Genomic DNA, 114,157 nt, shown 5'->3' with positions numbered 1-114,157 from the left:
TGCATCTCGACCGGCACGTCCACCAACGTAGCCAGCGCCTTCGCGAAGCCGGTGGCAGCCCGCGCGGCCGGGCCACGACTGCCGTCCATGTTGAGCGGCAGCCCGACCACGATCACCTCGGCCTCCTCCTCGCGGGCGAGGTCGGCGATCTCGTGCAGGTCGTGCTCTTTGGAGCGACTCCGCTGGACGACGACCAGCGGCGACGCGATCGTGCCCGACAGGTCGCTGACGGCGACCCCGATCCGTTTCGAACCGGGATCGAGGCCGAGCGCCCGGATGCCGGGCGGGCGGCTCACGCCCGAGCGGCCTCCGTGGCGATGCGCATCGCCTCGTCGAGCCCGGACGGGTCCTTGCCACCCGCAGTCGCGACATCGCCCTTGCCGCCGCCGCCACCACCGACGGCGCGGGCGGCGTCCTTGATCAGGTTGGCGGCCGGGATCCCCTCGTCGGGGCCGACGGCCGCGGCGAGCGAGACACCACCGCTCGGCGTCTCACCGAGCAGCGCCACCCGACGCACACCCTGCTGGCGGACTGCGAGGGCCAACTCGCGCAGGTCGCCCGGGTCGATCCCGTCGACGCGCGCCACGACGACGCCGTCGTCGGCGCCCGCGGCGATCTCCGACGCACGGCCGGCCGCCATCTGCGAACGCATCGCCTTGAGCTCGTTCTGGAGCTCCTTGATCTCGTCGAGCTTGCGCTGCACACCGTCGACCACGTCGCCGGTCGCACCGACCAGCTGGCCGATGGTGCCGAGCTTCGCCTCGTCCTCCTGGAGCAGCGCCACCGACGCCTCGCCGGTGATCGCCTCGATGCGGCGCAGGTTGGAACCGATCGACGACTCGCTCACGATCTTGACCGTGCCGATGTCGCCGGTGGCCGACACGTGGGTGCCGCCGCACAACTCGACCGACGGGCCGGCCTCGAGCACGCGCACGATGTCGCCGTACTTGTCGCCGAAGAACGCGATGGCGCCGAGCGCCTCGGCCTCGCTCTTGCTGGTCTCGAACGAACGCGCCCGCTCGTTGCGCAGCGTCTCGGCGTTGACGAGCCGCTCGATCTCGGCGATCTCGTCGGCGGTCACCGACTCGTAGTGCGAGAAGTCGAAACGCAGCCGGTCGGGGCCGACGTAGGAACCGGCCTGCTTGACGTGGTCGCCCAGCACCCGGCGCAGCGCCCAGTGCAGCAGGTGCGTCGCGGTGTGGTTGCGCTTGGTCGCATCTCGCCGGGCGCCGTCGATCGCCGCCGTCGCCTCCTGGCCGGCGGACACCGTGCCGTCGACCACGCGCCCGGTGTGACGGCGCAGGTTCGGGAGCGCGAACGTGGTGTCGAGCACCTCGACCTTGCCGGTCTCGGTGCTGATCGTGCCGGTGTCGCCGACCTGGCCGCCGCTCTCGGCGTAGAACGGGGTGCGGTCGAGGAACACGTCGACCAGTTCGTTGCCGTCGTCGTCGGTGCCGGCGGACAGCACCGACAGCACCCGACTCTGGGTCGACACGTCGGTGTAGCCGAGGAACTCGGTGATGCCGAACTGCTCGACGACCTCGCGGTACCCGTCGAGGCGCTCGTCGGACGCGCCCGAATCCTTGCGGGCCGCCTTGGCGCGCTCGCGCTGGGCCGTCATCTCGGCCTCGAACCCGGCGAGGTCGACCTCGACCTCGCGTTCGCCGGCGATTTCCTGGGTCAGCTCGAGCGGGAAACCGTAGGTGTCGTGCAGGACGAACGCCGTCGATCCCGAGAGCGAGTCACCGGTGGTGAGCTCGTCGTCGAGGATCGACAGGCCCGTCTTGAGCGTGTGGCGGAAGCGCTCTTCTTCACGGGTGAGCACCCCGACGATGAAGTCGCGGTTCTTGACGACGTCGGGATAGGCGTTGCCCATCACGTCGATCGCCGTCTCGACGAGGCGCGGCATGACGAGCTGCTCGGTGCCCAGCAGGAAGGCGTAGCGCACCGCACGGCGGATGATGCGACGCAGCACGTAGCCGCGGCCCTCGTTGGAGGGGAACACGCCGTCGCTGACGAGCATCGTCGACGAGCGGGCGTGCTCGGCGAGCACCCGCATGGCAAAGCTGTCACGGTCGTCGTAGTCGCCGACGATCGTGCGCTTGCCGGTGATCGACTGGGCGGTGTCGATGAGCGGCACCATCAGGTCGGTCTCCCAGACCGAGTCGACACCCTGCAACAGGGCCAGGATGCGCTCGAGGCCGGCACCGGTGTCGACCGACGGCTTCGGCAGCGGCGTGCGACTGCCGTCGGGCGCCTGGTTGTACTGCATGAAGACCAGGTTCCAGAACTCCATGAACCGGTCGCCGGCCGGATCGCCGAGCGGGCCGCCGTCGGGACCGAACTCGGGGCCACGGTCGATGTGGATCTCGGAACACGGGCCGCACGGGCCGGTGTCGCCCATCTGCCAGAAGTTGTCCTTGTCGCCGAGCCGCTGGATGCGGTTCATCGGCACCCCGACCTGCTCGTGCCAGATCGCCTCGGCCTCGTCGTCGGTCTCGTGGACGGTGATCCACATGCGGTCACCGTCCATGCCCCAGCCGCCGCTCTCGGGCGAGCCGGTGACGAGGTCCCAGCTCCACGGGATGATCGCTTCCTTGAAGTAGTCACCGAAGCTGAAGTTGCCCATCATCTCGAAGAACACGAGGTGACGCTTGGTGCGACCGACGTCGTCGAGGTCGTTGTGCTTGCCGCCGGCGCGGGCGCACTTCTGCGAGCTGACCGCACGCTGGTACGGCGGCACCTCGTCGCCGACGAAGTACGGCTTGAACGGCACCATGCCGGCCACGGTGAACATCACGGTCGGGTCGTGCGGGATCAGTGATGCGGAGGGCACGACCGAGTGGTCCTTCGCAGCGAAGAAATCGAGGAAGGACTGTCGCAGCTGGTCAGCGTTCATGCCGTCGGTCATAGGTCGGCCAGCCTACCGACCGTGACCTGCAGGTTCCTGGCCCGTTCCCGTAGCCTCGCCGGGCGTGAGTGACGCGAGCGACGCCGACATCCACGAGTGGATCTCGTTCGAGGACGACGACGAACTGCGCACCTGGGAGTTCGACGCCACGTTCCTGCGTTCGAACTACCAGTGCATCTGGGGCTGCGGCTGCCAGGGCGTCCTCGACGAACCCGCCGAGGAGCTCCAGCAGGGCTGCTGCAGCTACGGCGCCCACTTCGTCGACGAGGACGACGTCCAGACCGTCGTTCGCGCCTTCGTTCGCACGTCACCCGAGCACATGCAGTTCCACGCCAAGGCCACCAAGGGAGGCTTCTTGCGCGCCGGTGACGGCCCGGGCGACGACGAGAACGGCCCGCCGACGACGACCCGCGTCGTGGACGGCGCCTGCATCTTCCTGAACCGCCCCGGTTTCGAGGGCGGCGCCGGATGTGCGCTGCACATCGCCGCCGAAGCGTCGGGAGAACGCCCGATCGACTGGAAACCCAACGTCTGCTGGCAGCTCCCCATCCGCGTCGACCACTTCACCGACGAACAGGGCCACGTGCTCTCGCGTCTGCGCGAGTGGAAGCGACGCGACTGGGGCGACGGCGGTGCCGACTTCGCCTGGTGGTGCACCGAGGCACCGGAGGCGTTCAGCGGGAGCCGCCCCCTCTACCTCACGGCGCGCGACGAGATCGTCGAACTGGTGGGAGAAGGGGTCTACGACCGACTGGTCGAGTTGTTGGAGCGGCCGGACTGGGTGCCGTTACCCCATCCGGTGGCCCGGCGAAGCTGATCCGGTGGATCGGTCGGGCCGGGACTCGTGAAGGTCAGTCGTCGGTTTCGTCGTCGTCGTCGAAGGTGACGCCGTACTTCTCGGCCAGAGCCGCGTACTCGTCCTCCTCCGAGGCATCGTCGCGCGAACGATCACCGAAACCGAGGTCGAAGGCCCCGGGGCCGGACTGCTTGAGCTTGCGCGCTTCTTCGAAGCGGCGATGACGACCCTTCTTCACAGTAGGGCTCCCACAATCACTAGAGAACTGACATTGGGGGCCACTCTACCGGGCAACCCCTGCTCGCGGCGCATTTCCCTGCCTCGGACACGCGCATGGCCCGTGCGGCCGCGCTGCGTGGCACGATGTGGCCATGCAACGAACCGTGGCGGTGTTGAACCAGAAGGGCGGCGTCGGCAAGACGACCGTGACGTTGGGCCTCGCGTCGGCGGCCGATGCCGCTCGCCGTCGGGTGCTGGTGGTCGACCTCGATCCGCAGGCGGCGAGTTCGTGGGTACTCGGGATCGACCCGGGCGGTCCGTCGGCCGCCGAAGCGTTGGCGTCCAAGCGTGCGAACACGCGTGATTTCGTGGTGCCGTCGGCCTGGTCCGACCATGTCCACGTGCTGCCCGGGTCGGCCGACCTACAACGACTCGAGGACGGCCACGTCAAGCGTCTACGCGCCCTGCTCGAACAGGTCGAGGACGACTACGAGGCCGTCCTGGTCGACTGTCCGCCGTCGCTCGGCGACCTGACCCGGTCCGCGCTCGTCGCGTCGGCACATGCACTGATCGTGGTCGAACCGTCCTCGCTCGGCCTTCGTGGCATCGGCGGCGTCGCCGACGTGATCGACGAGATCTGGGATTCGCACAATCCCGACCTCGAACTGTCGGGTGTCATCCTCAACCGGGTCCCCGCCGTGTCGCGAGAGGCCGAACGCCGGATCGACGAACTGGCCCGCATCGTGTCGCGCCGCGCGATCTGGTCGCCATCGATCCCCCAGCGGGTCATCATCAACGAAGCCGTCGGCGCCCGCCGCCCGGTCCACTCCTACGGCAGCCGCGCCACCGACACCGCAGCCGTGTTCGACAGCCTCTGGCGCAAGGTGCGCGGCCTCGTCCGCTCCTGATGCCGTCGCTCAGTCGGCGACGTCGACGAGGCGCAGCCCGTTGCCGCGGTCGAAGGTGAGCGCAGCGCGCCCCTCGACCAGCCGGCCGATCCCCTCGCCCAACAACTCGTTGCGCCAACCGTGGGCCAAGCGGGCCGACGGGTCGCCGGCGAGGAACGCCGTGAGGTCGGCACGGGTGGCGAGCATCGCCGTGTCGATCCGCTCACGCTTCGCGACCTGGCTGACCCAGGCCGAGATCAAGGTGACGGCCGGACGCAGATCGCGGTCGAGATCGTCGGTGCCACGCACCTGCTCGGGCGGATCGGCAGCCTTGCCCTCGGCGACCGCCTTCAACAGCTGATCGGCGATCTTGCCCTTGCTGAACCGGTCGTCGACACCGCGCGCCTGGCCCAGCTCCTTCGCGTTCGACGGTTGCCGCTGGGCGATACCGAGCACGGCGAGGTCGGGCAGCACCTGACGCACCGGCGAGTTGCGCTCGACCGCGGTTCGTTCACGCCACGCTGCGACCGCCTGGGCGACCGCTCGCGGCCGGGGCCTCAACCCCTTCACGTCCTTCAGCCGGGTCCAGGCGATCATCGGATCGATCGCCCCGACCGGGCGCGCCGCCAACTCACGACACGCTTCTTCGGCCCACGAGACCCGATCGAGCTCGTCGAGCTGGGCCAGCAGCCGGTCGTGCACGTCGAGGAGGTGGGCCACGTCGACGGCGGCGTACTGACGCTGGGCATCGGTGAGCGGGCGTCGCAGCCAGTCGGTCAACCGATCGCCCTTCGGCGGGTTGATCGACAGCTCACCGTTGAGCAGCGCGGACAGCGACGGTGTGCCGTACCCGACGAACCCGCCGGCGATCTGGGTGTCGAAGAAGTGACGCGGCACGGCCCCGACGGCGTGGGTCAGCACGTCGAGATCCTGCTGCGCGGCGTGGAACACGGCCGTGATGTCGGCGTCGAACAGCCGACGGAATGCCGACACGTCGACGGCGAGCGGGTCGATCAGGGCGATCTCGTCGTCGCCCCAGCCCAGCTGCACCAGTGCGAGCGCCGGGAAGTAGGTGCGTTCACGATGGAACTCGGTGTCGATCGCGTACCGCTCCTCGCGGAGCACGGCGTCGATGACCTCGTGGAGCCCGGCGTCGTCGTCGACCCACCGGTACTCGAGCTTGGCCGTCACGCGTCGGAGTCGACCGGGCGACCCGACTCGATCCACGCGAGCGTTCCTCCGGCGACGTTCACCACCTCGCGCCCCTGCGCAGCGAGGAACTCGCACGCCCGCATGCTGCGGCCGCCCGATCGGCAGATCACGTACGTCGGCCCCTCGGTGGCGAAGGCATCGAGGTGGTCGGGCACGGTGGCCAGGGGCACGAGCACGCCGCCCGACACCCGCGCGGCTGCGTACTCGTCGGGTTCACGGACGTCGACCAGGGGCGCACCCTGTTCGAGCAGCTCGGCCAGTTCGTCGACCGAGATCTCCTTGATCGTCATATCGGACGACACTACCGGCCGGGGTCGTCGCGACGGAGATCGTCGGGCGTGTTGATGTTGCGGATCACGGCGGGGTCGACCGGCACGCCGATCGCGCCGGACACCCACTCGCGCACCGAGGCACCGACCGCCTCGGACGCGACAGCGTCGGGTGGCACGTACACCACGAGGTGATGATGCCCGTCCGCGGTCGCGACGGCGAGCCGCTGCTCGCGCGAGCCCGCCTCGATCACCGCGGACACGGTGGCGGCGTCGAGGTACGGCAGGTCGCAGGCCACGGCGACGATCGGGCCGTCGTGACGAGCGGACGCCGTCCGGATCGCGTCGACCGGTCCGGCGTCGGGGTGCTCGTCGGCGAACCCGTCGAGTCCGAGCGAGGCGAGCCCGGGGAGATCGCCGCCCTGGCACTCGACCGGGTGGCACCCGGCCTCCCACAACGCATCGGCGACGGCGATCGCCATCGGCCGACCGTCGACGAGCACGAACGCCTTGTCACTGCCCATGCGTCGGCTCCCACCACCGGTGAGCACGACGCCGGGATGCCCGCTCATGGCCGCACGATCGCGTCGATCTCCGACTGCGGCGGACCGCCCCGGTCGAGTTGGTGCAGGAACTGGATCGTCCGGTCGGACTCGGCGACGTCACCGATCGCCCGCGACATCAGGTGCAACCCGAGCAGCGAACGGAGAAAACCGCGGTTGGTCGGCTCCGACCATCGGACGTCGCCCGTACCGCGCCACCCGTTGCCGCGCAGCGCATCGAGCCCTCGGTGGTACCCGATCCGATACGCGGCGTACCGGTGGATCGTCTCCGGCTCCGCGTCACCGAGCGCCGCCCATGCGAACAGCGACGTCGGCGCCGAGGCAACCACATCGCGCAGCGCCGCCGGGTCGCCCCCTGCGGCGTCGATCGCCGCCATCAGCGCGTCGGGTTCGGGCGGCAGCACGAACGGGGTCGGCCCGGAGACACTCATGCGGATCGGTTCGGATTCGTCGGACATACGAGTTCGACAGTACCCGGACATCGGCCCGGTGATTCCGGTGAGCGCCGATTCCGGTTCAGGTGAGCGGCCCCCGGAGCCGATAGAACCAAAGCACCACTATGTCGTCCGTCAGCGCGCAGCAGCGCGAGATCATCGAGCGCCTGACCGCTGCCGCGGACCCGGCGACGAAGCGCGACGCGTCCGAGGCCGAACAGGCCTCGCGCGAGCTGATCGCGATCGCCGAGGACGCCCACGATGACGAACTGGCGCTCGTGGCGCACGTCTGGCTGTGCATCAACCTGCACCAGCGCGGCAAGCTCCACCAGGCGATCAGCCTCGCCCAGGTGTTGCGCCCGCAACTCACCGACGAGCGGCCCGGCACCCGGCTCGGCGACCTCCGCCTCGAACTGCTGCGCACGACGGCGCTCGCGGCGAGCGAGGCCGGCGAGTTCGACATCGGCATCGACGCCGCCGAAGAACTCGCCAACGACCCCGACGTCCACACCCGCGCCGACGCTGCATTCGACGCCGCGTTCTCACTGGCCATCTGTCTCGAACGGATGGGCAACAGCTGGCAGGCGTTGCGCGTCCTGAACGACGTGATGGCCCGGCACGGCGACGGCCCACCGTCGTTCGGCATGCTCTACACCTTGAACGGCATCGTCGCGACGGCGATCGGCGCGTTCCACCGGGTTCGCGATCTCGACGACGGCGAGGCCGTCGACCTCCTGATCACCGCCCGCGACGCAGCCGAGCGAGCCGTGCCGATGCTCGATCAGTTCGCGAACCAGCTGTACCGGGCGGCGCTCACCGGCAACCTCGGCGAGATCCTGATCTACCAGGGCGAGCTCGACGCCGCCGACCACCACCTCCGAGGGGCGCTGGCCTGGGCGGAGGAGATCGATGCGACCGCTCACCGCGACCGGATCCGCGCATCGATCGGCGCCTGGCTGCTGGCGTCGGGTCAGGCCGACGAGGCACTCGAGTGGCTCGAGCAGCTCGTCGACGACCTCGACGAGGACGGCACCCACAGCACTCGGGTCCGCGCCCATCACACCGCCCACCTCGCCGCCAGAGAGCTCGGCTGGTACGACCGGGCACTCGACCATCTCACCGAGTACGAGCGGCTCGAACGCCAACGCACCACGAGCCAGCTGCGGTCGGCCTCCGAACTGTTCGTGACCCGGACCGAGGCGGAGGCCGAGGCGGAACGCCACCGCTACAGCGCCGAACGCGATCCGCTCACGGGCCTCGCCAACCGCCGCCGCCTCAACCGGGTCCTCGCCGAGCTCAACGCAGCCGCCGACGAACCGGCGCCGTACGCCCTTGCGATGGTCGACGTCGATCACTTCAAGTCGGTCAACGACGAACTCGGTCACGCCGTCGGCGACAGTGTGCTGGTCGAACTCGCCCAGATCCTGCTCGACGGGGTCGGTGACGACGACGTCGTCGTCCGGTACGGCGGCGAGGAGATCGTCATCGTGTTCCCCGGCGCCGGCGCCGACACGGCGGCGTTCCGCTGCGAACGCCTCCGCTCGGTCATCGAGCAACACGTCTGGGCCGATCTCCCGGCCGGCCGTCGCCTCACCGTCAGCATGGGCATCGCGTCGACGCCTCACACCGGCCCCGAACGCGTCGTCGGCGCCGCCGACCGGGCGATGTACGCAGCGAAGCGGGGCGGACGCAACCAGGTCCGGGTCGCGACCGACGACGACGCCCGCGACGCCACCCCCACCTCGATCCCCCGTCGCTGACGCCGATCCCACGATCCCGACGATCGGCACGAGCGGGACGATCGGCACGAGCGGCACCTAGGGTGCTCGCCGATGCCGAGAACCCCCCGCTCCGAACTCGCCGTCCTCACCGGCGCGAAAGTGGTCTCGAACACGGCGTTGCGATGGGTCGGGCCGTTCCTCCCCACGCTCGAGCGGGCGTTCTCCACCAGCACCGGCACCCTCACCGGCATCATGGGCGTGTGCGAGCTCGGCGGGCTCACGACGGTCGCAACCGGACCGTCGCTCGACCGCGGGCACGAGCGGCGGGTCTTCGTCGCCGGACTCGCCGCCGTCGCCGTGTCGTCGCTGATCGCGCTGTACGGCACCGTTCCGTCGTTCGCGATCGCCTTCCTCGTGCTCATCCTCGGCGTCAGCAACCTGACCGTCGCCGGTCACGCCTGGATCGGGCATCGCGTCCCCTTCGCCGCCCGCGGACGGGCGATCGGCACGTTCGAGACGTCATGGGCGATCGCCCTGCTCGTCGGCGCACCACTGCTCGCCGCGCTGATCGCCTGGGTCGGATGGCGAGGCCCGTACGTGGCGCTCGCGATCGGCGCCGTCGTCGCAGCGATCGTCGTCGTCGTCTTCGTCGGTGCCGACGCGCCGCACCTCGCAGAACGAGCCGCCACGACCACGACGACCGCCACGACCACGGCCACCACCACGACCGGGCGCGCTCCCCTGCCGGCGACCGCATGGGCGCCGATGATCGGATCGGCGCTCACCGCTGCAGCCGGCATCGGCACCTTCGTCGTCTCCGGCGCCTGGCTCGACGACGCCTACGGCCTGTCGACCGGAGGACTCGGCATCGTGGCGGCGGCGTTCGGTCTCGTCGAACTCGTGTCGTCCACGACCGTGGCGACCCACGGCGACCGGATCGGCGCCCGCCGCTCCGTCATCGCCGGGCTGATCGTGCTCGCCGTCGGTGCGGTCGCGATGCTGTCGGCGGGCGACAGCCGGGCCATCGCGATCGCCGGGTTGCTCGTGTTCCTCACCGGCTTCGAGTTCGGCTTCGTGTCGTCGCTCACCCTCGTCTCCGAAGCCGCCCCGGAGGCGCGCGGGCGTGCGATCGGGCTGAGCAACGCGATGGGCACCGTCGCCCGAGCGTCGGCGGTCTTCATCGGCGGACAGCTCTACGAGGCGTACGGGATGACCGGCACCCTCGGCATGGTCGCCGTGTGTGCGAGCGTGGCGTTCGTCGCGTTCAGCCTGACGCGTCGATGAAGCGCAACACCCGCTGGGCGACGTCGTCCGGGTGGGTGTTCGGCCCGAAGTGCTTGGCCTCGGGCACCATCTCGAGTCGAGCGTCGGGGAGCATGTCGGCGAGGTGCTCGGCGCCCCGACGGTGATGCGGTCGCCCGTGCTCGCCGAACAGCACGAGCACCGGCACCGTCACCCGGTCGGGCCGCCACGGCGGTGCCGCCCGCAGGTCGGCGAGTTCGCCCAGCATCGGTGCACCTTCGGCCCGGCGCGCCGCACGCGTGCCCGACGGGAGCCGCTCCCAACGTTCGTCGCCGATCAGGCTGCGCATGAACCGTTCGGCGGCGGCCGCCGGGTCGTCCCGAGCCTCCATCGCACTCGAACCGGCCGAGCCGCCCCACCAGGGCAGCCACGACAGCGGCGACTCGTAGGTGACGACGGCATCGACGAGGTCGGGGTGGTGGTCGGCGAGCGCGAGGGCGACGTTGCCGCCGTAGCTGTGGCCGACGACGACGCAGCGCTCCGGTTCGGCCTCGAGGATCACCCGACGGAGGTCGTCGACCTGATCGGGCATCCCGAACGGACCGTCGTGCGGCGTCGACCGCCCATACCCACGGCGGTCGTACCGGACGACCCGGAACCGGTCGTCGAGTCGGCGGCTCAGCTTCAGCAGTCCGGCGGAACGATCCATCGAGCCGTGCACGAGCACGACCACGTCGGGGCCGTCGCCGGCCGCTGCGGTCCAGACCACTCAGTCGACCTGCACGATGCGCAGCACGTCGGCGGCGGTGTCGGCCGACTTCTTCGGCGAGCCGGCGAGCACGACCACGGTGCCCCCTGGTTCGACGAGCCCGGCCTGCACGGCCCGCTCGACGCCGTGCCACACGATCTCGTCCGTGCTCTCGAACGTGTCGAGGCCGAGCGTCTGGACGCCCCACAACAGCGACAGCTGTTTCACCGTCCTCGGGTCGTTGGACAATGCGATCAGCGGGGCCTCCGGACGGAACCGCGCCATGGCGATCGCCGTGCGACCCGTGTGGGTGCAGCAGATGATCGCCGAGGCACCGACGTCGACCGCCGCCTCGGATGCCGCGTGGGTCAGCGCCGCCGTGATCCGGTCGCCCGTCGAATCCCATTGGGCTCGCTGGATACGCCCGAGCCGCTGCGCCCACTGCCGGTACGACGCCTCGGCCTCGGCACGCGCCGCGATCGCGTCCATCGTCTCGACGACCAAGACCGGGTCGTGACCGATCGCCGTCTCGCCCGACAGCATCAGAGCGTCGGTGCCGTCGAAGATCGCGTTGGCGACGTCGGTGACCTCGGCTCGGGTGGGCGACGGGGCGCTTACCATCGATTCGAGCATCTGGGTCGCCGTGATCGCCGGGATGCCGTACTCGACGCACTGACGCACGATCGACTTCTGGAGGTGGGGAAGATCCTCGATCGGACAGTCGATGCCGAGGTCGCCACGGGCGACCATGATCGCGTCGCTGACGTTGATGATCTCCTGCAAGTTCGCCAACGCCGTGCTCGTCTCGATCTTGGCGATCAGCTTGGCCCGGTTGCCGACGACCTCGCGCACCTGCTCGATGTCGGCCGCGGTGCGCACGAACGAGACCGCCATGAAGTCGACGCCGGCCTCGGCCATCGTCTCGGCGAGGCGCAGATCGTCCTCGGTCGGCGTCGACAACCGCAGGTTCTCGGACGGGATGTGCACACCCGGCCGGCCCTGCGCGCTGCCGCCGGTGAGCACGATCGCGTCGACCTCGTCGCCGACCGCTTCCACCCGCAGACAGATGCCACCATCGCCGATGATGATCGGGTCACCCGGGCGGAGATCTTCGAGCAGGGTCGGGTAGTCGACGTGGATCAGGTCGGCGTCGCTCGGGTCGACGCCGGGGCGCAGCCGGACCGGCGCACCTGCGTCGAGTGCGATGCCGCCCTCGGTGAACTTGCCGGCGCGAACCTTCGGACCGGGCAGGTCGGCGAGCACGCCCACCTCGTGATCGACCCGCTCCGCAGCGGCGCGCACGAGCCGGAGCTTGTCGAGGTGTGACTCGACCGGGCCGTGGCTGAGGTTGAGTCGGGCGACGTTCACCCCCGCTCGGAACAACGCCTCGAGCACCTCGGGGCTCTCGCTGGCTGGGCCGATGGTGGCCACGATCTTGGTTCGCCTGGTCATGTCGTCACGTCCGTGGGTGGGGGGTGGATGGATCGGTACGGCCCGCGAGCGGGCGGGGCCGAGCATATGACGATCGGCGACGCGACGTGAGCGATGACGCAGCGACGGGCCCGATGGCGACGCCGACCGTGTAGAACGGAGGATCATGATCGACGATCTCCGCGCCTTCCTCGATGCGTCGCCCTCGCCGTTCCACGCCGCCGAGACCACCGCCGGCCGGCTCGACGCCGCCGGTTTCACCGAGGTCGCACTCACCGCAGAGTGGGGCGACCTGCCCGACGACGGCTACGTCCGACGCGACGGTGCCGTGATCGCTTGGCGCTCGCCGGCGACGACGAGCGTCACCACACCGTTCCGCCTCGCGGGTGCACACACCGACTCGCCGTGTCTCCGTGTGAAGCCGAACCCCGACGGTTCGGCCGTCGGCTGGAAGCAGCTCGCCGTCGAGGTGTACGGCGGCATCTTGAACAACACGTGGCTCGACCGCGACCTCGGCGTCGCCGGTCGCCTCACGACCTCCACCGGCGACCACGTCCTCGTCGACGTAAACCGTCCGATCGCACGCGTCCCCCAGCTCGCGGTACACCTCGACCGCGGCGTGAACGCCGAAGGTCTGAAGCTCGACGCCCAGCAGCACCTCCACCCCGTGTGGGGCACCGGCGCGGGCACCCGAGGCGAGTTCGCCGAGTGGATCGCCGAGCAGGCCGGCAGCACGACACCGACGTTCTGGGAACTGTGCCTGTACGAGGTCCAGCCGGCTGCCGTGCTCGGCGGCGACGAGTCGCTGCTGGCCAGCGGCCGGCTCGACAACCTCCTCTCGTGCTGGGCGGCCGTCGACGCGCTCGTCGCCGCCTCCCCGACCGAGGCGATCGCCGTGATCGTGCTCAACGACCACGAGGAGGTCGGATCGTCGTCGACCACCGGCGCCGCCGGACCGCTCCTCGAGCAGGTCCTCGAGCGTCACGTCGCCGCCCGCGGCGGCGACCGCGCCGACCTGCTGCGTGCGTTCGTGGCGTCGAGCTGTATCTCGGCCGACAACGCCCACGCGATCCACCCGAACTACCAGGACCGCCACGATCACGCCCACGGCCCGATCGTCAACCGCGGCCCGGCGATCAAGATCAACAGCAACCAGCGCTACGCGACCTCGTCGTCGACCGCTGCGCTGTTCGCCCGGGCGTGCGACACCGCCGGGGTCCCCCACCAGACCTTCGTCTCGCGCAACAACATGCCGTGCGGCTCGACCATCGGACCGATCACGGCCACCCGTCTCGGCATCGACACCGTCGACGTCGGGGTGCCGCAGCTGAGCATGCACAGTGCCCGCGAGCTGTGCGGCACCGACGACCCGGTCAGCCTGGCGAAAGCGCTCCGGGCGTCGTTCGAGCTGTGACGGCTGTACGGCGATGAGCGGACGGGCCGGCACCCCGACGGTGATCGTCGCTCGCAGCGCCCGGCCGGGCAGCGAGCGGGCGTTCGCCGTCTGGCTCGAAGAACTGGTCGACGAATCGTCGCGCGCTCCCGGATTCATCGGCGCCGAGATCCAGCAGCCGCGGACCGGCAAGCCGAACGAGTGGATCACCGTGTACCGGTTCGAGACGGCCGAGCTGCTCGACCGCTGGCTCGACTCCCCGCGCCGTCAGGCGATCATCGCCCGAGGCGCCGAACTCGCCGAGGGGCCGGCCCGTGAGCAGGTCGTCGTGATCGAGCGCAACCTCGACCCGGTGACGGCCATCATCTCGGTCCGTGTCGACCCCGAGCACCTCGACGAGTATCTCGAGCTGTACCACCAGATCGACGACGCGATGTCACGCGCGCCCGGGTTCGTGCGCACCGAGCTGTTCGAACCGGTGCCCGGCACGCAGGACGATCACGTCGTCGTCTTCACCTTCGACGGCCGAGACCACCTCGACGCGTGGCTCGACTCTCCCGAACGCCGGGCGATCATCGAGCGGATGCAGCCGTTCATCGAGTCGCCGCACCTGATCAACGTCGTCGGTGGCTTCGGAGGCTGGTTCGACCTGGGTGGGGCGACCGAGCCCAAGAGGTGGAAGCAGGCGGTCGTCGTGTTGATGGCGCTGTACCCCACCGTGTTGGCGCTCACACTGATCGACGACTGGATCCTCCCCGATCCGCCGCTCGCGATCGACATCCTGATCGGCAACATCATCGGCGTCATCATCCTGACGTGGTTCCTGATGCCGCCGCTCACGCGTCTGCTGGCGCGCTGGCTCAGTCGGTGACCGGGTAGCTCCAGCCGACCCGTTCCATCGCCAGGTCGAACACCCGCTGCATCTCGGTGTGCAACCGTTCGGTCTGTTCGGCGTATGCCTCGCGGGGCACCCGCTTGCCGTCGGGGGCGGTCGGCGGCGGCACCGGCGGACCGATCTCGATGTGCACCTTGCGCGGGTAGATGAAGTTCTTGCCCTTCGGCATCACGCGTTCGCTGCCGCCGATGCCGACGGGCACCATCGGGACGTTGGCCTTGGCCGCGACGAACATCGCTCCCTCGAACAACGGTTGCACCATCGGGCCCGACTTGCGTTCGCCCTCGGGGAACAACACCAGGGCCTCACCGGCGTCGAGGACCTGGATCGCGCGCTTCAGCGCCTCACGGTCGGCCTTGCCCCGGTTCACCGGGAACGCACCCAGCGCATAGAACAACGGACGCAGGCGAGCGACCTTGAACATCGTGTGCTTGCCCATGTACCGCATCCGGCCCCAACCGGGCACGAGTGCGGCGTACGGCGTGTCGAGGTACGAGCGGTGATTCGGGCACACGATGTACGGCCCGTCGGTCGGCAGGTTCTCGCGACCCGACACGGTGGTGCGGGTCCAGAGCTTGAGCGGGAACGCGACCAGCAACCAGCCGATCTTGTACAGCGTCCGTGTCCAGAACGTGCCGCCCGGTCGGAACAGGTCGTGGTCGGTGTCGCTCACCGCGCTGCCTCCAGCAGTTCGAGGATGTGGTCGACCACCTCGTCGATGCTCATGCCGGTCGTGTCGACGACCTTCGACCCGGTCGCCTCCGTGAGTGGACTGTGTTCGCGGCTCGAATCGAACCGGTCGCGTTTGATGATGGACGCCTCGACCTCGTCGACGTCGCCGCCGACCTGGTTGACGCGTCGTTCGGCACGCACCCGCGGTGATGCGGTGACGTACAGCTTGAGCGCAGCGTCGGGGAACACCACCGATCCGATGTCACGCCCCTCGACGACGCCGCCGTCACGGTCGGCGACCCAGTCGCGCTGGCGCTGTACGAGCACCTCACGGACGGTCGGGTTGGCGGCGACCTGCGACACGGCTTCGGTGACGTCGCGACCGCGGATCGCCTCGGTGGCGTCGACGCCGTCGACCGTCACCGTCGAGTCGTCGATGCGGATGTCGACGAGCGGTGCGACCGCTGCGACATCGGCCAGGTCGCCTTCGGGCACGCCGCGCTGCTGCACGGCGAAGGTCATCGCCCGATACATCGCGCCCGTGTCGAGGTACTCGAGCCCGAGCCGGTCGGCGAGGGCCCGGCCGACGGTGCTCTTGCCGGCCCCGGCGGGCCCGTCGATCGCGATGACGAGCGGTGAGGCGCCGCTCACCAGGACGTCCCCAGCGGGCGGCCCTCGTCGTAGCCGGCGTGGCTCTGCACGCCGACGACGGCACGGTCGTGGAACTCGGGCACGGTCGCCGCACCGGCGTACGTGAACGACGACCGGACACCGGCGACGATCTGATCGATGATGTCCTCGACGCCGGGGCGTTCGGGGTCGAGGTACATGCGCGACGTGCTGATGCCCTCCTCGAACAGCTCCTTGCGGGCCCGGTCGAGGTTGGTCTCGGTCTTGGTGCGGTTGCGCACGGCGCGGTTCGACGCCATGCCGAAGCTCTCCTTGTAGAGGCGACCGTCGGTGTCGCGACGGGCGTCTGCCGCCGACTCGTGGGTGCCGGCGAGCCACGATCCGACCATCACGTTGCCGGCGCCGGCAGCCAGGGCGAGCGCGACGTCGCGCGGGAACCGGACACCGCCGTCGGCCCAGACGTGCTGCCCGAGGCGAGCCGCCTCGTCGGAGCACTCGACCACGGCGGAGAACTGGGGTCGACCCACGCCGGTCATCATGCGGGTCGTGCACATCGCACCGGGGCCGACACCGACCTTGACGATGTCGGCACCTGCCTCGACGAGCTGACGGGTGCCGTCGGCCGTCACGACATTGCCGGCAGCGATCGTGGCGTCGGGGCACGCAGCCCGCACCTGCTCGACCACGCCGAGCATCGTCGTCTGATGGCCGTGCGCCGTGTCGATCACGAGCACGTCGACGCCCATCGCCGCCAGCGCCTCGGCCCGTCCGACCGGATCGGCGTTGATGCCGACCGCCACGGAGGTGAGGAGGCGCCCATCGGCGTCGAGCGCCGGCCGGTAGATCGTCGAGCGGAGCGCACCCTTGCTGGTCAGCACGCCCAGCAGGCGGCCGTCGTCGTCGACGACCGGCGCGATGCTGCGGCGTTCGCCGTGCAGCACCTCGAACGCGTGCTCCGGCGTCACGTCGGCGGGCAGGGTGTCGAGCTCGGTCGACATCACGTGCTGGAGCTGGGTGAACCGGTCGAACCCGGCGGCGTCGTGCTCGGTGAAGATGCCGACCGGGTGCTGGTCGCGGTTCACCACGATCACGGCGCCGTGGGCGCGCTTGTGGATCAGCGCGAGCGCGTCACCGATCGTGTCCTTCGGACCGAGCGTGATCGGCGTCTCGAAGACCGGGTGGCGACTCTTCACGGACGACACGACCGTCTCGATGACGTCGACGGGGATGTCTTGGGGCAGCACGACGACGCCGCCCCGACGGGCGACCACCTCGGCCATGCGCCGTCCGGCGACCGCGGTCATGTTGGCGACCACGAGCGGGATGGTCGTGCCGATCCCGTCGGGCGTCGTCAGGTCGACGGCGAACCTCGAGCCGACGGCGGACAGGCTGGGCACCATGAACACGTCGTTGTACGTGAGGTCGTGGGGCGGGTTGGGGTGGAGCATCTTCATCGCAAACCTCCGCGATCGCGGCCGACACAGGCTAACGGCGCCGACCACCTCCGGACGTCGATGCCCGACCTACGCTGACACGATGGATTCGACACCGGTCGTACTCGTGCACGGATGGGGCGGATCGTTCGCCACCACCTGGGAACGCTCGGGGTTCACGATGCTGCTGGCCGACGCGAACCGGCCGGTGATCGGCGTCGACCTGCTCGGCCACGGCGACGCCGACAAGCCCCACGACCCGGAGGCCTACGCCGACCTGTCGGCCGGCGTGCTCTCGGCGATCGACGAGGCGGTCGGCGACGACGGCGGACCGGTCGACGCCGTGGGCTTCTCGCTCGGCGCGATGACCCTGATCAGGGCTGCGATCCGTCGCCCCGAGCGCTTCCGTCGGCTCGTGTTGGCCGGCGTCGGCAACAACGTGTTCGTGCGCGACGACGCGGCGACCGCCGCCATCGTCGAGGCGATCGAGACCGACAGCGACACCGCCGACCACGACACCGACAACCGCGCCCGGCTGTTCGCCCAGTACGCGCACCAGCCCGGCAACGACCCGGTGGCGTTGGCGGCGATCATGAAGCGCCCCCCGTCGACACCGCTCCGACCCGACGACCTGGCGGCGATCACCTGCCCGACGCTCGTGGCGGTCGGCGATCGCGACTTCGTCCTGCCGGCCGATCCGCTCGTCGACGCGCTCCCCGACGCCCGATTCGTGTCGCTGAAGCGCACCGACCACTTCGCGACACCGGAGTCGTTCGACTTCATCGACGCGACCTTGGAGTTCCTCGATGCCGTCCCCGGCTGACGGACTGATCACCACCGACCTCGACGTCGCGCTCGACCGGCTCCGACACGGCGGTCTCGTCGCGATCCCCACCGAGACGGTGTACGGCCTCGCCGCCGACGCCGAGCAGCCCGACGCCGTCGGGCGGATCTTCGAGGTCAAGGGCCGCCCTCGCGACCATCCGCTGATCGTCCACGTGGCGGGTCTCGATGCCATCGACGGCTGGACGAGTTCGGTGCCCGAGGCCGCCCGCACCCTCGGTCGGACGTGCTGGCCCGGCCCGCTGACGATGCTGCTCCCTCGCGGCGAACGGGCCACCGACGCGGTCACGGGCGGCCGACCCACCGTCGGGCTGCGTGCGCCGGCGCACCCACTCACCCACGAGCTCCTGGAGCGCTTCGGCGGCGGGCTCGCGGCACCGTCGGCCAACCGCTTCGGCAAGGTCAGCCCGACCTCGGCCGAACACGTGCTCCACGACCTCGCCGAGTTCCTCGTTCCCGGACGCGACGCGATTCTCGACGGGGGCCCGTCACTCGTCGGCGTCGAGAGCACGATCGTCGATCTCACCGTCGAGCCGCCGCAGGTACTGCGCGCCGGAGCGATCGACGCCGACGAGATCGGTCGACTCCTCGCGACGGCCGTCGCCGAGGCGACCGGACCGAGCCGGGCGAGCGGCATGCTCGAAGCCCACTACGAACCCGACTGCCTGGTGGTGCTCGCCGACTCGGTCGAAGCCGCCGAGCGCCGGGTCGACGCGGCCCGAGCCGACGGGCTCGCCGCCGACCTGCTCGATCGCACCGACGACGTCGTGCTCGCCGCCCAGCTGCTCTACGCCGACCTGCGTGACGCCGACCGGCGCGGCCTCGCCGAGCTCGTCGTCGTCCTGCCCCCGGCGACCGGTATCGGCGTCGCGATCCGCGACCGGCTCACGAAGGCAGCGGCGGGCGGGGCCCGTCGTCGCCCCAGTCGAGACGGTTGAGCTCCACCACGAACCGGTCGCGCACCTGATTCACCGTCGCGCCGTCGGGCGAGGCGACGGTCAGACTCACGGTCGAGCCGCCACCGTCGGGCACGACGTCGAGGCGGCACCAGGCCGTCGGCTCGTCGGTGAGGTGGGCCTCGAGCCGGTACGGCGGTTCGTCGTCGAGCACCACCCCGAGCACGTTGGCCACGATCAGCAGGGCCTCGTAGGCCTCGGCCGGCAGTGCTTCGATCGTGAACGAGGGATGATCACGCCCGACGCGCCCCCCGGGTCGACGCGGCGGTCGAGGTGCCGAGCCGGCTGTCTCGGGTTCGATCGGCGCGGACTCGGTGACGGCGCCGAGGCGCTGCAGGGCGGCGTCGGCGGCGGCGTTGACCCGTTGCATCTCGTCGGCGGATCCGCCGACGTCGGGGTGGGCCCGCTTGGCGAGCCGGTTCCGTGCGCGACGGACGTCGTCGGCCGTCGCTCCGGGGCCGAGACCGAGCTCGGCGAACGGATCAGACGACGGCCGGCTGCGACGGAACGCCATCGGCTCGTCGGGTCTCGTCGTCGGGCGAGACCGCTCGGCGGGTATCGAGCACCAGGAAGGTGGTGGCGATCATGACGAGGGTGGCGCCGAGCACGTGGATACCCACGAGCAGCTCGGGCACGTCGCTGAAGTACTGGATGTAGCCGAGCGCCGCCTGGGTCAGCCCGATCCCGATCCATCGCGACAGCGGCGTCATCAGGGCCTGCCGGTCGGTGGCGACCGTGCGGAGTCGCCAGGCGATCAGCAACGCGATGGCGATCGCCGTGAGCACCGTCACGGCGTGCAGCCGGGCAGCGGTCGGGATGGCGATGTCGAGCCGTTCGGCATTCTCGTCCCCGGCGTGCGGTCCGGCGCCGGTGACGACGGTGCCCGTGACGATCGCGATGGTGACGACGACGAAGTGGAGCCACACGAGACGCTCGGTGGGCTTGCTCACCGTCCGGCGCCGCGGCACGCCGTCGGGCTCACCGGAACGACGGACGAGGATGCTGCCGGCGGTGATCAGCATCATCGACAGCAGCATGTGGCCCTGGACGGCGATCGGGTGCAGATCGACCATGACGGAGATGCCGCCGAGGACGGCGTTCGCGACGACACCGACCACGAGCCACACCGAGAGCCAGGTCAGATCGGAGCGACGTGGCACCCGCCAGAGCGAACCGAGCACGGCGGCGATCACTGCGACACCGACGATGCCGGTGAACAGGCGGTTGACCTGCTCGATCGCTGCGTGCTTGGACGACACGTCGATCAGGCGCTGCGAGTTGCAGTTGGGCCAGTCGTCGCAGCCGAGGCCGCTGTTGGTCAGCCGCACCGAGGCACCGGTGATGATGATCACCGACAGCGCGACCAGTGCTCCGATCGCGATCGTGCGGTACCGAGCGGGAGTGATCTGCATCGCCATCACAGGCTACGGGCTACCGGGTGCGGTCGGCCGGGTCGACGTGTTCGAGGCTCGACAGTGACGAGAGACAGAAGGTGTAGCCGTCGTGGACCGGCATCGCCTCGATCCGGCTGACCGACGCGTGTCCCATGACGAACCGGTCCCACTCCCACGGCGTCGGGGTCAGCCCGAGGAGGTGTCCCATCGTGATCGAGTTGGTACCGACGTGGGCGACGAGGACGATCCGCTGATCGGGTTCGTCGATCGACCACACCGGCAGGCCGTGATCGCCGTCGATCCGCCGAACCCCACAGGCTGCGAAGAACTCGTCGGCGCCACGATGGATGCGGTCGGTGAACTCGCGGATCGACTCGCCGCCGACCAGGCCGTCCCACCGCTGCGCGACGGGACGTTCTCCCAGCTCACGGTATGCCTGCTGCGCCATCTCCTCGGGCTCACCGTGCCAGTCGGGGTCGCGGATCTCCTCCAGCCAGGGGGCGATCACCTCGTCGCGGCCGAGACGCTCGTAGAGCGGCGAGGCGGTCTGGCGCGCCCGCTGCAACGGCGACACGAACACGGCGTCGAACGATTCGTCGGCGAGCCGCCGGGCCATCGCGTCGGCCTGTCGGAGCCCGAGTCGGGTGAGCGGCGGGTCGACCACGTTGCGGCCGTCGCGTACCCATTCCGGTTGGCCGTGTCGGACGAGGACGATCTCCATGGCCGACGACCGTACCGCCGCTTCGTCGGTAGCGTGACGGGTGATGACGGCAACCGTGACCCCCGACGAGCGGCAGGCCGACGAACGCCGCCCGAACCCGTGGCTGCGCGGGTTCCTGCTCGTCATTCTCGCCCTGTTCGCCGCGTTCTGGATCTGGGCGCTGTTCTTCGCGTCGAAGGAAGCGGTGAACCGGATCGACGACCGGGCGTGGGCCGAGCGGGCCGAGGCGATCTGCCTCGAGGCCACCGAAGAACGGATCCAGCTCGCCGACCTCACCCGCATCGACCAGGCGGGCCCCGAACTGATCTACCGACGCGCCGAGATCGTCGACGAGTCGACCGACATCCTCGAGCAGATGCTCGACGACGTCGTCGCCGTCGAGCCCACCGACGAGAAGGGCCAGGGCATCGTCCCACTGTGGGAAGAGGAGTACCGCATCTACCTCGACGACCGGCGGGCCTACGCCGACACGCTCCGCGAGACCGGCGAGAACAGCGCCTTCTACGAGAGCGCCGTTGACGAACTGCCGATCAGCGAGCGCCTGGCGACCTTCGCCGGCGACAACGAGATGTCGACCTGCGCCCCGCCGATCGACCTGTCTCGCTGAATCCGCCGATCAGTACCGCTTGATCACCTTGGCCGGCACCCCGGCTGCCACCGAGTAGTCGGGGATGGTGCCGCGCACGACACTGTTGGCACCGATCACGACGTTGCGCCCGATCTGGGTGCCTGGCAAGACCACCGAACCGTGCCCGATCCAGGAACCGCGCCCGATCGACACCGGGCGTTCCGGCATCGTCTGCAACGACACGGGCACGTTGCGGTCGGCGTAGCCGTGGTTCTGGTCGGTGATGTACACGTAGTGACCGGTAAAGACGTCGTCGCCGATCTCGATCGACAGATGGCCGACGATGCCGCTCCCCCGCCCGATCAGGCACCGGTCGCCGATCGACACGACCGGGTCGGTGATGCACGTCTGCCCCGGCGCCATGCCGGCCGACAGCGCCACGTGCGGACCGATCACCGTGTCGTCGCCGATCCGGATGTAGTGCTCGTTCATGATCGTCGTCGGCGGGAAGCAGATCACGCTGCGCTCGCCGAACGCACCGAAACGATCGGCCCGACGGGTGCCGGGACCGATCGACGCCCATTCCTTCGTGACGTCGTAGGCCCGATTGATCACCTCGCCGACGGCGAGCTTGGCCCGGCCCGCGTAGCGGACCCACAGGGTGTCGGGCGGAGGCGGACGACGCATCGGCGGCACGCTACCGTCGTCGTGTGAGCAGCGCCCGCGACCCAGGCAGCCTGTCCGACGTCGACGGTGTGCTCGTCGGACACCACCAGCGCACGGGCCGGGGCTGGCAGACGGGCACCACCGTGGTCCACGTCCCGGCGGGCGCCGTGTGCGCGGTCGACGTCCGAGGCGGCGGCCCGGGCACCCGCGAGACCGATGCGCTCGCACCCGGCAACCTGGTCGATCGGGTGCACGCCGTGTGCCTGTCGGGCGGGAGCGCCTACGGCTTGTCCGCCGCGGACGGCGTGATGGCCGAGCTCGAGACCCGCGGACTCGGCGTGCCGGTCGGCGACGACCCGGCCCACGTGGTGCCCGTCGTGCCGACCGCCGTCGTCTTCGACCTCGGCCGGGGCGGCCGGTTCGGCGCGCGGCCGGGACCCGACTTCGGCGCCCGAGCGCTGCGGTCGGCGAAGCGAACCTCGCGTCGCGGATCGATCGGCGCAGGCACCGGCGCACGGGCCGGCGGCCTGCAGGGTGGTGTCGGCATGGCATGCGCGATCGTCACCGTCGGCGACGTCGCGATCAGGGTCGGTGCACTCGCCGTCGTCAACGCGGCCGGCTGCGCCGTCGATCCACGGTCCGGAGCACCGTGGGTCGACCACCCGGCGGTCCGACGGCCGACGGCCGACGATCGCCGCGCGTGGCGGGCCTGGGTGCACGAGCAGACGGTCGAACGTCAGGCCCTCAACACCACCATCGGCGTGGTCGCCACGGACGCGGCACTCGACCGCGCCGAGGCGGGCCGTGTCGCGATGGGGGCACACGACGGGCTGGCACGGGCGATCCGTCCGGCGCACGCACTGACCGACGGCGACGCCGTCTTCGCGCTCGCCACCGCCGACCGGTCGCTGCCGACCGACAGCGACGGTCTCGTCCGCACCGCGACGTCGCGGGTCCAGTACCTGAATGCGATCGCTGCGGCATCGGCGGAAGTGTTCGCCCTGGCCTGCGTCGACGCCGTCGTCAGCGCGACGACACTCGGGTCGGCACCGGCGTACCTCGATCTGTGCCCCGGCGCACGGCGCCCCTAGTCTGCGCCCATGCAGCTCCTGACGACGCCGAACGAGATGCGCGCCTGGTCACGGGCGCGACGCCGTGACGGTCGCCGCATCGGGGTCGTCCCCACGATGGGCGCGCTGCACGCCGGACATCTCGAGTTGGTGCGGGCGGCGGCCGAACGTGCCGACGACGTCGTCGTCACGATCTTCGTCAACCCGCTGCAGTTCAACCAGTCGGCCGACTTCGACTCGTACCCGCGACCGATCGACGACGACGTCCGCCAGTGCGAGGCGGCGGGCGTCGCAGCCGTCTACGCCCCGACGGCATCGGTGATGTACCCGGACGGCTTCCAGACCCATGTCGAACCCGGCGATCTCGCCGATCGGCTCGAGGGTCCGATGCGCCCCGGTCACTTCCGCGGGGTCACGACGGTCGTGACCAAGCTGTTCGGCGCCGTCGAGCCCGACGTCGCGATGTTCGGCCGGAAGGACTTCCAACAGCTCGCGATCATCACCCGGATGGTCGCCGACCTCGACATGGGCATCGAGATCGTCGGCGTGCCGATCGTGCGCGAACACGACGGGCTCGCACTGTCGAGCCGCAACGTCCGACTCACCGATCGCGATCGTTCGGCAGCCCTCGTGTTGTCCCGCTCGTTGCAGAGCGGCCGCGCTGCGTACGAACGCGGCGACACCGACGCCTCGTCGCTCATCGACCTCGTCCGCTCCTCGATCGAGGCGGAGCCCCGGGCTCGGCTCGAGTACGTCGAACTGGTCGACTCGGCGACGCTGCGCGACGTCGACCGGGCCGACGACCACAGCGTGTTGCTGACGGCCGCCTGGTTCGGCGACGTCCGCCTGATCGACAACCTGCCGCTCGAAGCGGGCTAGGCGGTCGGCTCGTCGAGATCGGCGACGAGTGTCGCCACGAGTGCGTCGGCGACTTCCCGTCGCTCCCCCGATGCGGCTCGCACGACCTGGTGCACCCGTTCGACGGGCGCGAGCTCGTTGCCGCGCTGCCACGGGACGATGTTGTCGTCAACCCACGACTCGGAAAGGATCGCGACGCCGAGCCCGGCCGACACCGCTTCGAGCATCGCGCCGGTCGACGATCCGGAGAAGGCCGTGTAGTGATCGATGCCGGCTCGGCTGAGCGCCTCGAGCGGGCGGTCGTAGCTGTGGTGCTGGGGCACCGACGACACGATCGGCACCTCGTCGACCTCGTCGAACGGCCACGCCCACGACGACACCCAGATCAGCTCGTCGGCCCAGAGGGTGCGGTCGTCCGAGCGCCGTTCGGAGGCGGTGACGAGCAAGGTGGCGACGTCGAGCTTGCCGCGGTCGAGCAGGCGTGCCAGTTCGTCGCTGCCGCTCGACACGATCTCGATCGTCGCGCCGGGGTGGTTGACGTTGAAGCGGCTGAGCAGCTCGGTGACGTTCGACGCGGTGAGTTCGGCGTTGGTGCCGAAGCGGACGCGCCCGGTGAGCGTCGACGTGGACAGCCGGGCGACCGCCCGGTCGTGGACGGCGACGATGTTGCGGGCGTCGACCAGCAACTCTCGACCGTCGAGTGTGGGGCGCAGATCGTGTCCGTCGCGGATCAGCAAGGCCCGACCGACGTGTTCTTCCAACCGCTTGATCTTCCAGCTGACCGCCGACTGACTCATCTCCAGCTGTTCGGCGGCGCGGGTCATGCTGCCCAGATCGACGACGGCGATGAGGGTTCGGAGGGATTCGGTGTCGAGCCGCACGGTCTCACCCTACGGACCGATCCCGCCCTATGACAATCTGTCATGAAATCAGAGATTTCCGTTGCTTGCGTCATGGCGAATCGCTCCCGATACTGAGGGCATGCGTCGTCGTCACACCCCCGCCCCGCTGCCCCACGCCCCCGTCAACCCCAACGCCTTCTGGCGTGACGCGGTCGGTCCGGGCATGCAGATCGCCGCCAGCACCGATCGGATCGCGCGCTTGCGGCGCGTCAACCCGCGTTAGCGAGCAACAGCACGAACTCGAACGGGCTCTCGACGTCGTCGAGCCAGCCCGAGAGCACCAGCGTCAACGCGACGCCGTTGAGGATCGCGTGTGCGAGCATCGGCGGTCCGAGGCGTCGGAACAGATACGCCGAACCGCCGAGCACCACGCCCACGGTCGAGAGCACCATCACGAGGCCGACGTTGCCGATCCCGCGTGACGGGTCGACGTGGGCGGCGCCGAACAGGACGCCCTGCAGCACCAGCGCGACGGCGAGCGGCATCCGGCCGATGAAGCCGCGCAACACGATGCCGCGGAAGATCAGCTCCTCGACGAGCGGTGCGGCGACGACGGCGGCGACCAGGAGTGCCACCACGTAGGTGCGGTCGTCGCCGGTCAGCTCGCCGTCTTCGATGTTGGACGTGAACGGGATGTCGAGCGCCAGGATGACGGCGGCCATCATCGCCTGACACAGCACCGCGGTGAGCCACGTGAGCGGTCCCCATCCGAGATCGCTCCACCGCGGGCGCCAGCCGAGCGCCCGCCACGATCCGTCGCCGTCTCGGCGGCGGACCCGCCACGCCCACCACAGCGACGGGCCGTACGACACGACAGCGGCGAGGGCGATGTACACCGCGAGCGGCCAGTCCTCGTCGACCACGAGGTCGAGCACCACCTTGCCGGCGACGAGCGACGCCGTCAGCACCACCAGGGCGCCGATCGCGGCGCGGAGCGGCAGCGTCGGATGCGGCTCGCGCTGCTGCAACGGCGGCATCGTCGGCGCCACCCCCGGCACCACCGGGACGGGGGCACCCACCCAGGCACGACCGTCGAAGTAGCGGAACCCACCCGTGTACGGGTCGGGGTACCAGCCGGCGGGGGCCGTGGTGGGAGGGGGTAGGGAACTCACCACCTCGCATCGTATTGGCGCGTAGCGTGTTGGCGTGCCGTCACCGTCGCGCCGATCCGTTTGGGTCGACACCCTCCCCGACCACGAGCGATTCGCCGGCGGCGCGTCGATGCCGCCCGGCGACGCCGACGTCGTGATCGTCGGCGCCGGCTACACCGGACTCTGGACCGCCTGGTACCTGCACGAACGTCGGCCCGATCTCCGGGTCGTCGTGCTGGAGGCCGAGCACGTCGGGTTCGGCGCATCGGGCCGCAACGGTGGTTGGTCGTCGGCGATCCTGCCGATGAGTCTCGATGCGGTCGCCCACCGCCACGGCGCTGCTGCGGCACACCGGATGCAGGATGCGATGCACCGCACGGTCGACGAGATCGAACGGTTCGCCGTGCAACACGCCGCGGACGGGGTGTTCCATCGCGGCGGAACGCTCGACGTCGCCCGCTCGGCGCCGCAGGAGGAACGGCTGCGCGAACACCTCGGCGAGATGCACCGCCACGGATTCTCCGATGACGACTACCGCTGGCTCGGCCGGGCCGACACCGAAGCGAGGGTCCGCATGACCGACGCGATCGGTGCCGTGTGGACCCCGCACTGCGGCACCGTGCACCCGCTCCGGCTCGTCCACGCGCTGGCACGCACCGTTGCGAGCGCAGGGGTCGGCATCGTCGAAGGCGTCCGCGTCGAGTCGATCGAGCCGGGTCGGGTCACGACCTCGCACGGCACGATCAGCGCCGACACGGTCGTACGGGCGACCGAGGGCTACACGTCACGGTTGCCGGGCTACCGGCGCGATCTCCTGCCGATCTACTCACTGATGATCGCGACCGAACCGCTCCCCGACGCCGTGTGGGCCGAGATCGGCTTGGCCGAGCGGCCGACATTCGCCGACGGCCGCCACCTCATCATCTACGGCCAGCGGACCGCCGACGGGCGGTTCGCGTTCGGTGGCCGTGGCGCTCCGTACCACTTCGGCTCACGGATCTCGCCCGAGTTCGATCACGACGATCGGATCGCCGAGCTGCTGTCGACGTCGCTGCGTCGCCTGTTCCCGGCGATTTCCGATGCTGCGATCACCCACCACTGGGGAGGCGTGCTCGCCGCGCCGCGCGACTGGCACTGCGCCGTCCGCTACGACGCTCGGACCGGGATGGCGTCGGCGGGCGGCTACGCCGGCGACGGGGTCAGCACCACCAACCTGGCCGGCCGCACGCTCGCTGCGCTGATCGGCGGCGAGCACGGCGACGGTGACGACGAGCTGGTCCGTCTGCCGTGGGTCGGACATCGATCGCGCCGGTGGGAGCCCGAGCCGCTGCGATGGTTGGGTGTCAACGCCGGGCGGACGGCGGCACGGCGAGCCGACGAATCGGAGGCCGCACACGGGCGCGAGTCGCGCGTGTGGGGACGGGCGATGTCACTGATCCTCGGCCGGTAGCGGGTACCGGTCGGGCGGGCCGTCGGGGTCGTGCACCCAGACGGCGAAGAAGTCGTCGAGGTCGCCGCCCCACACCTGCTCGGCGACTCGCTGGAAGTCGTCGGTCGATGCCGACCCGTCCAGGTGCTCGGCGACCCACGTGCGCAGTGTCAGGAAGAAGGCGTCGTCGCCGATCACCTGGCGCAGCGCATGCAGCGCGACCGCCCCGCCGTTGTACGAGACGGAGCCGAACAGATCGGTCGGCTGCGACAGCGGCCAACCATCGGGCGGGAGCGACAGGAGGGCGAGTTCGGCCTCTCGGTCGAGCGTCGACAGGCCGATCTCGTCGAACCACAGCATCTGGGCGTAGGTGGCGAATCCCTCGTTCAGCCAGATGTCGTCCCACGTGGACGGCGACACGGCGTTGCCGAACCACTGATGCGCGAGTTCGTGCGACAGGAGCAGCTGCTGGAGCGGCCCGAGGGTGCCGTCGAGGTCGTCGACGCTGAACAGCGACAGGCCCTGGGTTTCCATCGCCAAGCCGGATTGCGAGTCGGCGAGGGCGAGGCCATAGCGGTCGAACGGGTACGGACCGAACAGCTCCGCGAAGAACCGCATCTGGTCGCGGGTGACGCCGAGGTAGCGGTCGAGGGCGTCGACGTCGTCGCTCAGGACCACGTGCCGCAGCTCCACCGTGTCACCGGCGACCGTGATCTCGCCGTCGTCGACGAAGTCGTAGTCGCCCACGAGCAGCAGCGTGAGGTAGCTCGCCATCGGTTCGTCCTGTTCCCACACCCACGTCGTCGTGTCGTCGTCGGCCACGATGTCGACGAGCGCGCCGTTGGCAACCGCCTCGTCGCCGGCCGGCACCGTGAGCCGGAACGACCACGTGGCCTTGTCGGTCGGGTGGTCGTTGGCCGGCATCCACGTGCTCACCCCGTCGGGTTCGTTGACGCTCCACAGACCGTCCGCCGACACGAAGATGCCGGCGTCGGGCCCGAACGACGGCCCGGGGTCGACCGAGGTGCCGAACTCGATGACGGCGGTGAACTCGTCGCCCGGTGCGAGTACCCGATCGAGCGGCAGCAGGAGCTCACGATCCTCGACGAGCACATCGATCGACGCGCCGTCGACCTCCGCCGAATCGACGTCGGGGCCGTCGAGGTCGAACGCCAGCAAGTCGGTCGGCGCCTCGGTGCGGCCCGAGATCTCGACGACGCCGTCGATCGACCGGCGAGCGGGATCGATCTCGAGCTCGACGTCGTAGTGCTCGATGTCGAGACCGGTCGCACCGAGCGTCGGATAGCGCCGATCGCCCACCGACGTCGACCGCTCCACGGCCGGCACGGTGGTCGGTGTCGTTGCCATGGTGGTCGCAGTCGTCGTCGCAGTCGTCGTCGTGGTCGTTGACGGGGCCGCCATCGACGTCGTCGGCGTGGCGCTCGCCGGCACGGTCGTCTCGACGGGCGCCGGGACGGTTGCGACAACAGCGTTCTCGGGCCCGTCGGCGGCGCACGAGGCCGAAATCGCCGTCAAGACGACCACCGAGAGGGTTCGCCCGCTACCACGCACGGTGCCGAAACTATCCCGTTGCATGAGGGCGTTGGACCCGCCCGGTCGTGCTCCGAGCAAGCTTTCCTCAAGAACGAATCAGGTCGGTTGAGGGTCCCCCGGGGAGGGCCGATGACCCCTACGTGATCGAAGACCCCTCCACCTCGCCGCAGCGTTCCCGCCGCCTGCTGGCCGTCCTGACCATGATGGCGACGTTCGTCGTCGCCACGATCGCCGGTGTCGCCGGCGCCCCCGGCACCGCGTCGGCCGGCGGTCCGGCCGACGACGACTGGCTCGGCGTCGTCAACACGTACCGGGCGATGTCGGGTCTCGCTCCGGTCACGGCGAACGCCCAGTGGTCGGCCGAAGGTCAGGCGCACTCGAACTACATGCTGCTGAACGGCATCAGCCACGACGAGGTCCCGGGCCGTGCGGGGTACACCGCCGGGGGCGACGTCGCCGGCAACAGCGGCAACGTCGCCGTGTCGAGTTCGATCAATGCCAAGGCCCGCAACCACATCGATCTCTGGATGACCGGGCCGTTCCACGCGATCGGCATCCTCCGTCACAATCTCAAGGTGAGTGGCTTCGGTCTGGCCACCAGCTCGAACACCCCGACCCCGTGGGCGTCGGCCGGAACGCTCGACGTCATCCGCGGCATCGACACGAGCATCCCCCGCCCCTCCACGCCGATCACCTTCCCGGGCAACGGCGCCACCGTGCCGCTCAACGCCTTCATCACCGAGTTCCCGAACCCGATGACCCTGTGCGGCTGGAGCGGCAGCGCCGGTCTCCCCCTCATCGCCATGATGCCGAACGACGTCACGAACGCCTCGGCGACGATCACCGGCCCCAACGGCCCGATCGACACCTGCGTGCTGCACAAGGGCAACACCGGCGCCGACGGCACGGCCCAGGCCATCCTCGACGGTGACAACGCCGTCATCGTCATGCCCCGCACGGTGCTCCCGAACGGCGCCTACAACGTCACGGTCAACTCGAACGGCGGCGCCGTCAGCTGGCAGTTCGAGGTCGACACCTCGGCCGACCTGATGGCAACCCCCGCCCCGTTGCCCGACACTGAGCCGTCGGCCGCTCCGGTCAACTTCGAGCCGGTCGATCCCTTCCGCCTCGTCGACACCCGCAAGGGCCAGGGTGCCACCCGCATCCGTTCGGGCCAGACGGTCAAGATCAACGCCGCCAGCGCCGATGTCGCTGCGATCAGCGCCAACTTCGTCGCCGTCAACTCGTCGAAGGCCGGCCACCTGACGGTCTTCAACTGCTCGTCGAAGGTGCCCGAGGTCAGCACGCTCGGCTACACGCCGGGCACGTCGGTCGCCAACCAGGCGATCGTCCCGCTCGAGCAGGGCAAGTTCTGCATCTACGCCCATGCCTCGGTCGACGTGATCGTCGACGTGAACGGCTACTACCGTCCCGGCACCGAGTCGGCCGAGTTCACGCCGCTCGACCCCAAGCGTCTGTACGACTCCCGCGAGACCAAGCGGCTGAAGGCGGGTGTGGAGCGCAAGATCCGCATCACCGGCACCGTCGGCGGTCCCCCGGTCGGCGCCGACGCCGTCGCCCTGAACGTCACCGCCGTGCGCGGCGCCGGAGCCGGCCACCTGCAGGTGTACCCCTGCGGTGCCACCAGCTCGCTGCAGACCTCGGCCGTCAACTACGTGCCGGGCGAAGCCCGCCCGAACAGTGTGGTCGTCGGCACCGACAGCCAGGGCCAGGTGTGCGCCAAGGCGTTGACCGACCTCGACATCACCGTCGACGTGACCGGCTACTTCGACACCGGCGCCGGCTACGAGTTCACCGCCCTCGACCCGATCCGCCTGTTCGACAGCCGCAAGGCGTTCTCGGGCCTGAACGAGGTCACGAAGGGTCAGCGTGTGCGGGCCGGTCAGGTCGTCAAGCTGCAAGTCGCCGGCGAGCGAGGCATCCCGAGCAACGCCAAGGCGGCGTCGGTCAATGTCACCGTCACCCAGCCGACCGCCGGGCTGCACGTCACGGTCTTCCCGTGCGGCAGCCAGCCCAGCACGTCGAACCTGAACGCCGGTGCCGGTCAGACGGTGGCGAACGGGGCGATGGTCAAGCTGTCCAGCAAGGGTCAGGTGTGCGTGACCAGCCTGAAGGACACGCACCTCATCGTCGACATCAACGGCGTCTGGTCCTGATCACCGGTGCAGGCCGGGCTCGGTGATCCGAGCCCGGTACCGCACGGTGAAGACGGAGTCGCCCGACAGGATCCCACCCCGGCCGAGCATCCGGCCGCCCTCCCAGTTCGACAGCCCGAGTTCGGGCGCATCGAGGGCGTACTGACCGTCGACCCAGCGGGTCATGCCGTCACCGACGAACGGGGCGTCGACCGTGTCGAAGAAACGCCGGTGCTCGTCGTCCGACTCGCTGATCAGCGCCGCGACGAAGCGAGGACTGTGGGTGTTGCAGAGTTCGACCGCCTCGTCGACCGAGTCGACGACGTGCAGGGTGACCTCGGGTGACCCCTCCCACTCCCACTCGTGGCCGAGATCGTCGACCGCGTACTCGCTGACGAAGGGCTCGTCGTGGACACCATCGGCCCGCTCGACGCGGGCGGTGCGGGTGGTGACGTCGGTCGGCAGATGAGCGAGCGCCGCGCCGGTCGCGTGGATCCGTCCGTCGGCGCCCCGCCGCTCCCCCGCCGCGTCGACCGCGGCGACGAACCGTGGCATCAGGTCGTCGACCCGTTCACGGACGATGCAGCACACGTTGAGGGTGTTGCAGACCTTCCGGTCGAGCGACCACCGCACCGCCTGCTCGAACCGCTCGGCGTCGGCGTCGGACGCGGCGACCATCCAGGCGCCGCCGGTGCCGTGGAGGCTGACGGCGATGCCCGATGCCCGGGCGACGGCACCGAGCTGCGCCACCGCGGGTCCGGACCCGCGAGCGACGGCGAGCGACAGCCGGTCGTCGGAGAACAGCGCCCAGCCGGCGGCGTGCGCGGCCGACGGAACGAGTGACACGGTGCCCGCCGGGAGTCCGGACGCTGCGAGGGCCGGGTCGAGCGCGTGCTCGACGATCGCCTGTGCCGTTCCGAGTGCGTCGGAGCCGATCCGGAACACGACCGTGTTGCCGGTGCGGACGACGCCGGCGGCGTCGGCGAACACGTTCGGCCGCCCCTCGAAGACGAAGCCGACGACCCCGAGCGGGGCACGACGGGCCTCGACGCTCCACCCGTCGTGGTCGACGGTGCGGACGATCTCGTCGCGGCTCATCGCCGCCGACGCCCACCCACGCAGTCCGGCGATCATGTCGTCGCGCATCGTCGCCGAGAGTTCGAGCCGTGTCGTCGAGCGGCCGCGCGCTCGAGCCCGCTCGATGTCGACCTGGTTGGCGGCGCTGATCGGCGCGAAGGCGGCGTCGTCGGCCAGCCGGTCGGCGAACTCGTCGAAGAAGGCGGTGATCTGTTCGTCGCTGCAACGAGTGAGCGCTGCGAAGGCGCCGACCGCTGCGCCGACGGCAGTCGCGGCACGCTCGTGCTCGGCGGCAGGCACGTGGAGCAACTGGCCGGAGTTCGGATCGACGATCACCCGATCGCCCGGCTCGAACGCCGCGGCGAGTTCGGCGGAAACCTCGGTGACACGGTCGCCGCCGTACACGATCGGCTGGCCGGCGGTGAGCGACGTGAGCTGCCCGGGTGCGTGGGTCATGGCGGACCAGCGTACGCTCGGCTCATGGCCGAGCCCAATGACGACCGCCTGTACTTCCGTCAGCTGCTGTCGGGTCGCGACTTCGCGACCGACGACCAGATCGCGCAGCAGATGGTCAACTTCGTCTACGCCATCGGCGACCGCTCGACCGGCGAGTGCGTGCTCGTCGACCCGGCCTACGACCCGTCAGGCCTCGTCGACGCGGTCGAGGCCGACGGGATGACGGTCACCGGTGTCCTCGCCACCCACTACCACCCGGATCACGTGGGCGGTTCGATGATGGGGTATTCGATCGACGGCATCGGCGGCCTGCTCGAGCGGGTGTCGTGCCCGATCCACGTGCAGCGCGACGAGGTGCCGTGGGTGACCCGGACGACCGGTGTCGACGAGGCCCAACTCGTGGCGCACGACTCCGGCGACGTCGTGACGGTCGGCGACGTCGAGATCCAGCTGGTGCACACGCCGGGCCACACGCCCGGCAGCCAGTGCTTCCTCGTGCGCAACAAGCTCGTGTCCGGCGACACCTTGTTCCTCGACGGCTGCGGCCGCACCGACCTCCCGGGCAGCGATCCGCAGTTGATGGTCGAGAGCCTCAAGCGGCTCAGCAAGGTCGACGACGACGTGGTGCTCTACCCCGGTCACCGCTACTCGCTCGCGAGCAGCGCCGGGATGGCGCAGGTCAAGCAGTCGAACTGGGTGTTCGATCAGATCCTGGGCACCTGATCGCCCACTCCCCCGTCACCAGGTGTCGACGTTCGGCCGCACCGGTCCGTCGGGCCGCGGCGGCGCCGACTCGAGGATCGCACTGATCCACCGTCGGGTGTCGACCGGATCGATCACGTCGTCGATCTCGAAGTACTCGGCCACGCTCAGGGCCTTGCCGACCTCGTAGAGCCGGCCGACGAGTTCGGCGAACAGGGCGTCGCGGTCGGCATCGGTGGTGCAGGCATCGAGTTCCTTGCGGTACCCGAGCCGGACCGCTCCCTCGAGCCCCATGCCGCCGAACTCGCCGGTCGGCCACGCGATGCAGGCCAGCGGCGCCTTGGTCGAGCCGCCCATCATCGCCTGGGCGCCCAGGCCGTACGACTTGCGCAGCACGATCGACACCATCGGTACCGTCACGTTGGCGCCGGTGACGAACAGGCGCGAGCAGTGCCGCACGAGCGCCGTCTCCTCGGTCTCGGGGCCGACCATCATCCCGGGCGTGTCGACGAGGCTGACGATCGGAATGCCGTGGGCGTCGCAGAGCTGCATGAACCGGGCCGCCTTGTCGGCACCGTCGGACGTGATCGCGCCCGCGAGGTGCGCTGGATCGTTGGCGATCACGCCGACCGGTCGCCCCTCGACGCGTGCCAGCGCCGTGATCATGCCGTTCGCGAAGTCGCGCCGGAGTTCGAGCACCGAGTCGGTGTCGAACAGGGCCTCGATCGCCGCCCGCACGTCGTAGCTGCGCAACCGGTCGGTGGGGACGACGTCGCGGAGCGCGGTCTGGTCGGGGCACGTCCAGTCGGCCACCGGCCCTTGGAAGTACGACAGGTACTGCTTGGCGATCGCCGTGGCGTGGGCCTCGTCGTCGGCGACGACGTCGACGACGCCGTTCGCTCGCTGGACCTCGATCGGGCCGACCTCGGTCGGCGCGTACACGCCGAGGCCACCGCCTTCGATCATCGCGGGGCCACCCATCCCGATGTTGGCGTCACGGGTGGCGATCACGACGTCGCAGCAGCCGAGGATCGCCGCGTTGCCGGCGAAGCAGTAGCCGGACGCGATACCGACGAGGGGCACGGTGCCCGAGAGCTGGCCGAACCACAAGAACGCGAGGCAGTCGAGACCCGACACACCGGGTGTCTCGGTGTCGCCGGGACGGCCACCGCCGCCCTCGGTGAAGAACACGACCGGGAGTCGGAGTCGTTCGGCCACCTCGAACAGGCGGTCTTTCTTGATGTGGTTGCGGGTGCCCTGGGTGCCCGCCAGGACCATGTAGTCGTACGACACCGCGACGGCGCGGGCGTCGCGTCCCTCGAACAGGGCGCCGTTGATCGTGCCGATACCGCCGATCATGCCGTCGGCCGGCGTGTTGGCGATCAGGTCGTCGTGGGTCCGTCGCTTTCGCTGCGCCGCGACGGCGAGCGGGCCGTACTCGACAAAGGTGCCGTCGTCGACCAGGTCGGCGAGGTTCTCGCGTGCGGTGCGGTGACCGCGACCGTGTCGCTTGGCGACGGCCTCGGGCCGGGCCTCGTCGAGGCCGAGTTCGTGTCGGGCGATCACGTCGGCGAGATCACGGCGGTCGGTGCCGGTGGGACCGGCGGTGACGATCTCGTCCGCGGCGACAGCTTCGTCCTCACCGACGGGTTCGACGTGGACGATCGGGGTGCCTGCCTGGACCGTCGTGCCCTCGGCCACTGCGATCGACGAGACCCGGCCGGCCACACCGGCGACCACGTCGTGGTGGAGTTTCATCGACTCGACGAGGGCGACCACCGTCCGTTCGCCGACGACGTCGCCCTCGCCGACGAGGATCGAGACGATGGTGCCCTGGAGTTCGGAGTGGACGGCTTGAGCCATCCGCCGATGATGGCAGCCTGCCTCCGGTCCGCGGAGAACCGGAGCGTCAGTCGGTGCCGGGTCGTCGCTGGTAGGCGGTGATCGACTGCTCGCCCATGACGAGCTCGGCCGCCACCGCCGCGAACAGCGCCGGCACGATGAAGCCGGGCGTGCCGGTGGTCTCGGCGACGAACATCACTGCGGCGAGCGGCACGCGATAGCCGGCGCCCAGGAACGCCGCCACGCCGAGGCCCGTGTAGAGCTGCTCACGGCCGTCGTGGAGGACCTCGGCGATGCCGCGTCCGGTGATACCGCCGGCGACGACCAGGGGCACGAACACCCCGCCCACGCCGCCGCCGGCGACGGTGAACGCCGACGCCGAGCAGCGGATGAGGAACATCGCGACGAGCAGCCAGATGGCGATGTCGCTCTCCACGAAGAGCCACTCGCGGAAGACCTCGTAGCCGCTCCCCATGCTGAGCGGCATGCCGGTGAGCTCACGGCTGATGAAGAACAGGCACGTCAGCGACAGCGACGCGAAGACGAGGCGGAACGGGAGCGCTCGGAGCGAGAACCCCTTGGCGATCCGCATCACCTTGGCGAAGAAGCGGGCGCCGATCGCACACGTGGCACCGACGACGACGGCGCCGAACAAGTCGATCAGCTCGAAGCCCTGCACCGAGAAGGTTCCGAAGCTGAGCAGCGGTGTCGTGCTGCTCAGCGTCACGAAGGTGAGATACCCGGAGGCGCTGGCGACCAGCGCGGGCAGCAGCATGCGGCGTGCCATGTCGTCGCGGTAGGGCACCTCGAGCGCGAAGATCGCTCCGGTCGCCGGCGCCTTGAAGATCGCTGCCACGCCGGCGGCCGCACCGGCGACGAGCAGGGTGCGGTGGTCGCTCCCTCGGAACGGTCGCGGCAACTTGCTCTGGAGCAACGACCCGAGCGCCGAACCGCCGTAGAGCGAGGGGCCTTCGAGGCCGAGCGAGCCGCCGGACCCGAGGGTGAGCACCGACGCGCTGATGCGGGCCGCCAGATGGCGGGGTCGGAGGCGATAGGCCGGATCGTGGAACGCTCGCAGGTATTCGTCGGAGGTCGACGGTGACGCGCCGCCACCCATGAACTTCAGCACGATCGCCGACCCGACGAGACCCGCTGCGGGCGCGGTCGCCGTGACCCACAGCGGCGCCTCCAGCACGGCATGGAAGATCTCTTCGACGACCCACTCGAAGCCGCGCACGCCGAGTCCGGTGAGGACGCCGGTGATCGCTGCGAGCAGCACCATCTCGCGTGAGCGTCGGACCAGCTCACGGAGCTCGTCCCGTCGCACCTCGAACGATTCCGGGCGCAATGCCCTCATCATCCGTCGGCGCCACACGTCGCCCGAGTGTAGGGGTCGTCCACACGGCGCACCCAGCCAGATCGTCCGGCACCCAGCCAGATCATCACGGCACCCAGCCAGATCGTCCGGCGCACCCAGCCAGATGATCCCGGCACCCAGCCAGATCGTTCGGCGCACCCGGCCCGCGTCCTCATCGGGCCGGGGGTCCAACCATCGGGTGGCGCCCAGCACTACGTTTCGACGTCGTGGAGTTCGTGCGCGCCGTCGACGAGGAGTGCTGGGAACGGGGCGGCAACCTCTGCACCTGGGTCTACGAACGCACGGGCGAGAACGAGACCGCCGCCAACTTCGCGAGCTGGTTCGTCGACCGCCCGCTGCGCATCATCCTGATCCTCACCATCGCGTTCATCGCCACCCGGCTGACGAAACGATGGATCAAGGGGCTGGTCGCCGGCGTCATCGCGCCGAAGTCGACGCCGACGCAGAAGCTCGAGAAGCTCGGCATCGACGTACCGAGCCAGATCGCGGCCCAGCCCTCGGCCCGGAAGGCGTCTCGGGCCGAATCGATCTCGACGTTGCTCACGAGCACGGCCGTGGTGATCATCTGGACGATCACCGTGCTGATCATCCTCGGCGAGTTCGGTGTCGACCTCGCACCACTGATCGCCGGTGCCGGCATCGCCGGCGTCGCACTCGGCTTCGGTGCGCAGCAACTGGTCAAGGACTGCATCTCGGGCCTGTTCATGCTGCTCGAAGACCAGTACGGCATCGGCGACGTGATCGACCTCGGCGAGGCGACGGGCACCGTCGAGAACGTGTCGCTCCGCACGACGGTGCTCCGGGGCGTCGACGGCACCGTGTGGCACGTCCCGAACGGTGTCGTGCAGCGGGTCGGCAACCTGAGCCAGCTGTGGTCGGTCGCCCTCGTCGACGTCGACGTCGCCTACGACACCGACCTCGATCGTGCCCGCGAACTGCTCGAGCGCGCCGCGAACAATGTGTGCGAGCGCGATGAGCACGTCTCGCAGATCATCCAGGCGCCGAGGGTCCTGGGTGTCGAGGCCCTGGCAGCCGACGGCATCACCATCCGTGTGATCACCCGGGTCGAGCCCGGCGCGCAATGGGAGATCCAACGCGAGATGCGAGAAGAGATCAAGAATGTGTTCGACGCCGACGGCATCGAGATCCCGTTCCCCCAGCGCACCGTCTGGATGCGCGCCGACGAGGCCGCAGCGACCACGAGCGAGGGGTGATGCAACTCGCCGGCATCTTCGACCGCCCGTCGACCAACACCGTCGCGATCGCGATCGCGTGTACCGCGATCGGCTGGGCGTTGCACTGGTGGTTCGAGTACTCGACCCGGTCCGAACGCGCCGACCCGCACGGTGAGCAACGCCCCGAACCGGTCGAGGGCCAGACGATCGAGCCGCCTGCCGTCGTCGGGTTGATCACGAACGAGTTCACCGCGCCGCAGAGCGCCGTGACCGCCACCTCGCTCGATCTCGCCGCTCGCGGCTGGATCCGGTTGACGAGCACCGACGGCGAACTCGTCGTGGTGACCCGCGGCAACCCGGCCGGTGGCGACTCGCTCCTGCCGTTCGAGCAGCAGGTGCTCAACCATCTCGCGTCCCGGGCGTTCAACGACGTCAGTTCGGCGAGCACGCTCGCCCTGTCGCACCACCGGCTCAACCGCCGGTGGTGGCTGCGGTTCCAACGGTCGGTCGGCGACGAGGCCCAGGCCCGTGGCTTGAGCACCGCCCGCTACACCCCGCTCGAACTGGCACCGCCGGCCGCGCTGGCCGCGATCGCGCTGCTCGCCTGGTGGTTCGCCGGCCGCAACGGCGACGAGATCGCCTTGTCGGAATCGTGGCAGTCGCGCACCGTCTGGGTGCTGACGCTCGGCGCGATCGCCGGGCTCGGCTGGGTGACGGCGCTCCGTTTCATGGGCGCTGCCCAACGACCGACCGACCTCGGACGCGATCGACAGAACGCCTGGATGGGCTTCCGACAGCGACTTCGCGAACGCATCCCGTCCGACGCCAGCGTGCTGGCGCCTCCGCCCCAGCAGCAGGCGTTGTCGCAAGCGTGCGTGATGGGCGTCGCCACCCAGGTGCTCGCCGAGTTCCCGGCGGCGCCCGAGCACCCACGACTCGCCTGGTCGGAGGCAGGCGGTGTGCCGCACCTCGTGCGCATCCGCTACCCGTTCCGTCCGGGCTACGGCCAGCACCCGATGAAGGTGGGCGCCGTCGGCCTGGTCGTGTTCTTCGCCGCCCGCTGGCTCCAGGGCTATCTCGAGCGGATCGGCGACGGTGAGGCGCTCACGTCGCTGCTCGATCGGGTGCCCGGCCAGGTCGAGCTGATCCAGGACATCGCCGACATCCTCGCCCTCATCTGCTGGCTGCCCATCGTGTGGGCCGCGTGGGCCGTGATCGCCGGCGTCGTCGACTCGATCGCCACCCGCGTCCGAATCGGGTCGGTCGTGCGCGCACGCCGACCGGCCGACGTGCTCCCTCCGCTCCTCGTGAACGTCGTCAAGCCGTTCGCCGAGCGCGACAGGTTCAGCACCTACCTCGCCGTCGACGACGGCAACCGCCGCACCGTGTGGGCGTGGCTCGCCAACGAGCGCGGCGCCGCCCCGCAGGGCGCCCAGGCGAGAGTTCGCGCCACGCCCCTCCTCGGCTACGTCCGCAGCAGCGAACCCGTCGGCACCGGCACCCGCCCCGACGCCGAGTAGCTCGACCCGGCCCCGCCGACAATCGCTTCCTCGAACGTTCTCCCGATCGTGAACTCCATCGGCGGAGCTGGACTCGGGTCGTGGCGGGGTGCGGTTGCTCGACTCGACGCCGCTCGAGATCGGACCAGGGTGCTCTGAACGCTCCACGCACGCCTGCCGTCAGGCGGCGGGGAGTTGTTTGAGGTGGATGAGGATGGTGTCGATGGGGTTGGTGGGGGCGATGTCGGGTGGGCGTTCGCCGACGGGGAGGATGATGGTTCCGTCAGGGCGTTGGGTGTGGGGGCGGCCGTGGTCGTCGTGGACGATGGTGAGGCCGTCACGGTGTTTGATGCGGTTGTGGACGCCGCAGAGTGGCACGGCGTTGGTTTGGTCGGTGGGGCCTCCGGTCGACCACGGTTCGTTGTGGTCGACCTGGCACATTCGTGCGGGTAGTCGGCAGCCGGGGTAGATGCATGTGCTGGCGAGCAGGAGTGCTGCTTGTCGGGCGGGTCCGGTGAAGAGGCGTTGTTTGGTGCCGTAGTCGATGACGTGACCGTTGGAGTCGACGACGACTCGGCGGACGTGGCCGGTGAGGAGGGCCCGGAGTGCGATCATCGGGTGGATTTTCGAGCCGGTGGAGGTTTCGCAGCGGCGTTCGAGGAAGGCTTCGGGGTCGTCGAGGAGTGCTTCGGCGAGGCCGTTCATGGTGGCGTCGAGCTGTTCGCCGGTGTCGGGGTCGGCGATGATTGGTTGGTCGTCGATCATGTCGCCGGAGGGGAGGGTGATGCCGGCGTGTGTGAGGACTTCGTGGGTGGAGTGGTCGTCGATGATGATCGCGACGGTCGGTTCGGGCAGGGCGCGTCCGTCGGGTGATGCGGCGGCGGCGGCGACCATGGCGATGAGGGCGTCGAAGCGTCGTTGGCCGGCGGTGCGAGGCAGTGGCCATTGTTCGGGGTCGTCGGGGTGTTCGGCGCGGCGTTGGGTGAGGTCGTGTTGGTATTCGGCTTCGACGAAGGTTTCGAACACCGCAACGAGTTGGGCGGCTTGGATCGGGTCGCCGCCGGAGGCCTCGATGACGACTTCGCCGTTGAGGTCGACGACGCGGGCGTCGCGTGATTCGACGGCGTCGGCGAGGTCGGCGAACGCGCCGTCGGTGTCGAGTTGTTCGATCAGGGCGTCGATGTCGCCGCGGAACTCGGCGTAGGAGCGGTGTTCGGCGAGTTCGACGAGGACGTCGACGATCGTGCCGAGCAGGTTCGCGATGCGCGGGTTCTGGAAGATGCGGCCGATCTGGAGGGCGTGGTCGGTCGAGAACCGTCCGGCGGCGAGGGCGTCGGCGATCGAGGGGTGGGTGTCGAGGAGGCGGGCGAGGGCGCGGTCGCGGCCGATGGTGCCGTCACCGCAGTCGAGTTCGCTTCGGAGCCAGCCGGCCGACGATCGGTGGGTGATGCGGTAGATGCCGCGGTTCTCGGCAACGGCGATCAGGGCGGCTCGTTCGGCAGCGGCGGAGCGGGCGGCGAGTTCGTTGGCACGCAGCGCTTCGGTGATCTCGTTGTCGGTCATGCCGACCACGGTGTCGAGGACGGCCTCGAACATGGATCCATGGTAGCAGACACACGTTCGATATGACAGCGCTCGAGTGCAAAGATCGTGATAATTGGTGGCTACTTCCCCACGTACATGCCGCGATCCAGACCCGGGTGGCCGCTGGTGAGTTCCATGCACGGCACGCTGCGACTCGTGTGCGCAACGAAGGCGGCACGCCCGCGCTAGATTTCGCCGCTGATGAACGCACCCTGTCGAGTTCGGAGTGCGCTCGTCGTCGCACTCCTGGCCTGCGCCGGCCTGCCCGGCGCCGTCTTCGCTGACGCTCCTCCACCGTCCACTGGCGTCGACTCGACCGTCGTACCGATCAGGCCGAGCCGGATGATCGACACACGCCCGGGCGCCTCGACCGTCGACGGCCTCCAAGCGGGCGCCGGGATGGTGCCTGCGGGCAGTTCGATCCGCGTCCAGGTGACGGGTCGAGGTGCAATACCCGCCGACGCCGTCGCCGTGTTCGCGAACATCACGATCACTCGCCCCCGGTCCCACGGCCACGCCACCGTGTACCCATGTGGCGACATACCGCACACCAGCACCCTGAACTACACCGCCGACAAGACGGTGGCGAACGCGACGATGACCGGGCTCGACGCTTCGGGTGGCTTCTGCGTTGCGAGCCATGCAGCAGCCCACGTCATCGTGGACGTGGCTGCCTTCGTTCCCGACGAGTCGCAATGGAGACCGCTCTGGCCCTCCCGCTTGTACGACAGCCGGCCCAACGGCGACACCGACGACGGCACGTTCCGAGGACAAGGTCCTCGACCCGACGGCAGCGTGATGGTGTTCGGCCGTGGTGGGGTGAGTGGACACGAGGGTGAACCGATCGGTGCCGTCGCACTCAACGTGACGGCGATCAGCACCGGTGACGCCGGGCACGTGACCCTTCGGCCGTGCGGCGCCGAGTCGTCGACGAGTACCGTGAACTTCGGACGCTCGCAGGTGGTCGCGAACGGCCTCGTGGTGTCACCCGATATCCACGGGAGGATCTGCATCGACACGGTCGGCTGGCCGAATGTCATCGTCGACGTCGTCGGCGTCGACCCGTTCACGGCTCCGCCCGTCGACATCGCAACGCTCGCGACGCTCGAGCCGGCGCGTTTGTTCGATTCCCGACCTGGCAGGCAGACGGTCGACGGTCGACAGGTCGGGAGCGGACCGACCCACGCTGGTGGCGTGACTCGCATCCAGGTCGCAGGTCGGGGCGGCGTTCCCGACGGCGCCCGGGCCGTCCTCGTCAACGTCACCGCGGTGAACGCTGCGACCGACGGACACACGACCGTGTTCGGGTGCGACGGCGCCACACCGACGGCGAGTACGTCGAACGTCGCCACGGGCGAGACGGTCGCCAACACGGCCCTCGTCGGACTGTCGCCGTCGGGCGAGATCTGCATCGCGACGCACATGGAGACCGACCTCGTCGTCGACGTCTTGGCGGTCATCGCCGTCGCCGCACCCGGCTGAGCGATCGCAGGTCAGCGGAGGCGGAGGCGGTACAGGGACGTGGTCGCCGTCATGTAGAGGTGGTCGCCGGCGAACTCGAGGTTGGCGCACGTCTCAGGCAGACGGATGGTGCCGAGCAGCACCCCGTCGGTGGTGTAGACGTGCACGCCCTGCTCGCCGCTGGCCCACAGCCGACCCGAGTCGTCGAAGCGGAAGCCGTCGAACACCCCGGCCGGGCAGGTCGCGAACACCCCTCCCCCGCCGGTCACCTGTGCGACCGGCTCGTCGACGTCGAACACCCGGATGTGTCGCGGGCCGCCCTCCACGTGGCTCACACCGGTGTCGGACACGAACAGCCGTGTCTCGTCCGGTGAGAACGCCAGCCCGTTCGGGCGGACCAGGTCGGTGATCTGCACCGTCACCTCGCCCGTCGCCGGATGCACCCGGTACACGTTGCTCGATCCGATCTCGCTCTCGGCGGCGTACCCCTCGGCGTCCGAGTCGATGCCGTACGTCGGGTCGGTGAACCAGACGGCGCCGTCGCTCGCGACCACGACGTCGTTCGGACTGTTCAGACGCTTGCCGTCGAACGAGTCGGCGACGGTCTCGCGTCGACCGTCCGGCCACCAGCGCACCACCGAGCGGGTGCCGTGTTCGCAGGCCACGATCACCCCGTCACGATCGAGCGTGTGCCCGTTGCAGAAGTTCGCAGGCCGCTCTGCCTCGCTCACCTCACCCGTCGCCTCGTCGAACCGCATCCGGCGGTCGTTGCGGACGTCGCTCCAGTAGAGGGCCCGTTCGGCGGCGACGTACACCGGCCCCTCGGCCCACGCGCAACCGTCGGCGAGGTGCTCCAACTCGCCCGACGGGGCGATCAGGTCGACGAATCGATCGTCGAACACGTCGTACACGGCGGGTTCCGGAGGGCGCGTCACGGCGACAGTGTGACACGCCACCGTTGGGCCCGACGGCGACACCTGGGGCAGACTGTCCGACCATGAGCCAGCGGCAGACGATCGTGACCCTCGATCTCGAAGGGGTCCTGGTCCCCGAGGTGTGGATCGCCGTCGCCGAACGGACCGGCATCGAGGCGCTCACCCGCACCACCCGCGACGAGCCCGACTACGACGTCCTCATGCGGTACCGGCTCGACATCCTGGCCGAGCACGGCCTCACCATGCCGCTCGTCCAGGACGTGATCGCCGGGCTCGAACCGCTCCCCGGCGCCAAGGCGTTCCTCGACGAACTGCGCGAGCGCACCCAGGTGATCATCCTCTCCGACACGTTCGAACAGTTCGCCGCTCCGCTCATGCGCCAACTCGGCATGCCGACCGTGTTCTGCCACCGACTCGTCGTCGAAGACGATCGCATCACCGACTACCGCCTGCGTCAGCCCGACCAGAAGCGCAAGTCGGTGGAGGCGTTCCACTCGCTCGAGTACAAGGTGATCGCGGCCGGGGACTCGTACAACGACACGACCATGCTCGGGGCAGCCGACGCCGGCTTCTTGTTCCACGCTCCTGAGAACGTGATCGCCGAGTTCCCCCAGTTCCCGGCCGTCGACGAGTACGCCGATCTGCTCGAGCTGATCACCGCCGAACTCGTCTGACGCCGCTGCTGTTCCGGCGAGGCGTTCGCGCCCGACAGGTGCGAGACTGCCCGCATGCAGCAGACCGAGGGCACCTTCACGGCATTCGACGGCACCACGATCTTCCATCGCACGTGGACACCCGACGGCGACGCCAAAGCGGTCGTCCTGCTGGTGCACGGACTCGGCGAGCACCTCGGCCGCTACCAGCACGTCGCCCGACGCCTCACCGACGCCGGCTACGTCGTCGCCGCACTCGATCACCGCGGCCACGGCAAGTCGGGCGGCAAGCGCGTCTTCGTCAAGTCGTACGACGAGTTCATGCGCGACCTCGCCCAGTTCCGTCGCCAGGTCGAAGGTGAGCATCCCGGTCTCCCGCTCGTGCTGCTCGGTCACTCGATGGGCGGCAACCTGGTGATGGGCCACACGCTCGGCAACCAGTCCGGCATCACCGGCATTGCCCTGTCGGGTGCCGCGCTCAAGGTGGGCGACGACTTCTCCCCCATTCAGCGCAAGATCTTCAGCGGCATCGCCAAGGTCGCGCCCGGCTTCCGCCCGCAGGGCCTCGACGCGTCGAGCATCAGCCACGACCCGGCCGTCGTCGAGGCCTACCTCGCCGACCCGCTCGTGTACACCGGCAAGATCTCGGCCGGGCTCGGCGCCGCCCTGTTCGACGCGATGGACAGCTTCCCCGACCGCTACCCGAGCCTGGCCCTGCCGATCTGGATCGGACACGGCACCGACGACCAGCTCGCCGACGTGGCCGGTTCGCACGAGCTCGAGGCCGGTGCCACCAACGCCGACATCGAGTCGCACTACTACGAGGGCCTCGCACACGAGATCTTCAACGAGCCCGAGCAGGACGAGGTCCTCGGCGACCTCGTGGCGTGGCTCGACCGCACGGTCGCACCTTCGTGACCGACGACGAGTCCTCGTCCGGCGACGTGCGCGCCGGGCTGATCGCCGTCGCGGCGGCCGTCACGGCCTGGGGGTCGACCGGCGTCATCATCAAGGTGATCGACATGAACGCGATCGCCATTGCGGCGTGGCGGTTCTCGATCTACGCCGTCCTGATGACGATCGTGTTGCTCGTCCGGGGGAACCGGCTGACCAAGCACCTGCTGTGGACCTCGTTGCCGGGCGGCGCCCTGTTGGCCGCCGACGTGATGCTGTTCTTCGTCGCGGTCCGGACCACCAACATCGTGAACGCCACGACCATCGGGGCCATGCAGCCGATCGTGATCGCCGTCTACGCGACCCGGTTCATGGGCGAGAAGATCGGGCGACGCGACCTGCTGGCTGCGGCGGTCGCGATCGTCGGAGTCGTCGTCGTCATCACGCAGTCGTCCGGCACCCCGGAATGGAGCGGCGCCGGCGACCTGGCTGCACTCGGTGCGTTATTCGCCTGGAGCGGCTACTTCATCGTCGCGAAGCGCACGGCGGGCAAGTTGACGCCCCACGAGTTCACCACGGGAACGGCATGGTGGGTCGGTCTGTTCGCCTTCGCGGTCGGCCTCGTCGCCGGTCAGGACATGGCTCCCCCGTCGGGTGACGACTGGCTGCCGGTCGTAGCGCTGATCCTCGTCGGCGGCGTGGTCGGTCACTCGCTCATGAACTGGGGCATCCCGCGCCTCCCGGTCTGGCTCGCGTCGACGATGACGCTGCTCATCCCGGTCGTCTCGTCGCTCGCCGCGTGGATCTTCCTCGACGAGGCGCTCACGGCACCACAGCTCGTGGCGATGGCGGTCGTCATCGGGGCGTTGTGGGTGGTCGTGGTCACCCAGACCAAGACACCGGTCAGCCCGCCGCAGGACATCGTCGAACTCGAGACCTGATCGCGGCGCTCGCTCGACGGGTCGCCGTCAGGGACCGGCCAGCAGGTAGTCGACCAGCAGGTCGACCTCCGACGCCGACAGCGATGCGACCGGCATCGTGTCCTCCCACCCCGCCACGATCTCGGCCGACGGGTCGACGATCGCCCGCTCGACGTAGTCGGCGTCGATCGTCGCCGTGCTCCCGTCGGCGAGTTCGACCGTGTCTCCCTCCGACCAGGTGAGTGCCGGACCGAGTGCACCGCCTCCCAGGTCGGCACCGTGGCATGCCGAACAGCCGTTGGTGCGGTAGATCCCGGCTGCGCCCTCGCCGTCGGCGCCGCACGCCGACACCCCCAGCACCACTGCCGCCAGGACGAAGGCTCCGAACAACCGCACCGTTCGCATCGCCCCATCGTGGCACGACCGATGACGGTGTAGCGCTCTTCGTTGGGCTTCTCCCCCGCCCGGTACGCTCGGACCCGTGACCGAGTCGAAGATCATCTACACCCACACCGACGAAGCCCCGGCATTGGCGACGTACTCGTTCCTGCCGATCATCGAGGCGTTCGCCGGAGCCGCCGGCATCGACGTCGAGACCCGCGACATCTCGCTCGCCGGGCGCGTCGTCTCGCAGTTCCCCGAGTTCGTCGCCGAAGACCGGCGCATCCCCGACCATCTCGCCGAGTTGGGCGAGCTGGCCACCACCCCCGAGGCCAACATCATCAAGCTCCCGAACATCTCGGCCTCGATGCCCCAGCTCAAGGCCACGATCGCCGAACTCCAGGCGAAGGGATACGACCTCCCCGACTACCCCGACGAGCCGTCGACGCCCGAGGAAGAAGACATCAAGGCCCGCTACGACCGCGTGAAGGGTTCGGCCGTGAACCCGGTGCTGCGCGAAGGCAACTCCGACCGACGGGCGCCGCGTGCGGTCAAGGAGTACGCCAAGGTCAACCCGCACTCGATGGGCGCCTGGTCGTCCGACTCGAAGACGACGGTCGCCACGATGGGTGAGCACGATTTCCGGTCGAACGAGCGCTCGGTCACGATGGGCGCGGCCGACGAGCTGCGCATCGAGCACGTCGCCGCCGACGGCACGGTCACCGTGCTCAAGCAGTCGGTGCCCGTGCAGGAAGGCGAGGTCGTCGACGGCACGTTCATGTCGAGCGACGCCCTCGACCGCTTCCTCGCCGAGCAGGTCGACGCCGCGCGTGACGCCGGCGTCCTGTTCTCGCTCCACATGAAGGCCACGATGATGAAGGTTTCCGACCCGATCATCTTCGGCCACGGCGTCGTCACCTACTTCGCCCCGATCTTCGAGAAGTACGGCGACGTCCTCGAGGCCGCCGGCGCCGACCCGGCCAACGGCTGGAACCAGGTACTGACCGTCATCGACGGCCTCGACGACGACACCAAGGCCGCCATCCACGCCGACATCGATGCCGTCTACGCCAACGGTCCCGACCTGGCGATGGTCGACTCCGATCGCGGCATCACCAACCTGCACGTGCCGAGCGACGTCATCATCGACGCTTCGATGCCGGCGATGATCCGCAACGGTGGCCAGATGTGGGACAAGAACGGTGACACCCGCGACACCCTCGCCGTCATCCCCGACTCGAGCTACGCCGGCGTGTACCAAGCCGTCATCGACGACTGCAAGGCCAACGGCGCCTACGACCCGACGACGATGGGCACGGTTCCCAACGTCGGTCTGATGGCCCAGAAGGCCGAGGAGTACGGCAGCCACGACAAGACGTTCGAGATCGCCGACGCCGGCACGGTGCGGGTCGTGAACCAGGCGGGCGACACCGTGCTCGACTTCGAGGTCGACGCAGGCGACATCTGGCGCATGTGCAACGTTCGCGATCTGCCGATCCAGGACTGGGTGAAGCTCGCCGTGACCCGGGCCCGTGCCACCGGCGCCCCTGCCGTGTTCTGGCTCGACGAGCAGCGTGCACACGACGCCGAACTGATCAGGAAGGTCGCCCGTTACCTCGAAGACCACGACACCGAGGGTCTCGAGATCCACGTGATGGCACCGGCCGAGGCGACCAAGTTCTCGGTCGATCGCATCCGTCAGGGGCTCGACACGATCTCGGTCACCGGCAACGTGCTGCGCGACTACAACACCGACCTGTTCCCGATCCTCGAACTCGGCACCAGCGCCAAGATGCTCTCGGTCGTGCCGCTCATGAACGGTGGCGGCCTGTTCGAGACCGGTGCCGGCGGTTCGGCACCCAAGCACGTCCAGCAGTTCGAGAAGGAGAACTACCTCCGCTGGGACAGCCTCGGAGAGTTCCTCGCCCTCGCCGTGTCGCTCGAACACCTCGGCGAGGTGACCGACAACCCGAAGGCGAAGGTGCTCGCCGACGCCCTCGACGCGGCCACCGGCAAGCTCCTCCAGGAGAACAAGTCGCCGGCCCGCCGGCTCGGTTCGATCGACAACCGTGGCAGCCACGCCTACCTGGCGAAGTACTGGGCCGAGGCGCTCGCCGCCCAGACCGACGACGCCGAACTGGCCGCCGCATTCGCTCCGGTCGCTGCTCAGTTCGCCGAGCACGAATCGCAGATCAACGACGAGCTGATCGGTGCGCAGGGTCATCCGAACGACCTCGGCGGCTACTTCATGCCCGAACCCGATCTCGCCGCCGCGGCGATGCGTCCGAGCCCGACGCTGAACGGGATCATCGCCTCGATCTGATCCGCTGATGCACCTCGCCGGCCTCCTCGTCTCGACGCTCCCGGAGCCTCCCGACGTCGAGGAGGTCATCGACACCGACGGTCTCACCGGCAGCGACTGGCTCCAGGCCGGTGGGATCTTCGTCGGGTCGATCGTCGTCGCGGTCATCGTCAACCGGATCGTCCGCGCCGTCATGCGGCGATCGGTCGCGAACGAGTTCGCGGTCATCATCACCGCGCGGCTCTGCGCATACACCGTGTTCGCCGTCGGGCTCGTCTACTCGATGAGCTCGCTCGGCGTCCGCGTCGGGCCCCTGCTCGGCGCCCTCGGCATCACCACCCTCGTCCTGGCGCTGGCGTTGCAGAGCGTGGCGGAGAACTTCGTCGGCGGTCTCATCCTGCAGGCACGCCGCCCGTTCACGATCGGCGACACGGTCGAACTCGACGACCACGTCGGCGTCGTGACCGACATCGACTCGCGCACGACGGTGATGCGGGGTCTCGACGGGACGATGATCCGGATCCCGAACGGTGACGTGCTCAAGAACCCGATCGTCACCCTCACCCGCGAGCGACTGCGCCGGTCCGAGCTGGTCGTCGGGGTGGCGTACGACTCGAACCTCGAACGGGCGACCGAGGTGCTGCTCGAGGCGGTCGGCCGGGTCGAGCGGATCGTCGACGTTCCCGAGCCGATGGTGTTGCTCACCCAGTTCGGTGAGTCGACGATCGACATCACGATCTACTACTGGCACCGCTCCGAAGTCCCGGCCGAGTTGGCGGCGACCCACGATCTGATGCTCGCGGTCCATCAGGCGCTCGCCGACGCGGGCATCACGATCGCGTTCCCCCAGATGGTCGTGTGGCCCGGCCACGACGCCGACGGCGATCCGTACGGCCGACACCCGGGCCCGGTGTACTCGGAGCAACCCCACGCGCCGCCGCCGGCTCCCGAGCCGGCGTCGAAGCGCGACGTCGAGCGGCGCCGCCGCCGGTTCTCGCGCCGCTGAACGTCAGCCCCTCACGGGGCTGCAACGTGGCCGATCAGGCCCGAGCGACGCGCACGCGCTGATAGGTGCGGGTATTGTCGGCGGCGACGTCGGCCGCCAGCTGGGCCCAGGCCTCCTCGGCCGTCGACCCCTCAGCGCAGGCCACCTCGACCTGACCGGAGAAGCGCTCGGCCTCGGCGATCCAGACCGGCTCGACCCGCAGGAGCCGCCCGTCGAGTCCGCGGACGTGGTTCTCCCGGAAGTCGAGCGTCGTTCGCCATCCGTCGCGCTCGAGTTGGCGACGATCGGCCGGCTCGAGGAGCGCGCCGTGTCGGCGCTCCCGCTGGAACCCTGGTCTGCGCATCGAGCTGGCCACGGCCACCATTGTGAACGAGGGTGCCTGTGGAACGTCAGCCCCATAACCGTGTGAATTTCCTGGGGATTGTGAACTGGTGAACTGTGGTTATCGCCGGCGACGGCGACGGATCAGACCCGTTCGGCGACGAACACCGGGATGATCCGGTCGTGTTCGGCGGCGCTCACCTCGTACTCGGCGTAGGGCGAGAACACGTTCACGGCGCGCTCCCACCACTCGGCACGTTCGTCACCGCTGACCTCTCGCACCCGGTAGTCGTGGGGTTCGGGGCCGTCCTGAATCATCACCATCGGGTCGGCCACCAGGTTGGCGTACCAGGCCGGATGCTTGGGCGCGCCACCGTACGACGCCACCAGGCAGTAGGCCCCGTCGTGCTCGACTCGCATGAGCGCGATCTTGCGGACCTTGCCCGACGACGCGCCGCGCATCGTCACGATGATCACCGGGATCCCCGTGTCGCGCAGGGTGTTCGCCTCGGTCCCGCCCGACGCCTCGTAGGCCTCGACCTGGTCGCGGACCCACTCGAGCTGGGACGGTTCGTACTCACCTTCGATCGGCATGCAGGTGAGCGTATGCCACCGTGCGGGCAGTACGGTGACGATGTGTCCGATGTCTTCCACCTCGACCTGACCCGAGCCGACCTCGACGGTGCGACCCTGGCGATCCTGCCCGGTGACCCGGGTCGTGTCCCGAAGATCGCCGAACGGTTCGACGAACACGTCCACCTCGCGTCGAATCGTGAGTACACGAGCCACCTGGCGCGTGCCGACGGTGCCCCGGTGGTCGTGTGCTCGACCGGCATCGGCGGCCCGTCGGTGTCGATCGCGGTCGAGGAACTCGCCCAGCTCGGTATCCGCACGTTCCTGCGTGTCGGCACCACCGGTGCCCTCCAGCCCGACATCGCGGTCGCCGACGTGATCGTGACCACCGGCGCCGTCCGACTCGACGGCGCAAGCCGCCACTTCGCCCCGCTCGAGTACCCGGCGGTCGCCGACCTGACGTGCGCGACCACCCTGGTCGAGGCGGCGCGTTCGCTCGACCTGACGGTGCACACCGGCGTCACCGCCTCGTCCGACACCTTCTACCCCGGGCAGGAGCGGTACGACACCGTGTCGGGCTATGTGCGGCGTGAGTTCCAGGGCAGTGCCGAGGAGTGGACGAGGCTCCACGTCCTCAACTACGAGATGGAGGGAGCGACCCTCTTCACCCAGTGCGCAGCCAACGGGTGGCGTGCGGGCATGGTCGCCGGGGTGCTCGTCAACCGGAACACGCAGGAGATCCCCGACCCGTCGGTGCACGACGTGGTCGAGGCCAACGCCGTCTCGACCGTGGTCGAGGCGGCGCGTCGCCTCGTCAGCTCCAGCTGAGCACGTCGTCGTCGTTGCGGGGGATCTCGAGCCAGGTGCGACCGGGCTGGAGACCGATCTCGTTCAGATCGTCGACGTTGTCGTACAGGCCGACCGGGTCGGTCGGGTCGAAGCGCAACCAGACGCCCTCGCGCACGGTGCCGCCGCTGAACACGTAGACCGGGTTCGTTCCCTGCGTCTGGGCGTCGGGGTTGCCGTCGAAGACGTTGACGCCGTAGTCGGCGAGCATGACGACCACGTTGTCGGTCCAGATCTGCTCGACACCGTCGGACGTCTCGGCATTGTGCTCCTGGCCGTCCTGGTCGCGGAAGTAGCGGCCCGACTCGGGGTCGTAGGTCCACACGGCGTCGGTCGAGTCGAGCGCGATCTGGATCTCGGTCGCCGACTCACCAGTCGGGACCTCGTCGAGGCCGAGGTACGGGAACACCGTGACGGGTCGGCCCGCCTCCTCGGTCGTCTGGTCCCAGAGCACGTCGGTGCTCGAGTACAGGTTGTTCGGCGACGTGCGACCGGATCGCCGGTAGTAACCCGGTGTGTAGCGGGCGTCGAGGTCGATCATGTCGGAGTCGCGGATGGCGCGGGTGACCGATGCGTTGCCGCCGCTCCAGGCGAACAGCGGCTGCTGGAACATCCGCAGGATGTTGACGTCTTGGGCGCGGCCCGACCGGATCGGGCCGACCGGGTCGGAGCCGTCGGAGTGGAAGACCGCAGCGAGTCGGGTCACGCTGTCGTTGATGATCTCCTCGATCACGATGTCGGCGCTGTTGAGACCGGCCTGGGGCGTGTCGGTCGGCCCGGCATTGGTGATCTTGACGATCAGCGCCGGACGATCGGGGATCTCGGCCTCGTCGGCGATCGGCGACCCCGTCAGCGGCATCCGCAAGATGTCGGGCACGGTGGTGGTCGTCGTGGCCTCGGCCTCGGTGGTGGTCGTCGTCGCCTCGGTGGTCGGGGCGGACGTCGTCTCGACCGTGGTGGGGGCGGCAGTCGTCTCGACGGTCGTCTCGACGGCCTCGTCGTCGCCACCGCCGCCGCAGGCGGCGACCAACAGGGCGATGGAGACGGCCGCAGCCGCAATCTTCGTTCGGTTCACAGTTCCCTCAGCAGTGCGATGCGTTCTTCGAGTGGTGGGTGGGTGGCGAACCAGTGATGGGCGCCCTCGAGGCGACCGTCGTCGCCCAGACCGCTCATCGGCTGTTCGATCCACAAGTGTGCCGTAGCCGTCGACGCAGAATGCGTCGCGGTCTGATCGGCCTGCAGTTTCTCGAGCGCGGAGATCAGACCCGGCGGATACCTCGTCATCTGGCAGGCGCTCACGTCGGCGAGCGTCTCGCGTTGGCGTGAGATCGTCGCCTGCATCGCCTTGGCGATGACCGGGGCGAGGACGAGCAGTCCGAGCCCGACGTAGCCGAGTGGGTTGTTGCGGTCGGCGTGGTCGCCCTGGCGGGGAACTCGGCCGCCGTTCCACCACATCATGCGGATCGTGAGGTCGGTCATGAGTGCGACCGCGCCCACCATCGTGACCGCCAGGGTCGAGACCAGGATGTCGTAGTTGCGGATGTGGCTGAGTTCGTGCGCCACGACGCCTTCGAGTTCGACCCGGTTCATCTGGTCGAGCAAGCCGGTCGTCACGGCGATCGCGGCGTGCTGGGGGTTCCGGCCGGTCGCGAACGCGTTCGGGGCGGGGTCGTCGACCACGTACACACCGGGCTTGGGGAGCCCCGACGCGATGCAGAGGCCCTCGACGAGGTTGTGGAGCCGGGCGTACTCGTGCTCGTCGGCCGGGCGTGCCCGACTGACGCGCAGTGCGATGGCGTCGGCCTTCCAGTACGAGGTGAACGCCACCGCAGCGGCGATCAGGAGCGCGACGACGGTCGTGACGATGCCACCGCCGAGGAGCCAGCCGACGAGCGCACCGATCAGGGTGACGACGATGACGAAGCCGGCGACGAGCAGCGCACTCCGGCGCTTGTTGGAACGGATCAGTTCATGCATGTGGGGGGTTCAGAATTCGACGTTGGGCGTGGTTCGTGCCGCCTCGTCGGCCTCGAAGTACTCACGACGCTGGAAGTTGAGCATCCGGGCGAAGATCACCGTCGGGAACTGCTGCAGCTTGTTGTTGTAGGCCAACACGCTGTCGTTGTAGTACTGGCGGGCGTACGCCACCCGACCCTCGGTGGAGGTCAGTTCTTCCTGGAGCGCCAGGAAGTTCTGGTTCGCCTTGAGGTCGGGGTAGGCCTCGCCCAGTGCGAACAGCTGTCGGAGGGTACCGGTGAGGGCGTTCTCGGCCTTGGCCTGGGCTTCCGGAGTGTCGGGAGCCGCGACGGCGGCGTTGCGGGCGGTGATGACGGCATCGAGCGTTTCCTGCTCGTGTGCGGCGTAACCCTTCACGGTCTCGACGAGGTTCGGGATCAGGTCGAGCCGACGCTTCAGCTGGACGTCGATCTGCGACCAGGCGTTCTCGATCTGGTTCCGACGACGGATCAGGCCGTTGTAGGCGACGATCAGGTAGATCACCAGTGCCGCGAGGAGCACGAGCACGATGACGAGGGGCAACATGGAGGACCAGTCTACGGGGTGGCCACCCCGCAACCGGTGGACTTCCGCACCGCTTCGTCAGCGCGCGATGGCCTCGTACAGCGCGACGTACTCGTCGGCCAGACGGCTCATCGCGAAGTGGTCGGCCCGCTGGTCGCCGGCGCGGACGAGCCGGTCGGCCAGGTGATGATCGGCCAGCACGCGTCGGAGCGCGCCGGCGAGGGCGTCGGCGTCACCGGGCGGCACGAGCACACTGTCGACGCCGTCGGTCGCGACATTGCGATATCCGTCGAGTGCGCTCGCCACGACCGGCGTCCCGGCCGCCATGGCCTCGATCAGCACGACCCCGAACGACTCACCGTGGAGCGACGGCGCACAGAACACCGACGCGCCACGCAGGCGTGCGACCTTGTCGGCTTCGTCGATCCGACCGAGCCAGGCGATCCGGTCGTCGCCGTCGTGCAGCGAGCGGAGCCGGTGGGTGTCGGGACCCTCGCCGGCCACCCAGAGTTCGACGTCGAGGTCGAGTCGTGCGAACGCGGCGAGGAGCACCTCGAGACCCTTCCGCTCCTCGTGCCGGCCGAGGAAGAAGATCGCCGGGCGTCCCGATGCCGACCGCAGCGGCTCGACGGCAGCGATCTCGGACGTCTCGACACCGTTGAAGAGCAGGTCGTACTCCCCACCGAGGTGGTCGCGAACCAGTGCCAGCGCGTCTTTCGAGACGACCACCTTGCGGTCGATCCGTTCGATCAGGCGTCGCAGCATCGGGGCGAACACCTGATAGCTCGTGGAGTGCCCGGCGGCGTGGAAGGTTCCGACCGTGGGTGCCGCGTGGAGCGTCACCGTCGTGATCGACGGGCCCGGCGCCAAGGGTTCGTGCACGTGGACGACGTCGAAGTCCTCGTCTCGCAGCGCTCGGACGGTGCGCAACACGGCAGCCGGATCGGGTGCCAATGGCGCGACCGATCCGTTTGCGGCCGTCGGCAGACTGTCGCCCAGCGGAGTCACGAACGGTTCGGGTGGCGGGCCGTCGCAGGGTCCGAGCACACGCACCTCGTGGCCGCCCCGTCGCAGCTCGCGAGCGAGCCCGAGCACCTGCGCCTGGACTCCTCCCGGGATGGAGAGGCTGTACGGACAGACCATCCCGATCCGGAAGCTCACGAGGGGAGACCGTACCCGAGCCGTCGACAGGACCGGACGACCGCGATCGGGAGGCGGGCGCGATCAGGGAACGACGGCGACGTCGGGGTGCCCGAAGCGGCGCTCGATCTCACCGGCCTCCATCGGCTGCGACAACAGATAGCCCTGACCCAGCTGGCACCCGAGCTTGCGGAGCTCTCGGAGCTGGGTCGCGTTCTCGATCCCTTCTGCGACCGTCAACAGTTCGAGCGAGGTGGCGGTCTGCAGGATCGTTCGGGCCAGCGACGGTCCGTGCGGGTCGGCGCCGAACTCGGCGACGGCCGAGCGGTCGATCTTGAGCAGGTCGATCGGGCGTCGCTGCAGCGTCGCGAGCGAGCACTGACCGGTGCCGAAGTCGTCGACGGCGAAGCGGAAGCCGACGGCGTGCAGTCGGTCGATCGACGACGCGGCCCGATCGCCCTCGTCGACGAGTGCCGACTCGTTCATCTCGAAGACGATGCCCGTCGGATCGACGTGATGACCGTCGGCGATCGCGATCACCCGATCGGCGAAGTCGGGTTGGCGGAGCTGTACCGATGACACGTTGACGCCGAGCGTGAGGCCGGCGCGCCACTTGGCCGCCTGCCCGAGCGCCTGATCGATCGCCCAGTATCCGATCGGCACGATGAGGCCGCTGCGATCGGCGATCGGGAGGAAGTCGGATGCGGGCACGTCGCCGTGCTCGGGGTGCTGCCACCGGACGAGCGCCTCGGCACCGACGACCTGCCCCGACGCCAACTCGACGAACGGCATGAACACGATCCGCATCTGATCGCGTTCCAGTGCCCGGGCGAGTTCGCTGCGGTACTCGAGGTGGGTCGTCGCCACCATCCGCATCGCGGGGTCGAACAGGCGGATCTGCCCCTTGCCTGCCCGCTTCGCCTCGTACATCGCGATGTCGGCGTCTCGGAGCACGCTCGTGGTCGACATCCCCGAGGTGGCGACGGCCACGCCGACGCTCGCGAGCACCACGACCTCGCTCCCGCCGACCGAGATCGGCTCGTGCATCGAGTCGAGGAGGCGCTCGGCGACGTCGATGGCCCGTTCGATGCCGCCACGGTCCTCGAGCAACAGGGCGAACTCGTCGCCGCCGAGTCGCGCCCCGGTGTCGCCGCTGCCGGCGGCGCGCCGGATCTTGTCGGCGATCGACGTGAGTACGTGGTCGCCGGCGGCATGGCCGAGGTCGTCGTTCACCGCCTTGAAGTCGTCGAGGTCGACGAACAGGACGATCACGGGGTCGGCGTCGGAGCGAGCGATCCGGAGCGCGTGGTCCATCCGGTCGAGGAACAGCGCCCGGTTCGCCAGTCCGGTCAGTTCGTCGTGGAACGCACGATGGCTGAGTTGGCGCTCGAGGTTGCGCTGCTCGGTCACGTCTCGGATCGTCACCACCACGCCGTCGACGGGGCTGCCGCCGACGAGGTTGGCAACGACGATGGTCGCCTTGCGTTGCTGGCCGTCGACGTGGGCGAGCGAGGCGTCGACCTCGATCGTCGTGCCGCTCCCCTGTTCGACGACCCGTTGCAGCTCGTGCCGGAACGATTCGAAGTCGGCCGGAACGACGAGATCGGTGACCGGGCGACCGACCCACCGGTCGGGCTCGTGTCCGAGCATCGCCCGCAGGCCGGGGCTGGCGTAGTTGATCCGGCCGGTCGAGTCGGCGAGGACCACGGCATCGGTCGAGTGCTCCACCATCGCGGCGAGACGGTCGCGGCCGCGTTGCTCGCTCAGGCTGCGGACCTGGTCGACGAGCTTCCACATCCGTGCGAGCGCGAGCACGATCACCAGCACGGTCGACACGGAGACGACGACCGACGACGAACGCGACGACAACCCGGTCGCCAGCATCAGCAGGAGGGCGCCGAGCGGCACCAGCGCAGCGAAGAGGAGCCCGAAGATCTGGGTCCAGTGGACCTTGGGAGCCTGGTCGACGACGCTGATTCGCGTCGCCATCAGTGCACTCGCACCGACGAGCGCGGCGCCCGGGAGGATCGCTGCGGCCTGCCAGACGCCGGGCGTCAGGGCGTCGTCGTAGGCCGCCCAGCCGGAGATCGCATGGCCCGCCCCGAGCAGGAGGAATCCGAGGGTGAGGATGCCGAATCGTTGGTCGCGATCGCCGAGTCGGCGGAAGGCGATCGTCGCCAGCAGACCGTCGAGCAAGGGGAACGCCCACACCCATGCGGCAGCATCGAGGGGGAAACCCTCGCCGTCGAAGTGGGGGCCGGAGACGGCTACCCAGACCAGCGCCGTCACGGCGATCGAGTAGATGATCGGCTCGGACCCGTTGAGGATGTCGCGTGACTGCCGTCGTGACGACGTCATGCCGGCGATCCCGGCGAACAGGGCGGGGTACGCCAGGACGGCGATCGCCTCGACGTCGCCGGGGAACACGAGCGTGCCGTCGAGCATCTGCTCGCCCTGCACCCAGGTGGCTCCGGCGAGCGTGGCGAGCCCGAGCGAGCACATCCACCACGGGACCGGCCGGGCGGGTCGGGCGACGGCGATGCCGGCGAGGACGGCGGCCGCTGCCCCCGCCACGACGCCGACGCGCAGCCATTCGGCCCACGCCACGCCGTCGAGCAGCACGTACGCGACGGTGCAGGCCACGGCGACGACCGCCGCGAGCACCGGTGCGATCCATGTCCGCCTCATCGTCTGTCCATCGGCATCCGACGCGTCGATGTTGAGTGCCGCCGGCGCCTGCCCCCGAGTGTACGTCAGCACCATACGGTCGTTATCAATAGCCCGGGTCGGACGGCCAGTTGGGTTGGAACAGGTGCCACTGGTACGGGGCGCGGCGGATGAGGTGCTCGAGTTCGCCGGCGAGATCGTTCGTGACGCGCGCGATGTCGACCCGGAGCCGCTCCCCCGATCGGGTCAGGTCGATCGGTGGGCGGACGACGCCGAGGTGGCCGTCGGTGCGATCAGTGAAGTACACGGCCGTGGGCAGCAATGGCGCCCCGGTGCGGAGCGCGAGCGTGGCCGGGCCCGCCGGCAGCGTGGTCGTCTCGCCGAAGAACTCGACCTCGATGCCGGTGCGTTGGATGTCGCGGTCGCTGAGGAGGCACACGACGTCGTTGCGTTGCAGCGCCGCCAGCACCTCCTTGCCGGCGGTCGGGCCGAGGGCCACGATGTTCATGCCGAGCTCGTTGCGGAGCTGCTTGAACCAGTCGAACAGCTCCGGCGGCTCGATGGCTTCGACGACCGCGGTCACGCCGAGCCCACGGTCGACCAACCAGCGACCGGCCCATTCCCATCCGCCGAGGTGCGGCAGCGCGAGGATGATCCCGTTTCCCTGGGCAAGCCCTGCTTCGACGTGTTCGTATCCGTCGACCGTCATGCCGCGATCGACCGTGCGGCGCGGCAGGTGCGGCAACCGGAAGCTCTCGAGCCAGTAACGGGTGTAGCTGTCGAAGGCGAGCTGGACCGCTCGGCGCAGCCGGGCGCCACCCATGGTCGGGTCGGCACGTCGGAGGTGCCGTTCGATCATCTCCCGCCGCTCGGCGTTGGCGAAGCTGGCGCCGAACCCGAGCGCCGGCGAGATGCCCTGTGCGGCGAAGCCGGGCAATCCCCGGGCAGCGAGCGCTGCCAAACGGAAGCCGCCGACGGTGGCGGCGTTCTGGATCTCGCGTCGCGGATCGACCATCGGGTTCGTGCCGGCTACTGCGGTCGGCGAGGCACGCGCTCTCGCAACGGCACCCGGGTGCGGCGCCGGGCGACGCGGGCCTCGCGGCGCTCCTCGCGGCGCTCACGCCGCAGATCGATGCGGGCCTGGGTGACCGGTGCGACCTCGGCCTGCGTCCAGACCTTGACGAATCGCTGGATCGCGGTGATCGTCGACAGCACGAGCATGCCCCAGAGGATCCACACCAGTGCGCCGTCGACCCACGGCTCGAGGAACAGACCGACGCAGAGCACCACGATTCGTTCGGCGCGCTCCATCAAGCCGCCCTTGGCGTCGAGCCCGAGCGACTCGGCCTTGGCCCGCTGGTACGAAATCACCGACGACACCGCCATGACCGCGAACGGCAGGACGGTGAGTCGCGGGTCTTCGGTCTCGGCGAAGTAGTAGGTGATGCCGCCCAGCAGGAGGGCATCGGTGATGCGGTCGACCGTGGAGTCGAAGAAGGCGCCGCGCTGGCTCGCCGACTTGGAGGCCTTGGCGAGTGCGCCGTCGAGCAGGTCGGGCAGCGCCGCCAGGATCACCAGCAGCAGGCCGAGACGAAGCCGGCCCGCTCCGACCGCTACGGCCGCTCCGGCGCCGATCAGCAACCCGACGATGGTGAGGTGGTCGGGCGTGAGGCCGGTCTTGCGGAGCGCTGCGCCGATCGGCTTGACCGCTGCGTCGACCGGCTTGCGGAAGCTGCCGTCGAACATCAGGCGGCCCCGTCGACGGTGTCGAGCTCGGGGTTCGGCTCGGCGAGATGCTGCAGCACCCGCCCGTCGACGGCGTCGACGAGCACCAAGCCGCGCTGGAGCGGCGGTTCTTCGGCCGAGTAGCAGAACACGCGCCACGTCGGGCGACTGCGGATGCCGTGCCAGACCTGCTGCGCCGAGGCGTGGCCGACCGGGAAACCGATCGCCTGTTGCGCCGCCACGAGGGCGTCGCGCTCGTCGACGTGCATCCGCCAACCGGACGAGATGCTGAACAGTCCGACGGCGGTGAGCAGGATCCCGGCCCACAGCGTGCCGCCGTTCACGATGGCCGACGAGTCGGCGCTCGTGGCGTACCAGGCGAAACAGCCGGCGGCCAGCGTGAGGTAGATGTAGCCGGGGATCCGGCGACGCGAGTTGTCGGGGAACTGATAGGCGCCGGCGAACTCGGGTTGGAGATCTTCGGGAAGCTCGTCGCGGATGTCGTCGGCGGGGGCGACGGACGATTCGGCGACCGGGTCGGTCGAATTCATGGTCCTCCCAGCCTAACCGGCCCGCACCGGTTCGGATCGGGGCGTCAGCCGGTCGGCCAGGCCGCGCGGAGCTTGGCCGCCGTGTCGACCAGCGGCTCGGGCAGCGTCCGCGTGTTGGCGACCGCCGTCATGAAGTTGCCGTCACCGGTCCAGCGCGGCACTGCGTGCACGTGGAGGTGTTCGCTGATCGACCCGCCGGCGGGACGGCCCAGGTTGATGCCCACGTTGACGCCCTCGGGTTCGTACGCCGACTTGATGGCCCGGACGGCGTCGGTGACGGTCGGCCAGAGTTCGGCGGTCTCGGCGGCGTCGAGGTCCTCGAGGTTCGCGACCTCCCGATACGGCAGCACGAGCACGTGGCCGGTGCCGTACGGGAACGCGTTCAGGATTACGAAGCACGTCTCGCCCCGGTGGACGATGTTGGCGTCCTCGTCGGACATGCCGGAGGCCAGGATGCGTGTGAAGATGCTCCCCTCCCCCGCCGGCACCTCGGACGTGCCGAGCGACTGGACGTAGGTGGCACGCCACCCGTTCCAGAGTCGTTCGAGCGGTGTCATCAGGCGGTGAGTGCCTGCTCGGTCGTCTCGGCGACTTCGTCGGTGAAGCGGGTGATGAACTCGCCGACGTCGACACCGCGTTCGACCTCGCCGCCGCGAGGGTTCACGCCGACGGTGCCGTGTTCGACGTCGTCGTCACCGACGACGAGGATGTACGGGATCTTCTCGAGCTTCGACGAGCGGATCCGCTTGCCGAGCGCGTCACCCGCACCGATCATGTCGACGCGCGCCCCGGCCTGACCGAGCCGGTCGACGACCTGCTGGGCGTACTCCTCGTGGGCGGTGGCGACGGGGAGCACCCGCACCTGGAGTGGTGCGAGCCACGTGGGGAAGTTGCCGGCGTAGTGCTCGAGCAGCACGCCGAAGAAGCGTTCGATCGAGCCGAACAGCGCCCGGTGCAACATGATCGGCCGGTGCCGGTTGTTGTCGGCGCCCACGTACTCGAGATCGAAGCGCTCGGGGAGCTGGAAGTCGGCCTGGATCGTCGACAGCTGCCACGACCGCCCGATCGCATCACGGACGTCGATGTCGATCTTGGGGCCGTAGAACGCTGCGTCGCCGTCCTTGACGGCGTACTCGAGACCGTGGGTCTCGAGCGCCTGGCGGAGCGCCTCGGTCGCCTCGTCCCAGATCTCGTCGGTGCCGACGTACTTCTCCGGGTCCTTCGTCGACAGGTTGAACGTGAAGTCGTCGAAACCGAACGCCCGCAACACCGACAGCACGAAGTCGAGCAGGCCGGCGACCTCGTCGGCCATCTGCTCCTTCGTGACGTAGATGTGGCTGTCGTCCTGCGTGAATCCCCGGATGCGGAGCAGGCCGTGGAGCGTGCCGGCTCGTTCATAGCGGTACACGTTGCCGAGCTCGAACAACCGCAGTGGCAGTTCGCGGTAGCTGCGCTGCCGGCTCTTGAAGATCAGGCAGTGCATCGGACAGTTCATCGGCTTCATGTAGTACGTGCCGTTGTCCATCTCCATCGGCGGGTACATGCCGTCGGCATAGAAGTCGAGGTGGCCCGACGTCTCGAACAACTTCGCGTTCGCCAGGTGCGGCGTGAACACGAACTCGTAGTCGCCCTGTTCGTGACGGAGGCGGCTGTAGTCCTCCATGATCTTGCGGACGATGGCGCCCTTCGGGTGCCACACGGCGAGCCCGCCGCCCAGCTCGCTCGGGAAGCTCAGCAGGTCGAGTTCGGTGGCGAGCTTGCGATGGTCGCGCTTGGCGGCCTCTTCGAGCTGGTGGAGGTGCTGCGCGAGCGCCTCCTTCGATTCCCAGGCCGTGCCATAGACGCGCTGCAGCATCGGGCCCTTCTCGTTGCCGCGCCAGTAGGCGCCGGCCACCTTCTGCAGCTTGAAATGGCCGAGCTTGCCGGTCGAGGGCACGTGCGGTCCGACGCACATGTCGACGAACTCGGGCGAGTTGCGGTACGCGCTGACGACGCCGCCCTGGATCTCGGTGGCGTCTTCGGCGTCGCTCGCCTGCTCACGGAACCGGTTGATCAGATCGACCTTGTACGGCTGGTCGGCGAACAGGTCGGCCCCTTCGTCCATCGTCATCTCGATGCGCTCGAACGGCTGGTTCTCGGCGATGATCGAGCGCATCTCGGCCTCGATCGAGGCGAGGTCGTCGTCGCTGAACGTCTTGCCACCGGGCAGCTCGAAGTCGTAGTAGAAGCCGTTCTCGATGGCCGGGCCGATCGAGAACTTGGCGCCCGGGAACAAGCGGGTGACGGCCTGTGCCATCACGTGCGACGTCGAGTGCCGCAGCACGTGGCGCCCGTCGTCGGTATCGGCCGTGATGATCGAGACGACGCTCCCGTCGGGGAGCGGTGCAGTCAGGTCGGTCTCGGCTCCGTCGACGGTCGCAGCGACGGCCGCCTTGGCGAGCCGCTTTCCGATCGATCCGGCGAGATCGAGCGCGGTCGAGCCCTGGGGTAGTTCGCGCTCGGATCCGTCGGGGAGTGACACCGTGATGTTGGCCATAACGAGCACCAGCCTACGAGCGCGACTCCCCTGTTCGGAGCAGGTTTCGGGTGTCGTGTCGGATCGGCGGCGTCAGACGGCGACGAGGTGGCGGTGACCCTCGGCGTGTTCGTCGCCGACGTTGGCGACGACGGACGGCTGGGTCGGTTCGACCTCGGGCTCACCGCTGTAGCGGTTGTGGTACCGCTGCTTGGTCATCTCCCGGATCTCGAACATGACCTCGTCGATCATCGACCGCCACGCGAGGTGTTCCGGACCACGGCCCCGATAGCGCTCGGGCTTGATCGCACGTCCGATCGAGATCGTGCACTCCTTGCGGAGCTTGGGCATCTTGGCGTCGATCGGCTGGATCTCGTCGGTGCCGGTGATCCCGACCGGGAAGATCGGACAGCCGAGGTCCATCGCGAGCCGGGCGGCGCCGGTGCGCCCCTTGTAGAGGTCGCCGTCGCGGCTGCGGGTGCCTTCGGGGAAGATCCCGAACAGCTCACCTCGTTCGAGCACGGCCCGTGCGGTGTCGAGCGCGGCTTGGCTCTTCTCGCCGCCGGAGCGGTCGATCGGGATCATGCCGAGCGCGGGGAACACGTACTTGGTCTTCCACGAGTCCATGTACTCCGCCTTGCCGACGAAGCTGATGTTGCGCGGCACCGTGAGCATCAGGAACGCCGAGTCGAGGAAGCTGATGTGGTTCGGGCACAGGATCGCCGGGCCGTCGTCGGGAAGCCGCTCGTAGCCCTCCTGGTGGATGGTCCACAGCTTGTTGGCGATCGGCTTGACGATCGTGCGCGAGCGGGCCTGCAGCTTGTTGGCGCCGGCCGACTCGGTCATGGCCCCATCGTAGACATGACGGGGGTCACATGTGCGACGCAACCGTGCACTGACGATGAATGTTGCGTTTCCGTCGGGGGTGGAGCGTCGTTATCTGAGTTCGACACCGAGCAGGGCTGCGGCGTCGCGGGTCCGCTCGCCGGACGCGGCGGCAGCGTCGATCGCTGCCACGGCACCCGGGGTGTCGAGATCGTCGTCGAGCAGTCGACGGACGTCGTCGATCACGTCGCCCGGCGCACCGTCGGCGGCCGACCGCCACGCCGTCAATCGTTCGACGTTGCGGTCGATGAGGCCGTCGTCCCACTCCCACTCGGTGCGGTAGTGGTGCTCGATCAGGCCGAGTCGGATCGCCATCGGGTCGTACGTCTCGCGCAGCTTGTCGACGAACACCAGGTTGCCGCGGCTCTTCGACATCTTGTGGCCGTCCATGCTGATCAGCGCGGCGTGCATCCAATGGGTGACGAACAGCTCGCCGGTCGCTGCCTCGGACTGGGCCCGTTCGCACTCGTGGTGCGGGAAGATCAGATCGGCGCCGCCGCCGTGCAGGTCGATCGTCGTGCCGAGTTCGCGCAACGCGAGCGCGCTGCACTCGATGTGCCAGCCCGGTCGGCCGGCGCCCCACATCGTGTCCCACGACGGCTCGTCGGGGGCCGACGGGTGCCAGAGCACGAAGTCGAGCGGGTGTCGCTTGTTCGGGTCGTCGACCTGGCCGCCGCGTTCGCGAGCGAGCTCGATCATCTCGGATTCCGAGTAGTGGCTCAGCGAACCGAACGAGTCGAACTTCGACACGTCGAAGTACACCGAGCCGCCCGCCTCGTAGGCGAAGCCGGCGTCGAGCACCATGCCGATGAACCCGCGGATGTCGGGGATCGCCGACGACGCCCGGGGCGTGCTGGCGACCGGGAGCGCGTTGAGCGCCACCATGTCGCGCTCGAACCGGGCTTCTTCGGCCGCAGCGAGGTCGAGGTAGTGCACGCCGAGCTCACGGGCCTTGGCGAACAGCGGATCGTCGACATCGGTGACGTTGCGGACACAGGTGACCTGGTGTCCTTTGTCGATCAGGTGCCGCTGGAGCACGTCGTAGGCGATGAACGTGTTCGCGTGCCCGAGGTGGGTGGCGTCGTACGGCGTGATGCCGCACGTGTACATCAGGACGTCGTCGCCGGGTTCGAACGGCACGATGGCGCGCCGCGCGGTGTCGTAGAGCTGGAAGGTCATGCGTCAGGATGCAACCGTGCGCGGGTCGGACTTGATTCCCCACAGCTGGGGAGCGACCCGGGTCTTGTACCGCACGTTGAGCTGCAGGAGCACGGCCGTGAAGGCTTCGATCGCCGTCGCGTTCGAGAGTTCTCCGGCGTCGAGCGGCCGACAGCCGGGGATCTTCGACACCATCTCGCTGATGGCGCCGACCGCTTCGGGGTCGTCGCCGCAGATGAGCACATCGCTCTCGATCGGTTCGCCGATGTGGCCGAGCTCGGTCGCCGGCAGGTGGTGGAACGCCGCGACGACGCGGCTCTTCGGGACGGCGGCCTGCACGTGCGCCGCGACGCTGCCGCGGGGCGGGACGAGGGGCTGGAACTCCTTGCCGACCCGCACGAGGGCGTTCGCCATGCTGACGACGATCTTGCCGCGCAGGTAGCGCTCGTGGTCTTGGGCCATCGTGGCGGCCGAGTCCCAGGGCGTCGCGATCACGACGATGTCGCAGTCCGCGGCGGAGGCGTTGTCGCCGTACCCGAGGAGCTCGTCGAGCTCGGGATACTGCTCGACCAGAGCGTCGCGCGACTCCATCGCCCGATACTTCGAGCGCGAGCCGATCACCGACTCGTAGCCGACACTCGCCAGACGGGCGGCCAGGCTGCTGCCCGCCGGTCCACTGCCCCCGATCACTCCGATACGCATGGTGGGAGCCTTGCACATCGGGTGTCGGACGACCACGTCCGGCAACCGTGACGGGCGAAGGTCACACGGGCTACGTTGCACGGCATGGGAATCCTCGAGGGCAAGAAGCTCGTGATCACCGGTGTGCTCACCGACGCGTCGTTGGCGTTCGGCGTGGCCAAGATCGCCATCGACGAAGGCGCCGAGGTGGTGCTCACCGGGGCGGGTCGCGCCCTCAGCCTCACGAAGCGCACGGCGCGCAAGCTCGGCCAGGTGAACGGTGCCGACGTGCCGGTGTTCGAGTTCGACGTCACCGTGCCCGAGCACGTCGAGTCGGTCCGGGCGTCGGTCGCCGAGACGCTCGGCCACGTCGACGGCGTGCTGCACGCGATCGGCTTCGCTCCCGAGTCGTGTCTCGGTGACGACTTCATGGACGCCCCGTGGGACGACGTCGCCGTCGCGATGCACATCTCGGCGTTCTCGCTGAAGACCCTTGCCGAGGCATTCCTGCCGCTCATGAGCGAGGGTGGGTCGATCGTCGGACTCGACTTCGACAACCAGCAGGCGTGGCCGGCCTACAACTGGATGGGCGTCGCCAAGTCGGCCCTCCAGAGTGTGTCTCGCTACCTCGCCAAAGAACTCGGCCCGCAACAGATCCGGTGCAACCTCGTGGCCGCCGGCCCGATCCGCACGATCGCCGCCAAGTCGATCCCCGGGTTCGCCCTGTTCGAGGACACGTGGGACGGCCGCTCACCGCTCGGCTGGGACGTCAACGACTCCGAGCCGGTGGCCAAGGCGTGCGTGGCGCTGCTGTCCGATTGGTTCCCCGCCACGACCGGCGAGATCATCCACGTCGACGGCGGCTATCACGCCGTCGGTGCCTGACGCAGCACCGTCACACCCAACCAGTCCCGGATCACGGCCGCTGCGGTGCGGCTGGTCACGCCCGACAGTGCGTCGAACGCGTGCTGTGCGCCGTACACCGGCACGTAGTCGACGGGTCGCCCTGCGGCTCGCAGCACCTCGACGAACTGCTGCCCCTCCCCCGCCGGCACCAAGGTGTCGTGGGTGCCGTGCACGATGAGGAACGGCGGCGTGTCGTCGTGGACCCGGTCGATCGGTGACACGGCCCGGTAGCGCTCCGGCTGTTCGTCGACCGTCGACAGCATCACCTCGTTGCGGATCTTGTCCCAGTGCGCTCGCGTCCGGTTGCGATTGGCCATGTCGTACACGCCGTACATGCCGACGCAGGCTGCGACGCGTTCGTCGTCACCGTCGGCCGTGAGCGCCGCCATCGCCGCCAGATGGCCACCGGCCGAACCGCCCGCCAGGACCACGGTCGACGGCTCCACACCGTGAGCGCTCAGTTCGGTGCGCGCCCAGCGGACGGCCTCGCGCACCGCAGCGATCTGGTCTTCGACGGTGACGTGCGGGGTGAACGGGTAGCGGATGCCGAGCGACGCCCATCCGTCGAGCGCGAGGGCGTGGTAGAGGTCTCGGGCCTGACGCTGCGGATCGCCGCCGGTCCAGCCCCCGCCGTGCACGTACACGACGACCGGGAGCTTGCGCCGGTCGTCGTCGGGGCGGGTGAGGTCGAGGGTGAGTGGCCCACGCCACTCGATCGAATGCTGCTCGCGAACACCGGGCGGTGTCGGGATGGGGCGCCCGCGCCAGCGGCCGGGTCCGCGCGCCCGGTGGATCGCGCCGCTCACGTGTCGCCGGAGCCGGCGGACGCCGATCGCCGTCCTCGTCAGCACCCAGACGAGCAGCACGGACGAGACGCCGAGCATCGCGGCGCCGACGACGCCGAACGCCGAGTCGAGCCCACCGCCGACCACGCCGACCGCGATGGCAGCGAGATGGAGCACCAGCCACAGCGGCGCCGTCTCGGAGATGACCATCGCCGGCAGCCACCAAGGCGAGTACCGACGCGTCGGGTCGATCACCGGTTTGGCCGCGTTCCACACGATCGGGAGCGAGACGATCCCGGCCAGGAACAGCCACGCGGCGGCGATCACGGACACTGCGGATCGGCGCTCCGGCTAGCCCTCGGACGACGTGGTCGCCCGGATGTTCATGCCCTCGGGCACCGGACGCCCCGAGAGCTGTTCGTACAGCTGCTCCGGCTCGGTGACGGGTCGCTCGCACACATGGTTGCGGCACAGGTAAGCGTTGCCCTCGGTGCGGCCCTCCCACAACGGCGAGTCGTACGGCTCGCCCCACGCCATCACGAGGTCGGGCCGCCACAGCACCTGTCCGACCCGCACGAGTTCGGGGACGTCACCGACCATCACGAGCTCGAGGATGCCGCGCTGGCGCAGGAAGACCGCCAGCAACGCGTTCGACGTGCCGCCCGGCGACTGCTCGCAGATCGGGGCGAGCAACTGCAGGATTCGGTCGGCGAAGTTGGCGTAGCGGGAGTCGCCGGTGAGCGCAGCAAGGCGTTGCAGCGCGTTGGCAGCGACCGAGTTCGCCGACGGGGTCGCGTTGTCGTACACGTCCTTCTGTCGGACGATCAGCTGCTCGGCGTCTTCCGCCGTGGTGTAGAGACCGCCCTCCACCGGATCCCAGAACCAGTCGAGCATGGTGTCGGCGGTCTCGCGAGCGGCAGTGATCCAGCGCGCCTCGCCGGTCGCCTCGGCGAGCCGGATGAACGCCTGCACCAGTGCGGCGTGGTCGGCGGCCAGGGCCGCGTGGCGTGCCTGCGGCTCGCCGTCGGCCTGCCACGAACGGAACCAGCGACCGCGGTCGTCGCGCAACTCGCGAAGCAGGAACTCGCCGGTCTCGACCGCGACCTGCTTCCAATCCGACCGCTGGAACGCGGTCGCGGCGTCGGCGAGCGCGTAGAGGAACAGCGCGTTCCACTCGGTGAGCACCTTGTCGTCGAGACCCGGGGCAGGACGGCCGGAGCGAACCTGCAGCAGGCGCCGCCGGACCGCCTCGAGCGCCGGTGGGCGCGCCAGCTTGCCTCGCGCCTCGCTGCGGTTGGGGATCGAACGTCCTTCGAAGTTGCCCTCGTCGGTGATGCCCCACCACTGCTGCGCGACGCCGGCCGCCTGGGCGTCGACGTCGGCGAGCGCCGCCCGGATCTCGTCGGGCGTCCAGGTGTAGTACGCGCCCTCGACACTGTTGCCCTCGGCGTCGAGCGAGTCGGCGTCCTGCGCCGAGGCGAACCCCCCACCGGGCAGCCGCAGCTCGCGCAGCACGTAGGCGATCGTCTCCTCGACGACCTGCTTGTACTGGGGCTGCCCGAGCACGGAATAGCTCTGGCGGTACAGGCCGACGAGCAACGCCTGGTCGTACAGCATCTTCTCGAAGTGAGGAACGAGCCATTCGCGATCGGTCGAGTACCGGGCGAACCCACCGCCGATGTGGTCGTACATGCCGCCCGAACACATCGCGTCGAGCGTGGTCGTGATGACGTTGCGGGCCTCGTCACGACCCGACGTCATGTAGGCACGCAGGATCAGTTCGGTGTGGAACGTCGCCGGGAACTTCGGAGCCTTGCCGAACCCACCCCACTCGGGATCGAAGGCCCCGCCCAGCTTCTTCAGCGACTCGTTGACCAGTTCGACGCCCGGGACGTCTTTGGCGGCCACCGTCTCGGCGACCTTGGTGAGCTTCTCGGTGAGCTGGGTCGCCTGCTTGTCGAGTTCGTCGTGCCTCGTCGTCCAGACCTCGGTGAGCCCCTCGATCACCTTCAGGAAGGCATCCTTCGGGAAGTAGGTGCCGCCGAAGAACGGGCGCCCGTCGTGGTGCAGCGCCATCGTCATCGGCCAGCCACCGCGGCCGGTCAGCGCCGTGAGCGCCTCCATGTACAAGCCGTCGACGTCAGGGCGTTCCTCGCGGTCGAGCTTGACGTTCACGAACGCCGCGTTCATCGCCGCAGCCACCTCGTCGTCCTCGAAACACTCGTGTGCCATGACGTGGCACCAGTGGCAGGCCGAGTAGCCGACCGACAGCAGGATCGGCACGTCGCGTTCGCGCGCTGCCGCGAACGCCTCCTCACCCCACGGGTACCAATCGACCGGGTTGTCCCGGTGCTGGCGGAGATACGGCGACGTCTCGGTGGCGAGTCGGTTCACGGAGCCGACCCTATCGACGGCGGCGATGAACCCGGGATCGCCGCTCAGTCGTCGGCGCCGGCAGCGATGAGTGCGTCGCGCTCCTGACGGCGGAGCTGCTGGGCATCCGGGTCGGGCACCGGCACGGCGGCCAGCAGGCGCTTGGTGTACGGGTCGGTGGGCCGGGTCAGGATGTCTTCGCGTGGGCCGAACTCGACGAGCTTGCCGTGCTGCATCACGGCGATCCGCTTGGCGAGGATCTCGACGACGGCCAGGTCGTGGCTGATGAACAGGCACGCGAAGCCGATGTCTCGCTGCAGTTCCTGGAACAGGTCGAGGACCTTCGCCTGCACCGACACGTCGAGCGCCGAGGTCGGCTCGTCCGCGATCAACAGCTTCGGGCGCAGCGCGAGCGCGCGGGCGATGCCGACTCGCTGGCGCTGGCCACCCGACAGTTCGTGCGGGTAGCGGTTGCGGAGCGAGCGATCGAGTTCGACCTGGTCGAGCAGCTCCGAGATGCGGGCCTCACGAGCCTTCGCGTCGAAGCCCGCGAGCAGCATCGGCTCACCGATTGACTCACCGATCGGCAGACGGGGGTTCAGCGACGAACCCGGGTCCTGGAACACGAAACTCAGGTCGCGGCGCACCGCTCGGAGATCGTCCTTCGACACGCCGACCATCGGGGTGCCGAGCACGTCGGCCTCTCCCTCGACGAACGGCAGCAGGCCCACGATCGCTCGGCCGACGGTCGTCTTGCCCGAGCCCGACTCGCCGACGAGGCCGACGACCTCACCGGGGGCGATGTCGAGATCGATGCCGTCGACGGCCCGGAAGGCGGGCGTCCGGCCACGCTTGGGGTACTCGACCGACACGCCACGCAGGTCGACGATCCGCTCGGTGGTCACCGACGTCGCGGTCGGCTGGTCGGCGGTCTCGTCGATCGCCTCGGCGATCTGCTCGGCCTGCTGTTCGTCACCGGCGACGACGGCGTTCACGAGTCGGCCGAGGTGCGGCACCGAGCCGAGCAGTTGCTGGGTGTACGAGTGCTGGGGTCGGTAGAACACGTCCGCCGAAGTGCCGCGCTCGACGATCTCGCCGTTCTGCATCACGAGCACACGGTCGGAGAGGTCGGCGACGACGCCCATGTCGTGGGTGATCAGCAGCACGCCGGCGTCGATCCGGTCGCGGAGGTCGCGGAGCAGCTTGAGGATCTCGGCCTGGACCGTCACGTCGAGCGCGGTCGTCGGCTCGTCGGCGATCAGCAGCTTGGGTTCGAGGGCCAGGGCCTGGGCGATCATGGCGCGCTGGCGCTGGCCGCCCGACAGCTGGTGCGGATACGAGTCGACGCGAACCTCGGGGTTCGGGATCTCGACGAGGTCGAGCAGTTCGATCGCTCGCTTGCGGGCGGCCTTGGGCGCCATCGACTGGTGGCTGCGGAGCATCTCGGCGATTTGGAACCCGACGGTGTACACCGGGTTCAGTGCCGTCATCGGCTCCTGGAAGATGACCGACGCGAGACGGCCGCGCATCGAACGCAGGGTGCGCTGGTCGAGTCCGACGACTTCGGTGTCGTCGACGACGATGGAACCGCGGACGTTGGCGTTCTTGGGCAGCAGACCCAGCGTGGCGAGGGCGGTCGTCGACTTGCCGGAGCCCGACTCACCGACGATTGCGAGCACCTCACCACTGTTGAGGTCGAACGAGGCGTCGACGACGGCGGGATACCAGACGCCGTCGACCCAGAAGTCGATGTTGAGCTGATCGACCGAGAGGACAGGAGTGCTCATCGGCGTGCGATTCCTTCCGTGTTCCTGGCACGATGGCGAACGTGTCGGACCTGTTCTACGAGGAGACGTTCCGTCCGGCGTTCGGCCGGGTGCTGGCGGGCGCGCTCATGACGATCTGCGCCCTGGCGGGGTTGAGTGTGGTCGGCGCCGGTGCCGACGCCCTCTGGCAGGTGTGGCCCTGGCTGGCCCTGGTGGCCTTCGGGGCGTGGGCGCTCTACTGGCGTCCAGAGGTCGAGGTGAACGCCGGTGGCGTCCGTGTCGTGAACGTGTTCCGCACCCTCGACGTGCCGTGGCCGGCGATCACCGACATCGAGACCAAGTGGGCGCTCACCCTCGTGACGACGCTCGGCACCGTCCGTGCCTGGGCGGCACCGGCTCCGGGTCGTCAGGTGCTGCGCCGCAGCCAGGCCGAAGATCTGCGCCTCGGCGGCGCCGGCAAGGGCGACATGGTGCGCCCGAGCGATCTGCCCCAGACCGAGTCGGGGGCGGCGGCACTCGTCGTGCGGCAACGTTGGCTGCGCATACGCGAGGCCGGCTTCCTGGCCGACCCGCGCGTCGAGCACGACCGCATGCCCGTGCGTTGGCACGTCGAGACGATCGCCGGCTTCGCCCTGCTGACCGTCGCCGTCGTGTACGGCACGTTCCTGCGCTGACACGAGCACGATCAGCCGCCCAGGTGCATGCGGTTGGGACGCGTCGCCATGTCGGCCTTCGCCTCTTCCTGCTTCTTCGCCAGGTCCTTGAACTTGGGGATGCGCTTCTGGCGAGGGTCGAACGCGTCGCGGAGGCCGTCACCGATGAACTGCAGGCACAGGACGATCGTGACGATCATGAGCCCCGGGAACAGGAACAGCCACGGGCGGGTGCCGAACGCGGTGTCGTAGTCGTTCACCAGAGCGCCCAACGACACGTTGGGCGCCTGGATGCCGAAGCCGATGAACGACAGCGCGGCCTCGGTGAGGATGCCGGCGCCCATCAGCAAGGTGGTGGACACCACGATCGTGCCGACCGTGTTGGGCAGGATGTGCTTGAAGATGATGCGGCGCGGCGAGGCGCCGGCCACGCGGGCGGCGTCGACGAACTCGCGTTCACGCAACGCCAGGAACTCGGCTCTGACGAGTCGGGCGAGACCGGTCCACGAGAACAGGCCGAGTGCGAGCGCGACGCTCCACAGACCGGACGCACCGAACGAGAACGCGGCGACCGAGACGATGACGAGCAGCGGCAGGATCAGGATGACGTCGGTGATACGCATCAGGATCGAGTCGAGCCAGCCTCCGTAGAAGCCGGCCAGCGCACCGATCATCACGCCGAGGGTCACCGACAACACCGCGAGCACGAGGATGACCACGAGCGTCACCTGGACGCCGCGCATCGTCATCGCGAACAGGTCCTTGCCGTTCTGATTGTCGACCCCGAAGGGGTGATCGCCCCAGGCGAGGCCGTCTCCGCCGAGGAACGACGGGATGATCGAGATCGTCGGGCCTTCGTCCTGGACGGGCGGGATCAGGTCGGTGTGTTCCCACTGGTACCAGCCCGGGATCGGGCCGGCGCCGACGCTCGTGACGGCGACGATGATGATGAACGCCAACAGGACGAGCGAGATCATCGCGCCCTTGTGGCGGATGAAGCGCTTGCGGACGATCTGGCCCTGGCTGAGGCCGGCGACCTCGCGCTGCTCGTGGGTCAGTTCGTCGGGGAACTTCTCGAAGTCGGATTCGCGATGCGGATCGACGCGGAGGTCGTCCATCTCGCCGACTTCGTCGGGATCGGGCGGGAGAAGATGGTCGTCGCTCATTTGTCGTGGATCCGGATTCGTGGGTCGAGGACCGAGTACATGATGTCGGCGAGGATGTTGGCGACGACGGCCGTGGCGCCGACCACCATCGTGGCGGCCATCACCGGGTTCGGGTCGAGCGCCTGGAGGCCCTCGATGAAGAGTCGTCCCATGCCGTTCCACTCGAAGACCGTCTCGGTGATGACGGCGCCGCCGAGCAGGCCACCGATGTCGAACGCGATCACGGTGGCGAGCGGGATCAGGGCGTTGCGCAGACCGTGGCGGACGACCACGGTGCGCTCGGTCAGGCCCTTCGCGCGAGCGGTGCGGATGTAGTCCTGGTTCAGGACCTCGAGCATGCTGGCTCGCGAGTACCGGGTGTAGGCGGCGAGCGAGATCAGCATCAGCGCCATGGTCGGCAGGATGAGGTGACTGAAGATGTCGTTGTTCAGCACCCAGAACGAGCCCTCGAGACGGGGCTCCTTGTCACCGATCGTCTTGATCGGACGGTTGCGGATGACCGAGTTGCTGGAGTACTCCTGCCACGACTGCAGGTGCCGATCGACGAAGATGACGAGCGCCACCAGGAAGCCGACGAGCATCGACACCCGAGCCGACAGCCCCTTGTCGTAGCCGCCCCAGGCGATGCCGATCAGGTAGCTCGACACGAGGGTGGCGATCAGCAGCAGGAACGTCCACCACCAGCCCATGCCCTGTTCGTCGAAGAGTGTCTGGAGCGGGGTGTAGAGCACGCAGCCGAGTGCGGCGGTGGTCAGCGCCGAGAACAGCGCCTTGCGGTTCGCGATGCCGGCGAAGATCGCCGTGACACCGACGGCGATGCCGATCGCCATCGGGATCAGCACCGGCAGTCCGATGCCCGGCTTCAGGAACCATTGGGCGGCAGAGAGATAGATCAGGAGGCCGGCACCGACCGCAGCCGAGATGGCGGCGATCACGAGCCGGCGTGGCGCGCGCCCGCCGGCGATCGAGTAGCCGACGATGCCGACGAAGATCGACAGGACGACGATCACGGGCACCGAGATGCTCGCACCGTCACGCAACCAGTCGTTGAACCGGATGCCGCCGTACTCCTTGAGGATGACGGCGACCCAGAAGACCGGCAGTGAGAAGAACACGAACGTGAAGAACGTGACGATGTAGTCGAAGCCCGTGTACTGGCGCAGGGCCGTCACGATGCCGACGGTCACGCCGATCACGATCGACAGGAGCGACGAGGCGGCGACGAGCTTGAGGGTGACCGGGATGCGCGTGGCGAGTTCGTCGTTGACGGACTGTCGCGTCTGGGCGGAGATGCCGAAGTCGCCGGTCAGGGCGTCACCGAGCCACTGGAAGTAGCGCAGGACGGGCGGGGTGTCGAGGTTGAGCGCATTGGTGACGTCGCGTTCGATCGCCGCGCGCTGGGTCGGGTTCGTGATCTCGTTGAGGAAGCCCAACGGGTCACCGGCGTACGCCATCATGATGTAGACGGCGAACGAAGCGACGAGCAGCAGCAGGACCGACGCGATGAGTCGGCGCACGATGAAGAGGAGCATGGCAGGTTGTGCGGCCGCGCCGAGGCGCCGGGACTCGCGTCCCGGCGCCTCGAACGGGAATCAGTGGATCAGGCCGCTTCCCAATCCCAGACGTTCCAGAAGATCGTCGGGGAGATGGCAATCGGGTCCACGTTGGTGACGTAGTTGCTGTTGAACGCCGTCACTCCAGGGTGCTGGAACAGCGGCAGACCGAAACCGGTCTCGACGAGGAGGGCCTCGACCTCGGTCAGGATCTCTTCCTGACGGGCGGGGTCGGTGGTGCCCTTCAGCTCCTCGTAGAGGGCGTCGACGTCTGCGTTGGCGTAGCCGTAGAAGTTGTTGGCGCCACCGGTGACGAAGTTCGCCTCGGTGTCGGCAACGGCGACGGCGGTCGACTGCCAGCCGAAGAACGCCATGTCGTAGATCGACGGGTTCGACAGCTCCGAGCCCCAGGTCGGGCTACGGCCGTCGATGAGGTTGAAGCCGGCCTCGGCAGCGCTCGCCGCCATCAGCTCGTACTCGCTCGCACGACGGGGGTTGTTGTCGGCGAAGTGCACACGCACGTCGACCGGGGTCTCCACGCCGGCCTCCTCGAGGAGCGCGATGGCGCCCTCGATGTCGACCTCGGCGTAGTCGGCGGTGCCGTTGCCGGCGACGATGCCGTCGTACCACGGGGCACCCGGGGTCTGGGTGAACGAGTCACGGACCTCGGCCTCGGGGTTGATCGGGGCGATCAGACGCTCGACGATCTCTGCACGGGGCAGCGTCTTCATGAGCGCCTGACGGACGGCCAGGGCCGTCGCCTCGTCGCCACCGTAGGCGGCGGGGTCGAACGGACCACCGTTGGCCACGGCGAAGTCGACGTGCTCGTAGACGGCGGTGTCGCCGAATGCGAGCTCGACGCCACGGTCGGCGTAGCCCTCGAGCTCGGCGACCGAGTCGACCGTCGCCTGCGGCTGCATGACGTCGATCTCTTCGTTGGCGAGCGCCTGGACGGCGGCCGTCGGGTCACCGATGATGCGGTAGATGATCGTCTCGACCTTCGGCTGCGGGCCCCAGGTGTAGTCGGGGTTCGCGACGAGGGTCATCTCGGCGCGCTCTTCGTACGCCTCGAGGGTGTACATGCCGGTGCTGAGGTAGATGCCCTCGTCGTCCGGCAGCGAATCCCAGTCGAACGCCGTGTTGAACACGGTGGCGATCTGCGCGAGCGCCTCGCCGTCGTTGTTCTGGAAGGCGTCGACGACGGCCTGCTTGGCCTCCGTCGGGTCCTCGATGCCGAGCGCCAGGCGACCCACGACGTGGGCGGCCGGGTTGCCCAGGAACGGCGTGCCGTTCTGGTAGTCGACGTAGAACGAGTCGTAGACCATGGTGATGGCCTGACCGTCCTCGGAGATCTCCGGGAACTGGGTCACGAGCTCGAACTGCTCGCTGGCGGCGTCGAAGTTCACCGACTCGGCGGGGACGTACTCGAAGCCCTCGAAGAGCTCGAACGTCTCGGGGTCGTAGTGCACGCCGGCCTCTTCGGGGACGATGTCACCCTCGGGGGTCAGGACGAGCCAGTTGCCCTCTTCGTCGGTCTGGATGGCCGAACCGTCTTCGAGGAAGGCCACGCCACCCTCGTTGAAGTTGCCCGACACGGCGCCCCAGCCCAGGATCAGGTCGTGGGCCGTGATCGGCGTGCCGTCGCTGAAGGCGACGCCCTCGTTGATGCGGTACGTGACGGTGAGCGGCTCGAGCGACTCGATGGTGCAGGTACCGAACTGGTCGTTGTTGACCAGGTTCAGATCACCGTCGTAGTACGAGAAGCCGGAGTGCATCAGGTACGCAACGTTGGCGTTGGCCGTGGCGTTGGCGTGGGTCGTGTTCTGGTTGAACGACAGGAGCGGGTCGTTCCAGGCGACGCGGACTTCGCCGCTGGCCTCGGCCGACTCGTACGGGCCGTGCGGGATACCGCAACCGGAGCCGCCCTCGACGCCGACCATGGAGTCGTCCATGGCCATGTCGCCGTCGGTGTCGTCACCCTCGGCCTCGGTGGTGTCGGTGTCGTCACCCTCCCCCTCGGTCGTGTCGGTGTCGTCACCCTCGGCCTCGGTGGTGTCGGTGTCGTCGCCGTCGGCGTCGTCACCCTCCCCCTCGGTGTCGTCGTCGGCGACGTCGGAGGTCTCGACCTCGTCGTCACCGGAATCGTCGTCGCTGGTGCACGCCGAGACCACGAGCGCTGCCGTGATCAGGGCTGCAGCGGTTCTGCTGTGAGAACGTCGCTTCAACTGGTTACCTCATTCTTGGTTGGGTCGCGGACTGCTGCAAAGCAACAGCAGTCCTCTGTGCAGCACAGGAGGGGCAGGGCCCCGCCGGTGCGTCCGTGCGACCTGCGTTCACGCCGCAGACCGATGCATTCCGGACCGTGGCGAACCTACCGTCAACCGACGGTCTGGCAAACGTATTCCGACGGTCAATTGACACTGGCATGAACAGTCCGTGACCGATTTCACGCCGCTGGGCGACGGGTGTCACCCAGCGTGGAATCGACCCCGATGCACGATCTCCGACGGTGGCCGTCGGCGCCGTGTGGCGCTGCGTCCGGCGCCTGCGTCGCCGCGCCGTTCCGGCGTCGGACCGACGTCGGCCGGGTGTCCGAGCGCGACGGCCCCGAGCAGTTCGAGATGCGGCGGGACGTCGAGTTCGGCGCGCAGTTCGGTCTCACCACGGAACACGCCGAACAGCAGCGCGCCCAGGCCCTCGTCCTCGGCGGCGAGGAGGAACGTCATGAGCGCCATCGACGCGTCGACCGTCCAGTACGGCGTCGTCCATGCCTCGGTGCTCTCCCCCAGTCCGGTGGCCGCCTTGTCGGGCTCGGCATACCGAGCGACGTAGGCCTCGGGGTCGGCGAACGGGAGTGCGATCACGGGAGCGTCGAGCAGACGCTGCCACCGGAACGTCGCCCGCCGTTCGTCGGGCAGGGTGATGTCCCAGAACCGGGCGGTGTCGTCGCCCTCGAGCACCACCAGGTGCCACCCCTGGGTCTTGCCCGCCGACGGGGCACGGGACGCGAGGTCGACGAGTCGCTCGATGGTGCCCGACTCGAGCGGGTCGTTCCGGAAGGCGCGGGTCATGCGCCGCCGACGAACGACGTCGGCGAACTCGGTCACCGGTGCGTCAGGTGCAGCTCAGCGGGCGCCGAGCTTGACGAGGTCTTCGGCCATCGTCCAGCCGTAGACGACCATGACGTCGCCCGCGTCGGCGTCGACGGCTCCGAACATCTCGACGATCTCAGGGTCGAGATCGTCGGGCTTGGTCGATTCGAAGTCGAGGAAGCCCGACTGGCCGTTCTTCGCGACGAAGCTCTGCGCCTCGTACTTGCTGTCGACCGCGAACCGCTTGGCGAGGCGGCGCCCCCAGGCGCGCTCTTCACCGACGGCACGGGTGCCGGGTGAGGGCGTGACCTCGTCGAGCTTGTCGAACGCCTCGAGACCGTCGGCGGCCACGAAACGCGAGCCGACGACGACGTCTTCGTCGGGGAAGGCCATGAGGGCGCGGTGGTACGCCTCCCCCATCAGACCACGGAGCACGGTGTCACGCTTGCTGTGGCGCCGCACCGAGAGCATGCCGATCAGCACACACGGGGTGCCGCCGATGCGCTCGAGAGTCGAGAACATGAAGCCGTGGAGCTTGCCGTCGATGCGGGCCGTGGTGGCCAGCACCCAGTCTTCCTTCGCCTTGGACAGCGCGCCGATGTCGAACGCTCCCTCCATCGACCCCATCTCATCGAGATCGGTGTCGGTCAGTGCAACGGCATCGTTGGTAGCTACTTCGAGCGGCATGAAGACCCTTCTCCGTGACGATTTCGGAGCTTCTATTGTGCCACTGTTCCGAGTGCGGCGCACAACGCAACCCGTCGTGGGCTGCTAGCTGGGGCGATGCGGGATCACAATTCCACCGCGTCGTGGCCGAAGGCCATTCTCAGTTCGCCGATGGCTCGGTCGATGTCGACGCGGAACTCGTCGGCGAGTCGCACGACCTGGCCCTGACCGATGTCGATCTGGACGACGGAGTCGCCCGGGTGGTCGCGCAGGATCCGCTTCAGACGCTGGATCTTCAACTCGTCGAGGGCGTGGCTCGGCAGGCGGAGCCGCAACGGTGCCGCCGGCCCGTCGCCGAGCCCCGACAGGACCTCGACGAACTGGGCGATCAGCCCGAAGCGGGACTCGTCGCGCTTGTCGAGCCGCCCCTTCACCGAGACGATCACGTCGTCCTGCAGCTTGTGGCCTTGTTCGAGCAGGGTCCGCGGGAACACGGTGACCTCGATCGACGACTCGAGGTCTTCGAGGACGAACACGGCCATCTGGTCGCCCTTCTTGGTGAACTTGCGGGCGAGCCCGGTGATGACGCCGCCGACGACCACCTGGGCGCCGTCGTCCATCGTCTCGAGGTCGGAGATCGAGTGCTCGACCCGCCGCTTGAGCGCCGACTCGACACCGAACAGCGGATGGTCGGACACGTAGAGGCCGAGCATCTCCTTTTCGTTGCGGAGCTTGTCGCTCTTGTCGAACTCGATGTCGGGGATCGGGAGTCGCTCGTCGAAGCCGCCGCCCTCGTCGGCCGGTGCGTCGTCGTTCCAGTCGCCGAACAACGACATGACGCCACGGTCGCGTTCGCGTCGACGGTCGATCGTGGTGTCGAGGATCGGTTCGTAACCCGCGAGCAACCCGCGCCGGGGGTGGTTCAGGCGATCGAACGCTCCCGCCTTGATCAGCGACTCGACGGTTCGCTTGTTGAGCACGGGTTCGGGGACTCGTTCGGCGAAATCGTAGAAGTCGGTGAACTCGCCGTTCTCCTGCCGCTCGGTGAGGAGCTGCTCGACGAGCGCCTCGCCGACGTTGCGCACGGCCGACAGGCCGAACGTGATCGCGCCCGGGCTGCCCATCGGCAGGGCGACGTCGTCGGGCACCTTGTCGGCGGCGATCGCGTCGAAGTTGATGACCGACCGGTTGATGTCGGGGGTGAGCACCTTGATGCCGGCCGAGCGGCAGTCGGCCAGGTACACGGCCGCCTTGTCGAGGTTCGACTTCACCGAGGTGAGCAGGCACGCGAAGTACTCGACCGGGTAGTGCGCCTTCAGGTATGCGGTCTGGTAGGTGACGAGGCCGTACCCGAACGTGTGGCTCTTGTTGAACGCGTAGTCGGCGAACTTCTCGATGATGTCGAACAGGCTCTTGCCCAGTTCGCGTCCGTAGCCGGTGCGCTCGACGCCGTCCTCGAATGCGTCGCGTTCCTTGGCCATCATCTCGCGGATCTTCTTGCCGCAGTTGTGGACGAGGAAGTCCTCGGCGACGGCGTACGGCCGATCACCGTTCGCCATCTGGAAGTCGAAGCATTCTTTCTGACCGGCGTACTCGATCGACTCGACGGTGTCCCACAACAGGTCGCCGGAGCGGAGGTCTTCGAGCCGTTCGGAGTACAGCAACCCGTCGAGCGTGTTCCGGTGCACGAGGCGGGTCGAGAGCAGGCCGCCGCCGTCGACCCCGAGCGCTCGCTTCGAGCGCCCCGTCGCTTCGACGCGCCGGTCGAGTTCGCTGCGGACGAACGAGGTCGGGATTCCGATCAGGGTGGCACTGGCACCGGCGGTGTTTCCCCACTCGTGCAGCCAGTGCCGGACCTTGTCGTACTTGACGGTGGTCAGGTGCGGCTCGACGACACGTGCGAACGCCTTGGCGTGGCCCTTGTCGCGCACCGACAACGTGTAGTGGCGCCCGTGTCCGTCGATGTCGCGCGACCGGATCGTGCCGACGATGCCGAACCGCAGCAGCATCCGCTTAAGGGAACCGACCACTGCCCGGCTCTTCGACGCGTAGTGCACGCCGCTCTCGTCGGCCCAGCCGTCGGCGCAGAAGTACAGCCCGAGGAAGCGCTCGACGGCGACCGCCGGGGCGTTCACGAAGCGTTCGGGGACGACCTTCGCCTCCGAGGTGCCGTATGCGCCGACCACCGGTCGGAGGTCGCGGAGCTCGGCTCGCGTCAGCCGCAGCTGGGTGACGCCTGTTGCCGAGGTCGACTCGCGGTGGTGCGCCTCGCCGAAGCGACGCTCGTACGCCGCCCGGAAGGCGTCGAGGAGCTCGGGGTCGGTGTTGGTGAAGTGAGCGGTCCGCGGCGGGCCGTCGGGATCGGGCAGGTAGCCCTCGGAGATGAGCAGCGCCGCCAGGTCGACCTCGGCCGGATCGACCTTGGCACCGCCGTGGGTGACGGTGCGGCCGGCCACGCCGACGAGGTCGCCGGGGGCGAGCGAGCCGAGCCCGACCCACTCCCCTTCGAGCAGGAACTTGTGATCGTCGGTGGCTTCGATGGTGTAGCCCGTTGCGGTGGTGAGCCGCCAGACGTCTTTCACGCCGACCGACCACACGTCGTCGACCACCTCGTGGCGGGTCGCCGACGTGTCGGTGTCGATCGTCTGCACCCGACGGTCGCGCAGCGACATGATCTTCTCGATCGGCACGTAGCCACGGCTCCGTGTGAGGAGCCGGGTGCCGGCAGGCAGGCAGGCCTTGCGGAGGTTGTCGGCTTCGGCGAGGGAGTAGCCGGCGAACTTCTGGGCGACTCGCATCACGCTCTCCTGATAGATCATCAGGCCGTAGGTGTCGTCGAGCACCTCCTTCGCGTCGTCGTGGAAGTACTCGACCGGCTTGCGACCGTTCTTGCGATCGGCGAAGTCGTAGTGCATGTTCACGCTCATCGGCCCGGGCCGGTAGAGCGCGAGCACAGCGCTCACGTCTTCGAACGTGGTGGGCGCCATTGCCTTGAGCAGCTGTCGCATCGGCGGCGACTCGAGCTGGAACACGCCGATCGTGTCGCCGCGGGCGAGCAGGTCGAACGTCTTCTGGTCTTCGAGCGACACGGTGTCGATGTCGAAGTTCGGGTCGCGGTTGGCCCGGATCATCGCCTGGGCGTCGGTGATGACGTCGAGGTTGCGCAGGCCCAGGAAGTCCATCTTGAGCAGGCCCAGCTCTTCGACGCCGTGCATCTCGTACTGGGTGACGACCGGCGCGTCCTCGGGATCCTGGCCGGACTCGGGCTTGCGCTGGATCGGCAGGTAGTGGGTGACCGGTTCCTTGGTGATCACCACGGCCGCCGCGTGGATGCCGTCGGAGCGCTTCAGCCCCTCGAGCCCCTTGGCCACGTCGACGACCCGCTTCACGTCGGGTTGGGTGTCGTACATGGCACGCAGGTCGGAGGCCGCCTTGAAGCCGTCGGCGTACTTCTCGGTCTGCTCGAAGCAGTACTTCAGCGGGGTGTCGCGCCCCATGACGAGCGGCGGCATCGCCTTGGCGATCTTGTCGCCCACACCGTACGGGTAGCCGAGCACGCGGGCGGCGTCGCGTACGGCGTTGCGGGCCTTGATCGTGCCGAAGGTGATGATCTGGGCGACGTGGTCGCGTCCGTAGCGGTCGGCTGCGTACCGGATCATCTGATCGCGGTAGCGGGAGTCGAAGTCCATGTCGATGTCGGGCATCGACACGCGACTCGGGTTGAGGAAGCGCTCGAACAGGAGGTCGTACTTGATCGGGTCGAGATCGGTGATCCAGAGGCAGTACGCGACGGCGCACCCGGCGGCCGACCCACGACCCGGGCCGACGCGGATGCCGGCTTCTCGGGCGTAGTTGATGAGGTCCCAGGTGATCAGGAAGTACGACGCGAACCCCATGTCGTTGATGACCTTGAGTTCGTACGCGACCCGCTCGACGACCGACGGGGGCAGATCGTCGCCCCACCGCTTCTTGGCACCCTCCCAGGTGAGGTGGTCGAGGTAGGCGCTGTCGTCGGCGAATCCCTCGGGCAGCGGGAAGTTCGGGAGCAGGGCGTCACCGAACGTGATGTCGAGGTCGGCTCGTTCGGCGATCCAGAGCGTGTTGTCGCAGGCCTCGGGCACCTCCCGGAACAGGTAGCGCATCTCCTGGGCCGACTTCAGGTAGTGCTCCTCGCCGTGGAACTTGAAGCGCTTCGGGTCGGAGATGAGCGCACCGGTCTGGACGCACAAGAGCGCGTCGTGGCTCTCGTGGTCTTCGCGATGGGTGTAGTGGAGGTCGTTCGTCGCCAGCAGCGGGGCGCCGATCTTCTGCGCGATCTCCATCAGCTGCGGGTTCGTCGTGTGCTGCTCGGGGATCCCGTGGTCTTGGAGTTCGACGAACAGGTTGTCCTTGCCGAAGATCTCCTGCAGGCGCCCGGCCTTGTCGAGGGCGCCCTTCTCGTCGCCGTTGAGGAGCGACTGGAGCACGTGACCGCCGAGACAGCCGGTCGTCGCGATCAGGCCGTCGGAGTACTTCTCGAGCAGCTCCCAGTCCATCCGGGGCTTGTAGTAGTAGCCCTCGAGGAACGCCAGGCTGGAGAGCTGGATCAGGTTGCGGTACCCGACCTCGTTCTCGGCCAGCAGTGTGAGGTGGTAGTAGAGCTTCTTGCCCCCGTCGGTCTCGCCACCGGAGTCGTCGACACGACCGCGACGGGTCGGGCGCTCGGAGCGGTGATCGTGGGCCATGTAGGCCTCGGTGCCGATGATCGGCTTGATCCCCTGCTTCTTGCACTCCTTGTAGAACTCGAGGGTGCCGTACATGTTGCCGTGATCGGTGATGCCGATCGCCGGCTGGCCGTCGCCGACCGCCTTCGCGACCATCTCGTCCAGGCGCGCCGCCCCGTCGAGCATCGAGAATTCGGTGTGGACGTGGAGGTGCGTGAACGAATCGTTGGACACTGGGCTGGCGGCTCGCGAACGGTCGGAGGAACTACAGGGACGTGATTCGCGACGCTACCACGACAACCCCACGCGCGGTCCCGGCCCGCCGGACGTCACCGTCACGTTCGACACGACGGCCGCCATCACCGTCGACGGTGCCCTGGCGTCACGCCGGTGGGGTCTCGGGGAGCAGGGTTGCGTCGGCGACGGTGTCGAGCACGAACGGGCCGTCGAAGGTCGTCTCGACACGGATGACGACGACGTCGAGTTCGCACTCCCCCGCCCAGGCCGGCTCGCCCTCGACGCGCATCCCGGCGAAGACGCGATCGACCCCGTCGACCGGGATCGTGCGATCGTCGCCCACGACCGCGATCGTGAACGGGAGCGGGAGCGGTCCGGGTCGCAGGAGGGCCTGGTCGACGATGCCTATCGCCATCAGCTGGCGGCGGAGGGCGGGGTCGCCGTCGGCCGGGCGCCGGCTCGTGTCGACCGAGATCGTCGTGTCGCCGACGATCGTGTCGACGCCGAGGTGTCGGGTCGCGTCGGGGTCGCTACCCATGCCGCCGGTGATCGCGACACCGCCGTCGGCAACGGCCGCGTAGACCGGGAACCCTGCCCGTTCGACGGCGTCGAGCCACTGCTGTCGAGGATCGAACGGCGCTCCCACCGCCGCATCATCCCACGGCGATGGGTGCATTCGCGGGCACGCTGTCCGCCTCGTCGAGCAGCGTGCGAGGGGTGGACCGGGGATGGGGCAGACTCGGCAGCATGGTCGATGCGGCGACGGTGCGGTTTCCGGAGTTGGGGTTCTACACGCTGGCCGGCGGGGCGCAGGACCCTCGGGCACTGATCGACGAGTGCCACGACGCCGAACGGCTCGGGCTCGGCACCGTGTTCATCAGCGAACGCTTCAACGTGAAAGAAGCCGTCACCCTCTCGGGCGCCGCAGCAGCCGCCACGTCGAGCCTGCAGATCATGACGGCGGCGACGAACCACAACACCCGACACCCGATCGTCACCGCGTCGTACGCCACCACGATGCACCGCCTCACCCGCGGCCGATTCGTGCTCGGCCTCGGCCGAGGCATCGCTCCCCTGTTCGACGCCTACGGGCTGCCCCGCATCACCACCGCCCAGATGGAGGAGTTCGCCGACGTCATGCGGCGTCTCTGGCACGGCGAGACGATCCTCGGCCACGACGGAGCGATCGGCAGCTACCCGTTCCTGCGGCTCGACCCGACCTTCGACGAGGACATCCCGCTCGGCCTCGTCGCGTTCGGCCCGAACTCGCTCGCACTCGGCGGGCGCGCCTACGACCACGTCGTCCTCCACACCTTCTTCACCGACGAGACGCTCCAGCGGTGCGTCGCCACGGTGAAGCAGGCGGCCGAGCGGGCCGGCCGCGACCCCGACACCGTCACGGTCTGGTCGTGCTACGCGACCGTCGGCGACCACCTCGACCAACCCACCCGGTTGAAGAAGACCGTCGGACGACTCGCCACGTACCTGCAGGCGTACGGCGACCTGATGGTCGAGACGAATCGGTGGGACCCGGCCGTCCTCAGCGCGTTCCGCGCCGACGAGGTCGTACAGGGCGTCGGCGGCGCGATCGACGTCGTGGCCTCGACCGAGCAGCTCGAGCACATCGCCGGGCTGCTCCCCGACGAGTGGTTGGCCCCGGCTGCCACCGGCACCGCCGAGCAGTGCGCTGCGTCGGTGCGAGGTCAGCTCGACCTGGGCGCCGACGCGGTGATCATGCACGGGGCGAGCCCGGCCGAGCTCGAACCGATCGTCGAGGCGTACGGCACCCCGTGACTGCACCGTCCTCCCGACCCGTCCTGCGCGTCGGTTGTCCGATGTGGGCTCACGGGCCGTGGGTCGGCCGGTTCCTCTCCCCCGGCAACAAGGGCAACGAACTGTCCGAGTACGCACGCTGGTGTAACGCCGTCGAGGGCAACACGACGTTCTACGCCGTGCCGGCCGCGTCGACGATCGAGAAGTGGGCGGCACAGGCGCCGGACGAGTTCCGGTTCGCGTTCAAGGTGCCGCGCACCGTCACCCACGACCTCCGGCTCCGCGCCGGGGCCGACGCAGCGCTCGCCGAGTTCCTCGACCGGATCTCGCCGCTGGGTGAGCGGATCGGCCCGGTGCAGTTGCAGATGCCGCCCTCGTTCGGACCGAACGACCTGCGGGCGCTCGCCGAGTTCGTCGGGCGCCTCCCGGCGACGCACCGATGGGTCGTCGAGCTGCGGCACCCGGCGTTCTTCGACGGCGGCGCCGCACACCGGGCGGTCGATTCGATCCTGAGCGACGCTCCGACCGGACCGATCGGACGGGTCGTGCTCGACACCCGTCCGCTGTACGCCGAATCACCCAGGTCGGAGGCGTCGGTCGACGAGCGGCGCACGAAGCCGAAGCTGCCGGTCGTCACCGACCTGATGGGCGACGAGCCGGTGGTGCGGGTGATCGGCGCCGACCCGTCCGACCGTTCGCTGGCCGGTCTGACCGCGTGGGTACCGCAGCTCGTCGACTGGCTCGCCGAGGGGCGCCGACCGTACGTGTTCGTGCACCAGCCCGAGAACCTCGACTCGCCCGACCTCGCCCGCCGACTCCATGCCGCGGTGCGCGAACTCGTTCCCGGACTCGAACCGCTCCCCGACCCGCTCCCGGTCGCGCCTCGTGGCGAGACGACCGGGCAGTCGAGCTTGTTCTAGATGTACGTGCCGGGGCGGTCGCTCTGCGGCGGCAGGCCCTGCCCGGGCTGGCCCGGCTGGCCGGGCATCGGCTGACCCGGCTGCGGTTGGCCGCCGGGGCCGATCTGGCGCATCTGTTCGAGCTGCTGGCGGGCCGCCATCTGTTGCGCGACGAGCGACGCCTGGATGCCGTGGAACAGCCCCTCGAGCCAGCCGACCAGCTGGGCCTTGGCGATGCGCAGTTCCGGCTCGGTCGGCACGGTGTCCTCGTCGAACGGCAGGGCGAGCATGCGGAGCTCCTCTTGCAGGTCGGGCGAGAGCGCCTCGCTCAACTCGACGACGGAACGCTCGTAGATCTCGGCCAGCCGCTCGCGGCTCGGCTCGTCGAGTTCCATGTCGCGCACCTCGTCGAGGAGTTGCTTGACCATCGAACCGATCCGCATGACCTTGGCCGGCTCGGTGATCGCACCGGACGGCTCGACGTCACCACTCTCGTCACCGTCGTCGCCGCCCTCACCGTCCCGGACTCCGACCAGCTCGCCACGCTCCACACCGTCAGCACCGTTGGTGCCGGCGGCATCTGACGTCTCGTCGGCGGGCTCGGTGGTCGGCGTGTCGGGGGTGGTGTTGGTGTCGGTCATCGAATCAGCTCCTGGGCTGTGTAACGGATCGGCCTACTCGGCCATTCCCGCCAGGAGCGGGACGTACACCTCGGCGGAGGTCATCGATCCGTGACGGCACATCAGCTCGAAGGGCCCGGAGTCGAGCGGGTCGTAGTAGCTGACGAGTTCGCGGGCGACGACGGCGACGTCGCCGAGCCGCGATGCGACCGGGGTCGGCAGGTTCGGGCCGAACCACCGCTCGTCGATCATCTGCTCCCGGCTCAGGACCCAGCCGGTGTCGGAGAACTCGTCGGTCGCCGCCTGGAGGAGGTCGTCGAGGCCGCCCTTGTGGGCGTGGAGCCACCGGAAGCGGCCTTCGCCGGACTGCAAGGCGACATGGTCGAGGAGACCGTTCGAGGGATAGACGATGTTGGGGCCGATCTCGACCTGGCCGTGGTCGGCCGTGATCATCAGTGCGGCGCCCGCCGGCAGCACCGCCAGGATGTCGCCGACCAGCCGGTCGGCGGCGCGGAGCTCGGCGTCGTAGAAGTCGCCGAACCCTCGCTCGTGGGCGATCTTGTCGACGCCGCCGTAGTAGGCGTAGACGAGGCGCTCACCGTCGTCGAGTTGGTGACGGATCTCGATCGGCATCGACGACAGCGCCCGCCAGCCGACCGGGCGACTCCCGCGCAGGTGCGCCGCCGAGAACGCCGAACCGACGAGTTCCATCGGGGTCACGACCGGAACCGGATCGCCGAGGAACGCCGGATACGACTGCACACGCTCGGGCGGTTGCGAACGACGACGCTGCTCGCCGTCGACCGCCCACTGCAACACGTTCATGACCTCGCCGCCGAGCACCATGCGGTAGCCGATCAGACCGTGCTCGCCAGGCGTGAGACCGGTGGCGATCGACGACAGCGCCGTTGCGGTCGTGGTCGGGGCGACGGTCGAGATCCGTCCGCCGGTGAGGCCCGCGATCGTCGGTGCGATGTCGGGACGCTCCTGGAGCTGGTCCCAGCCCAGGCCGTCGAGGACCAGCAGGACGACCTGGTCGGCGTGGCGGACGGGCTCGGGGAACCACGACGGCAGCGAATCGGCCCACGAACCCGGGCCGAGCAACGCCGGAACGATGCCGCGAACGTTGGCACCGCCGTAGTCGGGGATGATCGGAGTGGGGGTCTCGGTGGTCACGCACCGACCAGTCCACCACCTCGCACCCTCGTTCGCCAACCGGACCCCGCGAGATCGTCCGCTCCGCGTCGGCCGATCGGTCGAGCGCTACCCTGTGCGCCGTGCGTGTGTCGACCCGAGGGGACTATGCCTGTCGTGCCTTGCTGTCCTTGGCGCTGCACGACGAGTCCGGCCCGACCTCGGTGCGCGACATCGCCGAGCGCACCGGCCTCCCCCAGCCGTACCTCGAGCAGATCCTGCTGGCGCTGAAGGGCGCCGGCCTCGTTCGCTCGAAGCGCGGCGTGGGCGGCGGCTACGTGTTGGCCCGCGACGCCGACGAGATCCTGCTGTCGGAGATCGTGTCCGCGGTCGACGGGCCGATCACCCTCGGCGACTTCGGCCAACCACACCAGGACGGCGCCTGCGATCACGAGGGGCAGTGCGTGCTGCTCGCGATCTGGAACGTCGCCGGCGACGTCATGCGTCGCCACCTCGAGGGCTACACGCTCGCCTCGATCGCCGCGGTGAGCCGCGGCGAGGCACCCTGGCCGCAAGCCCCCGCCTGACGTCGCACGCCCGACCGGACGGGTCAGTCGTCGTCGACGACGGGACGCAAGCTGTCGAGCCGCTGCTGGAGGTCGGCGGCCAGCGGACTCTCGAACCGCACCGACTCACCCGTGCCGGGGTGTTCGAACGCCAGCTGTGCAGCGTGGAGGAAGGGTCGTTCCACCCCCAGCTTCGGTCGGCGCTGGCCGTAGACCGGATCGCCGACCAGCGGGTGGTTGATCGAGCTCAGGTGGACGCGGATCTGATGGGTGCGCCCCGTCTCGAGTTCGCACTCGAGCAGTGCCAGTTCGGCCGGCCCGTCGAATCGCTCCAACACTCGGTACTCGGTGCGGGCCCAGCGCCCGTCGGCGACGACTGCCATCTTGAGCGGATCTCGCTTCGAGCGGCCGATCGGCGCATCGATGATGCCGTGCGGCGCGTCAGGATGCCCCCAGACGAGCGCCCGGTAGACGCGCGTCGCCGAGTGATCGGCGAACTGTTCGATCAGGCCCTCGGCCGCGGCGTCGGTGCGAGCGACGACCAGCAGGCCGGAGCTCCCGGCGTCGAGCCGGTGGACGATGCCGGGTCGGATCGGGTCGCCGCCGACGCCGGCCAGTTCGGGGAAGCGGGCGAGCAACCCGTTGACGAGGGTGCCGTCGGTGTTGCCGGCACCGGGATGCACGACGAGTCCGGCCGGCTTGTCGACCACGATCACGTCGTCGTCGACGTGGATCACCCCGAACGTCACCGTCGGGTCGGGACCCGGCGGTTGTTCGTCCTCGACGGCGTCCGGATCGACCGACACCACCTGCCCCTCCTCGAGGCGGACCTTGCCGCTCGTCGCCGGCGCACCGTCGACGAGCACGCCACCGGCCTCGATCACCGACGTGGCGACCGATCGACTCACGTCGAGCACGAATGCGACGATGCGGTCGACCCGCTCACCGGCGAGCGCCGACGGGACGGTCTCGGTGATCATGCGTCCTTCGACTCCGGCGAGTCGTTCGTCTCACCGGCACCGTCACCAGCGACGCCGTCGGCCTGTTCGGCCTGTTCGGCCTGTTCGGCCTGTCGGGCCGACCACCACGACACGGCGATCAGCAAGATGCCGCCGATCGTGATGCCCATGTCGGCGACGTTGAAGATCGGAAACCACTGGAAGTCGATGAAGTCGACCACGGCGCCGCGCATCCAGGCCGGATCGCGGAACAGCCGATCGATCACGTTGCCGATCGCGCCGCCGACGATCAGGCCGACGGCGACGTCGGCGAGCGCATTGTCCTCACGTCGAACGCTGAGCACCAGCGCCACGATGACGACGAGCGCGAGCACCCCGATCACGGGACCGAGCCCTTCGCCCTGGCTGAACGCCATGCCGTTGTTGAACGACAGGTTGAACCGCAGGGTCCAGAACAGATCGATGTCGCGGTCGTCGAGGGTGTTGAGCGCCCACCACTTGGTGAGCTGATCGAGGACGACGACCGCCAGGGCGATCGGAGCCCAGCGCCGCGCGGAGCTGGGCAGGAGGCTCATCGGCGGCCGATCCCGCCGACCTTCTCCTCGACGAGCACGCTCGACCACGGGATCGCCTCGAGGCGCTCACGTGGGATCGGCTTCCCCGACACCGTCGAGTAGCCGTACGTTCCCTGCATGATGCGCTCGATGGCGGCGTCGATCTCCTCGACCGCCTCGCGAGCCTGGGCGCTGAGGGCGAGATCACGCTCACGCTCGACGACCATGGTGTCGCCTTCGCCTCCCTCGTCGTCGAACTGGACATCGCCCATCTCGGCTTCTTCGACGAGCTGATGGGCTTCGTCTTCGAGTCGCTTCACCTGGCCGGTGAGCGAGACCCGCTCTTCTTGGAGCAAGTCGTACATTTCCTTCACGAACGACAGGTCGAAGTCCTTCGTGTATCCGAATCCGTCTTTGTTGAAGCGGGGCTTCGGCAAATCCTGCACTGCTGAGGCCTCCTCGGCTGCCTTCTTGGCGCCGTCGGTCTTGGGGGTGGATGTGGTCGTCGTCGACTTCTTCGAGGTCGACGGTTTCTTGGTCGCGGCCGTGGTCTTCGTGGCCGGAGATTTCTTCGGAGCCGACGCCTTCGTGGACGTGGACGTCGCCTTCGTGGCGCGAGCCTTCTTGGCCGGAGCGGCTTTCTTCGCGGCTGCGTTCTTCTTGGCCGGAGCGGCTTTCTTCGCGGCTGCGTTCTTCTTGGCCGGAGCGGCTTTCTTGGCCGGAGCCTTCTTCGAGGCTGCTTGCTTCTTGGCGGCTGCCTTCTTGGCCGGAGCCTTCTTGGCGGCGGCCTTCTTGGCGGCGGCCTTCTTCGCTGCTGCCTTCGTGGCGGCGGCCTTCTTGGCCGGAGCCTTCTTCTTCGCCGCCGCCTTCGTGGCGGGCTTCTTCTTCGCAGCCATCCGGCTCACCTCCGGGGATTCTGGACGCCGGACTCTACCGTCTCCGGAGCCCGAAATCGTTCATCCTGCGCCGATCAGACGGTCGAGCGCGTCCGCCACCTCGGCGTCGTCCACACCGTCGATCTCGAAGTGCTTCGTCCGCGACGCCGCACCGATCACGAGGCGGACGTCGCGCGGGCGTACCCCGAACGTCGTCGCGATCACCCGGACGCACTCGTCGTTGGCGGCACCGTCGACCGGCGGTGCGGCCACGGCGAGCTTCGGGTGGTCGCCGTACCAGCCCGTGAACCCGCTGCGGCGGGCTCCGGGCCGGACACGGACGACGAGGCGGGCCATCAGCCCTCCGAACGGACCACCGTGATCGACGGTTCACCGACCGACGCGGTCGCGTCGACCGTGAGCGTCTCCTTGGTCACGAGGTCGCGGTGGGTCTCGAACGCCTCGATCTCGTCGGCCGGGCCGACGAGGGTCAGCACGATGCGGTCGCTGACGTCGAGGTCGGCGTCGCGGCGGGCCTGCTGGATCTTGCGCACCAGGTCGCGAGCGACGCCCTCGCGTTCGAGTTCAGGGGTGACCTCGGTGTCGAGAACGACGAGTCCGTCGGTCGACTTCAGCGTCGTGACGGCGCCGTCGCCGGACGAGACCAGACGGAAGTCGAACTCGCCCGGCTGCAGCTCGATCCCGCCGACGATTGCGACGTCACCGTCGATCGACCAGTCGCCGGCCTTGTGCGCCTTGATCACCTGCTGGGTCTGGCCGCCCAACCGGGGGCCGAGCGCCTTCGGGTTGAGCACGAGTTCCTTCGAGCCATAGGCGTCGACGTCGGTCGTCAACTCGACGTCCTTCACGTTCAGCTCGTCGCGCAAGATCGCGAGGTGCGGCTGCACCAGCGCCGCGTCGGGCGTGGCCACCACGGCCTTCGCGAGCGGAAGACGGACGCGCAACCCTTCGGCCTTGCGGAGCGAGAGCAGCGTCGAGCAGGCGTCGCGCACCTGGGCCATGCCGGCGTGCAGGTCAGCATCGTGCGGGAACACGTCGGCCGACGGCCAGTCGGTCAGGTGCACGCTCTGCTCACCGCCGGTGAGGCCCTCGTACACGTGCTCGGTCACCATCGGGAGCAGTGGCGCAGCGACCTGGCACAGCGTCACGAGCGCCGTGTGCAAGGTGTCGACGGCGTCCTGGTCACCGGCCCAGAACCGGTCGCGGCTGCGGCGGATGTACCAGTTCGTGAGGGTGTCGAGGAACGTCAGCACCTGCTCGCAGGCGCCGAACAGGTCGTAGCGCTCCATCCGCTCGGTCGAACCGTCGACGAGCTCGCGCAGCTCCCCGAGCAGGTAACGGTCGAGCACGTCGGTCTGGTCGGTTCGGAACGAGCCGACCACGCCCCCGGCATTCGCGTAGAGGGTGAGGAAGTAGTAGGCGTTCCAGAACGGCAGCACGACGTGGCGCACCGTGTCGCGCATGCCCTCCTCGGTCACCGAGAAGTCGGCGCCGCGCAGGATCGGCGACGACAGCAGGTACCAGCGCATCGCGTCGGCGCCGTAGACGTCGAACATCTCGTTCGGGTCGGGATAGTTCTTGAGCGACTTCGACATCTTGCGGCCGTCGTCGCCGAGCACGATGCCGTGGCTGACGCACGTGCTGAACGCAGGCCGGTCGAACAACGCAGTCGCCAGGACGTGCAGGGTGTAGAACCAGCCGCGGGTCTGGCCGATGTACTCGACGATGAAGTCGCCGGGATAGTGATGCTCGAACCAGTCGGCGTTCTCGAACGGGTAGTGCACCTGCGCGAACGGCATCGAGCCCGACTCGAACCAGCAGTCGAGCACCTCCGGGACGCGACGCATCATCGACCGACCGCTGGGGTCGTCGGGGTTCGGGCGCACGAGGTCGTCGATCGTCGGGCGGTGCAGATCGGTGACCTCGACGCCGAAGTCGGCCTCGAGTTCGGCGATCGAGCCGTAGACATCGATGCGCGGGTACTCGGGATCGTCGCTCTTCCAGACCGGGATCGGCGAGCCCCAGAACCGGTTGCGGGAGATGTTCCAGTCGCGGGCGTTCTCGAGCCACTTGCCGAACTGGCCGTCCTTGATGTGCTCGGGCACCCAGGTGATCTGCTGGTTCAGCTCGACCATCCGGTCCTTGAACTTGGTCACCTCGATGAACCACGACGACACGGCGCGCTGGATCAGCGGGCTGTCGCAGCGCCAACAATGCGGGTAGGGGTGGTCGTACGTCTCGTGACGCAGCAGCAGATCGGCGGCCTTGAGGTCGGCGATGATCGTCTTGTTCGCCTCGAAGACGTGCACGCCCTCGTAGGTCGGGACGTCGGCGGTGAATTTGCCGCCCTGGTCGACGGGATTGACGACCTCGATGCCGGCCGCGTCGGTGACGAGCTTGTCGTCCTCACCGAAGGCGGGAGCGATGTGCACGACACCGGTGCCGTCGTCGGTCGTGACGTAGTCGGCCGTCAGCACCTGGTGGGCGTTGTCGCGCCCGACGAAAAAGTCGAACGGCGGGTGATACCGAACGCCGACGAGGTCGGCGCCGCTGTGGCGCGACACGACCGTCGGCTCCTCCCCCAGCTCGCGTGCGTAGGCGGCGACGCGTGCCTCCGCGAGCAGGAAGCGTTCGCCCGGGTGCTCGTCCGACTCGACGACGACGTACTCGACGTCGGAGTGCACGGCAGCGGCCAGGTTCGACGGCAGCGTCCAGGGCGTCGTCGTCCACACCAGCATGTTCACGCCGTCGAGGTCGGTGCCGGACGCGTCGAGCTTCAACGACACGGTGACGGCCGGATCCTGGCGGGGACGGTACGTGTCGTCCATCTTGGTCTCGGTGTTCGACAGCGGCGTCTCGCAGTGCCAGCAGTACCAGAGCACACGGAAGCCCTCGTACATCAGGCCCTTGTCCCACAGCGTCTTGAGGGCCCACATGACCGACTCCATGTAGTCGGTGTCGAGGGTCTTATAGTCGTTGTCGAAGTCGACCCAGCGAGCCTGACGGGTCACGTAATCGCGCCACTCGTCGGTGAACTGGAGCACCGAGGTACGACAGGCGTCGTTGAAGGCACCCACGCCGTACTGCAGGATCTCCGGGTGGCCGGAGATGCCGAGTTCCTTCTCGACCTGGACCTCGGCCGGCAGGCCGTGGCAGTCCCAGCCGAAGCGACGCTCGACCTTGCGGCCGCGCATCGTCTGGTAGCGCGGAACGGCGTCTTTGACGTAACCGGTCAGCAGGTGGCCGTAGTGCGGTAAACCGTTCGCGAACGGCGGGCCGTCGTAGAACACGTACTCGTTGTCGCCGTCGGTGCCGGCGTCGCGGGCGTCGATCGACGCCTGGAACGTCTGGTCACGCTCCCAACGGTCGAGGACGTCGCGCTCGATCGCCGGCAGCTTCGGCTGCGACGGAACGGTCGGGTATCGGCGGGTGGTGTTCACGGGGGCTCCTGGCGGACGTGTGTCGTCGTATCACCAGGGACGGGACGTGCCCGCGGTACCACCCTGCTTGCCGCTCTCCGCAGAGGGCGGCCACTCGGCTGCGCCAGCGTTGACGGGCTGGTCCCGTCCGGTTCTAGTGAGCGACGCACCGGTGGGGTGCGACGCCGTTCTTCCGGAGGCTCGGAGGTGATGGCCTCGTCGTTGCCGTTGACGGTCCAGGTTAACGGACCGGAGGGTCAGTTGGACGAGGGCGTTTCGCCGTCGGACTGGCCGCGGACCGGGAGGTCGGGTGCATCGACCGATTCGATGGCCTGCGTCACGTCGAGTTCGCCGGTGTCGACGTCGCCGTTCGAGGCGCTCGTGTCGGCGAGCTCGGTGTCGCCCAATGCGTCGGCCAGCTCGTCGGGCCCGGCGAAGGGCATCCGCGCCTCGGGCGGCAGGAACAACTCGCCGGTCTCGTCGCCCGGCTCGTCGTTCGAGGCCGACACGATCGGCGGTGCGACCTGGCCGAGTCCGGACGGGACTCGGTCGCACAACGCCTCGATCTGACGCGCGGCGCCACGGAGGCGTTCGCGCTGGTCGATGAGGAACCCTTCGAGCTGATCGACGTCGCCGAGCAGGAACTCACGGCGGGCCTTGAGCGACTCGACCTCGTTGGCCGCGGCGACCCGCTCGGCCTCGCTGGCCTTGCGCGCCTCGGTGCGAGCCTCTTCCATGAGCTGCGACGACATCTCGCGGGTCGAGTCGAGTGTGGCGTCGGCTTCGGTGCGAGCGGCGGTGCGGATCCGGTCGGCCTCGGTCTCGGCTTCGGCGATCGTGGTGTCGGCGGTGCGCTGGGCGAGCAGCAGGGTGCGCGAGATCGTCTCGGCCTCGTCGGCGCCCATCTGCACCGGTGTGCGGGGTGCGTCGGGTTCGGGTGCCGCGGCGACCGGTGCCGGGTCGGCGGCGGGCGACGCCGCCTGCTGCTGTTCCTGGAGTCGGGCGACGGCGGCACGGGCGCGGGCTTCCATTGCCGTGGCCTGCTGTTGGGCCTGCTCGAGGGCGGCTGCTGCGTCGTTGAGCAAGGCGTCGACCTCGGCGGGGTCGTATCCCTTGCGGACGGTGCGGAACGTCGCACCGCTGATCTGGCTGGGCGTCAGTTCCATGCTCATCAGTCGTCGTACTCGTCGTAGCGCCCGCCGCGGGATGCCGCAGGCTTGAGGAGGTACACCCCGTTGGCGACCTTCTCCATCGAACCGTCGAGCCCGTAGCAGAGCCCGCTCGCGAAGTCGATCAGTCGTCGGGCGACCTCGCGATCGGAGCCTTCGAGGTTCATGATGACCGGCTGGCCGTCCTTGAACTTGTCGGCGACCTCCTGTGCCTGATCGAACCGGCGGGGTCGAACGGTCGTGGGTTCCACGTTGCCTCCGGAAGTGGTGCGCTGCGGTCGGGGCTGGACGCCGGAATCGTCGGCTCGCTCGGGAGCACGACGGGCTTGGGACGGATCGAAGTCTCGCGACGGGAACGTGGGTCGGCTGGGCAGCGTGCGGACGACACCCTCGGACCCGGTGTCTTCGCGCGGCGGTCGCTGGCGCGGCTCGGGCTCGGGCGCGCGTCGACGGTTGGGTGCCGGCTCGTAGTCGTCCTCGATGTCGTAGTCGTCGTACGCATCATCGGGTCCGAGTCCCAGATAGTCCATCGAACGCTTCCAGAAAGACATGCTTCCTCCTCGGCCCGAGAGCCTATCGCTCCTGGTCACTCCGGGTGCGGACACGCTGCCCGAACAATGCGGTGCCGACACGGACCTGGGTGCTGCCCTCGGCGACTGCGACCTCGAGGTCGGCGGTCATGCCCATCGAGCACACCGAGAGTCCGAGACGGTCGACGGCCGCACGAACCTGCCGGAAGCCGGGCGCCGCGGCAGCAGGCCCACCCTCGGTCGGCCCGACAGTCATCAGACCGATGAGATCGAGGTCGAGATCACGCACGTGATCGACGAGCGGATCGAGGTCGGCCAGCGGGACGCCACCCTTGCCGGGCTCGCCCGTGGTGTCGACCTGGATCAGGATCCGGGCACCGGGCGCGCGCTTGGCGATCTCGCGGGCGAGCTTGGCCCGGTCGACGGTCTCGTAGACGTCGACGACGCCGGCGAGTTGGCGCACCTTGTTGCTCTGCAACTGGCCGATGAAGTGCACCTCGGCGGACGCGGCCACCTCGCGCTTGTCGAGCAGTTCCTGGGCGTAGTTCTCCCCGATCGACCGGCAGCCGGCGGCGAGCGCCGCCTCGATCGCCTCGGGGCCGAACGTCTTGGTCACCGCGACGATCTCGACGTCGGTGCCACCGGCGCGTTCGATCCGTGCGTGCAGCTCGTCGAGGGCCGCCCGCACCGAGTCGACGGAGAAGGTGCTCACCGTGACGTTCGGGCCGTCGCGGCGGCGACTACTTCAGGAACGACGGGACGTCGAAATCGTCGTCGTCGTCATCGTCGGGTTCGTCGGTCTCTGCCGGTTCGGCGAACAGCTCGGTGATACGCGTCGAGCTGCCACCGTTGCCGAGCTGGAGGCCGCCGCTCGACGACGGTGCGTCGAGCCGGTCGAACCCGGCGGCGATGACGGTGACCTTGACCTCGTCGCCCATCTCGTCGTCGATGACGGCACCGAAGATGATGTTGGCGTCCTGGTGCGCCACACCGTGGATGATCTCGGCGGCAGCGTTCATCTCGAACAGACCCATGCTCGACGGGCCGGTGATGTTGAGGAGGATGCCGCGAGCGCCGTCGATGGCCGACTCGAGCAGCGGGCTGCTGATCGCCTGCTTGGCGGCCGCGACCGCACGGTCGTCGCCGCTCGCCTGACCGATACCCATGAGCGCCGAGCCGGCGTTCGAGAGCACCATCTTGACGTCGGCGAAGTCGGTGTTGATCAGGCCCGGCGTCGTGATCAGGTTCGTGATGCCCGAGACACCCTGCAGGAGGACCTCGTCGGCCATCTTGAACGCATTGAGCACGCTCGTCTTCTCGTTGGCGACGGTGAGCAACCGATCGTTCGGGATGACGATCAGGGTGTCGACCTTCTCCTTGAGACGCTGGATGCCGCTGTCGGCCTGCACCGCACGACGGCGTCCCTCGAACCCGAACGGGCGGGTGACCACGCCGATCGTGAGCGCGCCGGCATTGCGGGCGATCTCGGCGATGACCGGTGCGGCACCGGTGCCGGTGCCGCCGCCTTCACCGGCGGTGATGAACACCATGTCGGCGCCCTTGACCATCTCGTCGATCTCGTCGTCGTGGGCTTCGGCTGCGGAACGCCCCACCTCGGGGTCGCTGCCGGCACCGAGCCCACGCGTGAGGTCGCGGCCGATGTCGAGCTTGACGTCGGCGTCGCTCATGAGCAACGCCTGTGCGTCGGTGTTGACCGCGATGAACTCGACGCCCTTGAGCCCGGCGTCGATCATGCGGTTGACGGCGTTGACACCGCCGCCGCCGACGCCGACGACCTTGATGACCGCGAGGTAGTTCTGTGGCGAGGACATCAGGAGAACCTCCGGCGAGGGTTGCGGTCAGATGAGAGTAGAGAGAACTTCGGCTGCATGGGGTGTTCGTTTCCGTCCTGGACAGACGCGCTTCATCCTGCCACGTCTCCCCAGGTACTTCGGGGGATGCTAGCCCGAACCCGCGCGAACCGCGATGACGTCGGACGATGTGGTCGTCTCGACCTCGCCATCGGCCGACCTCCACGTGACGGTCACCTGACCGTCAACGTCAGGTTCACACCCGATCATCGGGTGACATCGGACGTCGAGACGTCGATCAGACCGGGCTCGCGTTCCTCGCCGTTGGCGAGCACCGCCTCGAGTCGGACCAGCTTGGCGAGGATGTCGCGCGCCTCACCGAAGAAGATCGTCGAGCCGTCGTCGAGTTGCAGTTCGAGGCGCGACCCGTCGGAGAAGACCTCGATGCGCACCACGTTGCCGCGCACCGAGCTGGTGAGGTTCTTGGCGAGTTCGGACGCCGCGGCGTAACCCTGCGGGGCGAACTCGCCGGGTTCGAGATCGACGGCGTCCGGACCACCGATCAGCACGTAGGCGTACGGGTACCCGTCCTCGATCACGTCGAGCACCCGGCCGTCCCGGTCGAGCACCCGGAACCGCCCGTCGGGCCCCTGGTAGGTGGAGACGGCGGCACGCTCGCGCACGTCGATCGTCAGCCCGTACGGGAACTGGGTCGTGACCTGGGCTTGTTCGATCCACGGGATCGCCTCCAGGTCGTCTTCGAGCTGGGTCGTGTCGACGCGGAGCACCGGCGTGCCGACGGCGTCGTCGACCACGGCATCGAACTCCTCACCGCGGGAGTAGACGGCGCCGTAGATCTCGACATTGTCCTCGCGAACGGCGAACAGTGGAGAACCGAGCACCGCCAGTCCGCCGACGACGATCACGACGATCCCGACGATCAGGAGCACCCGCTTGAGCCGCCGGCGCCCCTGGGCGCGCTTGACGGCGACACGCCGCTCCCGCATGCGAGGCTCGATGCCACGACGCATGTCGCGTTCGGACTCCGGCGCCAACGTGTCACCGGTTTCGTCGTTCTCGATGAAGACGATCGTGCCGCCGCCGTCGCGATCGAGGTTGCCCTCGACGTAGACCGGATCGGGCAGGTCGTCGTCGACCGAGATCGAGATGACGCCGCCGCCGGCGGTATCACCATCGGCGCGGCCATCTGCATCGCGGTCGGCTCGATCGGTCGTGGTGTGTTCGCCGAGACGGGCCGGACCAGGGTCGTCGGGATCGATGGTGGTCGAACCGCTGTAGTCGTCGATCCGGATGATCGTCGGTGCGGGGGCCTCGGGGAGGGCCGCAGGCTCGGCTTCCGGGGTCGGATCGTGCTCGACGTGTTCGCCGTCTGACTCGCGGGCGGGCTCGCGGGCGGACTCGCGGCCGGAGCCGCCGTCATCGTCCGTGTGATGCTCCGCGTCCTGATCGGCGGCAGCGTCGTCGTCGAGACCTGCGTCACGCCGGGTCCCGGGTTCGGCGTTGTGTTCGTCGTCGTGTTCGTCGCCGTGTTCGTCGTCGTGTTCCTCGCCGTCGGAGCGCGTCGCGGGCCTCGTCTCGACCGATTCGACCGTTTCGACGGTCTCGATCGTCTCGCCGGCCGCTTGTTCCTCCGGGTCCGAGGTCGACTCGTGAGATTCGTCCGGCTCCTCGGCGAGTCCGGGTGGCGTGGGTTCGTGGTCGGTGCGGACGCCGCGAGCCAGCGCCGCGAGCTCGGGCGATCCGACCGGCTCGTCCGGCGTCGCCTCGGTGCGGTCGCCACCGGATGGCTCGTCGTCTCGACGGACGACCGGGTTCGGCTGGGTCGGACGGGTCGCCTCGTCGCCGAACGCACGCCGCAACTCGTCGAGCGCGGCCGGGTCGGGATCGTGATCGTGTCCGGGGAGATCGCTCACGGATGCGCCTCCTCGAACGACATTGGGTCGGTGTCGTCGAACCCGACGAGCCTGACCTCGCTGCGCAGGTGATAGCCGGTGGCCTCGGCGACGCGACGGCGCACCGCCTCGATCACGGCGCGCACGTCGGCGGCCGACCCGCCGTCGTCGGCCTGGATGAAGTTGGCGTGCTTCTCCGACACCCACGACGTCCCGATCCGGAAGCCGCGCAGGTCGAGCCCGTCGATCAAGCCACCCGAGGTGACCTCGCCGGGCACCGGGTTGACGAACACCGATCCACAGTTCTGGCCGCCCGGCTGGTGCTCGCGACGCCAGCGGACGATCTCGGAGATCTCCGCTTCCGCTGCGGCCCGGTCGCCGACGTGCAGCGCGAGCCGAGCGTCGAGCACGATCTGCGCCGGCGGTAGCGACGACGCCCGGAAGCGCAGGCCGAGATCGGCAACCGCCGTTCGGAAGCGGCCACGATCCGGGTCGTCGAGGTCGATCAATCCGACGTCGATCACGCAGGCCGCCATGTCGGACCCGTGCCCGCCGGCGTTCATCCGCACGGCACCACCGATGGAGCCGGGCACGCCGACGGCCCACTCGAAGCCGCGGATGCCGGCAGCGGCGGTCCGTCGGGCGACGACCGGCAGCGCCGCTCCCCCGCCGGCGCGAACCTCGACCGGGTCGCCGTCGTCGCAGAGTGCGACGGACATGCCGTTCTCGACACGATCGGGGAGCTCGACCTCGCCGGCGAACCCGGCGACCGAGACGGCGACGCCGTCGAATCCCTCGTCGGCGACGAGCATGTTCGAGCCGCGGCCGATCATGAGGACCGACACACCGGTGCGACGACGCGCGTCTGCGACGGCCAGCAGGTCGTCGACGGACCGGGCGTCGACGAACCAGCGGGCGGCACCCCCGACGCGGTAGGTCGTCAGCGGCCCGAGCGGCCGATCGGCGACGACGGCATCACCCAACCGTTCCCGCAGGAACTCGCCCGCGTCGGCGGGCGCCGTCGGGTCGGTCATGCGTCGCCTCGGCGTGCGGCGAGCACCTCGTCGGGCAGCGAGGCGATGTCGCCACAGCCCATCGAGATGCACACGTCTCCGGCACGCACGGTTCGAGCGAGATAGTCGATGAGTTCGTCGCGTCGCGGCAACCAGACGACCCGCTTGTCGGGGTGCTCGTCGAGCACGGCGTTGACGACCAGCTTCCCGGTCACACCCGGGATGGGGGTCGTGCCCGACGCGTAGATGTCGGTGAGCACGACGACGTCGGCGACCTCGAAGCAGTCGGCATAGTCGCGCCACATCATCGCCATCCGGTGGTAGCGGTTCGGCTGGAACACGGCGACGATGCGCTGCCAGTCGTCGCCGCTGTCGCGGGCGGCGCGGAGCGCGGCATCGATCTCGGTCGGGATGTGGGCGTAGTCGTCGACGAACGTCGCTCCTCCATCGACGCCGCGAACGTCGAACCGGCGGGCGACACCGCCGAACTTGGCGAGCGCTCGTGCCGCGACCTCGGGATCGACGCCCATCTCGACCGCCATCGTGAACGCGCCGGTCGCGTTGGCGACGTTGTGCTCGCCGCGCAGTGGCAGGTCGATCGCGGCGAGTTCGCGCCCGTCGCGCTCGATCCGGAAGCGGAACGATCCATGCTCGGCGACGAGGTCGACGGCGCGGACATCGGCGTGTTCGGTGAGGCCGAAGGTGAGTGCCCCGTGGCGGTCGGCGACGCGGCGGCTGCGCTCGTCGTCGGCTGACACCACCTTGGGCCCGGGGATCTGGGCGAGGTACTGGTCGAACGCTGCCTCGACGCCGTCGATCGTGCCGTACAGGTCGAGGTGATCGACGTCGATGTTCGTGATGATCGTGCCGTGAAGGGGGAGTTCGAGGTGGGTGCCGTCGCTCTCGTCGGCCTCGACGACGAACCATTCGCCGCCGGTCCACTGGGCGCCGGTGCCCATGTCGTTGACGTCACCACCGATCACGAAGCTCGGATGGAGGCCGGCCTCGGCCAGGATCAGCATCAGCATCGACGACGACGTCGTCTTGCCGTGCGTCCCGGCGACGGCGATCGACTTCGCCTGCGCGCACATCGACGCCAACATCCCGGCCCGGCTGAGGGTCGGGATGCCGAGCTTGCGGGCCTCGTCGAGTTCGTTGAGGGTGTCGGGGATCGCCGACGAGGCGGTGACGGCGTCGCACCCGACGACGTGGTTCCGGTCGTGGCCGATGTTGACGATGACGCCGGCGGCCCGCAGCCGGTCGAGCACCTGGCGTTCGCGCAGATCGACGCCGGAGACGTTGTGGCCCATTTGGGCGAGCGCCAAGGCGATCGCCGACATGCCGGGTCCGGCAGCACCGATGACGTGCAGGCGGCGCGGCGTCGACAGGTCGAGCGGCGGGGTGGGCTGGGCGACGGGGTTCACCACGGCGATCAGGCTATTGGCATCGGCACCCGCACACCGGGCATCTCGAGCGATCAGTCCGTGCCGTCCGCCACGGACTCGACGAGGCGTGCGAGCGCGCCGCTGCGATGCACCTCACCGGCCTCGGCGGCACGGCGGGCGAGCTCGTCACGACGTGCGTCGTCACCGCGGAGTTCGTCCAGGACGTCACCGAGTCGCGCCACGTCGGACTCGGGCAGCATGACGGCGGCGCCGTCGTCGGCGAGCCACCGCACGTTGAGCGTCTGATGGTCGTCGGCCGAGGCGGCCCACGGAACCAGCACCGCAGGAGTCCCGGTGGCGGCGACCTCGTGGACCGTGCTCGCCCCGCCGCGTCCGACGAGCACGTCGGCCGCGGCGTAGACCAGCGGCATGCGGGGCTCGTACCCGATCGGCTGGTAGAGCACCCCGTCGGCGCCGTTGCGGGCGTCGGGCGCCCGTTCGATGAAGCGCTCACCCACGGCGTGGCGGATCGCCAGCGTCGCGTCGTCGCCGACCCGATCGAGCCAGCTCCACACCGCCTCGTTCAGCACGCCCGAGCCCTGCGAACCGCCCATGATCGCGACGACGAACCGATCATCGGGCAGCCCCAGTTCGGCCCGAGCGGCGGACCGGTCGGCGACACGGTCGACGTCGAGGATCGACCGGCGGACCGGTGCCCCGGTGCGGGTGGCGCGCGGCAGCGGCGAATCGGGGAACGCGACGGCGCACGCGGCGGCACGCTTCGCTGCGACCTGGCTGGCGCGTCCGGGTTTGAGGTCGTAGCTGACGACGACGACCGGGATGCCGAGCTTGCGGGCGGCGAAGACGCTCGGCATCGATGCGTAGCCGCCGACGCTCACGACCACCTTCGGGGGCGCCGGCCGGAATCGCTCGATCGCCTCGCGGCGGGCGCGCCACATCTTCGGCACGAACGACAGGTTGCGCTTCGAGAGGCTGCGTTGGAACCCGTCGACGTCGTAGAAGTGGTGCGGGAACGGCGTGTCGGGCAACAGTCGCGTCTCGATCCCGCGTTCGCACCCGGCGTAGTGGATCGTCGACGGGTCGTGGCCGCGTGCGACGAGCCCTTCCGCCACGGCCAGCGCCGGGAGGACATGTCCCGAGGTGCCGCCGCCGGTAACGACGGCGTACGGCGCGTCAGACACGGGCCGTCGAACGGGTCGGGCGCCCGGTGCGGGTCGACGCGTGGGCGCGGCCGGCCCGCTTCGCCGCACGGCGTGGGCGGGGTGCGGTGATCGCTCGCCTGGCGACGTTGAGCAGGAGTCCGGCGGCGACCATCGAGACGCTGAGCGACGTACCACCGGCCGAGAAGAACGGCAGGGTGAGTCCGGTCACCGGGATGACGCCGGCGACGCCGCCGATGTTGACGATCGCCTGCACGCCGAGCCAGCAGGCGATGCCGCCGGCGAGCAACATGCCGAAGCGGTCGGGGGCGGCGAGGGCCGCCTGGACGCCGAACCACACGATGAGGCCGAATCCGCCGATCACGGCGACCGAACCGATGAAGCCGAGTTCGTCGGCGATCACGGCGAAAATGAAGTCGGAGTGGGCGTACGGGAGGTAGCCGAGCTTCGATCGGCTCCCGCCGATGCCCGAGCCCGTCCATCCGCCGTTGGCGATGCTGAGGAGTCCCTGCCACGACTGGAAGGCGAGATGCTCCTTGTTGCCCTCGATGTCGCGGAACGCCGTGAGACGGTTGAACCGCCACGGGCTCGACATCACGGCGATCATGGCGCCCATCGCGCCGACTGCGGTGATCGCTCCGATGTGCCGGAACGGGACGCCAGCGATGAGCGCGACGCACAGCGAGACCGCGGTGAGGACGATGGCGGCACCGAGGTCGCCCTGCATGAAGCTGACGCCGGCGCAGCCGAACGTGACCAGTCCGAGCGGGATGAGCCCGTGGCGAGGCAGGTGCAGATCGTGTTCGTGGCGCGTGAAGTGGTCGGCCAGGAACGCGATCGCCGCGAGCTTGAGGAACTCCGACGGCTGGAAGCCGAACGACCCGAACCGCACCCACGAGTTGGCGTCGTTGACGGTGACGCCGACACCGGGCACGAACGGCAGCATCATGAGGCCGGCGGCGATGACGGCGAGCGGGATCACCAGGGCGCGCCACCGGTGGTACGGCACCTTGAGGGCGATCACCAGGCCGACGAGGCCGATCGCCGCCCACATCGACTGCCGCATGAACGTGTCGTACGGCGTCTCCGAACTGGCGACCTCACGAGCGGACGTCGCGGACAGCACCATCACGAGGCCGAGCATCACGAACGCGGCGACGGTGAGCCCGATCCAGTAGTAGATGCCGGGCGTCGGGCCGAGCACTTCGCGCTCGGCCGGCTTCGAGGTCTTGACGACACGGCGGGAGGGCTTGGCGCGCTTCGGCGCGCCCGAGCGCTTCTGCCGACTCGGGCCACCGTTGATGCGTTCCAGGGCCGCCTCGCGGCGCGCCCGGACATCGGCGGTGTCGGGCCTGATCGCGATCGTCATGTGAGGTCCTCCGTCATCGGGTCGGCTCCGGCGTCCGTTTCGTCACGGTCGGTTTCGGTGGTTCGCGCCGCGTGGGCGGCGAGGTGGTCGTGCACGAGTTGCTTGAAGACGGTGCCGCGTTCGGTGTAGTTGCGGTACCAGTCGAAGCTGGCGCAGCCCGGCGAGAGCACGACGGCGTCCCCGGGCCGGGCGAGGTGGTGTGCGGTCGCGATGGCCTCGGGCATCGAGGCGGCGTCGACGACCTCCACGGCGGCATCGACGGCCGTGTCGAACGCGTCGTGGACGTCGGGTGCCGCCTCACCGATCGCCACGACGGCGCGCAACCGCTGCGGTTCGGCGGCCATCGGCGCGAGCGACACACCCTTGCGCGACCCGCCGGCGATCAGCACGAGCGAGTCGAATGCCCGGATCGCAGTCGCCGCAGCGTGTGGTGTGGTCGCCTTCGAGTCGTTGTACCAGGCGATGCCGTCGTCCTCGACGATCGGCTCGAGCCGGTGCTCGGGTGTCACGAACCCGGCCAGCGCCGTCGCGATGTCGTCGGTCGTGGCCAGGCCGGTCTCGAGCACGAGGGCACTGGCGGCAAGTGCGTTCGTCCGGTCGTGCGGCAGGCTGCGCTTCATGACGGACGCGTCGACGATCGGTCCGGCGGGGCCGACCAGCCGGTCGCCGTCGACGTGATAATCGGCCCCCGTGGTGCCGAACGTCCGCTGCTTCGACGGTGCAGCGGCCAGATGACGCATGACGACGGGATCGTCGACGAAGCCGATCGCGACGTCGTCGGCCCGCTGCTGCGCGAAGAGCTTGGCCTTCGCGGCCTCGTAGGTGTCCATCGAGGCGTGCCAGTTGAGATGGTCGGGGGCCAGGTTGAGCCAGACCGCGGCATCGGCGCGGAACGTCGTGGTGAACGCGAGGCGGAAGCTGGTGCATTCGACCACGAAGGCGTCGTAGGCGTCGTCGTCGATCGCGTCGAGGAGCGGGACGTCGGTGTTGCCGAGCGCGGCGGTGTGGAGGCCGGCGGCACGCAGGATCGCGACCGTCAACTCGGTCGTCGACGTCTTGCCGTCGGTCCCGGTGATCGCGAGGATCGGTCGCGGCCCGGCAGCGCGCTGCTGTTCCCAGCGGTAGGCGATCTCGATCTCGCTCTCGACAGGGACACCGGCGTCGAGCGCCGCGACGACGAGCGGGTGCCCCTCGGGCACCCCGGGTGCCGGTGAGAACAGGTCGAATCCCGCGATCCACTCCCCCAGTCCGTCGGTCGGTGGCGACGAGAGTTCGACGCCGAGGCCGGCGGCGAGCGCCCGCTTCTCGTCGTCGATCGAGTCGTCGGTCACCACCACCTCGTGCCCGTGGCGCTGCAGCGCGCGGACGGTGGATGCCCCCGTGATGGCGAGGCCGTGCACGAGGGCGCGCACGTCAGCCGACCACCCGGGTGTAGTCGGCGATGAAGATGGCGAGCGCGATGGCGACGCTGATCGCCGAGATCAGCCAGAACCGGATGATGACGGTGGTCTCGGGCCAGCCGCCGAGCTCGAAGTGGTGGTGGATCGGTGACATGCGGAACAGACGCTTCTTGCGACCCGATGCCTTGAACACGCCCATCTGGATGGCGACGGACCCGGCTTCGATCACATTGATGCCACAGATGAAGACCAGGAGCAGGTGCGTGTTGAGGGTGAGCGCCATCAGGGCGAGTGCCGCACCGATGGCGAGCGCGCCGACGTCGCCCATGAAGATCCGGGCCGGGGCGGCGTTCCACCAGAGGAAGCCGAGACAACCACCGGCGAAGGCGGCCGCCATGACACCCATGTCGAGCGGGTTGACGACCTCGGCGTAGACGTCGGGGTTGCGGAACGCCCAGTACCCGATGATCGTGAAGGCGCCGAACCCCATCAGCGCCGAGCCGCCGGCCAGGCCGTCGAGCCCGTCGGTGACGTTGACGGCGTTGGTCGTCGCCCAGATGATGATGCCGGCCCAGATCACCCAGACGAAGCCCGGCACGTCGATGCCGTCCTCGGCACGGGCGAGCGAGATCGTCTCGGAGATCCCGGTGACGCCGATGAGCGCCCAGGCGATGCCGAAGCTCATCAGCATCGTGATGTAGTTCTTCTGCTTCCAGAAGATGCCCCGGTTGTGGCGCTTGCGGACCTTGATGAAGTCGTCGAGGAAACCCATCGCACCCATGGCGAGGATGCCGACCCAGACGATCATCGCCTGGTCGGAGAACGCGAGGTCGCGGACGTGGGCGACCACCCAGCCGACGAAAGCGGCGACGACGATCGCCAGGCCGCCCATCGTGGGCGTGCCCTCCTTCGGCTTGTGCCAGTCGGGGCCCATGTCGATCTCGTCGCCGAGGATCGGCTGACCCTGCCCGCGGCGGCGGAAGTAGACGATCAGGAAGCGGGTGCCGAACAGTGAGATCAGCGTGGCGACGAAGCCGGCGATGATGACGGCGATCATGCGCTGCCCTCCTCGCTGCTGGCGGTGGTCGGATCGGGGGCGGGAGATGGCGGGATGTTCATGTCAGCGAGTAGTTCGCGCGTCACGGCGCGGTCGTCGAAGGGGTAGGCGGTGTCGCCGATCGTCTGAGTCGTCTCGTGCCCCTTGCCGGCGATGACCACGACGTCACCCGGACGGGCGGCCCGGAGCGCTGCGGCGATGCCGGCACGGCGGTCGACTTCGACGACGACTCGCTCACGGTATCGGGGTTCGATGCCGCCGACGGCCTCGTCGATGATCGCTTCCGGGTCTTCGCGTCGCGGATTGTCCGACGTCGCCACGACGAGATCGGCATGGGTGGCAGCCGCCGCACCCATCAGCGGGCGCTTCTCGCGGTCGCGGTCGCCGCCGCATCCGAAGACGCAGATGACCCGGCCCGACCCGGCGTCGCGACGCACCGCCGTCAGGAGTTCGACCAGCCCGTCGGGGGTGTGTGCGTAGTCGACGACTGCGACGAACGGCGCACCGGCGGCGGTGACCACCTCGAAGCGCCCGGGCACCGGTGGGATCGTGGCCAACCCGTGTGCTGCGGTCTCGGCGTCGATGCCGAGGAGCTCGGCGATCGCGAGCGCGCACAGCGAGTTGTAGACGTTGAAGCGACCGCCGAGCGGGACCGTGACGTCGGTCCCGCGCCAGCGGAACGAGTGGCGGCCCACGGTGACGTCGAGGTCGACCGCGTCGTCGAGCCGGTATCCGTCCATCGGGATGTCAGCGGCATCGAGCAGGAGCCGGCCGTACGGATCGTCGAGGTTGGTCACGCCGGACTCGGCGAGATCGACGGTGAACAGCGACGCCTTGGCGCGGAAGTACGCCTCCATCGACTCGTGGAGGTCGAGGTGGTCGCGGCCGAGGTTGGTGAAGCCGGCGACGTCGAAACGCACCCCGTTCACGCGGTGCAGCGCGAGTGCGTGCGACGAGACCTCCATCACGACGGCGTCGACGCCGTCGGCGACGTACCCGGCGAGGCGGCGTTGTAGGTCGGGCGCCTCCGGCGTCGTCCGGGCGCCCGAGAGGGTGCCCATCTCGCGCTCGTTCCAGCCGGCGGCGCGCATGATCGAGCCGACGAGGTGGGTCGTCGTGGTCTTGCCGTTGGTGCCGGTGACGCCGACCATCCGCAGCTTCGTGGCGGGTCGGCCGTGCACGTGCGCGGCGAGGGGTCCCATCGTGCGACGGACGTCGGTCACCACGAGCTGTGCGACGTCGAGCGGGAGGCGACGTTCGACGATCAGCAGGCTCGCGCCGGCGTCGACGGCGGCGGGCGCGAAGTCGTGTCCGTCGTGGGTGTCGCCCGGCACGCAGGCGAACGCCCACCCGGCCTCGACGTCACGGGAGTCGTGGGTGAGGTCGACCGGCACCACGGCGGTGACGTCGCCGACGGTGTCGACCACGTCTCCGGTCGGAAGCGCCTCGATCAGGCTTCGTGAGATCTCGGCCATCGTCGTCACGAACAGGCGATCATCTGGTCCTCGGGCGGCGGCTGCAGCCCCTGTTCGTGCACGATCGTCGGGGCGAGTTCGGCGAAGACCGGGGCGGCGGCGGTACCGCCGAAGCGGTTGATGTCGCCGGCGGGCGGCTCGTCGATCGAGATCAGGATCGTGATCTGTGGGTCCTCGGCCGGGAAGAACCCGACGAAGCTGGCGTAGTACACGCGCTCGCCACGTTCGTTGAGGTAAGTGCCATTGGGCTGCGACTTGAGGCCGGTACCGGTCTTGCCCGCCACGCTGAAGCTGTCGAAGCCGAGCTGGGCCCGGGTCCCGGTACCCCGGCAGACCACCTGGCGCATCATGCGCTGCATCTCCTCGGCCGTCTCGGTCGAGAGCACCTCGTGGGTCACCGACGGATCGGCGTCGGTGACGGTGCCGTCGGGGCCGACGACGCCTTGGACGAGCCGCGGCGCGACATAGGTGCCGTCGTTCGCGATCACGTTGACGGCGGTGGCGAGCTGGATCGACGTACTCGCGAGGCCCTGGCCGTAGGCGACCGTGACTCGCTCCGAACCCCACAGATCGGTCCAGTGCTTCAGGATGCCGGCCGACTCACCGGGGAAGTCGAGCGCCGTCTTCTCGCCGAGGCCGAAGGCCCGCATGTAGTCCCAGTGGGTCTCACGAGCGGCTTCCCAGTTGCCGCCGCCGAGCGATTCCTGCACGTCGATCGTGCCGATGTTCGACGACTCGACGAGGATCTGTTCGACCGTCATCAGTTCGTCGGGGTGCTGGTGCGAGTCCTTCAGGAGGTCGTCGGCGTACTGGCGGCGCCACGGCACGACGAACGTCGACTGCGAGTCGACCGAGCCCTCGTTCAGACCGGCGGCGATGGTGATGACCTTGGCGACCGAGCCCGGCTCGTACGCGTTGACGGCGGTGAAGTTGCCCGACGTCACCTCGACGACACCGTCGTCGTTCCGGTCGACCGACGCCATCGCGAGCAGGTCGCCGGTGTCGGTGTCCATGATCACGATCGTGCCGGACTTCGCCGACACCTCTTCGACCCGCTTGCGGAGCTGCTCCTCGGCCTGGAACTGGATCGAGCGGTCGATGGTGAGGATCAGGTCGTTGCCCGGGACCGGTTCGGCGATGATCTCCTCGGAACCGGCGACCGAACGCCCACCGGGTGCGACCTCCTTGCGGAGTTGGCCGGGCTGGCCCGTGAGCAGCTCGTCGTACTGGGCCTCGAGGCCGGCGATGCCCTCACCGTCGATGTTGGTGCGGCCGATGACGCTCCACCCCGTCGTACCACCGGGCAGGACGCGGATCGGCTCGGCGTCGACGTTGATGCCGTTGATCCCGAGTTCGGCGATCGCCTCGCCGGTCTGCTGGTCGACCTGTCGTTCGACGTAGACGAACCCCTTCGTCTGGGCGATCAGCTCCTGATGGAGGCTGTTGGTCTCGTCCTCGTCGAGGCCGAGTGCCCCTTGCAGCATGCTCGCCGTGGCGTCGGGGTTGGTGACGAGCTTCGGGTTGACACTGATCGAGTACCCGGGGATCGAGAGCGCGAGTTCTTCACCGTCACGATCGAAGATCGTCCCCCGGTCGGCGGGCAGTTCGCGGTCGCGCTGCCACATGTCGGCGGCGGCGACGCGGTACGACTCGCCATCGGAGCTCTGGATCCGCCCGACCCGGAACAGGACGTAGCCGAGCACGAGCACGAGCACGAGCAGCAGGAGTCGCAGGCGCATCGCGCTGCTGCCGAAGCCGAACCGGTCGGTCCGTCGCTTCGGCGCCGGCTGATCGGCGACGACGTTGCGGCGACGCTTCTTGCGAGGCTGCGGAGCCAGCGCCCGGTGGAGCCGCGACGGTGCGGTCGACGGCTCGTTGAAACGCACCTGACGCTTGCGGCGTGGCGGCGGCGCCTGACGGCTGCGGTTCGACGTCGAACGTGCCGGGTTCGAACGTGCAGGAGTCGAGCGCCCGGTGTCGGACCGGCCGGAACCCGACCGGTTCGCGTTCGAGCGGCCGGAAGCCGACCGGCTGGAGCCGGAACGGCGCGGGTCGGGCTCGGGCGAGCGATGGGTGCGTCCGGACGATCGGCGGTCGTCGGGGCGGCGTCCGTCGTCACGGCGACCGGAGGGTCGGCGATCGGAGCGGGCCGCGCCGGCGCTGCCGTCGTCGCGGACGCGTCGAGTCGCTGGTTGCACCCGTGGCGCAGCCCGACGGGTCGGGCGGGGCGGTGGCGTGCGGCGACTCACGGTGCCTCCTGGGAGACGTTCTTCACCAGTCGGAACTGGTCGAGCGGTTCGAGACGGGCGTACGAGCCGGGGTCGATCGCGTCGGCGGTCGGGAGCCGTCCGGTCTGGGCGATCGTGACGGCGAGCAGCATCGGATCGATCGGCACGAACTCGCTCTCCTCACCGGCGTGCATCCCGAGCGCCGTCGCCTCGTCGGCGAGGCGGGTCGGCGAACGCAGCACGGCGCGTTCGGCTCGCAACACGTCGAACTCCTCCTGCGCGGTCCGCATCGCGGCGTCGAGCCGGTCGATCTCGAGCTGGCGCTCGGCGATGCGGGTGTGCAGATACGTCGCACCGAGCAGGAGCCCGGTGACCAGCACCATCAGGAACATCGCGAACCACGCGAACCGTCGACGGCCGGGCACCACGCGCAGGTCGGGTCGTTGCGAGCGCGACGACTGGGGTGCAGCCCGGCCGGGCGTCGACCGGATCGACGTGAGGGAGCGGAGTGGCGATGCCATCAGTCGACCTCCTCGACCTGTCGGTCGGCGATCTTCTCGGCGACGCGAAACCGTGCGGACGTGGCACGTCGGTTGCGGGCTTGTTCGTCGGCGGTCGGTCGCTTCGGCGCCCGCACGATGCGGACGGTTTGCACCGCCCCGCACACGCACGGCAGCTCCGGCGGGCATTCGCAGCCACCGGTCTCCGCCTCACGGATGCGGTCCTTGACGATCTTGTCCTCGCCCGAGTGGTACGCCAGAACCGCGATCCGGCCGCCGACGACCAGCGAGTCGATCGCTGCGTCGATGGCGTCGGGGATCGCGTCGAGTTCGCCGTTGACCTCGATCCGGATCGCCTGGAAGGTGCGCTTGGCGGGGTGGCCGCCCGTGCGGCGGGCGGGCGCCGGGATCGCCGTGGTGACGACCTCCGCGAGGCGGGTGGTCGTCTCGATCGGGCGGGCTTCGACGATGGCAGCGGCGATCCGCTTCGCGAAGCGCTCGTCGCCGAACCGGCGGATCACGTCGGCGAGACGGCGTTCGTCGTAGCCGTTGACGACGTCGTCCGCCGACCACGGCGCATCGGTGTCCATGCGCATGTCGAGCGGGCCGTCGTTGCGGTACGAGAACCCTCGGTCGGCGCGGTCGAGCTGCGGCGACGAGACGCCGAGGTCGAACAGTGCACCCGAGAGCTCGCTCACCTCGTGCTGCGCCATGGCGGCGTCGAGTTCGTCGAATCGGCAGCGGTGGGTCATCAGTCGGTCGCCGAAGCGTTCGAGCCGAGCGGTGGCCGCGTCGAGCGCCGCCGGATCGCGGTCGAGTCCGAGGATGCGGAGATCGGCGCGCGACTCCAGCAGGGCCTCGCTGTGGCCGCCGCCGCCGAGTGTCGCGTCGACGATCACACCGGGCGGTACGTCGCGGAAGGTTTCCACGATCTCGTCTCGCATGACCGGATCGTGGTCGAAGGTCCGAGCGGCGTCACTCACGTGTCGTTCCAGACTCGGTTGGGTTCGGTGACGTCGTCTTCGTCGGTGATCGTGTCGTATCGGCTGGGTCGCCAGATCTCGAGCCGGTCGAGGGCACCGACCAGCTTCGCCTGTCCGCCGGTCTCGATGCCGGCGCGGCCGCGGTTGACCTCGTCGATGGTGATGCGACCCTGCTTGTCGATCGAGACGAGGTTGGAGTCGCGCCCCATCTTTCGGACGGCGGCCTCGGTCACCTCGCCACGGCTGTACTTGTCGAGCATCTCGGCGGCCTTGCGGTCGAAGTCGGCAACGGTGCTCACGGACACGTAGCCCTTGGGGTGGGCGGTGAGGTAGCAGCTCGAGCCGAGCCGCTCACGGAACTCGGCCGGGAGCGCGACGCGACCAGCGCCGTCGACGCTGCGGTCGAATTCACCGACGAACACGTTCGTTCCACACCTTCCTGGGCCTCGTCCCGCGCGTGCTGCCTGCTCCCGGAAGGCGGCGGGTCGCACTTCCGTGGCCCGAAGTATGACCGTCAGTGTTCACCGAAGTCAACCATTCACCCCCAATTGCCCCCAATTCTCACCGAGCATCGCCCGCTACGTGCCGTGAGCAGGGAGAATCTCACCGCGAGTGCCGAACGGCTGTTCGCGCGGAGCGCGCGAATTACACGGGTGTCGTTCGGGCCCCGGCCGGCCCGGCGATCGATTCGGCCAGCGACACCGCCAGCTCGTGCGCCGTGACGTCGGCGAGGGCTGTGTCGGCGAGGTTTGCGTCGGCGAGGGTGGCCACCTCGGCGATCGGGACGCTCGGCGTATCGACGGAGAACAGAGCCGGCATCTCACCGAGGATCGACCGTCGGTGCACCTGCCCCTGGATGCGCACCCCGTGGCGGGTGCGCCGCTGGCTGAGCCCGACGAGCTTGCGCCCCTCGACGGTGATCTCGCCGGGCCCGAGACCGGCGAAGCACACCAGGCCCGACCACGGGGTGCACTCCATGCCGCCGTCGTGCACGTCGAGCCGGTGCCGCTCGGCGCCGCGAGCGACGAGTGCCTCACGCCAGCGCTCGCCGGCCCAGATCATCGATCCACGGACGTCGTCGGGTGCCGTCCCGTGCGGCACGACCAGATCGATCCAGACGATCGCCTCGGGACGCAGCAACACCGCTCCCCCACCCGACCGGCGCCGCACGACCTCGAGACCGGCGTCGGCGACCCGGGCGAGATCGAGCAGCTCGTCGGTCTGGCGGGATCCGAGCACGATCGCCGGGCGGGTCGGTTCGCAGACCCGGACGACGGGCTCGGTGATCGTTCCGTCCGCGAACGGGTCGGTGCCGTGCAACACCTCGGCGGTGTCACGGCGCTCGTCGACCATCACCATGCCGACCACGCTACGGCCGTCGGCGGGCCGAGCCCCGTCAGCCGTCGATGTAGCGACGCACGGTCGTGATCGTGCTGGCGTCGGGCAGTGCGCTGATCCGGACACCCTTGCCCGTCCCCACGGCGTGGACCCACCGCTGACCGTCGATCGCGATACCGACGTGGTTGATCACCAGTGAGCCGTTGCGCTGCTGGAACACGAGGTCGCCGGCACGGATGCCGTCGGTGTCGAGATCGACCCGCACGCCCTGGTTGGCCTGAGCGGCGCTCCAGTGCGTCAGGTTGATGCCGACCTCGCGGTACGCCGCCAAGGTCAGCCCGGAGCAGTCGAACGAGTCGGGGCCCTTCGTGAAGAAGGCGTACTCCTTGCCGACCTGCGCCAGGGCGTACGCGACGACCGTGTCGATCCGTGACTGGGCGGCGTTCGAGACCGGCGCCGTCGAGGTCGGCGCAGGGGTCGGCGCCGCCGTGGGCGCCGAGGCACCGGCGGGCAGCTGCAGGGTCTGGCCGGGCAGGATCAACGAGTCGACGCGCATGTCGTTGACCGACAGCAG

105 protein-coding genes (2 of these 105 running past the window's edge) are annotated in these 114,157 nt (G+C 69.2%); 30 read left to right on the top strand and 75 right to left on the bottom strand.

Annotation, left to right across the window (positions count from 1 at the left end; translation table 11 throughout):
• Positions 1-296, bottom strand: the 5' portion of a protein-coding gene (gene ruvX / locus BDK89_RS09345; protein ID WP_208294013.1) for a Holliday junction resolvase RuvX. The gene continues 151 nt to the left of window position 1, outside the view; the window shows 296 of its 447 coding nt (coding positions 1-296); the start codon lies at positions 294-296; its stop codon lies beyond the left edge, outside the window.
• Positions 293-2,899: an alanine--tRNA ligase gene (gene alaS, locus BDK89_RS09340; RefSeq protein ID WP_208294012.1), complete on the bottom strand. Its 2,607-nt coding sequence runs from the start codon at positions 2,897-2,899 to the stop codon at positions 293-295. The genes ruvX and alaS overlap by 4 nt, the downstream gene beginning before the upstream one ends.
• 76 nt (positions 2,900-2,975) lie before the next feature.
• Between alaS and BDK89_RS09335 the strand changes: the two genes are divergently transcribed.
• Positions 2,976-3,728, top strand: a complete 753-nt coding sequence (locus tag BDK89_RS09335; RefSeq protein ID WP_133868700.1) for a DUF3109 family protein — start codon at positions 2,976-2,978, stop codon at positions 3,726-3,728.
• Between the two features lie 34 nt (positions 3,729-3,762).
• Here BDK89_RS09335 and BDK89_RS09330 read toward each other — a convergent pair whose 3' ends face one another.
• On the bottom strand, positions 3,763-3,945 hold the full coding sequence (locus BDK89_RS09330; protein WP_133868699.1) for a hypothetical protein: 183 nt from the start codon (positions 3,943-3,945) through the stop codon (positions 3,763-3,765).
• Positions 3,946-4,078: 133 nt separating this feature from the next.
• Between BDK89_RS09330 and BDK89_RS09325 the strand changes: the two genes are divergently transcribed.
• Positions 4,079-4,834, top strand: a complete 756-nt coding sequence (locus BDK89_RS09325; RefSeq protein WP_133868698.1) for a ParA family protein — start codon at positions 4,079-4,081, stop codon at positions 4,832-4,834.
• Positions 4,835-4,843: 9 nt separating this feature from the next.
• Here the strand turns inward: BDK89_RS09325 and BDK89_RS09320 are convergent, their stop codons facing one another.
• From BDK89_RS09320 to BDK89_RS09305, 4 genes are read right to left on the bottom strand one after another with little or no spacing between them, the layout of a single operon-like run.
• Positions 4,844-6,004, bottom strand: a complete 1,161-nt coding sequence (locus BDK89_RS09320) for a ribonuclease D (protein WP_133868697.1) — start codon at positions 6,002-6,004, stop codon at positions 4,844-4,846.
• Positions 6,001-6,315, bottom strand: a complete 315-nt coding sequence (locus tag BDK89_RS09315) for a rhodanese-like domain-containing protein (RefSeq protein WP_133868696.1) — start codon at positions 6,313-6,315, stop codon at positions 6,001-6,003. Before BDK89_RS09315 ends, BDK89_RS09320 begins: the two co-directional genes overlap by 4 nt.
• A gap of 11 nt (positions 6,316-6,326) precedes the next feature.
• Entirely contained in the window at positions 6,327-6,866 is a 540-nt protein-coding gene (gene mobA / locus BDK89_RS09310; RefSeq protein WP_133868695.1) for a molybdenum cofactor guanylyltransferase, read from the bottom strand.
• A complete protein-coding gene (locus BDK89_RS09305; RefSeq protein ID WP_133868694.1) occupies positions 6,863-7,315 on the bottom strand; it encodes a DUF3151 family protein in 453 nt (150 codons plus the stop codon). The genes mobA and BDK89_RS09305 overlap by 4 nt, the downstream gene beginning before the upstream one ends.
• A gap of 101 nt (positions 7,316-7,416) precedes the next feature.
• Between BDK89_RS09305 and BDK89_RS09300 the strand changes: the two genes are divergently transcribed.
• Together BDK89_RS09300 and BDK89_RS09295 are read left to right on the top strand one after the other, a co-directional pair.
• Entirely contained in the window at positions 7,417-9,051 is a 1,635-nt protein-coding gene (locus tag BDK89_RS09300; RefSeq protein WP_133868693.1) for a GGDEF domain-containing protein, read from the top strand.
• A 72-nt stretch (positions 9,052-9,123) separates the two neighbouring features.
• Positions 9,124-10,296: an MFS transporter gene (locus BDK89_RS09295; protein WP_133868692.1), complete on the top strand. Its 1,173-nt coding sequence runs from the start codon at positions 9,124-9,126 to the stop codon at positions 10,294-10,296.
• On the opposite strand, the gene BDK89_RS09290 is transcribed toward BDK89_RS09295, so the two are convergent.
• Positions 10,277-11,023 (bottom strand): alpha/beta fold hydrolase, encoded by a 747-nt coding sequence (locus BDK89_RS09290; protein ID WP_133868691.1) that lies wholly within the window; start codon positions 11,021-11,023, stop codon positions 10,277-10,279. The genes BDK89_RS09295 and BDK89_RS09290 overlap by 20 nt on opposite strands.
• Positions 11,024-12,454, bottom strand: a complete 1,431-nt coding sequence (pyk, locus tag BDK89_RS09285; protein WP_166657486.1) for a pyruvate kinase — start codon at positions 12,452-12,454, stop codon at positions 11,024-11,026.
• A 145-nt stretch (positions 12,455-12,599) separates the two neighbouring features.
• Between pyk and BDK89_RS09280 the strand changes: the two genes are divergently transcribed.
• Positions 12,600-13,847: a M18 family aminopeptidase gene (locus tag BDK89_RS09280; RefSeq protein WP_133868689.1), complete on the top strand. Its 1,248-nt coding sequence runs from the start codon at positions 12,600-12,602 to the stop codon at positions 13,845-13,847.
• Between the two features lie 13 nt (positions 13,848-13,860).
• Positions 13,861-14,697 carry an antibiotic biosynthesis monooxygenase gene (locus BDK89_RS09275; protein WP_133868688.1) on the top strand — a complete coding sequence of 279 codons (837 nt, stop codon included), beginning with the start codon at positions 13,861-13,863 and terminating at the stop codon, positions 14,695-14,697.
• Here the strand turns inward: BDK89_RS09275 and BDK89_RS09270 are convergent.
• The 3 genes from BDK89_RS09270 to BDK89_RS09260 are packed head-to-tail and all read right to left on the bottom strand — an operon-like array spanning position 14,687 to position 17,477.
• Positions 14,687-15,394 (bottom strand): lysophospholipid acyltransferase family protein, encoded by a 708-nt coding sequence (locus tag BDK89_RS09270; protein WP_133868687.1) that lies wholly within the window; start codon positions 15,392-15,394, stop codon positions 14,687-14,689. The genes BDK89_RS09275 and BDK89_RS09270 overlap by 11 nt on opposite strands.
• Entirely contained in the window at positions 15,391-16,044 is a 654-nt protein-coding gene (cmk, locus tag BDK89_RS09265) for a (d)CMP kinase (protein ID WP_133868686.1), read from the bottom strand. Before cmk ends, BDK89_RS09270 begins: the two co-directional genes overlap by 4 nt.
• Positions 16,041-17,477 carry a GuaB1 family IMP dehydrogenase-related protein gene (locus tag BDK89_RS09260; protein ID WP_133868685.1) on the bottom strand — a complete coding sequence of 479 codons (1,437 nt, stop codon included), beginning with the start codon at positions 17,475-17,477 and terminating at the stop codon, positions 16,041-16,043. Before BDK89_RS09260 ends, cmk begins: the two co-directional genes overlap by 4 nt.
• Before the next feature lie 82 nt (positions 17,478-17,559).
• On the opposite strand from BDK89_RS09260, the gene BDK89_RS09255 reads away from it, so the two are divergent.
• Both BDK89_RS09255 and BDK89_RS09250 read left to right on the top strand, forming a co-directional pair.
• Complete coding sequence (locus tag BDK89_RS09255; protein ID WP_166657485.1) at positions 17,560-18,279, top strand: alpha/beta fold hydrolase; 720 nt, start codon at positions 17,560-17,562, stop codon at positions 18,277-18,279.
• Positions 18,263-19,237 carry an L-threonylcarbamoyladenylate synthase gene (locus BDK89_RS09250; RefSeq protein WP_133868683.1) on the top strand — a complete coding sequence of 325 codons (975 nt, stop codon included), beginning with the start codon at positions 18,263-18,265 and terminating at the stop codon, positions 19,235-19,237. Before BDK89_RS09255 ends, BDK89_RS09250 begins: the two co-directional genes overlap by 17 nt.
• On the opposite strand, the gene BDK89_RS09245 is transcribed toward BDK89_RS09250, so the two are convergent.
• From BDK89_RS09245 to BDK89_RS09235, 3 genes are read right to left on the bottom strand one after another with little or no spacing between them, the layout of a single operon-like run.
• Positions 19,185-19,769, bottom strand: a complete 585-nt coding sequence (locus tag BDK89_RS09245) for a J domain-containing protein (RefSeq protein WP_133868682.1) — start codon at positions 19,767-19,769, stop codon at positions 19,185-19,187. The two genes, BDK89_RS09250 and BDK89_RS09245, sit on opposite strands and share 53 nt — an antisense overlap.
• Complete coding sequence (locus BDK89_RS09240; protein ID WP_166657484.1) at positions 19,738-20,667, bottom strand: COX15/CtaA family protein; 930 nt, start codon at positions 20,665-20,667, stop codon at positions 19,738-19,740. The genes BDK89_RS09245 and BDK89_RS09240 overlap by 32 nt, the downstream gene beginning before the upstream one ends.
• A 19-nt stretch (positions 20,668-20,686) precedes the next feature.
• Positions 20,687-21,370 (bottom strand): histidine phosphatase family protein, encoded by a 684-nt coding sequence (locus BDK89_RS09235; protein WP_166657483.1) that lies wholly within the window; start codon positions 21,368-21,370, stop codon positions 20,687-20,689.
• 43 nt (positions 21,371-21,413) lie between these two features.
• Here BDK89_RS09235 and BDK89_RS09230 point away from each other — a divergent pair, with 43 nt between their 5' ends.
• Positions 21,414-21,977, top strand: a complete 564-nt coding sequence (locus tag BDK89_RS09230; protein WP_166657482.1) for a hypothetical protein — start codon at positions 21,414-21,416, stop codon at positions 21,975-21,977.
• Positions 21,978-21,986: 9 nt separating this feature from the next.
• Here the strand turns inward: BDK89_RS09230 and BDK89_RS09225 are convergent, their stop codons facing one another.
• Entirely contained in the window at positions 21,987-22,625 is a 639-nt protein-coding gene (locus tag BDK89_RS09225) for an acyltransferase (RefSeq protein WP_133868678.1), read from the bottom strand.
• A gap of 23 nt (positions 22,626-22,648) precedes the next feature.
• Here BDK89_RS09225 and BDK89_RS09220 point away from each other — a divergent pair, with 23 nt between their 5' ends.
• Together BDK89_RS09220 and panC are read left to right on the top strand one after the other, a co-directional pair.
• Positions 22,649-23,695: a P1 family peptidase gene (locus BDK89_RS09220; protein WP_133868677.1), complete on the top strand. Its 1,047-nt coding sequence runs from the start codon at positions 22,649-22,651 to the stop codon at positions 23,693-23,695.
• 9 nt (positions 23,696-23,704) lie between these two features.
• The gene (gene panC / locus BDK89_RS09215) at positions 23,705-24,553 is read left to right on the top strand and encodes a pantoate--beta-alanine ligase (RefSeq protein WP_133868676.1); all 849 of its coding nucleotides are present in this window, start codon (positions 23,705-23,707) and stop codon (positions 24,551-24,553) included.
• Here the strand turns inward: panC and BDK89_RS09210 are convergent.
• Positions 24,550-25,413 (bottom strand): LysR family transcriptional regulator, encoded by an 864-nt coding sequence (locus tag BDK89_RS09210; RefSeq protein ID WP_133868675.1) that lies wholly within the window; start codon positions 25,411-25,413, stop codon positions 24,550-24,552. The two genes, panC and BDK89_RS09210, sit on opposite strands and share 4 nt — an antisense overlap.
• Before the next feature lie 100 nt (positions 25,414-25,513).
• Here BDK89_RS09210 and BDK89_RS21745 point away from each other — a divergent pair, with 100 nt between their 5' ends.
• Positions 25,514-25,657 carry a hypothetical protein gene (locus BDK89_RS21745; protein WP_166657481.1) on the top strand — a complete coding sequence of 48 codons (144 nt, stop codon included), beginning with the start codon at positions 25,514-25,516 and terminating at the stop codon, positions 25,655-25,657.
• Here BDK89_RS21745 and BDK89_RS09205 read toward each other — a convergent pair.
• The gene (locus BDK89_RS09205; RefSeq protein ID WP_133868674.1) at positions 25,644-26,546 is read right to left on the bottom strand and encodes a CPBP family glutamic-type intramembrane protease; all 903 of its coding nucleotides are present in this window, start codon (positions 26,544-26,546) and stop codon (positions 25,644-25,646) included. The two genes, BDK89_RS21745 and BDK89_RS09205, sit on opposite strands and share 14 nt — an antisense overlap.
• A gap of 34 nt (positions 26,547-26,580) precedes the next feature.
• Here BDK89_RS09205 and BDK89_RS09200 point away from each other — a divergent pair, with 34 nt between their 5' ends.
• Entirely contained in the window at positions 26,581-27,975 is a 1,395-nt protein-coding gene (locus BDK89_RS09200) for an NAD(P)/FAD-dependent oxidoreductase (RefSeq protein WP_133868673.1), read from the top strand.
• Here BDK89_RS09200 and BDK89_RS09195 read toward each other — a convergent pair.
• Positions 27,955-29,292, bottom strand: coding sequence for a M1 family metallopeptidase (locus BDK89_RS09195; RefSeq protein ID WP_166657480.1), 1,338 nt, complete (start codon positions 29,290-29,292; stop codon positions 27,955-27,957). The two genes, BDK89_RS09200 and BDK89_RS09195, sit on opposite strands and share 21 nt — an antisense overlap.
• Positions 29,293-29,320: 28 nt before the next feature.
• On the opposite strand from BDK89_RS09195, the gene BDK89_RS21740 reads away from it, so the two are divergent.
• Together BDK89_RS21740 and BDK89_RS09190 are read left to right on the top strand one after the other, a co-directional pair.
• Complete coding sequence (locus BDK89_RS21740) at positions 29,321-29,617, top strand: hypothetical protein (RefSeq protein WP_166657479.1); 297 nt, start codon at positions 29,321-29,323, stop codon at positions 29,615-29,617.
• Between the two features lie 31 nt (positions 29,618-29,648).
• A complete protein-coding gene (locus BDK89_RS09190; protein ID WP_133868671.1) occupies positions 29,649-31,685 on the top strand; it encodes a CAP domain-containing protein in 2,037 nt (678 codons plus the stop codon).
• Here BDK89_RS09190 and BDK89_RS09185 read toward each other — a convergent pair whose 3' ends face one another.
• On the bottom strand, positions 31,686-33,197 hold the full coding sequence (locus tag BDK89_RS09185) for an aldehyde dehydrogenase family protein (RefSeq protein ID WP_133868670.1): 1,512 nt from the start codon (positions 33,195-33,197) through the stop codon (positions 31,686-31,688).
• Positions 33,198-33,221: 24 nt separating this feature from the next.
• Here BDK89_RS09185 and BDK89_RS09180 point away from each other — a divergent pair, with 24 nt between their 5' ends.
• Positions 33,222-33,920, top strand: coding sequence for an MBL fold metallo-hydrolase (locus BDK89_RS09180; protein ID WP_133868669.1), 699 nt, complete (start codon positions 33,222-33,224; stop codon positions 33,918-33,920).
• A 15-nt stretch (positions 33,921-33,935) separates the two neighbouring features.
• Here BDK89_RS09180 and BDK89_RS09175 read toward each other — a convergent pair whose 3' ends face one another.
• Both BDK89_RS09175 and BDK89_RS09170 read right to left on the bottom strand, forming a co-directional pair.
• Positions 33,936-35,762, bottom strand: coding sequence for a carboxyl transferase domain-containing protein (locus BDK89_RS09175; protein WP_133868668.1), 1,827 nt, complete (start codon positions 35,760-35,762; stop codon positions 33,936-33,938).
• Positions 35,763-35,808: 46 nt separating this feature from the next.
• Entirely contained in the window at positions 35,809-37,116 is a 1,308-nt protein-coding gene (locus BDK89_RS09170) for a chloride channel protein (RefSeq protein WP_133868667.1), read from the bottom strand.
• Between the two features lie 209 nt (positions 37,117-37,325).
• Between BDK89_RS09170 and BDK89_RS09165 the strand changes: the two genes are divergently transcribed.
• The gene (locus BDK89_RS09165) at positions 37,326-38,333 is read left to right on the top strand and encodes a mechanosensitive ion channel family protein (RefSeq protein WP_166657478.1); all 1,008 of its coding nucleotides are present in this window, start codon (positions 37,326-37,328) and stop codon (positions 38,331-38,333) included.
• Complete coding sequence (locus tag BDK89_RS09160; protein WP_243839247.1) at positions 38,333-39,814, top strand: DUF2207 family protein; 1,482 nt, start codon at positions 38,333-38,335, stop codon at positions 39,812-39,814. Before BDK89_RS09165 ends, BDK89_RS09160 begins: the two co-directional genes overlap by 1 nt.
• A gap of 159 nt (positions 39,815-39,973) precedes the next feature.
• On the opposite strand, the gene BDK89_RS09155 is transcribed toward BDK89_RS09160, so the two are convergent.
• Positions 39,974-41,389, bottom strand: coding sequence for an HNH endonuclease signature motif containing protein (locus BDK89_RS09155; RefSeq protein WP_133868664.1), 1,416 nt, complete (start codon positions 41,387-41,389; stop codon positions 39,974-39,976).
• Between the two features lie 189 nt (positions 41,390-41,578).
• Here BDK89_RS09155 and BDK89_RS09150 point away from each other — a divergent pair, with 189 nt between their 5' ends.
• On the top strand, positions 41,579-42,859 hold the full coding sequence (locus BDK89_RS09150; protein ID WP_133868663.1) for a hypothetical protein: 1,281 nt from the start codon (positions 41,579-41,581) through the stop codon (positions 42,857-42,859).
• 11 nt (positions 42,860-42,870) lie between these two features.
• Here the strand turns inward: BDK89_RS09150 and BDK89_RS09145 are convergent, their stop codons facing one another.
• A complete protein-coding gene (locus tag BDK89_RS09145) occupies positions 42,871-43,773 on the bottom strand; it encodes an SMP-30/gluconolactonase/LRE family protein (RefSeq protein ID WP_133868662.1) in 903 nt (300 codons plus the stop codon).
• 62 nt (positions 43,774-43,835) lie between these two features.
• Between BDK89_RS09145 and thrH the strand changes: the two genes are divergently transcribed.
• The 3 genes from thrH to BDK89_RS09130 are packed head-to-tail and all read left to right on the top strand — an operon-like array spanning position 43,836 to position 46,261.
• Positions 43,836-44,447, top strand: coding sequence for a bifunctional phosphoserine phosphatase/homoserine phosphotransferase ThrH (gene thrH / locus BDK89_RS09140; protein WP_133868661.1), 612 nt, complete (start codon positions 43,836-43,838; stop codon positions 44,445-44,447).
• Positions 44,448-44,501: 54 nt separating this feature from the next.
• The gene (locus tag BDK89_RS09135) at positions 44,502-45,344 is read left to right on the top strand and encodes an alpha/beta hydrolase (RefSeq protein ID WP_133868660.1); all 843 of its coding nucleotides are present in this window, start codon (positions 44,502-44,504) and stop codon (positions 45,342-45,344) included.
• Positions 45,341-46,261, top strand: coding sequence for a DMT family transporter (locus BDK89_RS09130; protein WP_166657476.1), 921 nt, complete (start codon positions 45,341-45,343; stop codon positions 46,259-46,261). The genes BDK89_RS09135 and BDK89_RS09130 overlap by 4 nt, the downstream gene beginning before the upstream one ends.
• Before the next feature lie 27 nt (positions 46,262-46,288).
• On the opposite strand, the gene BDK89_RS09125 is transcribed toward BDK89_RS09130, so the two are convergent.
• Positions 46,289-46,645: a c-type cytochrome gene (locus BDK89_RS09125; protein WP_166657475.1), complete on the bottom strand. Its 357-nt coding sequence runs from the start codon at positions 46,643-46,645 to the stop codon at positions 46,289-46,291.
• Positions 46,646-46,721: 76 nt separating this feature from the next.
• Between BDK89_RS09125 and BDK89_RS09120 the strand changes: the two genes are divergently transcribed.
• Both BDK89_RS09120 and BDK89_RS09115 read left to right on the top strand, forming a co-directional pair.
• Complete coding sequence (locus BDK89_RS09120; RefSeq protein WP_133868657.1) at positions 46,722-48,944, top strand: NADP-dependent isocitrate dehydrogenase; 2,223 nt, start codon at positions 46,722-46,724, stop codon at positions 48,942-48,944.
• 7 nt (positions 48,945-48,951) lie between these two features.
• Positions 48,952-49,929 (top strand): mechanosensitive ion channel family protein, encoded by a 978-nt coding sequence (locus BDK89_RS09115; protein ID WP_133868656.1) that lies wholly within the window; start codon positions 48,952-48,954, stop codon positions 49,927-49,929.
• 34 nt (positions 49,930-49,963) lie between these two features.
• Here BDK89_RS09115 and BDK89_RS09110 read toward each other — a convergent pair whose 3' ends face one another.
• Both BDK89_RS09110 and BDK89_RS09105 read right to left on the bottom strand, forming a co-directional pair.
• The gene (locus BDK89_RS09110) at positions 49,964-50,284 is read right to left on the bottom strand and encodes a hypothetical protein (protein WP_133868655.1); all 321 of its coding nucleotides are present in this window, start codon (positions 50,282-50,284) and stop codon (positions 49,964-49,966) included.
• A gap of 110 nt (positions 50,285-50,394) precedes the next feature.
• The gene (locus BDK89_RS09105; RefSeq protein ID WP_133868654.1) at positions 50,395-50,844 is read right to left on the bottom strand and encodes a nitroreductase family deazaflavin-dependent oxidoreductase; all 450 of its coding nucleotides are present in this window, start codon (positions 50,842-50,844) and stop codon (positions 50,395-50,397) included.
• Positions 50,845-50,856: 12 nt separating this feature from the next.
• On the opposite strand from BDK89_RS09105, the gene udp reads away from it, so the two are divergent.
• Positions 50,857-51,651, top strand: a complete 795-nt coding sequence (gene udp / locus BDK89_RS09100) for a uridine phosphorylase (RefSeq protein WP_133868653.1) — start codon at positions 50,857-50,859, stop codon at positions 51,649-51,651.
• On the opposite strand, the gene BDK89_RS09095 is transcribed toward udp, so the two are convergent.
• From BDK89_RS09095 to npdG, 13 genes are all read right to left on the bottom strand, one after another.
• Positions 51,638-52,744, bottom strand: a complete 1,107-nt coding sequence (locus BDK89_RS09095) for a DUF3048 domain-containing protein (RefSeq protein WP_133868652.1) — start codon at positions 52,742-52,744, stop codon at positions 51,638-51,640. The two genes, udp and BDK89_RS09095, sit on opposite strands and share 14 nt — an antisense overlap.
• On the bottom strand, positions 52,741-53,646 hold the full coding sequence (locus BDK89_RS09090; RefSeq protein ID WP_133868651.1) for a M48 family metallopeptidase: 906 nt from the start codon (positions 53,644-53,646) through the stop codon (positions 52,741-52,743). Before BDK89_RS09090 ends, BDK89_RS09095 begins: the two co-directional genes overlap by 4 nt.
• Before the next feature lie 9 nt (positions 53,647-53,655).
• A complete protein-coding gene (locus BDK89_RS09085) occupies positions 53,656-54,210 on the bottom strand; it encodes a LemA family protein (RefSeq protein WP_133868650.1) in 555 nt (184 codons plus the stop codon).
• A 57-nt stretch (positions 54,211-54,267) separates the two neighbouring features.
• The gene (locus BDK89_RS09080) at positions 54,268-55,350 is read right to left on the bottom strand and encodes a glycosyltransferase family 4 protein (RefSeq protein ID WP_243839130.1); all 1,083 of its coding nucleotides are present in this window, start codon (positions 55,348-55,350) and stop codon (positions 54,268-54,270) included.
• A 63-nt stretch (positions 55,351-55,413) separates the two neighbouring features.
• Positions 55,414-58,017, bottom strand: a complete 2,604-nt coding sequence (locus BDK89_RS09075) for a putative bifunctional diguanylate cyclase/phosphodiesterase (RefSeq protein WP_166657474.1) — start codon at positions 58,015-58,017, stop codon at positions 55,414-55,416.
• Positions 58,018-58,102: 85 nt separating this feature from the next.
• Positions 58,103-59,011: a phosphatidylinositol mannoside acyltransferase gene (locus tag BDK89_RS09070; protein ID WP_133868648.1), complete on the bottom strand. Its 909-nt coding sequence runs from the start codon at positions 59,009-59,011 to the stop codon at positions 58,103-58,105.
• A gap of 14 nt (positions 59,012-59,025) precedes the next feature.
• Positions 59,026-59,742, bottom strand: coding sequence for a CDP-alcohol phosphatidyltransferase family protein (locus BDK89_RS09065; RefSeq protein WP_133868647.1), 717 nt, complete (start codon positions 59,740-59,742; stop codon positions 59,026-59,028).
• Positions 59,742-60,272: a hypothetical protein gene (locus tag BDK89_RS09060; RefSeq protein ID WP_133868646.1), complete on the bottom strand. Its 531-nt coding sequence runs from the start codon at positions 60,270-60,272 to the stop codon at positions 59,742-59,744. The genes BDK89_RS09065 and BDK89_RS09060 overlap by 1 nt, the downstream gene beginning before the upstream one ends.
• Before the next feature lie 44 nt (positions 60,273-60,316).
• Positions 60,317-60,829: an HIT family protein gene (locus BDK89_RS09055; RefSeq protein WP_133868645.1), complete on the bottom strand. Its 513-nt coding sequence runs from the start codon at positions 60,827-60,829 to the stop codon at positions 60,317-60,319.
• Complete coding sequence (gene thrS, locus BDK89_RS09050) at positions 60,829-62,808, bottom strand: threonine--tRNA ligase (RefSeq protein ID WP_133868644.1); 1,980 nt, start codon at positions 62,806-62,808, stop codon at positions 60,829-60,831. The genes BDK89_RS09055 and thrS overlap by 1 nt, the downstream gene beginning before the upstream one ends.
• A 72-nt stretch (positions 62,809-62,880) precedes the next feature.
• Positions 62,881-63,633, bottom strand: a complete 753-nt coding sequence (locus BDK89_RS09045) for a lysophospholipid acyltransferase family protein (protein ID WP_133868643.1) — start codon at positions 63,631-63,633, stop codon at positions 62,881-62,883.
• A 90-nt stretch (positions 63,634-63,723) separates the two neighbouring features.
• Entirely contained in the window at positions 63,724-64,851 is a 1,128-nt protein-coding gene (locus BDK89_RS09040; RefSeq protein WP_133868642.1) for a cysteine--tRNA ligase, read from the bottom strand.
• A gap of 3 nt (positions 64,852-64,854) precedes the next feature.
• Positions 64,855-65,532, bottom strand: coding sequence for an NADPH-dependent F420 reductase (gene npdG / locus BDK89_RS09035; protein ID WP_133868641.1), 678 nt, complete (start codon positions 65,530-65,532; stop codon positions 64,855-64,857).
• An 84-nt stretch (positions 65,533-65,616) separates the two neighbouring features.
• On the opposite strand from npdG, the gene fabI reads away from it, so the two are divergent.
• A complete protein-coding gene (gene fabI, locus BDK89_RS09030; protein WP_133868640.1) occupies positions 65,617-66,396 on the top strand; it encodes an enoyl-ACP reductase FabI in 780 nt (259 codons plus the stop codon).
• Here the strand turns inward: fabI and BDK89_RS09025 are convergent.
• The 3 genes from BDK89_RS09025 to BDK89_RS09015 are packed head-to-tail and all read right to left on the bottom strand — an operon-like array spanning position 66,378 to position 71,362.
• Entirely contained in the window at positions 66,378-67,529 is a 1,152-nt protein-coding gene (locus BDK89_RS09025) for an alpha/beta hydrolase (protein ID WP_133868639.1), read from the bottom strand. The two genes, fabI and BDK89_RS09025, sit on opposite strands and share 19 nt — an antisense overlap.
• A 24-nt stretch (positions 67,530-67,553) precedes the next feature.
• Positions 67,554-69,596, bottom strand: coding sequence for a thioredoxin domain-containing protein (locus tag BDK89_RS09020; protein WP_166657473.1), 2,043 nt, complete (start codon positions 69,594-69,596; stop codon positions 67,554-67,556).
• Between the two features lie 44 nt (positions 69,597-69,640).
• Positions 69,641-71,362 carry an ABC transporter ATP-binding protein gene (locus BDK89_RS09015; protein WP_133868637.1) on the bottom strand — a complete coding sequence of 574 codons (1,722 nt, stop codon included), beginning with the start codon at positions 71,360-71,362 and terminating at the stop codon, positions 69,641-69,643.
• A 32-nt stretch (positions 71,363-71,394) separates the two neighbouring features.
• Between BDK89_RS09015 and BDK89_RS09010 the strand changes: the two genes are divergently transcribed.
• Positions 71,395-72,015, top strand: a complete 621-nt coding sequence (locus BDK89_RS09010; protein ID WP_133868636.1) for a PH domain-containing protein — start codon at positions 71,395-71,397, stop codon at positions 72,013-72,015.
• An 11-nt stretch (positions 72,016-72,026) separates the two neighbouring features.
• On the opposite strand, the gene BDK89_RS09005 is transcribed toward BDK89_RS09010, so the two are convergent.
• The 7 genes from BDK89_RS09005 to BDK89_RS08975 all read right to left on the bottom strand — a co-directional run bounded on the left by BDK89_RS09005 (position 72,027) and on the right by BDK89_RS08975 (position 84,057).
• A complete protein-coding gene (locus BDK89_RS09005; RefSeq protein ID WP_133868635.1) occupies positions 72,027-73,160 on the bottom strand; it encodes an ABC transporter permease in 1,134 nt (377 codons plus the stop codon).
• A complete protein-coding gene (locus tag BDK89_RS09000; RefSeq protein ID WP_133868634.1) occupies positions 73,157-74,692 on the bottom strand; it encodes an ABC transporter permease in 1,536 nt (511 codons plus the stop codon). Before BDK89_RS09000 ends, BDK89_RS09005 begins: the two co-directional genes overlap by 4 nt.
• A 68-nt stretch (positions 74,693-74,760) precedes the next feature.
• The gene (locus tag BDK89_RS08995; protein ID WP_133868633.1) at positions 74,761-76,938 is read right to left on the bottom strand and encodes an ABC transporter substrate-binding protein; all 2,178 of its coding nucleotides are present in this window, start codon (positions 76,936-76,938) and stop codon (positions 74,761-74,763) included.
• A 243-nt stretch (positions 76,939-77,181) separates the two neighbouring features.
• Positions 77,182-77,820 (bottom strand): nitroreductase family protein, encoded by a 639-nt coding sequence (locus tag BDK89_RS08990; RefSeq protein ID WP_133868632.1) that lies wholly within the window; start codon positions 77,818-77,820, stop codon positions 77,182-77,184.
• A gap of 18 nt (positions 77,821-77,838) precedes the next feature.
• A complete protein-coding gene (locus tag BDK89_RS08985) occupies positions 77,839-78,492 on the bottom strand; it encodes a hypothetical protein (RefSeq protein ID WP_133868631.1) in 654 nt (217 codons plus the stop codon).
• Between the two features lie 104 nt (positions 78,493-78,596).
• On the bottom strand, positions 78,597-83,408 hold the full coding sequence (gene dnaE / locus BDK89_RS08980; RefSeq protein WP_133868630.1) for a DNA polymerase III subunit alpha: 4,812 nt from the start codon (positions 83,406-83,408) through the stop codon (positions 78,597-78,599).
• A gap of 148 nt (positions 83,409-83,556) precedes the next feature.
• Positions 83,557-84,057: a hypothetical protein gene (locus tag BDK89_RS08975; protein ID WP_133868629.1), complete on the bottom strand. Its 501-nt coding sequence runs from the start codon at positions 84,055-84,057 to the stop codon at positions 83,557-83,559.
• Between the two features lie 101 nt (positions 84,058-84,158).
• On the opposite strand from BDK89_RS08975, the gene BDK89_RS08970 reads away from it, so the two are divergent.
• Positions 84,159-85,205 (top strand): TIGR03857 family LLM class F420-dependent oxidoreductase, encoded by a 1,047-nt coding sequence (locus BDK89_RS08970; RefSeq protein ID WP_133868628.1) that lies wholly within the window; start codon positions 84,159-84,161, stop codon positions 85,203-85,205.
• A 41-nt stretch (positions 85,206-85,246) separates the two neighbouring features.
• Positions 85,247-86,104, top strand: coding sequence for a DUF72 domain-containing protein (locus tag BDK89_RS08965; RefSeq protein WP_133868627.1), 858 nt, complete (start codon positions 85,247-85,249; stop codon positions 86,102-86,104).
• Here the strand turns inward: BDK89_RS08965 and BDK89_RS08960 are convergent.
• Together BDK89_RS08960 and BDK89_RS08955 are read right to left on the bottom strand one after the other, a co-directional pair.
• Positions 86,101-86,724 carry a proteasome activator gene (locus BDK89_RS08960; RefSeq protein ID WP_133868626.1) on the bottom strand — a complete coding sequence of 208 codons (624 nt, stop codon included), beginning with the start codon at positions 86,722-86,724 and terminating at the stop codon, positions 86,101-86,103. The genes BDK89_RS08965 and BDK89_RS08960 overlap by 4 nt on opposite strands.
• Positions 86,725-86,757: 33 nt before the next feature.
• Entirely contained in the window at positions 86,758-87,879 is a 1,122-nt protein-coding gene (locus BDK89_RS08955) for an alkaline phosphatase family protein (protein WP_133868625.1), read from the bottom strand.
• 101 nt (positions 87,880-87,980) lie between these two features.
• Here BDK89_RS08955 and BDK89_RS08950 point away from each other — a divergent pair, with 101 nt between their 5' ends.
• Positions 87,981-88,424, top strand: coding sequence for an RrF2 family transcriptional regulator (locus BDK89_RS08950; protein ID WP_133868624.1), 444 nt, complete (start codon positions 87,981-87,983; stop codon positions 88,422-88,424).
• Positions 88,425-88,447: 23 nt separating this feature from the next.
• Here the strand turns inward: BDK89_RS08950 and BDK89_RS08945 are convergent, their stop codons facing one another.
• The 23 genes from BDK89_RS08945 to BDK89_RS08835 form a co-directional block, all read right to left on the bottom strand.
• Positions 88,448-89,383, bottom strand: a complete 936-nt coding sequence (locus BDK89_RS08945) for an RluA family pseudouridine synthase (RefSeq protein WP_133868623.1) — start codon at positions 89,381-89,383, stop codon at positions 88,448-88,450.
• Complete coding sequence (gene lspA, locus BDK89_RS08940) at positions 89,380-89,937, bottom strand: signal peptidase II (RefSeq protein ID WP_133868622.1); 558 nt, start codon at positions 89,935-89,937, stop codon at positions 89,380-89,382. The genes BDK89_RS08945 and lspA overlap by 4 nt, the downstream gene beginning before the upstream one ends.
• Complete coding sequence (locus BDK89_RS08935; RefSeq protein WP_133868621.1) at positions 89,934-90,812, bottom strand: TraR/DksA family transcriptional regulator; 879 nt, start codon at positions 90,810-90,812, stop codon at positions 89,934-89,936. Before BDK89_RS08935 ends, lspA begins: the two co-directional genes overlap by 4 nt.
• Positions 90,813-90,872: 60 nt before the next feature.
• On the bottom strand, positions 90,873-91,148 hold the full coding sequence (locus BDK89_RS08930) for a DUF167 domain-containing protein (protein ID WP_133868620.1): 276 nt from the start codon (positions 91,146-91,148) through the stop codon (positions 90,873-90,875).
• Positions 91,148-94,252, bottom strand: coding sequence for an isoleucine--tRNA ligase (ileS, locus tag BDK89_RS08925; RefSeq protein WP_133868619.1), 3,105 nt, complete (start codon positions 94,250-94,252; stop codon positions 91,148-91,150). Before ileS ends, BDK89_RS08930 begins: the two co-directional genes overlap by 1 nt.
• Positions 94,253-94,488: 236 nt before the next feature.
• Positions 94,489-95,403, bottom strand: a complete 915-nt coding sequence (locus tag BDK89_RS08920; protein WP_133868618.1) for a DivIVA domain-containing protein — start codon at positions 95,401-95,403, stop codon at positions 94,489-94,491.
• Positions 95,403-95,951 carry a cell division protein SepF gene (locus BDK89_RS08915; protein WP_133868617.1) on the bottom strand — a complete coding sequence of 183 codons (549 nt, stop codon included), beginning with the start codon at positions 95,949-95,951 and terminating at the stop codon, positions 95,403-95,405. Before BDK89_RS08915 ends, BDK89_RS08920 begins: the two co-directional genes overlap by 1 nt.
• Before the next feature lie 22 nt (positions 95,952-95,973).
• Positions 95,974-96,642, bottom strand: coding sequence for a YggS family pyridoxal phosphate-dependent enzyme (locus BDK89_RS08910; RefSeq protein WP_133868616.1), 669 nt, complete (start codon positions 96,640-96,642; stop codon positions 95,974-95,976).
• Positions 96,643-96,670: 28 nt separating this feature from the next.
• Positions 96,671-97,762 carry a cell division protein FtsZ gene (gene ftsZ, locus BDK89_RS08905; protein ID WP_133868615.1) on the bottom strand — a complete coding sequence of 364 codons (1,092 nt, stop codon included), beginning with the start codon at positions 97,760-97,762 and terminating at the stop codon, positions 96,671-96,673.
• 245 nt (positions 97,763-98,007) lie between these two features.
• The gene (locus tag BDK89_RS08900; RefSeq protein ID WP_133868614.1) at positions 98,008-99,675 is read right to left on the bottom strand and encodes a cell division protein FtsQ/DivIB; all 1,668 of its coding nucleotides are present in this window, start codon (positions 99,673-99,675) and stop codon (positions 98,008-98,010) included.
• A complete protein-coding gene (gene murB, locus BDK89_RS08895; protein WP_133868613.1) occupies positions 99,672-100,688 on the bottom strand; it encodes a UDP-N-acetylmuramate dehydrogenase in 1,017 nt (338 codons plus the stop codon). The genes BDK89_RS08900 and murB overlap by 4 nt, the downstream gene beginning before the upstream one ends.
• Entirely contained in the window at positions 100,685-102,094 is a 1,410-nt protein-coding gene (gene murC, locus BDK89_RS08890) for a UDP-N-acetylmuramate--L-alanine ligase (RefSeq protein WP_133868612.1), read from the bottom strand. Before murC ends, murB begins: the two co-directional genes overlap by 4 nt.
• Before the next feature lie 50 nt (positions 102,095-102,144).
• On the bottom strand, positions 102,145-103,254 hold the full coding sequence (locus BDK89_RS08885) for a UDP-N-acetylglucosamine--N-acetylmuramyl-(pentapeptide) pyrophosphoryl-undecaprenol N-acetylglucosamine transferase (protein WP_166657472.1): 1,110 nt from the start codon (positions 103,252-103,254) through the stop codon (positions 102,145-102,147).
• Positions 103,247-104,602, bottom strand: coding sequence for an FtsW/RodA/SpoVE family cell cycle protein (locus tag BDK89_RS08880; RefSeq protein WP_133868610.1), 1,356 nt, complete (start codon positions 104,600-104,602; stop codon positions 103,247-103,249). Before BDK89_RS08880 ends, BDK89_RS08885 begins: the two co-directional genes overlap by 8 nt.
• On the bottom strand, positions 104,599-106,014 hold the full coding sequence (gene murD / locus BDK89_RS08875) for a UDP-N-acetylmuramoyl-L-alanine--D-glutamate ligase (RefSeq protein ID WP_133868609.1): 1,416 nt from the start codon (positions 106,012-106,014) through the stop codon (positions 104,599-104,601). The genes BDK89_RS08880 and murD overlap by 4 nt, the downstream gene beginning before the upstream one ends.
• A 1-nt stretch (position 106,015) precedes the next feature.
• Positions 106,016-107,059 carry a phospho-N-acetylmuramoyl-pentapeptide-transferase gene (gene mraY / locus BDK89_RS08870; protein WP_133868608.1) on the bottom strand — a complete coding sequence of 348 codons (1,044 nt, stop codon included), beginning with the start codon at positions 107,057-107,059 and terminating at the stop codon, positions 106,016-106,018.
• Positions 107,056-108,534: a UDP-N-acetylmuramoyl-L-alanyl-D-glutamate--2,6-diaminopimelate ligase gene (locus tag BDK89_RS08865; protein ID WP_133871030.1), complete on the bottom strand. Its 1,479-nt coding sequence runs from the start codon at positions 108,532-108,534 to the stop codon at positions 107,056-107,058. The genes mraY and BDK89_RS08865 overlap by 4 nt, the downstream gene beginning before the upstream one ends.
• 5 nt (positions 108,535-108,539) lie before the next feature.
• A complete protein-coding gene (locus tag BDK89_RS08860) occupies positions 108,540-110,420 on the bottom strand; it encodes a peptidoglycan D,D-transpeptidase FtsI family protein (protein ID WP_133868607.1) in 1,881 nt (626 codons plus the stop codon).
• Positions 110,421-110,779: 359 nt separating this feature from the next.
• Positions 110,780-111,283, bottom strand: a complete 504-nt coding sequence (locus tag BDK89_RS08855) for an FtsB/FtsL family cell division protein (RefSeq protein ID WP_133868606.1) — start codon at positions 111,281-111,283, stop codon at positions 110,780-110,782.
• Positions 111,283-112,245 (bottom strand): 16S rRNA (cytosine(1402)-N(4))-methyltransferase RsmH, encoded by a 963-nt coding sequence (gene rsmH / locus BDK89_RS08850; protein WP_279586784.1) that lies wholly within the window; start codon positions 112,243-112,245, stop codon positions 111,283-111,285. The genes BDK89_RS08855 and rsmH overlap by 1 nt, the downstream gene beginning before the upstream one ends.
• Positions 112,242-112,667, bottom strand: a complete 426-nt coding sequence (locus tag BDK89_RS08845; protein ID WP_133868604.1) for a division/cell wall cluster transcriptional repressor MraZ — start codon at positions 112,665-112,667, stop codon at positions 112,242-112,244. The genes rsmH and BDK89_RS08845 overlap by 4 nt, the downstream gene beginning before the upstream one ends.
• Positions 112,668-112,890: 223 nt before the next feature.
• Positions 112,891-113,604, bottom strand: coding sequence for a lipoate--protein ligase family protein (locus BDK89_RS08840; RefSeq protein ID WP_133868603.1), 714 nt, complete (start codon positions 113,602-113,604; stop codon positions 112,891-112,893).
• 37 nt (positions 113,605-113,641) lie between these two features.
• On the bottom strand, positions 113,642-114,157 hold the end of the coding sequence (locus BDK89_RS08835) for a C40 family peptidase (protein ID WP_166657471.1). 825 nt of this gene lie beyond the right edge of the window; the window shows 516 of its 1,341 coding nt (coding positions 826-1,341); the start codon falls outside the window, past its right edge — the gene reads right to left on this strand; its stop codon occupies positions 113,642-113,644.

The sequence above is a fragment of the Ilumatobacter fluminis genome (assembly GCF_004364865.1).
Classification (GTDB): domain Bacteria; phylum Actinomycetota; class Acidimicrobiia; order Acidimicrobiales; family Ilumatobacteraceae; genus Ilumatobacter; species Ilumatobacter fluminis.
This window is presented reverse-complemented; position numbering and strand designations above follow the sequence as displayed.

What these genes read in the sequence shown, in the direction of transcription:
- BDK89_RS09300 (WP_133868693.1), top strand. Translation starts at nt 7,417, where the DNA reads ATGTCGTCCGTCAGCGCGCAGCAGCGCGAGATCATCGAGCGCCTGACC.
- BDK89_RS09000 (WP_133868634.1), bottom strand. Translation starts at nt 74,692, where the DNA reads ATGCTCCTCTTCATCGTGCGCCGACTCATCGCGTCGGTCCTGCTGCTG.
- BDK89_RS09105 (WP_133868654.1), bottom strand. Translation starts at nt 50,844, where the DNA reads ATGCCGATCGAAGGTGAGTACGAACCGTCCCAGCTCGAGTGGGTCCGC.
- murB (WP_133868613.1), bottom strand. Translation starts at nt 100,688, where the DNA reads ATGACCGACCCGACGGCGCCCGCCGACGCGGGCGAGTTCCTGCGGGAA.
- BDK89_RS09160 (WP_243839247.1), top strand. Translation starts at nt 38,333, where the DNA reads ATGCAACTCGCCGGCATCTTCGACCGCCCGTCGACCAACACCGTCGCG.
- BDK89_RS09010 (WP_133868636.1), top strand. Translation starts at nt 71,395, where the DNA reads ATGGCGAACGTGTCGGACCTGTTCTACGAGGAGACGTTCCGTCCGGCG.
- BDK89_RS09115 (WP_133868656.1), top strand. Translation starts at nt 48,952, where the DNA reads ATGCACCTCGCCGGCCTCCTCGTCTCGACGCTCCCGGAGCCTCCCGAC.
- BDK89_RS08840 (WP_133868603.1), bottom strand. Translation starts at nt 113,604, where the DNA reads ATGGTGATGGTCGACGAGCGCCGTGACACCGCCGAGGTGTTGCACGGC.
- BDK89_RS09325 (WP_133868698.1), top strand. Translation starts at nt 4,079, where the DNA reads ATGCAACGAACCGTGGCGGTGTTGAACCAGAAGGGCGGCGTCGGCAAG.
- BDK89_RS09040 (WP_133868642.1), bottom strand. Translation starts at nt 64,851, where the DNA reads ATGACCTTCCAGCTCTACGACACCGCGCGGCGCGCCATCGTGCCGTTC.
- npdG (WP_133868641.1), bottom strand. Translation starts at nt 65,532, where the DNA reads ATGCGTATCGGAGTGATCGGGGGCAGTGGACCGGCGGGCAGCAGCCTG.
- BDK89_RS09070 (WP_133868648.1), bottom strand. Translation starts at nt 59,011, where the DNA reads ATGGTCGATCCGCGACGCGAGATCCAGAACGCCGCCACCGTCGGCGGC.
- BDK89_RS09245 (WP_133868682.1), bottom strand. Translation starts at nt 19,769, where the DNA reads ATGGCGTTCCGTCGCAGCCGGCCGTCGTCTGATCCGTTCGCCGAGCTC.
- lspA (WP_133868622.1), bottom strand. Translation starts at nt 89,937, where the DNA reads ATGAGCCTCCTGCCCAGCTCCGCGCGGCGCTGGGCTCCGATCGCCCTG.
- BDK89_RS08855 (WP_133868606.1), bottom strand. Translation starts at nt 111,283, where the DNA reads ATGGCATCGCCACTCCGCTCCCTCACGTCGATCCGGTCGACGCCCGGC.
- ftsZ (WP_133868615.1), bottom strand. Translation starts at nt 97,762, where the DNA reads ATGTCCTCGCCACAGAACTACCTCGCGGTCATCAAGGTCGTCGGCGTC.
- BDK89_RS08920 (WP_133868618.1), bottom strand. Translation starts at nt 95,403, where the DNA reads ATGAGCATGGAACTGACGCCCAGCCAGATCAGCGGTGCGACGTTCCGC.
- BDK89_RS21740 (WP_166657479.1), top strand. Translation starts at nt 29,321, where the DNA reads ATGGTGGTCGCAGTCGTCGTCGCAGTCGTCGTCGTGGTCGTTGACGGG.
- BDK89_RS09175 (WP_133868668.1), bottom strand. Translation starts at nt 35,762, where the DNA reads ATGGCTCAAGCCGTCCACTCCGAACTCCAGGGCACCATCGTCTCGATC.
- BDK89_RS09075 (WP_166657474.1), bottom strand. Translation starts at nt 58,017, where the DNA reads ATGAGGCGGACATGGATCGCACCGGTGCTCGCGGCGGTCGTCGCCGTG.
- BDK89_RS09185 (WP_133868670.1), bottom strand. Translation starts at nt 33,197, where the DNA reads ATGACCCACGCACCCGGGCAGCTCACGTCGCTCACCGCCGGCCAGCCG.
- BDK89_RS08915 (WP_133868617.1), bottom strand. Translation starts at nt 95,951, where the DNA reads ATGTCTTTCTGGAAGCGTTCGATGGACTATCTGGGACTCGGACCCGAT.
- BDK89_RS09305 (WP_133868694.1), bottom strand. Translation starts at nt 7,315, where the DNA reads ATGTCCGACGAATCCGAACCGATCCGCATGAGTGTCTCCGGGCCGACC.
- BDK89_RS09295 (WP_133868692.1), top strand. Translation starts at nt 9,124, where the DNA reads ATGCCGAGAACCCCCCGCTCCGAACTCGCCGTCCTCACCGGCGCGAAA.
- BDK89_RS09085 (WP_133868650.1), bottom strand. Translation starts at nt 54,210, where the DNA reads ATGTTGCCCCTCGTCATCGTGCTCGTGCTCCTCGCGGCACTGGTGATC.
- BDK89_RS09275 (WP_133868688.1), top strand. Translation starts at nt 13,861, where the DNA reads ATGAGCGGACGGGCCGGCACCCCGACGGTGATCGTCGCTCGCAGCGCC.
- pyk (WP_166657486.1), bottom strand. Translation starts at nt 12,454, where the DNA reads ATGACCAGGCGAACCAAGATCGTGGCCACCATCGGCCCAGCCAGCGAG.
- thrS (WP_133868644.1), bottom strand. Translation starts at nt 62,808, where the DNA reads ATGGCCAACATCACGGTGTCACTCCCCGACGGATCCGAGCGCGAACTA.
- BDK89_RS09090 (WP_133868651.1), bottom strand. Translation starts at nt 53,646, where the DNA reads ATGCATGAACTGATCCGTTCCAACAAGCGCCGGAGTGCGCTGCTCGTC.
- BDK89_RS08985 (WP_133868631.1), bottom strand. Translation starts at nt 78,492, where the DNA reads ATGCCGCTCGAAGTAGCTACCAACGATGCCGTTGCACTGACCGACACC.
- BDK89_RS09260 (WP_133868685.1), bottom strand. Translation starts at nt 17,477, where the DNA reads ATGAAGATGCTCCACCCCAACCCGCCCCACGACCTCACGTACAACGAC.
- BDK89_RS09065 (WP_133868647.1), bottom strand. Translation starts at nt 59,742, where the DNA reads ATGTTCGACGGCAGCTTCCGCAAGCCGGTCGACGCAGCGGTCAAGCCG.
- BDK89_RS08965 (WP_133868627.1), top strand. Translation starts at nt 85,247, where the DNA reads ATGTGGGCTCACGGGCCGTGGGTCGGCCGGTTCCTCTCCCCCGGCAAC.
- thrH (WP_133868661.1), top strand. Translation starts at nt 43,836, where the DNA reads ATGAGCCAGCGGCAGACGATCGTGACCCTCGATCTCGAAGGGGTCCTG.
- BDK89_RS08960 (WP_133868626.1), bottom strand. Translation starts at nt 86,724, where the DNA reads ATGACCGACACCAACACCACCCCCGACACGCCGACCACCGAGCCCGCC.
- BDK89_RS08865 (WP_133871030.1), bottom strand. Translation starts at nt 108,534, where the DNA reads ATGGCCGAGATCTCACGAAGCCTGATCGAGGCGCTTCCGACCGGAGAC.
- BDK89_RS08880 (WP_133868610.1), bottom strand. Translation starts at nt 104,602, where the DNA reads ATGACGATCGCGATCAGGCCCGACACCGCCGATGTCCGGGCGCGCCGC.
- BDK89_RS08930 (WP_133868620.1), bottom strand. Translation starts at nt 91,148, where the DNA reads ATGGCCCGCCTCGTCGTCCGTGTCCGGCCCGGAGCCCGCCGCAGCGGG.
- BDK89_RS08970 (WP_133868628.1), top strand. Translation starts at nt 84,159, where the DNA reads ATGGTCGATGCGGCGACGGTGCGGTTTCCGGAGTTGGGGTTCTACACG.
- BDK89_RS09235 (WP_166657483.1), bottom strand. Translation starts at nt 21,370, where the DNA reads ATGGAGATCGTCCTCGTCCGACACGGCCAACCGGAATGGGTACGCGAC.
- BDK89_RS09060 (WP_133868646.1), bottom strand. Translation starts at nt 60,272, where the DNA reads ATGAATTCGACCGACCCGGTCGCCGAATCGTCCGTCGCCCCCGCCGAC.
- BDK89_RS21745 (WP_166657481.1), top strand. Translation starts at nt 25,514, where the DNA reads ATGCGTCGTCGTCACACCCCCGCCCCGCTGCCCCACGCCCCCGTCAAC.
- BDK89_RS09250 (WP_133868683.1), top strand. Translation starts at nt 18,263, where the DNA reads ATGCCGTCCCCGGCTGACGGACTGATCACCACCGACCTCGACGTCGCG.
- BDK89_RS09225 (WP_133868678.1), bottom strand. Translation starts at nt 22,625, where the DNA reads ATGCGTCGTCCGCCTCCGCCCGACACCCTGTGGGTCCGCTACGCGGGC.
- BDK89_RS09240 (WP_166657484.1), bottom strand. Translation starts at nt 20,667, where the DNA reads ATGCAGATCACTCCCGCTCGGTACCGCACGATCGCGATCGGAGCACTG.
- BDK89_RS09150 (WP_133868663.1), top strand. Translation starts at nt 41,579, where the DNA reads ATGAACGCACCCTGTCGAGTTCGGAGTGCGCTCGTCGTCGCACTCCTG.
- fabI (WP_133868640.1), top strand. Translation starts at nt 65,617, where the DNA reads ATGGGAATCCTCGAGGGCAAGAAGCTCGTGATCACCGGTGTGCTCACC.
- BDK89_RS09055 (WP_133868645.1), bottom strand. Translation starts at nt 60,829, where the DNA reads ATGACACCGCTCGAACGACTCTGGAACGGGTGGCGTGCCACCTACGTC.
- BDK89_RS09315 (WP_133868696.1), bottom strand. Translation starts at nt 6,315, where the DNA reads ATGACGATCAAGGAGATCTCGGTCGACGAACTGGCCGAGCTGCTCGAA.
- mraY (WP_133868608.1), bottom strand. Translation starts at nt 107,059, where the DNA reads ATGATCGCCGTCATCATCGCCGGCTTCGTCGCCACGCTGATCTCACTG.
- alaS (WP_208294012.1), bottom strand. Translation starts at nt 2,899, where the DNA reads ATGAACGCTGACCAGCTGCGACAGTCCTTCCTCGATTTCTTCGCTGCG.
- BDK89_RS09255 (WP_166657485.1), top strand. Translation starts at nt 17,560, where the DNA reads ATGGATTCGACACCGGTCGTACTCGTGCACGGATGGGGCGGATCGTTC.
- panC (WP_133868676.1), top strand. Translation starts at nt 23,705, where the DNA reads ATGCAGCTCCTGACGACGCCGAACGAGATGCGCGCCTGGTCACGGGCG.
- mobA (WP_133868695.1), bottom strand. Translation starts at nt 6,866, where the DNA reads ATGAGCGGGCATCCCGGCGTCGTGCTCACCGGTGGTGGGAGCCGACGC.
- BDK89_RS09280 (WP_133868689.1), top strand. Translation starts at nt 12,600, where the DNA reads ATGATCGACGATCTCCGCGCCTTCCTCGATGCGTCGCCCTCGCCGTTC.
- BDK89_RS09155 (WP_133868664.1), bottom strand. Translation starts at nt 41,389, where the DNA reads ATGTTCGAGGCCGTCCTCGACACCGTGGTCGGCATGACCGACAACGAG.
- BDK89_RS09180 (WP_133868669.1), top strand. Translation starts at nt 33,222, where the DNA reads ATGGCCGAGCCCAATGACGACCGCCTGTACTTCCGTCAGCTGCTGTCG.
- BDK89_RS09015 (WP_133868637.1), bottom strand. Translation starts at nt 71,362, where the DNA reads ATGAGCACTCCTGTCCTCTCGGTCGATCAGCTCAACATCGACTTCTGG.
- BDK89_RS08935 (WP_133868621.1), bottom strand. Translation starts at nt 90,812, where the DNA reads ATGGCTGCGAAGAAGAAGCCCGCCACGAAGGCGGCGGCGAAGAAGAAG.
- BDK89_RS09005 (WP_133868635.1), bottom strand. Translation starts at nt 73,160, where the DNA reads ATGAGCGACGACCATCTTCTCCCGCCCGATCCCGACGAAGTCGGCGAG.
- BDK89_RS09230 (WP_166657482.1), top strand. Translation starts at nt 21,414, where the DNA reads ATGACGGCAACCGTGACCCCCGACGAGCGGCAGGCCGACGAACGCCGC.
- BDK89_RS09125 (WP_166657475.1), bottom strand. Translation starts at nt 46,645, where the DNA reads ATGCGAACGGTGCGGTTGTTCGGAGCCTTCGTCCTGGCGGCAGTGGTG.
- BDK89_RS08945 (WP_133868623.1), bottom strand. Translation starts at nt 89,383, where the DNA reads ATGATCACCGAGACCGTCCCGTCGGCGCTCGCCGGTGAGCGGGTCGAC.
- udp (WP_133868653.1), top strand. Translation starts at nt 50,857, where the DNA reads ATGCCACCGTGCGGGCAGTACGGTGACGATGTGTCCGATGTCTTCCAC.
- BDK89_RS09045 (WP_133868643.1), bottom strand. Translation starts at nt 63,633, where the DNA reads ATGACCGAGTCGGCCGGCGCCAACAAGCTGCAGGCCCGCTCGCGCACG.
- BDK89_RS09135 (WP_133868660.1), top strand. Translation starts at nt 44,502, where the DNA reads ATGCAGCAGACCGAGGGCACCTTCACGGCATTCGACGGCACCACGATC.